At 60.9% G+C, this 115,343-nt stretch carries 100 protein-coding genes, 1 tRNA gene and 1 pseudogene (2 of these 102 running past the window's edge); 43 read left to right on the top strand and 59 right to left on the bottom strand.

The annotated features are described in order from the left end of the window. The 3 genes and pseudogenes from J3P86_RS24475 to J3P86_RS24465 form a co-directional block, all read right to left on the bottom strand. Positions 1-62 (bottom strand): annotated as a pseudogene (locus J3P86_RS24475) (RHS repeat-associated core domain-containing protein); its annotated part reaches 484 nt to the left of the window's first position; the annotation flags it as partial. A gap of 44 nt (positions 63-106) precedes the next feature. Next, positions 107-814: a lytic polysaccharide monooxygenase auxiliary activity family 9 protein gene (locus tag J3P86_RS24470; RefSeq protein WP_434699026.1), complete on the bottom strand. Its 708-nt coding sequence runs from the start codon at positions 812-814 to the stop codon at positions 107-109. Positions 815-1,007: 193 nt separating this feature from the next. Further along, positions 1,008-1,586, bottom strand: coding sequence for a hypothetical protein (locus J3P86_RS24465; RefSeq protein ID WP_434699025.1), 579 nt, complete (start codon positions 1,584-1,586; stop codon positions 1,008-1,010). Positions 1,587-1,746: 160 nt separating this feature from the next. Between J3P86_RS24465 and J3P86_RS24460 the strand changes: the two genes are divergently transcribed. Further along, complete coding sequence (locus J3P86_RS24460; RefSeq protein WP_434699024.1) at positions 1,747-2,316, top strand: DUF2780 domain-containing protein; 570 nt, start codon at positions 1,747-1,749, stop codon at positions 2,314-2,316. Here the strand turns inward: J3P86_RS24460 and J3P86_RS24455 are convergent, their stop codons facing one another. Beyond that, complete coding sequence (locus J3P86_RS24455) at positions 2,317-3,204, bottom strand: acyltransferase (RefSeq protein WP_434699023.1); 888 nt, start codon at positions 3,202-3,204, stop codon at positions 2,317-2,319. Between the two features lie 351 nt (positions 3,205-3,555). Between J3P86_RS24455 and J3P86_RS24450 the strand changes: the two genes are divergently transcribed. The 4 genes from J3P86_RS24450 to creD all read left to right on the top strand — a co-directional run bounded on the left by J3P86_RS24450 (position 3,556) and on the right by creD (position 7,830). Beyond that, complete coding sequence (locus J3P86_RS24450; protein ID WP_434627595.1) at positions 3,556-4,062, top strand: ATP-dependent zinc protease family protein; 507 nt, start codon at positions 3,556-3,558, stop codon at positions 4,060-4,062. A 69-nt stretch (positions 4,063-4,131) separates the two neighbouring features. After that, a complete protein-coding gene (gene creB / locus J3P86_RS24445; RefSeq protein WP_305498327.1) occupies positions 4,132-4,812 on the top strand; it encodes a two-component system response regulator CreB in 681 nt (226 codons plus the stop codon). After that, positions 4,812-6,230 (top strand): two-component system sensor histidine kinase CreC, encoded by a 1,419-nt coding sequence (gene creC / locus J3P86_RS24440; protein ID WP_434699022.1) that lies wholly within the window; start codon positions 4,812-4,814, stop codon positions 6,228-6,230. The genes creB and creC overlap by 1 nt, the downstream gene beginning before the upstream one ends. A 226-nt stretch (positions 6,231-6,456) precedes the next feature. Further along, positions 6,457-7,830 (top strand): cell envelope integrity protein CreD, encoded by a 1,374-nt coding sequence (gene creD, locus J3P86_RS24435; protein WP_434602048.1) that lies wholly within the window; start codon positions 6,457-6,459, stop codon positions 7,828-7,830. Positions 7,831-8,027: 197 nt separating this feature from the next. Here creD and J3P86_RS24430 read toward each other — a convergent pair whose 3' ends face one another. From J3P86_RS24430 to J3P86_RS24395, 8 genes are all read right to left on the bottom strand, one after another. Further along, positions 8,028-8,657, bottom strand: coding sequence for a glutathione S-transferase (locus J3P86_RS24430; RefSeq protein ID WP_434699021.1), 630 nt, complete (start codon positions 8,655-8,657; stop codon positions 8,028-8,030). Positions 8,658-8,853: 196 nt separating this feature from the next. Continuing rightward, positions 8,854-9,033: a hypothetical protein gene (locus J3P86_RS24425; protein ID WP_434571341.1), complete on the bottom strand. Its 180-nt coding sequence runs from the start codon at positions 9,031-9,033 to the stop codon at positions 8,854-8,856. Beyond that, entirely contained in the window at positions 9,030-10,160 is a 1,131-nt protein-coding gene (locus J3P86_RS24420) for a PepSY-associated TM helix domain-containing protein (protein ID WP_434699020.1), read from the bottom strand. Before J3P86_RS24420 ends, J3P86_RS24425 begins: the two co-directional genes overlap by 4 nt. A gap of 218 nt (positions 10,161-10,378) precedes the next feature. Further along, positions 10,379-12,817: a TonB-dependent siderophore receptor gene (locus J3P86_RS24415; protein ID WP_434699019.1), complete on the bottom strand. Its 2,439-nt coding sequence runs from the start codon at positions 12,815-12,817 to the stop codon at positions 10,379-10,381. 218 nt (positions 12,818-13,035) lie between these two features. Next, a complete protein-coding gene (locus tag J3P86_RS24410) occupies positions 13,036-14,016 on the bottom strand; it encodes a FecR domain-containing protein (protein ID WP_434699018.1) in 981 nt (326 codons plus the stop codon). After that, complete coding sequence (locus J3P86_RS24405; RefSeq protein WP_434699017.1) at positions 14,013-14,531, bottom strand: RNA polymerase sigma factor; 519 nt, start codon at positions 14,529-14,531, stop codon at positions 14,013-14,015. The genes J3P86_RS24410 and J3P86_RS24405 overlap by 4 nt, the downstream gene beginning before the upstream one ends. Positions 14,532-14,740: 209 nt before the next feature. Beyond that, complete coding sequence (locus J3P86_RS24400) at positions 14,741-15,448, bottom strand: 3'-5' exonuclease (RefSeq protein WP_434699016.1); 708 nt, start codon at positions 15,446-15,448, stop codon at positions 14,741-14,743. Further along, a complete protein-coding gene (locus tag J3P86_RS24395) occupies positions 15,445-17,385 on the bottom strand; it encodes a putative nucleotidyltransferase substrate binding domain-containing protein (RefSeq protein ID WP_434627617.1) in 1,941 nt (646 codons plus the stop codon). The genes J3P86_RS24400 and J3P86_RS24395 overlap by 4 nt, the downstream gene beginning before the upstream one ends. 252 nt (positions 17,386-17,637) lie before the next feature. Between J3P86_RS24395 and J3P86_RS24390 the strand changes: the two genes are divergently transcribed. Further along, positions 17,638-18,084 (top strand): response regulator, encoded by a 447-nt coding sequence (locus J3P86_RS24390; protein WP_434571351.1) that lies wholly within the window; start codon positions 17,638-17,640, stop codon positions 18,082-18,084. Positions 18,085-18,237: 153 nt separating this feature from the next. Here the strand turns inward: J3P86_RS24390 and J3P86_RS24385 are convergent. Both J3P86_RS24385 and J3P86_RS24380 read right to left on the bottom strand, forming a co-directional pair. Continuing rightward, a protein-coding gene (locus J3P86_RS24385) for an IS3 family transposase (RefSeq protein ID WP_434699015.1) occupies positions 18,238-19,460 on the bottom strand; the annotation gives its coding sequence in 2 pieces (ribosomal slippage) (positions 18,238-19,109 and positions 19,109-19,460; 1,224 coding nt in all). A 116-nt stretch (positions 19,461-19,576) separates the two neighbouring features. Beyond that, the gene (locus J3P86_RS24380; protein ID WP_434699014.1) at positions 19,577-21,754 is read right to left on the bottom strand and encodes a malate synthase G; all 2,178 of its coding nucleotides are present in this window, start codon (positions 21,752-21,754) and stop codon (positions 19,577-19,579) included. A gap of 438 nt (positions 21,755-22,192) precedes the next feature. Here J3P86_RS24380 and J3P86_RS24375 point away from each other — a divergent pair, with 438 nt between their 5' ends. Then, the gene (locus J3P86_RS24375; protein WP_434699013.1) at positions 22,193-22,711 is read left to right on the top strand and encodes a glycine cleavage system protein R; all 519 of its coding nucleotides are present in this window, start codon (positions 22,193-22,195) and stop codon (positions 22,709-22,711) included. A gap of 217 nt (positions 22,712-22,928) precedes the next feature. Here J3P86_RS24375 and rarD read toward each other — a convergent pair whose 3' ends face one another. The 5 genes from rarD to J3P86_RS24350 form a co-directional block, all read right to left on the bottom strand. Continuing rightward, a complete protein-coding gene (rarD, locus tag J3P86_RS24370; protein WP_434699012.1) occupies positions 22,929-23,816 on the bottom strand; it encodes an EamA family transporter RarD in 888 nt (295 codons plus the stop codon). Between the two features lie 213 nt (positions 23,817-24,029). Then, positions 24,030-25,004: a serine/threonine protein kinase gene (locus J3P86_RS24365; RefSeq protein ID WP_434602036.1), complete on the bottom strand. Its 975-nt coding sequence runs from the start codon at positions 25,002-25,004 to the stop codon at positions 24,030-24,032. Positions 25,005-25,173: 169 nt separating this feature from the next. Continuing rightward, positions 25,174-27,075, bottom strand: coding sequence for a PhoX family protein (locus J3P86_RS24360; protein ID WP_434571359.1), 1,902 nt, complete (start codon positions 27,073-27,075; stop codon positions 25,174-25,176). A 67-nt stretch (positions 27,076-27,142) separates the two neighbouring features. Further along, complete coding sequence (locus tag J3P86_RS24355) at positions 27,143-27,907, bottom strand: TOBE domain-containing protein (RefSeq protein WP_434627629.1); 765 nt, start codon at positions 27,905-27,907, stop codon at positions 27,143-27,145. Positions 27,908-27,962: 55 nt separating this feature from the next. Beyond that, complete coding sequence (locus J3P86_RS24350) at positions 27,963-28,703, bottom strand: ComF family protein (RefSeq protein WP_434627632.1); 741 nt, start codon at positions 28,701-28,703, stop codon at positions 27,963-27,965. Positions 28,704-28,793: 90 nt separating this feature from the next. Here J3P86_RS24350 and bioB point away from each other — a divergent pair, with 90 nt between their 5' ends. The 6 genes from bioB (at position 28,794) to J3P86_RS24320 (ending at position 33,811) form a co-directional block, all read left to right on the top strand. Then, positions 28,794-29,849 carry a biotin synthase BioB gene (gene bioB / locus J3P86_RS24345; RefSeq protein WP_434627635.1) on the top strand — a complete coding sequence of 352 codons (1,056 nt, stop codon included), beginning with the start codon at positions 28,794-28,796 and terminating at the stop codon, positions 29,847-29,849. Between the two features lie 162 nt (positions 29,850-30,011). Further along, complete coding sequence (bioF, locus tag J3P86_RS24340; RefSeq protein ID WP_434627638.1) at positions 30,012-31,190, top strand: 8-amino-7-oxononanoate synthase; 1,179 nt, start codon at positions 30,012-30,014, stop codon at positions 31,188-31,190. Further along, entirely contained in the window at positions 31,183-31,914 is a 732-nt protein-coding gene (locus tag J3P86_RS24335) for an alpha/beta fold hydrolase (RefSeq protein ID WP_434699011.1), read from the top strand. The genes bioF and J3P86_RS24335 overlap by 8 nt, the downstream gene beginning before the upstream one ends. Continuing rightward, positions 31,907-32,719, top strand: a complete 813-nt coding sequence (gene bioC / locus J3P86_RS24330) for a malonyl-ACP O-methyltransferase BioC (RefSeq protein WP_434602028.1) — start codon at positions 31,907-31,909, stop codon at positions 32,717-32,719. Before J3P86_RS24335 ends, bioC begins: the two co-directional genes overlap by 8 nt. Next, positions 32,716-33,396, top strand: coding sequence for a dethiobiotin synthase (gene bioD, locus J3P86_RS24325; protein WP_434571368.1), 681 nt, complete (start codon positions 32,716-32,718; stop codon positions 33,394-33,396). The genes bioC and bioD overlap by 4 nt, the downstream gene beginning before the upstream one ends. A gap of 118 nt (positions 33,397-33,514) precedes the next feature. After that, positions 33,515-33,811, top strand: coding sequence for a pyrroloquinoline quinone biosynthesis protein PqqE (locus J3P86_RS24320; RefSeq protein WP_434699010.1), 297 nt, complete (start codon positions 33,515-33,517; stop codon positions 33,809-33,811). A gap of 74 nt (positions 33,812-33,885) precedes the next feature. Here the strand turns inward: J3P86_RS24320 and J3P86_RS24315 are convergent, their stop codons facing one another. Then, positions 33,886-34,035, bottom strand: a complete 150-nt coding sequence (locus tag J3P86_RS24315; protein ID WP_434627649.1) for a hypothetical protein — start codon at positions 34,033-34,035, stop codon at positions 33,886-33,888. A gap of 53 nt (positions 34,036-34,088) precedes the next feature. Between J3P86_RS24315 and J3P86_RS24310 the strand changes: the two genes are divergently transcribed. The 5 genes from J3P86_RS24310 (at position 34,089) to J3P86_RS24290 (ending at position 41,994) form a co-directional block, all read left to right on the top strand. After that, entirely contained in the window at positions 34,089-35,894 is a 1,806-nt protein-coding gene (locus tag J3P86_RS24310) for a phenylacyl-CoA dehydrogenase (protein ID WP_434571371.1), read from the top strand. A gap of 391 nt (positions 35,895-36,285) precedes the next feature. Then, positions 36,286-37,575, top strand: a complete 1,290-nt coding sequence (locus J3P86_RS24305; RefSeq protein ID WP_305498358.1) for a GGDEF domain-containing protein — start codon at positions 36,286-36,288, stop codon at positions 37,573-37,575. 91 nt (positions 37,576-37,666) lie between these two features. After that, complete coding sequence (locus J3P86_RS24300; protein WP_434627652.1) at positions 37,667-39,463, top strand: acyl-CoA dehydrogenase C-terminal domain-containing protein; 1,797 nt, start codon at positions 37,667-37,669, stop codon at positions 39,461-39,463. A gap of 254 nt (positions 39,464-39,717) precedes the next feature. Further along, on the top strand, positions 39,718-41,496 hold the full coding sequence (locus tag J3P86_RS24295) for an acyl-CoA dehydrogenase C-terminal domain-containing protein (protein ID WP_434696616.1): 1,779 nt from the start codon (positions 39,718-39,720) through the stop codon (positions 41,494-41,496). A 339-nt stretch (positions 41,497-41,835) separates the two neighbouring features. Beyond that, complete coding sequence (locus J3P86_RS24290) at positions 41,836-41,994, top strand: YqaE/Pmp3 family membrane protein (protein ID WP_038436734.1); 159 nt, start codon at positions 41,836-41,838, stop codon at positions 41,992-41,994. 125 nt (positions 41,995-42,119) lie between these two features. Here the strand turns inward: J3P86_RS24290 and J3P86_RS24285 are convergent, their stop codons facing one another. The 16 genes from J3P86_RS24285 to rpsU form a co-directional block, all read right to left on the bottom strand. Continuing rightward, positions 42,120-43,946 (bottom strand): alpha/beta hydrolase family protein, encoded by a 1,827-nt coding sequence (locus tag J3P86_RS24285; protein ID WP_434699009.1) that lies wholly within the window; start codon positions 43,944-43,946, stop codon positions 42,120-42,122. Next, on the bottom strand, positions 43,912-45,042 hold the full coding sequence (gene pqqE / locus J3P86_RS24280) for a pyrroloquinoline quinone biosynthesis protein PqqE (RefSeq protein ID WP_434571378.1): 1,131 nt from the start codon (positions 45,040-45,042) through the stop codon (positions 43,912-43,914). The genes J3P86_RS24285 and pqqE overlap by 35 nt, the downstream gene beginning before the upstream one ends. Continuing rightward, positions 45,035-45,310, bottom strand: a complete 276-nt coding sequence (gene pqqD, locus J3P86_RS24275) for a pyrroloquinoline quinone biosynthesis peptide chaperone PqqD (RefSeq protein ID WP_434571379.1) — start codon at positions 45,308-45,310, stop codon at positions 45,035-45,037. Before pqqD ends, pqqE begins: the two co-directional genes overlap by 8 nt. After that, a complete protein-coding gene (gene pqqC / locus J3P86_RS24270) occupies positions 45,307-46,059 on the bottom strand; it encodes a pyrroloquinoline-quinone synthase PqqC (RefSeq protein WP_434699008.1) in 753 nt (250 codons plus the stop codon). Before pqqC ends, pqqD begins: the two co-directional genes overlap by 4 nt. Before the next feature lie 196 nt (positions 46,060-46,255). Continuing rightward, the gene (gene pqqB / locus J3P86_RS24265; protein ID WP_434699007.1) at positions 46,256-47,167 is read right to left on the bottom strand and encodes a pyrroloquinoline quinone biosynthesis protein PqqB; all 912 of its coding nucleotides are present in this window, start codon (positions 47,165-47,167) and stop codon (positions 46,256-46,258) included. Positions 47,168-47,247: 80 nt separating this feature from the next. Then, complete coding sequence (gene pqqA, locus J3P86_RS24260; RefSeq protein ID WP_003177660.1) at positions 47,248-47,322, bottom strand: pyrroloquinoline quinone precursor peptide PqqA; 75 nt, start codon at positions 47,320-47,322, stop codon at positions 47,248-47,250. 157 nt (positions 47,323-47,479) lie between these two features. Next, entirely contained in the window at positions 47,480-49,918 is a 2,439-nt protein-coding gene (gene pqqF, locus J3P86_RS24255) for a pyrroloquinoline quinone biosynthesis protein PqqF (RefSeq protein WP_434699006.1), read from the bottom strand. 48 nt (positions 49,919-49,966) lie between these two features. Then, positions 49,967-50,761, bottom strand: a complete 795-nt coding sequence (locus J3P86_RS24250) for a carbon-nitrogen hydrolase family protein (RefSeq protein ID WP_434699005.1) — start codon at positions 50,759-50,761, stop codon at positions 49,967-49,969. Positions 50,762-50,773: 12 nt separating this feature from the next. Next, positions 50,774-52,456, bottom strand: coding sequence for a flavin monoamine oxidase family protein (locus J3P86_RS24245; protein ID WP_434627676.1), 1,683 nt, complete (start codon positions 52,454-52,456; stop codon positions 50,774-50,776). A 272-nt stretch (positions 52,457-52,728) separates the two neighbouring features. After that, positions 52,729-53,190, bottom strand: coding sequence for an Lrp/AsnC family transcriptional regulator (locus J3P86_RS24240; protein ID WP_434571390.1), 462 nt, complete (start codon positions 53,188-53,190; stop codon positions 52,729-52,731). A gap of 35 nt (positions 53,191-53,225) precedes the next feature. After that, a complete protein-coding gene (locus tag J3P86_RS24235) occupies positions 53,226-55,661 on the bottom strand; it encodes a hypothetical protein (RefSeq protein WP_434700681.1) in 2,436 nt (811 codons plus the stop codon). A 151-nt stretch (positions 55,662-55,812) separates the two neighbouring features. Next, positions 55,813-55,889: transfer RNA gene (locus J3P86_RS24230), tRNA-Ile, on the bottom strand. Between the two features lie 15 nt (positions 55,890-55,904). After that, positions 55,905-59,648 carry a bifunctional diguanylate cyclase/phosphodiesterase gene (locus J3P86_RS24225; RefSeq protein ID WP_434571394.1) on the bottom strand — a complete coding sequence of 1,248 codons (3,744 nt, stop codon included), beginning with the start codon at positions 59,646-59,648 and terminating at the stop codon, positions 55,905-55,907. Between the two features lie 121 nt (positions 59,649-59,769). Beyond that, positions 59,770-61,617, bottom strand: coding sequence for an RNA polymerase sigma factor RpoD (gene rpoD, locus J3P86_RS24220; protein ID WP_434571396.1), 1,848 nt, complete (start codon positions 61,615-61,617; stop codon positions 59,770-59,772). A 67-nt stretch (positions 61,618-61,684) separates the two neighbouring features. Continuing rightward, the gene (dnaG, locus tag J3P86_RS24215; RefSeq protein WP_434602018.1) at positions 61,685-63,643 is read right to left on the bottom strand and encodes a DNA primase; all 1,959 of its coding nucleotides are present in this window, start codon (positions 63,641-63,643) and stop codon (positions 61,685-61,687) included. A gap of 478 nt (positions 63,644-64,121) precedes the next feature. Further along, positions 64,122-64,337: a 30S ribosomal protein S21 gene (gene rpsU / locus J3P86_RS24210; RefSeq protein WP_002551877.1), complete on the bottom strand. Its 216-nt coding sequence runs from the start codon at positions 64,335-64,337 to the stop codon at positions 64,122-64,124. 198 nt (positions 64,338-64,535) lie between these two features. Between rpsU and tsaD the strand changes: the two genes are divergently transcribed. After that, positions 64,536-65,561, top strand: a complete 1,026-nt coding sequence (gene tsaD / locus J3P86_RS24205) for a tRNA (adenosine(37)-N6)-threonylcarbamoyltransferase complex transferase subunit TsaD (RefSeq protein ID WP_434631142.1) — start codon at positions 64,536-64,538, stop codon at positions 65,559-65,561. A 7-nt stretch (positions 65,562-65,568) separates the two neighbouring features. Here the strand turns inward: tsaD and plsY are convergent, their stop codons facing one another. Further along, the gene (gene plsY / locus J3P86_RS24200; protein ID WP_305498384.1) at positions 65,569-66,138 is read right to left on the bottom strand and encodes a glycerol-3-phosphate 1-O-acyltransferase PlsY; all 570 of its coding nucleotides are present in this window, start codon (positions 66,136-66,138) and stop codon (positions 65,569-65,571) included. Positions 66,139-66,213: 75 nt separating this feature from the next. On the opposite strand from plsY, the gene folB reads away from it, so the two are divergent. Then, the gene (gene folB / locus J3P86_RS24195) at positions 66,214-66,567 is read left to right on the top strand and encodes a dihydroneopterin aldolase (RefSeq protein ID WP_434627685.1); all 354 of its coding nucleotides are present in this window, start codon (positions 66,214-66,216) and stop codon (positions 66,565-66,567) included. Beyond that, positions 66,558-67,076 (top strand): 2-amino-4-hydroxy-6-hydroxymethyldihydropteridine diphosphokinase, encoded by a 519-nt coding sequence (gene folK, locus J3P86_RS24190; RefSeq protein ID WP_434627688.1) that lies wholly within the window; start codon positions 66,558-66,560, stop codon positions 67,074-67,076. The genes folB and folK overlap by 10 nt, the downstream gene beginning before the upstream one ends. A 153-nt stretch (positions 67,077-67,229) precedes the next feature. Here folK and J3P86_RS24185 read toward each other — a convergent pair whose 3' ends face one another. From J3P86_RS24185 to J3P86_RS24135, 11 genes are all read right to left on the bottom strand, one after another. After that, positions 67,230-68,456: a multifunctional CCA addition/repair protein gene (locus tag J3P86_RS24185; RefSeq protein WP_434699004.1), complete on the bottom strand. Its 1,227-nt coding sequence runs from the start codon at positions 68,454-68,456 to the stop codon at positions 67,230-67,232. A 64-nt stretch (positions 68,457-68,520) separates the two neighbouring features. Continuing rightward, positions 68,521-70,086 carry a SpoVR family protein gene (locus J3P86_RS24180; RefSeq protein WP_305498391.1) on the bottom strand — a complete coding sequence of 522 codons (1,566 nt, stop codon included), beginning with the start codon at positions 70,084-70,086 and terminating at the stop codon, positions 68,521-68,523. Beyond that, entirely contained in the window at positions 70,083-71,354 is a 1,272-nt protein-coding gene (locus J3P86_RS24175; protein WP_305498393.1) for a YeaH/YhbH family protein, read from the bottom strand. Before J3P86_RS24175 ends, J3P86_RS24180 begins: the two co-directional genes overlap by 4 nt. Before the next feature lie 120 nt (positions 71,355-71,474). Next, positions 71,475-73,397 (bottom strand): PrkA family serine protein kinase, encoded by a 1,923-nt coding sequence (locus tag J3P86_RS24170; protein ID WP_305498395.1) that lies wholly within the window; start codon positions 73,395-73,397, stop codon positions 71,475-71,477. A gap of 299 nt (positions 73,398-73,696) precedes the next feature. After that, positions 73,697-74,026: a thiosulfate sulfurtransferase GlpE gene (glpE, locus tag J3P86_RS24165; RefSeq protein ID WP_434627694.1), complete on the bottom strand. Its 330-nt coding sequence runs from the start codon at positions 74,024-74,026 to the stop codon at positions 73,697-73,699. A gap of 33 nt (positions 74,027-74,059) precedes the next feature. Further along, complete coding sequence (locus J3P86_RS24160) at positions 74,060-74,935, bottom strand: symmetrical bis(5'-nucleosyl)-tetraphosphatase (protein WP_434627696.1); 876 nt, start codon at positions 74,933-74,935, stop codon at positions 74,060-74,062. Continuing rightward, on the bottom strand, positions 74,935-75,315 hold the full coding sequence (gene apaG / locus J3P86_RS24155) for a Co2+/Mg2+ efflux protein ApaG (protein ID WP_305498400.1): 381 nt from the start codon (positions 75,313-75,315) through the stop codon (positions 74,935-74,937). Before apaG ends, J3P86_RS24160 begins: the two co-directional genes overlap by 1 nt. Positions 75,316-75,424: 109 nt before the next feature. Further along, complete coding sequence (gene rsmA, locus J3P86_RS24150; protein ID WP_434627699.1) at positions 75,425-76,243, bottom strand: 16S rRNA (adenine(1518)-N(6)/adenine(1519)-N(6))-dimethyltransferase RsmA; 819 nt, start codon at positions 76,241-76,243, stop codon at positions 75,425-75,427. Beyond that, complete coding sequence (pdxA, locus tag J3P86_RS24145; RefSeq protein WP_434699003.1) at positions 76,240-77,229, bottom strand: 4-hydroxythreonine-4-phosphate dehydrogenase PdxA; 990 nt, start codon at positions 77,227-77,229, stop codon at positions 76,240-76,242. The genes rsmA and pdxA overlap by 4 nt, the downstream gene beginning before the upstream one ends. Further along, positions 77,226-78,542, bottom strand: coding sequence for a peptidylprolyl isomerase SurA (gene surA, locus J3P86_RS24140; protein ID WP_305498405.1), 1,317 nt, complete (start codon positions 78,540-78,542; stop codon positions 77,226-77,228). The genes pdxA and surA overlap by 4 nt, the downstream gene beginning before the upstream one ends. Further along, the gene (locus J3P86_RS24135) at positions 78,523-81,348 is read right to left on the bottom strand and encodes an LPS-assembly protein LptD (protein WP_434699002.1); all 2,826 of its coding nucleotides are present in this window, start codon (positions 81,346-81,348) and stop codon (positions 78,523-78,525) included. The genes surA and J3P86_RS24135 overlap by 20 nt, the downstream gene beginning before the upstream one ends. A gap of 130 nt (positions 81,349-81,478) precedes the next feature. Here J3P86_RS24135 and J3P86_RS24130 point away from each other — a divergent pair, with 130 nt between their 5' ends. The 3 genes from J3P86_RS24130 to J3P86_RS24120 are packed head-to-tail and all read left to right on the top strand — an operon-like array spanning position 81,479 to position 83,941. Then, positions 81,479-82,504: an aminoglycoside phosphotransferase family protein gene (locus J3P86_RS24130; protein WP_434627709.1), complete on the top strand. Its 1,026-nt coding sequence runs from the start codon at positions 81,479-81,481 to the stop codon at positions 82,502-82,504. After that, complete coding sequence (gene murU / locus J3P86_RS24125) at positions 82,501-83,172, top strand: N-acetylmuramate alpha-1-phosphate uridylyltransferase MurU (RefSeq protein WP_434627712.1); 672 nt, start codon at positions 82,501-82,503, stop codon at positions 83,170-83,172. Before J3P86_RS24130 ends, murU begins: the two co-directional genes overlap by 4 nt. Position 83,173: 1 nt before the next feature. After that, a complete protein-coding gene (locus J3P86_RS24120) occupies positions 83,174-83,941 on the top strand; it encodes a TerB family tellurite resistance protein (RefSeq protein ID WP_434699001.1) in 768 nt (255 codons plus the stop codon). 169 nt (positions 83,942-84,110) lie between these two features. On the opposite strand, the gene J3P86_RS24115 is transcribed toward J3P86_RS24120, so the two are convergent. Then, positions 84,111-85,100, bottom strand: a complete 990-nt coding sequence (locus tag J3P86_RS24115) for an alpha/beta hydrolase family protein (protein WP_434699000.1) — start codon at positions 85,098-85,100, stop codon at positions 84,111-84,113. A gap of 74 nt (positions 85,101-85,174) precedes the next feature. Between J3P86_RS24115 and J3P86_RS24110 the strand changes: the two genes are divergently transcribed. From J3P86_RS24110 to trpE, 10 genes are all read left to right on the top strand, one after another. Then, on the top strand, positions 85,175-87,568 hold the full coding sequence (locus J3P86_RS24110; protein WP_434627720.1) for a PAS domain-containing sensor histidine kinase: 2,394 nt from the start codon (positions 85,175-85,177) through the stop codon (positions 87,566-87,568). Between the two features lie 123 nt (positions 87,569-87,691). Continuing rightward, positions 87,692-88,321: a response regulator gene (locus J3P86_RS24105; protein WP_047702279.1), complete on the top strand. Its 630-nt coding sequence runs from the start codon at positions 87,692-87,694 to the stop codon at positions 88,319-88,321. A gap of 345 nt (positions 88,322-88,666) precedes the next feature. Then, positions 88,667-89,791 carry an ABC transporter ATP-binding protein gene (locus J3P86_RS24100; protein ID WP_305498413.1) on the top strand — a complete coding sequence of 375 codons (1,125 nt, stop codon included), beginning with the start codon at positions 88,667-88,669 and terminating at the stop codon, positions 89,789-89,791. A 50-nt stretch (positions 89,792-89,841) separates the two neighbouring features. Beyond that, on the top strand, positions 89,842-90,885 hold the full coding sequence (locus J3P86_RS24095) for an ABC transporter substrate-binding protein (protein ID WP_003206153.1): 1,044 nt from the start codon (positions 89,842-89,844) through the stop codon (positions 90,883-90,885). 202 nt (positions 90,886-91,087) lie between these two features. Continuing rightward, complete coding sequence (locus J3P86_RS24090) at positions 91,088-92,335, top strand: ABC transporter permease (RefSeq protein WP_434627724.1); 1,248 nt, start codon at positions 91,088-91,090, stop codon at positions 92,333-92,335. A gap of 12 nt (positions 92,336-92,347) precedes the next feature. Then, entirely contained in the window at positions 92,348-93,172 is an 825-nt protein-coding gene (locus tag J3P86_RS24085) for an ABC transporter permease (protein ID WP_305498415.1), read from the top strand. Positions 93,173-93,373: 201 nt separating this feature from the next. Then, a complete protein-coding gene (locus J3P86_RS24080) occupies positions 93,374-94,522 on the top strand; it encodes an iron-containing alcohol dehydrogenase (protein ID WP_434698999.1) in 1,149 nt (382 codons plus the stop codon). A gap of 78 nt (positions 94,523-94,600) precedes the next feature. Beyond that, on the top strand, positions 94,601-95,275 hold the full coding sequence (rpe, locus tag J3P86_RS24075; protein ID WP_434627731.1) for a ribulose-phosphate 3-epimerase: 675 nt from the start codon (positions 94,601-94,603) through the stop codon (positions 95,273-95,275). Next, a complete protein-coding gene (locus J3P86_RS24070) occupies positions 95,272-96,090 on the top strand; it encodes a phosphoglycolate phosphatase (RefSeq protein WP_434571435.1) in 819 nt (272 codons plus the stop codon). Before rpe ends, J3P86_RS24070 begins: the two co-directional genes overlap by 4 nt. A 70-nt stretch (positions 96,091-96,160) precedes the next feature. Further along, positions 96,161-97,642: an anthranilate synthase component I gene (gene trpE / locus J3P86_RS24065; RefSeq protein WP_434627734.1), complete on the top strand. Its 1,482-nt coding sequence runs from the start codon at positions 96,161-96,163 to the stop codon at positions 97,640-97,642. 140 nt (positions 97,643-97,782) lie between these two features. Here trpE and estP read toward each other — a convergent pair whose 3' ends face one another. Further along, on the bottom strand, positions 97,783-99,690 hold the full coding sequence (estP, locus tag J3P86_RS24060; RefSeq protein ID WP_434698998.1) for an esterase EstP: 1,908 nt from the start codon (positions 99,688-99,690) through the stop codon (positions 97,783-97,785). A 413-nt stretch (positions 99,691-100,103) separates the two neighbouring features. Between estP and J3P86_RS24055 the strand changes: the two genes are divergently transcribed. The 4 genes from J3P86_RS24055 to J3P86_RS24040 are packed head-to-tail and all read left to right on the top strand — an operon-like array spanning position 100,104 to position 103,286. Next, the gene (locus J3P86_RS24055; RefSeq protein WP_434627740.1) at positions 100,104-100,697 is read left to right on the top strand and encodes an aminodeoxychorismate/anthranilate synthase component II; all 594 of its coding nucleotides are present in this window, start codon (positions 100,104-100,106) and stop codon (positions 100,695-100,697) included. 9 nt (positions 100,698-100,706) lie between these two features. Further along, a complete protein-coding gene (trpD, locus tag J3P86_RS24050) occupies positions 100,707-101,756 on the top strand; it encodes an anthranilate phosphoribosyltransferase (protein WP_434698997.1) in 1,050 nt (349 codons plus the stop codon). Then, positions 101,753-102,589 carry an indole-3-glycerol phosphate synthase TrpC gene (gene trpC, locus J3P86_RS24045; RefSeq protein WP_434696646.1) on the top strand — a complete coding sequence of 279 codons (837 nt, stop codon included), beginning with the start codon at positions 101,753-101,755 and terminating at the stop codon, positions 102,587-102,589. Before trpD ends, trpC begins: the two co-directional genes overlap by 4 nt. A 4-nt stretch (positions 102,590-102,593) precedes the next feature. After that, positions 102,594-103,286, top strand: coding sequence for a lipoate--protein ligase family protein (locus tag J3P86_RS24040; protein ID WP_434698996.1), 693 nt, complete (start codon positions 102,594-102,596; stop codon positions 103,284-103,286). On the opposite strand, the gene crp is transcribed toward J3P86_RS24040, so the two are convergent. Further along, on the bottom strand, positions 103,283-103,927 hold the full coding sequence (crp, locus tag J3P86_RS24035; protein WP_434627751.1) for a cAMP-activated global transcriptional regulator CRP: 645 nt from the start codon (positions 103,925-103,927) through the stop codon (positions 103,283-103,285). The two genes, J3P86_RS24040 and crp, sit on opposite strands and share 4 nt — an antisense overlap. Positions 103,928-104,164: 237 nt before the next feature. On the opposite strand from crp, the gene J3P86_RS24030 reads away from it, so the two are divergent. Together J3P86_RS24030 and speD are read left to right on the top strand one after the other, a co-directional pair. Continuing rightward, the gene (locus J3P86_RS24030) at positions 104,165-104,587 is read left to right on the top strand and encodes an OsmC family protein (RefSeq protein ID WP_008061600.1); all 423 of its coding nucleotides are present in this window, start codon (positions 104,165-104,167) and stop codon (positions 104,585-104,587) included. 239 nt (positions 104,588-104,826) lie between these two features. After that, on the top strand, positions 104,827-105,621 hold the full coding sequence (gene speD / locus J3P86_RS24025) for an adenosylmethionine decarboxylase (RefSeq protein ID WP_434571448.1): 795 nt from the start codon (positions 104,827-104,829) through the stop codon (positions 105,619-105,621). A 98-nt stretch (positions 105,622-105,719) separates the two neighbouring features. Here the strand turns inward: speD and coq7 are convergent, their stop codons facing one another. The 6 genes from coq7 to hemJ form a co-directional block, all read right to left on the bottom strand. Next, complete coding sequence (coq7, locus tag J3P86_RS24020) at positions 105,720-106,367, bottom strand: 2-polyprenyl-3-methyl-6-methoxy-1,4-benzoquinone monooxygenase (protein ID WP_434698995.1); 648 nt, start codon at positions 106,365-106,367, stop codon at positions 105,720-105,722. A gap of 75 nt (positions 106,368-106,442) precedes the next feature. After that, a complete protein-coding gene (locus tag J3P86_RS24015) occupies positions 106,443-106,781 on the bottom strand; it encodes a histidine triad nucleotide-binding protein (protein ID WP_305498431.1) in 339 nt (112 codons plus the stop codon). A 78-nt stretch (positions 106,782-106,859) separates the two neighbouring features. After that, the gene (locus tag J3P86_RS24010) at positions 106,860-107,645 is read right to left on the bottom strand and encodes an SDR family NAD(P)-dependent oxidoreductase (protein WP_434696648.1); all 786 of its coding nucleotides are present in this window, start codon (positions 107,643-107,645) and stop codon (positions 106,860-106,862) included. Positions 107,646-107,707: 62 nt separating this feature from the next. After that, entirely contained in the window at positions 107,708-108,667 is a 960-nt protein-coding gene (locus J3P86_RS24005) for a DUF805 domain-containing protein (protein ID WP_434698994.1), read from the bottom strand. A 39-nt stretch (positions 108,668-108,706) separates the two neighbouring features. Next, positions 108,707-109,675, bottom strand: a complete 969-nt coding sequence (locus J3P86_RS24000) for an NAD(P)H-dependent flavin oxidoreductase (protein ID WP_434571456.1) — start codon at positions 109,673-109,675, stop codon at positions 108,707-108,709. Between the two features lie 34 nt (positions 109,676-109,709). Then, a complete protein-coding gene (gene hemJ, locus J3P86_RS23995) occupies positions 109,710-110,141 on the bottom strand; it encodes a protoporphyrinogen oxidase HemJ (protein WP_305498435.1) in 432 nt (143 codons plus the stop codon). Positions 110,142-110,275: 134 nt separating this feature from the next. Between hemJ and argC the strand changes: the two genes are divergently transcribed. Both argC and erpA read left to right on the top strand, forming a co-directional pair. After that, entirely contained in the window at positions 110,276-111,310 is a 1,035-nt protein-coding gene (gene argC, locus J3P86_RS23990; protein ID WP_305498436.1) for an N-acetyl-gamma-glutamyl-phosphate reductase, read from the top strand. A 149-nt stretch (positions 111,311-111,459) separates the two neighbouring features. Next, positions 111,460-111,810 carry an iron-sulfur cluster insertion protein ErpA gene (gene erpA, locus J3P86_RS23985; protein ID WP_003177727.1) on the top strand — a complete coding sequence of 117 codons (351 nt, stop codon included), beginning with the start codon at positions 111,460-111,462 and terminating at the stop codon, positions 111,808-111,810. Between the two features lie 67 nt (positions 111,811-111,877). On the opposite strand, the gene J3P86_RS23980 is transcribed toward erpA, so the two are convergent. After that, entirely contained in the window at positions 111,878-112,969 is a 1,092-nt protein-coding gene (locus J3P86_RS23980) for an anhydro-N-acetylmuramic acid kinase (RefSeq protein ID WP_434698993.1), read from the bottom strand. A 3-nt stretch (positions 112,970-112,972) separates the two neighbouring features. Further along, a complete protein-coding gene (locus tag J3P86_RS23975; RefSeq protein WP_434631145.1) occupies positions 112,973-114,391 on the bottom strand; it encodes a peptidoglycan DD-metalloendopeptidase family protein in 1,419 nt (472 codons plus the stop codon). 211 nt (positions 114,392-114,602) lie between these two features. Here J3P86_RS23975 and tyrS point away from each other — a divergent pair, with 211 nt between their 5' ends. Further along, positions 114,603-115,343, top strand: the 5' portion of a protein-coding gene (gene tyrS / locus J3P86_RS23970; RefSeq protein ID WP_434698992.1) for a tyrosine--tRNA ligase. The gene runs 459 nt beyond the window's last position; the window shows 741 of its 1,200 coding nt (coding positions 1-741); it begins with the start codon at positions 114,603-114,605; its stop codon lies beyond the right edge, outside the window.

Here is a 115,343-nt window from a genome sequence, read left to right as displayed (position 1 = left end):
GCCAAGCGGTCCAGCGGATCGTAGTGGTAGTGGCAGAGTAGCGGGCCCTGATTCTTCGGCATGGAGTCGACCATTAGGTGAGATGAGCGAAGCAAACAATCAATCGCTAACCTTTCGCGTTCACCAGCACCACATCGCTGCAACTGAAGAATGTCTCGCGGGCAGGGTCTTCATGGCGTTGCCACATAATGAAGATCACTGACTTGCTGTCCGTGACATAGCCTGCTGGTAATTGAACGTCCAGGTAATAGGTGCCCGGTCCTTTCGTGTCCGGGGCAAGTCTCACCTTGACGTCAGGAGACTGCTTCAGCGCGGCCCAGTTGAGGTTGTCCGGGTCGGTCAGGTAAACCTTGAATTCGCTGGGATCATGCATCTGGCTGGCCACATAAGTGAGCTGCACGCGGCCGTCCTTCACGTCCAGATCAGTGGTGTGCCAGGCAGCGCTTTTGAGGTTGATACTGTCGAAGCGATCCTGACCGGCGGAACAGAGTTTCCCATCGGGAGCGACGTCTTCCGGCTTGGTGCCTTCGGGGATGTTTTGCGAGTAGGCGTTCCAGTCGTTGAACAGACGGGCGCGTTCCCAGTCGGCGTCGCCTGCCGCTGTAAAGGCTGCCCGGCACGCAGCGTTCTTGATGTTTGCGCTGCCATTGTTGAAGTCCTGCTGATCCCAGCAATAGTACTGGCGAGACGGCGGCATCTGCGAGGTACCGTGTTTTATCTCTGGGCTCTTGGACGGGGTTTTGACATCAGTGCAACTGATCAAACCGATGCTGGACAGAAGAATGCAGCTCAGGGCTAGGCTGGAATATTTCATTGTAAATTCCTTTTTCTAGAGAAAATTCCTTTATTTCGAACACGACGTCCGGGCTGTTTTCAGCGCAAAGGAACGGTATCTGCCAAGGTCTTTACCTTCGACGATCCGAGCTTAGGACCGGGTTGAACTGCTGCCTACTGTCAGAGTTGACAGTACTGCATCAAAAAAACCGGAGCATGCGGCATGGCCGCGTTCAGGGTTGGCTCGTTATGGCCTCGCCGACCCGCTGGCAAAATTGCGAATAGAACGCCTGCGCGTTCATGCCACGGCAATCGTCCTTGATCTGCGCCAGGGCGGCCGGACTGAATGACAGGCTGCGCGGCATGCTGGCGAAGTTGAAGTAGCCATCCTGTTGGGTCTTGATGGCATCGAACCCCGGCATGTCATACATCAGTTCGACGTCATCATCGGCAAGCATTCGCGCTTTCACGGTCACTTGGGTATACACCTTTCCTCCTGGCGCGCCATTCAGCGCCGCCAGGCCGTGGCCGACGACGCGCAGCATGTCCGGCGCCCAATCCTCGCCCGCCTCGATGGGCGTGGCGGGGCGGTAGAAAACGCTCAGGGCCTGCTGGTCTCGCGTGACCTGCGTCAGGGCTGGATCATAACGCTTGATGCGGTGCTCGATGGTCAGCCAGGTCTTTTGCGCTTCGCTGACGTCGTCGGCAAGTTCCGGGTTCAACGGGCCGCGCTGGCACTCGCTGACGCCGAAGGCGATGAGCATGCCCGTCAGAATGACCGCGAGGGCGCCTCCACCGATTTGTACGTTCATGGCGTTACTCTGCTGAAAGAAGGCTGCACTGTATTCGATGGCAGGCTATTGCTGCACGCGGCAAGCGCGGTGTTGAACAAACCCCGGCTATCCCAGTCCAACGCTCGACTTTGCGCCGCCCCTTTCCGGGCGGCTTTTTCATGTTCCAGAGGATGTCCCGATGAAGGTTTCACGCGGTTTTGCACTGTCTTGCCTGCTCTCGTTGGCAGCCGGCCCGGCCTTCGCACAGTTCAGCCTCGCTGATGCGACAAGCGTGATCTCGGCCATTCAGGGCAACCAGCAGGAGGGGGCGGTAGCGGCTGCGCCGAAAGCCGCCGGGTTGCTCAATACCCTCGGCTCGGAACTCCAGATCACGCCGGAGCAAGCCGTGGGCGGTGCCGGGGCGATGCTCGGACTGGCCAGGAACCAGCTCGGCGAGGCGCAGTTCGCCGAGCTGAGCAAAAGTGTGCCGGGGCTCGATCAGATCGCCGGGAACAGTGCCATCGGTGGCCTTAACGGCCTGGGTGGCTTGCTGGGCGGCGGGTCGGACAAAAACGCCTTGCTCGACGGCTTGCTCGGTAACGTCAAGGACACCGGCGACCTGAACAATGCCTTCAGCGCGCTGGGCATGGACAGCGGCATGATCGGCCAGTTTGCCCCGATCATCTTGCAGTACCTCGGCCAACAGGGCGTCGCCAGTTCGCTGTTGCAGAACCTGGGCGGTATCTGGGGCGCCGGCGCCGGTATCTGATCAGGCGCTCTCGTTGCGCAGCTGAGCAATGCGCTGGTCCTTTTCATGCCAGAGCTGGTTGACCCAGTCCTGCACATGCTGGCGAAACACTGGGTCGTTTTCGTAATCGCCTTGCCACAGCGCCGGGTCCAGTTCGCGGGTCTGGATGTCGACGATGACCCTGGGCACCGCGCCGCTGATCAAGTCCCAGAACCCGGGGATGCGCTGCTGCGGATAAACCACCGTCACGTCGAGGATCGCATCCAGCTGCTCGCCCATCGCCGCCAGCACAAACGCCACGCCACCGGCCTTGGGCTTGAGCAGATGACTGAAGGGCGATTGCTGCTGTTGGCTTTTGGCGGCGGTGAAGCGCGTGCCTTCGAGATAATTCACCACGGTGACTGGCTGACGCTTGAACAGCTCGCAGGCGGCCTTGGTGATTTCCAGATCCTTGCCGGCCAGCTCCGGATTCTTTGCCAGGAACGCCTTGGTGTAGCGCTTCATGAAAGGGTAATCCAATGCCCACCACGCCAGCCCCAGGAACGGCACCCAGATCAGCTCTTTCTTGAGAAAGAATTTGAAGAACGGCGTGCGTCGGTTGAGGGTCTGGACCAGGGCGGGGATATCCACCCATGACTGGTGATTGCTGATCACCAGGTACGAGGTGTCGCTGCGCAGGCCTTCACCGCCGCGAATGTCCCAGCGGGTGGGGATGCACCAGGCAAATATCAGCTTGTCGATCTCGGCCCAGGTCTCGGCAATCCACATCACCGCCCACGAGGCGTAATCGCGGAGACGCCCGGGCAGGACCAGCTTGAGCAATGCAAACACCATCAGCGGCCCGAACAGCACCAGGGTATTGAGCAATAGCAGCAGGGTGACGAAACAGCCGGTGAGCAGGCGGCGCATAGATGACTCTTGCAAACGGGTTGGGCGGGCCATGATAAGCAGCTTCGAGCGGCAGGCCAAATCGGCCTGGACGAAAGTTTCACTTGGGCTTGGCTAAACTGGGTCGGCTTTTTGTGGCGAGGGGATTTATCCCCGCTGGGCGCGAAGCGCCCCCTGAGAGCTTACATCTCGGTGTACCAGATAGTTCGGGTTGGCTGTTTTTGGGGCTGCTTCGCAACCCAACGGGGATAAATCCCCTCGCCACAATGGAGTGCTTTGCTGGGTTTTGTCTCAACCCTTGGTCTCGAAGGCAACCGAACGAATTCATCGGCCACGGTCTAAAATCCCACTCCCACAACGGAAGCCCCTTACATGAAATCCGTTTTAGCCCTGCTTTCCCTGGTGGCCCTCCCCGTGCTTGCCGCCGAACCGACCCTCTATGGGCGCTACGAATACATCGCGCTGCCGGAAATCGGTGGCGAAGTGCTCAAGGCCAAGATGGACACCGGCGCATTGACCGCCTCGCTGTCGGCCAAGGACATCGAGACGTTCACCCGTGACGGCGATGACTGGGTACGTTTCCGCCTGGCGACCAAGGACGCGAGCAACAAGATCTACGAACACAAGATCGCCCGCATCAGCAAGATCAAGACCCGTTCCGAAGAGGACGAGGACGACGACGAAAAGGTCGCCCCCAGCAAGCGTCCGGTGGTGGAACTGGAAATGTGCCTGGGTAACGTCAAGCGCACTGTCGAGGTCAACCTGACCGACCGCAGCAGTTTCAACTACCCGCTGCTGATCGGTGCCAAGGCCTTGCGTGAGTTCGACGCGGCGGTGAACCCGGCGCGGCGGTTTACGGTGGATAAACCGGACTGTTGATTTCCCCGATTGACGTGCCCCGAGGCTTGGGGCACCGTTCCGGCAACTTTACTGTCGGGCCCGGTCGCCATGCCTCATATTCTGATTGTCGAAGACGAAGCCGCCATCGCTGATACGCTGGTGTTTGCGCTGCAGGGCGAGGGCTTTGACACCACTTGGTTGAGCCTGGGAGCCGCGGCCCTGGAGCATCAGCAGAAGACTCCGGCGGACCTGATTATTCTCGACGTGGGCCTGCCGGATATCAGCGGTTTCGAGACGTGCAAGAATCTCAGACGTTTCAGCGACGTTCCGGTAATTTTTCTTACGGCTCGGGATGGCGAGATCGACCGGGTGGTTGGCCTGGAGATTGGCGCTGATGATTACGTGGTCAAGCCCTTCAGCCCCCGCGAAGTTGCCGCCAGGGTTCGCGCGATTCTCAAGCGCGTGGCGCCGCGGCCTTTCGCGGAAGCGGGTTCGGCGTTGTTCCAAGTGGACAGCGAGCGCGTGCAGATCAGCTATCGCGGCAAGCCGTTGAACCTCACTCGTCATGAGTTTCGCCTGTTGAACTGCCTGCTGGAGCAGCCTGAGCGGGTCTTCAGTCGCGAGCAATTGCTCGATGCCCTGGGCGTGGCCAGCGATGCCGGCTACGAGCGCAGCATCGACAGCCACATCAAGAGCCTGCGCGCCAAGTTGCGCCTGGTCCGGGCCGAGGCCGAACCGATCCAGACCCACCGGGGCCTTGGCTACAGCTACAGCCCGGGCCACAGCTGATGTCGCTGGGTATCCGGATTTTCCTGGCCTACGTGCTGTTCATCGGCCTGGCCGGGTATTTCGTGCTTAACACGGTGATGGAAGAGATCCGTCCCGGTGTGCGCCAGTCCACCGAGGAAACCCTGGTGGACACGGCCAACCTGATGGCCGAAATCCTGCGGGACGATTTCAAGGCCGGGACGCTCAGCCAGAACCGCTGGCCGCAATTGCTCAGGTCCTATGGCGAACGCCAGCCGGCGGCGACGATCTGGGGATTGCCAAAAAACCAGGTCAACCATCGCATCTACGTCACCGATGCCAATGGCATCGTCGTGCTCGATTCCAGTGGCGTGGCGGTGGGCCAGGATTATTCGCGGTGGAACGACGTCTACCTGACCCTGCGCGGCCATTACGGCGCTCGTTCGACCCGCAACGATCCGAGCGACCCGGCATCTTCGGTGATGCATGTCGGGGCCCCGATCCGGGACAACGGAAGGATCATCGGCGTGGTCACGGTGGCCAAGCCCAACAGCTCGTTGCAACCTTACATCGACCGCACGGAGCGGCGCCTGCTGGCGTACGGTGCCGGGTTGATCGGCCTGGGCCTGTTGCTGGGCGCCTTGCTGTCCTGGTGGCTCAGCGCGGCTTTGCGTCGGTTGACTCGTTATGCCCAGGCGGTCAGCCAGGGGCGGCGGGTGGAAGTGCCGCATTATCGCGGCGGCGAATTCGAGCAACTGGCGGGCGCCGTCGAACACATGCGCACCCAGCTCGAAGGCAAGGCCTACGTCGAGCGTTATGTGCACACCTTGACTCATGAACTGAAGAGTCCGCTGGCCGCGATTCGCGGCGCCGCCGAGCTGCTGCAGAGCGACATGCCCGCCGCCCAGCACCAGCGCTTTGTCAGCAACATCGACAGCGAAAGCGTGCGCATGCAGCAATTGATCGAGCGCCTGCTCAACCTGGCCCAGGTCGAGCAGCGCCAGGGGTTGGAGGATATTGTCGCGGTGCCGTTGGCGGCGTTGGTCGATGAATTGCTGGAGGCTCGCGGCGGCTGGATCGAAAGCCGTCAATTGCGCATAGAGCGATACATCGCCGCTGATCTGACGCTGACCGGGGAGGCCTTCCTGTTGCGCCAGGCCCTGGGCAACTTGCTGGAAAATGCCTTGGACTTCACCCCTGTCGAAGGCTTGTTGCGCATCAGAGCCGAGCGCCTGGGCAGCCGCGTCGAGATCCGTCTTTTCAACCAGGCCGAGCCGATTCCCGACTACGCACTACCGCGCCTGAGCGAGCGGTTCTATTCCTTGCCGCGCCCTGGCACCGGGCGCAAGAGCACAGGCCTGGGGCTCAACTTTGTCGAGGAAGTGGTGCAGTTGCATGGGGGGGAATTTGGCATCGGTAATGTCGAGGGTGGGGTGGAAGTGGTGCTGCGGTTGCCCTGACACCACAAAATCCATCTGAAAAAGCAGGCACTTGTGGGAGCGAGCTTGCTCGCGAAGACAGTGGCACATCCAACATCGTCGCCCAGACAGTCCGCTATCGCGAGCAGGCTCGCTCCCACAGTTCAGTTGCCGTCGGGCCTGTCTCCACACAATCTCCACATTCCCCTCATAAACCGCCCACACAGCCGCGCCAGACTCTCCCTCATTCGAACAGGGAGAGCCCCACATGAACCGCAGCCTCGCCATAAAACTGGGCATGATCGCCCTCTTGATTCTCTTGCTGATGATCCCGCTGTTGATGATCAACGGCCTTATCGATGAGCGCCAGGAGCTGCGCGATGGGGTGTTGCAGGACATCGCCCGCAGTTCCAGCCACAGCCAGCAGTTGATCGGCCCGATGATCGTGGTGCCGTTTCGCAAGGACGTGAAGGTCTGGAATACCAACGAGAAGACCGGCGTGCGCTTCCTCGAAACCGTCGAGCAAACGGGCGAGTTGTATTTCCTCCCGGAGCAATTTGAGCTCGACGGCCAGATCCGCACCGAAACACGTGCCCGGGGCATCTACGAAGCGCGCTTGTTTCATGCCGACAACCGGATCGATGGCCGCTTCAAAGTGCCGGAACGTTATGGCGTCGCCCCGAAGGATTTCGCCGACTACCGCTTTGACGAGCCGTACCTGAGCGTCGGCATCAGCGATATTCGTGGCATCGAGAATGCATTGACCCTGACGCTGAACCAGCAGACGGTCGATTTCCTTCCCGGTTCGCGGCTTGGCTGGCTGGGGCAGGGCGTACACGTGCCGTTGCCGATGATCACCGCCCAGGGCAGCCCCGAACTGACCTTCGGTTTCGACCTGCGCCTGCAAGGCACCGGCGAGCTGCAGATCCTGCCGGTGGGCAAGTCCACCAAGGTGCACCTGTCCGCCGATTGGCCGCACCCGAGCTTCATCGGCAATTACCTGCCGGTCAATCGCGAGATCAATGAGCAGGGCTTCAATGCCGACTGGCAGACCTCGTTTTTCTCCACCAACCTTTTGGAAACGCTGCAAGCCTGCGATCCCAGCGATGGTTGCGAAGCGTTCCGCAGTCGTGCGTTCGGTGTAAGTTTCGTCGATCCGGTGGACCAGTACCTGAAGAGCGACCGGGCGATCAAATATGCGCTGCTGTTCATCGCGCTGACCTTCGCCGGGTTCTTCCTCTTCGAAGTGCTCAAGAGCCTCGCGGTGCACCCGGTCCAGTACGCATTGGTCGGCGTGGCGCTGGCGTTCTTCTACCTGCTGCTGTTGTCGCTGTCGGAGCACATCGGCTTCACCCTGGCGTACCTGGTATCGGCCAGTGCCTGTGTGGTGCTGATTGGCTTCTACGTCTGCCATGTGCTGCGCAGCGTGAGCCACGGCCTGGGATTTTCAGCGGGGTTGGCGGGTTTGTACGGACTGCTTTATGGCCTGTTGAGCGCCGAAGACTACGCGCTGTTGATGGGCTCGCTGCTGCTGTTCGGCCTGCTGGGCGTGTTCATGGTGCTGACCCGCAAGCTGGATTGGTACGGAGTGGGCGCGAAGCCGGCGGCTGCGATGAGTTTTGATCTGGGAGAGGTGAAATGAGCCGGTCGTTGGGGTTGCGGGAGGACCAGCGGGTGGGGGAAATGCTGGTGATGCGAATTGTCGGGTTGTTTCCTTTGGATCCGGTGCGCGGCCTTCGCGAGCAGGCTCGCTCCCACAAGAGAGCAACACAATCAAATGTGGGAGCGAGCCTGCTCCGAGCGGCGTTCCGACGAAGAGGCCGGTGAGCCAAGGCAGTTTTAGACCCGGGGCACCGTCTCGGCCATCGAAGGCCGCAAACTGACCTCGGAAAACCACGCCGCCAGCTGCGGATTGTTCTCGCGCCATTCCAGGTCGGCATGGCGCAGGTCCAGGTAACCCAGGGCGCAGGCCACGCTGATGGACGCGACGTCGAAATGGCTGGCCAGTTCTGCAATCGCCTCGGATTCGAGCGTGGCGAGGGCGCGACGAATCTTGTCCCGCTGCGCATCGAGCCATTCGTCCCAGTGTTTTTCCACAGGACGCAGGGCTGTCTCGTAGCGGATCATCACCGCCGCGTCCATGATCCCGTCGGCCATGGAGGCCAGGGTCAGGCGCCGCCAGCGCGCGGCGCCCTCGCGCGGGATCAGCGGGTTGCCGACGTGTTGGTGGTCGAGGTAGTCGAGGATGACGCGGCTGTCGTGGATCACCGTCCCGTTGGCCAGGCGCAGGGCCGGAATCTTGCTCAACGGATTGTCATGGATCAGTGCTTGGTCCGGCTTGACCGGCGTGAGTTGGCTGAGCTGCAAGGCGACGCGATCCTGCTGTCCGGTTTCGTGCAGCAGCACCAGGACCTTACGAACGAAGGGCGAAGCGGGGTTGTGGAACAGGGTCATGCTGGGGGTGGACATGCAGAACATCCTCGATTGGGCGGGCTGGGCTTAGCCTAGACAGTTGCGGGTCTGCTGGCGAGTAACGAATCGATAGGTGTATTCCACTGTGGGAGCGAGCTTGCTCGCGATGGCGGCGTGTCAGTCAACATCAATGCAACTGAACTTCCGCTATCGCGAGCAAGCTCGCTCCCACAGGTTCTTTGCCGCGCTGGGGTTATCCGCGTTTGATCAAGCCCCAGGCCCCAAGCACGGTCGGGATTCCCAATCCAACCCAGCTCAGCGCATCCCAGGCGCCGTCACCGAGCAATGCGCTGAACAGCCCCGCCGCGCTCAATGCGCCGATCACTACGGGAATACCAAACACCTTCCAGAAATTCGACTGCCGAGGCCTCACGGGGCAACCTCCGCGCCGACAGTCGCGCGCTTGGCGGCTTTACGTCGCACCACCCACAGATAAACGCCACTGCCCAGGACGATGATCGTCAGCACATCCAGGGTTGCCCAGAAAATCTGCATTGGCCGGCCACCGTAGTCGCCGAAATGCAGCGGCAGGGACAGGCTCATCATGTCCATGTACCACGGCCGCTCGGCCACGGCGGTGACGTCCAGGGTGCTGGCGTCGATCAGGACCGGGGTGAGCAGGTGTGAGGTCAGGTGGGTGTCGCCCTTCATGAACACGCTGTAGTGATGCTCGCTGGAAAACAGCGTGCCGGGGAAGGCGATGAAGCTGGGCTCCATGCCCGGCGCGACTTCCTTGGCAATGTCGAGCAGGCGGGTCGCCGGGGCCAGTTGCGTCAGTGGCGGGGCGTTGCGGTACGGCTCGACCATCGCGCTGAGGCTGTCGTTGCGCCACGCGGCGATGATCAGGTCGGCGCAGGCGGCAATCACGCCGGTCACGCCCACGGTCAGCGCCCAGACCAGGGTGACGACGCCGATCAGGTTGTGCAGGTCGAGCCAGCGCAGGCGGGTGGATTTGTCCTGGCGCACCGTGCCGAAGTTCAGGCGCCGCATGAACGGCAAGTACAGCACCACGCCGGAGACGATGGCAATCACGAACAGAAACCCCATGAACGCCAGCAGCAACTTGCCCGGCAGCCCGGCGAACATGTCCACATGCAGGCGCAGCATGATCATCATGAAACCGCCGTTGGCCGAAGGCATCTCCAGGGCTTCGCCGGTGCGCGCGTCGAGCATGAAGGTATGGGATGAATTGGGTTCGGTGCCCGGTGTCGGCGCCATGATGGTGATCACGCCGTTGGGGTCGTCTTCGTCCCAGCCGAAATACTGGACCACTTCACCCGGACGATGAGCCTTGGCTTTTTCCACCAGTTGTTGAAGATCCAACGGCGGCGTGCCGGCCGGCATTTCCCGCAGCTGCGGGGCATCGCCCAACAGATGCTCGATTTCATGATGGAAAATCAGCGGCAGCCCGGTGATTGCCAGCATCAGCAGGAACACCGTACAGATCAGGCTGCTCCAGGTGTGGACAAAGGACCAGCGGCGAATGGTTTTGCTTTTCATGATCGATCCGAATGCAAAAGGGCCACGATGGCTGAAGCGGTCAGTCAAGCTGCGAAACCGGTGGGAGCGAGCCTGCTCGCGAAGGCGGCGCGACAGTCAGCATTGACGTCGTCTGGCACTGCGCTTTCGCGAGCAGGCTCGCTCCCACAGGGATTTCATCCAGCTGATCGACCTCAGCGACAGGCGACCTTCTAAAAGGTTTTGCAAATGCTAACCGTTTACCATTTGTAATTCACGCTGGCGACGACGTTGCGTTGGTCTCCGTAGTAGCAATAGAAGCCGTCACAGGTGGACAGGTATTCCTTGTTGAAGATGTTTTTCGCGTCCACCGCCACGGTGACGCCCTTGAGGGTCTTGTTCAAACGGCCCAGGTCGTAATGGGCCGAGGCGTCATACACCGTATAGGAGCCGACATGCCCCCAATCGGTGTTGGTGGTGTTGCCGTAGGTGTCGCCGACATAACGCACGCCGGCACCCACGCCGAACCCGTCCAGCGAGCCGTTGTGCCAGGTGTAGTCAGCCCATGCGGTGGCCTGGTTACGCGGAACCTGGGCCATGCGCTTGCCTTCTTCGGCCGCGGTGCCCTTGGTGATTTCGCTGTCGTTGTAGGTATAGGAACCGACCAGCTTCAGGTTGTCGGTAACGTCGCCCGAGGCTTCCAGCTCAAGGCCGCGCACCTGGACCTCACCGACCTGGCGGGTGACGTTGTTTTCGGTGACGGAGTTATTTTTCTGGGTCAGGTCGAACACCGCTGCCGTTAACAAGGTCTTGGTGCCGGGTGGCTGGTACTTGATACCCGCTTCGTACTGTTCGCCTTCCGTCGGCTTGAAGGCTTCGGTGCTGTTGACGGTTGAACCCGCCGCCGCCTGGAACGACTGAGCGAAGGAAACGTAGGGCGTCACACCGTTATCGAAGACGTAGCTCAACGCTGCGTTGCCGCTGAATTTCTTGTCGCGCTGGGTGTTGGTGACATTGTTCTGGTTGTGGAACACGGTGCCGGTGTGAATCCAGTCTTCACGACCACCAAGGGTCAGGCGCCACTTGTCCAGGGCAATCTGGTCCTGGAAGTACAGGCCGGTCTGGTTGGTCTTCTGGTTGTAGTCATACATCGTGAAGTACTGGACGTTGGAAAAATCCTGTCCGTAGGTCGGGTTGTTGATATTGCTGGTCGGCACGCCAGTCGAACCCCAATCCCAACGCGAATTGCTGTTCGAGCGCTGGTGATCCAGGCCCAGTAACAAGGTGTGGCTCAGATCACCCGTCTGGAAGTCGGCCTGGAAGTTGTTGTCCACGGCGAACTGGCTGATGTCTTCGTCGATCACGCTGGCGCTGCGCTTGACGTTGCCGTCGGCGTCCACCGATTGGTCCGGGCCATCTGGCCAGAATTGGCCACCGGCGGAGATGCCCTGGGTTTCCAGGTCGCTCTTGGTGTAGCGCAGGTTCTGGCGGAACTGCCAGGTGTCGTTCAGGCGGTGTTCAAAGGCATAACCGAGCGCGTAGTAGGTGCGGTCGTAGAATTCCCAATCTGGATCACCGAGGTTCTTGTGATGGGAAATCTTGCCCGCCGGCGACGACAGCTTGGTGCCTTGCAGGGGCAGGAATTGCCCGGTGATGCCGGTGTCATCGCGGGTGTATTGCGACAGGAATGTCAGGCGGGTGTCGTCGTTGATGTTCCAGGTCAGGCTCGGGGCGATGTTGTAGCGCTTGTCCGGGATGTGATCGATCTGGGAGTTACTGTCGCGCACGGTACCGCTGAGCCGGTAGAGGAACTGGCCTTCGTCGTCGACCTTGCCGGTGCTGTCGAAGTTGATCTGCTTGTGCTCGTGGCTGCCGGCCTGCAACTCCACTTCATTGCTGCTCTCGGCTTGCGGGCGACGACTGACCATGTCGAGCATGCCGCCGGGTGGCGTCTGGCCGTAGACCGACGACGCCGGGCCTCGAAGCACGGCGATGCGCTCGAGGTTCCACGGCTCGATCTTCGGTGTGATGTAGTTGCCCTTGGGCAGCGGCAGGCCATCGAGGAACTGGGTCGGTACGAAGCCGCGCACCAGCAGCCAGTCATTGCGCGAATCCGAACCGTAGCCGCTGCTCTGCACGCCGGCGGTGTAGCGCAGGGCATCGTTGAGGTTGAGCACGGAGCGGTCGTCCATCTGCTGGCGCGTGACCACCGAGACCGAGCGCGGCAGTTCGACGATCGGCGTGTCGGTCTTGGTGCCGGCGGCGGTGCGGGTGACCGCATAGCCTTCGGTCGGGCCCCAGGCGGTTTCGCTGACGCCGGCGCCGATCACGCTGGTTTCCGGCAGCACCATGACACCCTCCGGCACGGCCACCAGGCTGTAGGTGCCGGCGCTGCTTTGTTCCAGTTGCAGGCCGGTGCCGCGCAAGGCTTCACGCAGCGCACCGGTGGCGTCGAACTGGCCTTGGACCGGCGCCGAGGTTTTACCCGAAGCCAGCGCCGGGTTCAGGCTCAGGGCAAGGCCGGCCTGGCTGGCGATCTGGTTCAGGGTGCTGGCCAATGGCGCGGCGGGCAGGTTGTAGGCGCGCACGTTGGACGCCTGCTCGGCGGCCAGCAGCGGACCGCTGGCCAGCGGGGTGGCGAAGGCGATGGCGACGGCCAACAGGCTGGGACGCAACAGGGTGTCTAGCGGGCGGGACATACGGCGGCTCCTGAATGGAAATATTTCTCAATTGCCTGTGTGCCGGATGAAAACCGAAAAGTGATAGGGGTGGATGAAAATAATTTAGATTCAGATTGCGAGCGGTTGGGTGGTGATGCAACTGGCCTCTTCGCGAGCAGGCTCGCTCCCACAGGGGTTCGCATTGCCTGGTGGGAGCGAGCCTGCTCGCGAAGGCCGCCTCAGAGACGCAACATTCTCTAGCGCTTGGCCTCGACCCGCGGCGCCACCACCACCCACCAACGCGTGTGATGCTCGACCTGCACCGGCAAGGTCGGCAGCAAAGCGGTCAACGCCAGGTTGGTGTCATGCAGCGGGAAACTGCCGGTAATGCGCAGGTCCGCCACCTTGGGCTCGACGCCGAGGTAGCCGCGCCGATAGCGCGCCAACTCACGGACCAGGTCTTCGAGCCGCGCGTTGTCCACCACCAGCATGCCGCGAGTCCAGGCATCGGCGCCGGGGCTCAGGGCCAAGGTTGGACCGAGGCCGTCGCGGCGCATCAGCACCTGCTGGCCTTCGCGCAGAATCTGCTCCTCGGCGGTCGCTTGCGGATGCGCGGCCACCGCGGATTTCAATACGCTCAGGCGTGTACCTTCGTCTTCGAGCCTGACCAGAAAGCGCGTGCCCAGGGCGCGCATGCTGCCCTCGCGAGTCTCGACGATGAACGGGCGCGGATCGTTGTGGCCGGTTTCCACCAGGATCTCGCCTTCCTGCAGGATGACGCGCCGCTGCTTGTCGTCGAAACGCACATCCAACGCGCTGTGAGTGTTGAGGTTGATCAGGGTGCCGTCGGCCAGGCGCAACGTGCGCTGTTCACCGGTGGCGGTGCGCTGGTCGGCCAGCCAATAATCCAGCGGCAGGTAACGCTCGCCAGCGAACAGCGCCAGGCCAATGACCGCGACGACGCTGGCCAGGCCGCTGCCGATCTTGCGTACCCGCCGCCGGATGCTGACCCGCGATTGCAGCAGCGCCGCACGCGCCGGGCCGCTGGCGACGCTGAAACGCTGGTCGAGCATGCCCAGCTGTTGCCAGGCGCGTGCATGCTCCTCATCGGCGGCGTGCCATTGAGCGAAGGCTTCACGCTCCTGAGGGCTGCCATTGCCTGAGTCCAGGGACAATTGCCAGGCGATGGCCGCGTCCAACACCCGCGCCGACACTGGCTTGGAAGAGGCCATGGTCATGTCGGCTCACCGTAAAGGGCGATGTAGCACTGCCGCACGCCTTGGGCCAGGTATTGGCGCACCCGCGGCACCGAAACTCCCAGGCGCTCGGCGATTTCAGCATGGCCGAGGCCGTCGAGGCGGTTATAGAGGAAGGCCGCACGCGCCTTGCTCGACAGTTTGCCAAGCAGACGGTCGATGTTCCTGAGGTCTTCGAGGATCATCTGCTGCTCTTCTATCGAAGGTTGCTCAGCCTCGGGAATCAGCATCAGTTCGGTCAGGTAAGCCTGCTCCAGCGCGGCCCTGCGGAAATAATCAAACAGCAGGCCTTTGGCGATCGCCAGCAGAAACGCCCGGGGCTCGCGCGGTGGCTGCAACCCGTCACGCCCCAGCAGCCGCACGAAGGTGTCCTGGCTCAGGTCTTCCGCCCGCTGTGGACATGCCACGTTGCGCTGTAGCCATGCCAATAGCCAGCCGCGATGGTCGCGGTACAACGCACCAACCAGATCACCGTTAGGAGTAGGAACTGACGACACGGAGCATCACCGACGCATTAAGTAACGAGAATTGTTCGCGATTGTGGCAGAGGCGGGGGCTGGAAAGCAATTGGCGCTGGTCGGGATAAAACTGTGCACTCCTGTGGGAGCGAGCCTGCTCGCGAAAGCGGTCCATCCAATACATTGATGCCGGCTGACAAACTGCTTTCGCGAGCAGGCTCGCTCCCACAAAAGCCTTGTTGCTTCAATTAAAGCGAAGGCGCCTGCTGCCGCCGTTTCCACTGCCCCAGGCGCTGTTGCAGGTCGAGCGCGTTGTAGATGTCCTGCTGGCGGGCGCGGCTGAACAGGATCAGCGCCAGTTCCGCAGTGGCGAGGGCGTCGGCGCTGGCGTTGTGGCGCTCGAAGACTTGCAGCTTGAACCAGTCGATCCACTCGTCCAGGCCTGACTTGCGCAGATTGGCTTGCGGGCAAAGCATCGGGGCCAGGTCAGCCACGTCCAGGAACGGATGCAGCAGTCGGCAGCCCAGATGATCTTTCATGGCGCGTCCGAGCATGTGCGAATCGAACGGCGCATGGAACGCCAGCAACGGGCTGTCGCCGACGAACTCCATGAATGCCACCAGCGCTTCGGCCGGGTCGCTGCCGGCGGCGATGGCACTGGGTGCCAGGCCATGGATCAGTACGCTTGGCCCGAGCTTCTGCTTGTCGCATTGCAAGGTCCGCTCGAACTGCTGGCTGAAGTCGATGGCGCCGTCTTCAATGACGACCGCACCGATGGACAGCACCTGATCCTTGTTCAGGTTGAGGCCGGTGGTTTCCAGGTCGACCACCACCCACCGTTGCTCCCGCAGGCTGCGCTCCGTCAATGGCGCGGCGGCGGGCAGATTGTTCAGGCGCTGCTGCAATGCGTCCGAGAGCATCGGCTGGACCGGGCGCAACCAGGAAAACAGACTCACAGCTGGTACCTCACGGTCAGGCTGCTCTGCAGGCGTTGGGCCTGGCGCAGGGATTCACGCAGGATGCGCCGGTCCAAGTGGTTGAGGCTGTCCGGGTCGACGCGGTTGGAATAGGGCTGGTTCTCCCGCGTTTGCAGTTGATGCTGTTGCATGCGTGTCTGCTGGATGAAGTGATAGGCCTCTTCATAAGCCGCGCCGTCCAGCGGCTCGATCACCTCCTTGACGACCAGTTGCCGCAAGCGCTCCAGAGTATTGTTGGCCTCGATGCCGTTGGCCAGCGCGAGCAGGCGGGCGCCGTCGACGAACGGGGTCAGGCCTTGTACTTTGAGGTCGAGCGTCGCCTTCTCGCCGTTCTTGCGGCTCAACACAAAATCCCTGAAGCGGCCAACGGGCGGGCGATGGCGAAGCGCGTTCTCGGCCAGCATGCGTTGGAACAGGCGATTGTCGGCCACCTGATCGAGGATCTGCCGGCGCAACTGCTCGCAGCCTTGCTCGTCGCCCCACACCACCCGCAAATCGAAATAGATGCTCGAACCCAGCAGGTTCTCCGGGGTGGCCTCACGGACAAAGGCCGCGAAGCGGCGTGCCCATTCGGCGCGGGACAGGCACAACTCGGGGTTGCCGGCCATGATGTTGCCCTTGCACAACGTGAAGCCGCACAAGGCCAGGCTCTGGTTGATCTGCTGGGCGATGGGCAGCAGCAGGCCACGGATCTGCGCCGCATGGGCAGCGTCCCGGGCTTCGAACAGGATGCCGTTGTCCTGGTCGGTGTGCAGGGTCTGCTCGCGGCGGCCTTCGCTGCCAAAGCACAGCCAGCTGAACGCAACGCCCGGGTCGCCCTTCTCGGCGAGGGTCAGCTCGATGACCCGGCATACGGTGTGGTCGTTGAGCAGGGTGATGATGTGGGTGATCTGGGTCGATGACGCACCATGGGCCAGCATGCGTTCCACCAGTTGACCGATCTCGCCGCGCAAGGTCACCAGGTTCTCGATCCTGGGGGCGTTGCGGATCGTCCGGGCCAGGTGCACCAGGTCGACGCGCTGCAGGGAAAACAGGTCCCGCTCCGAGACCACGCCACACAAGCGCTGGTCCTTGACCAGGCAGACGTGGGCAATGTGGCGCTCGGTCATGGCGATGGCCGCATCGAAGGCGCTGTGGTCAGGCGACAGGAAAAACGGTGCCTGGGTCATGTGCATGGTGATCGCCCCGGAAAAATCCCCGGTACCGTCGGCCACGACCTGACGCAGATCGCGCAGGGTGAAGATCCCGACCGGCGCCTTGTGTTCGTCCACCACCACGATGCTGCCGACTTGCTGCTCATGCATCAGCTTGACGGCTTCGCGCAACGGCGTTTCGGGGCTGCAACTGACCGGGTGACGCATTGCCAGCTCGCCCAGGCGGGTATTGAGGGAATATTGCGTGCCCAGGGTCTGCGCGGATTTCTGCTGCACTTGCTGGTTGACCTGATCGAGCAGGCTGCTGACCCCGCGCAAGGCGAAATCGCGAAACGGGCCGGACAGGGCGAACAGCTTGATGAAGGCCAGTTTGTTCAACTGCAGGCAGAAAGTGTCCTCGCCGGCCCGGTGCTCGGTGCGGGTCGCTCGCTCACCCAACAGGGCCGCGAGGGGGAAGCACTCGCCGGTGGTGATCTCGAAGGTGGTCTCGGTGCCGCCCTTGGCCGAGTGCGGTCGCTCGCCCACTACCCGGCCTTGCTTGACGATGTAGAAGTGCTCAACCGGACCGTCGGCCGGCTTGATGATGGTTTCGCCCGGGGCATAAAAACGCAGCAGGCATTGTTCGACCAGGTAGGCCAGGTGGGCATTTTCCATCTGGTTGAACGGGGGGAAACGCTGAAGAAACTGCAACGTACCCTGGATGTTCTGCAACACCGCGGTTTTCCCTGCCTGGATGAAGGCGTCCGCTTTTTTCATAACCATTACGCAGTCTTTTTCGAATTGTTGTGGTCGGATCTGTTCCCCATGGTCGGCCCCTGAGCGCAGGGTGCCCATTGGACGTAAGTCTAGGTCGCGGCAATGGGAGCGAATCCAAGGAAAACTCCCACGCCTTGCGTCGAAAAATTCTTCTTGGAATGCACTTGGAAAAAAATCCGACGAAGTGCACATTGAAGCGCCGCAGAACGATGTCTGACCACTGTGCCAGGGGATCGATTCGAGAACGTAGAGAGCATCATGTCCGACCACGATATTTTGAGTGACGCCGAGCGCGAGGCGCTGAGTGCCGTCATGCTGGAACCCGACCTGCCGCCGCAGCGAGTCCTGATAGTCGATGACGACAAGGACGCCCGTGAGCTGCTGTCGGAAATCCTGGCATTGGACGGCATACGCTGCATGACCGCCGCCAGTGGTGAAACCGCACTCAGGATGCTGGAAACCAAGCCCGCCATCGGCCTGCTGATCACCGACCTGCGCATGGGCAATGTCGATGGCCTGGAGCTGGTGCGCCTGGTACGCGAGTCGGAGCGGGCGGCGCTGCCGATCATCATTGTGTCGGGCGATGCCGACGTGAAGGACGCCATCGAGGCGATGCATCTCAGTGTGGTGGATTTCCTGTTAAAGCCGATCGACACCGACAAGCTGCTGGGGCTGGTCAAGCATGAGCTGGGGATGGATCTCTGAGGTGTGCCGAGGACCGGCGCAATTCAAATGTGGGAGCGAGCTTGCTCGCGATGCGGACTGACACTCACCGCCTTATTGACTGTCACACCGCTGTCGCGAGCAAGCTCGCTCACACAGTGTCTAGTCCTGAAATAGGTTTACACCTGTTTCATCTCAAAGCGCCCGATGGACCGCATCGGGCGTTTTGTATTTCAGAGACAAATGAGGTCGCTTACGGTTATAAATTTCTATCGACTCCTCGACCATGCGCTTGGCTTGGGCAAGGTCTTTGGGACGGTGTAAAAGAAACTCCGTTTTCAGAATCCCATTCACCCGTTCCGCTAGGGCGTTCTGGTAGCAGTCATAGCCATCAGTCATCGAGCATTTGATGCCGTGCTTGGCATGCAGCCTCTGGTAGAGATCAGAGCAGTATTGCGAGCCCCGATCAGAGTGATGTACCAGCGGCTGATTGCTTCTTCGATGCCGAAGGGCTTTGGTCATTGCCTGGATGACTGACTCGGTATGCAGGCTTTCATGCACATGATGGCCGACTATTTTGCGCGAAAACGCATCAGTGACCAGGCTCACATAAGCGACGCTTTGTTCGGTAGGCAAGTAGGTTATATCCGCTACCCATACCTGTTCAGGACCCGTGGCAGTGACTTGGTCAGGGCCGGGTTTGAGCCGATTCGGATGTCGACGGAAGCGATGATGACTATCGGTAGTCTTGTGATAAGCGCGTTTGCGTAGGACCAGTTGTCGATGGTCTCGCAAGATATCGAACAACCGATCTCGACCTACCGTTCGCGTCAGTTCAGGTTCGGCTTGCATAAGGCCATGCAGCTTACGAGTGCCCAACCGGGGCATTTCAAGACGAGTCTCCAACACAAATCCCAGCACTCTTTGCGTATGTCTGGCTTGTGCGTCGTAAGCTCGATTGCGCTTGTAGTAGGCCTGCCGAGAGATGCCTAGAAACTGGCAAGCCCTGGTAATGCTCAGGCCTTCGATTTGCCCTTGGGTGAGGACTTGCCGGATCGCTTTTTTACGACAGAAACACCGTAATCGTTTTTCAGCACGTCAACGACAGCTTCAAAAAATTGGGCTTTCTGGTTGGCAAGGGCCAGCTTTTCTTCCAGCTCCTTGATTCGCTGCTCTGGTGTCAGCGGCAAATTTGGCTCGGCCATCGGTCGGTTCCTCTGGGCACGAATGGAGGCGCCTTGACTCCAGTCCTGCCGTCCATGCTTGCGTAACCACACCAACACAGTCGACCGACCCTGAATCCCATAACGCCGTTGAGCCTCTTTATAACTCAGTTCGCCCTTTTCAACTTGATCGACGACCGCCAATTTAAAGCCCAGCGTGTAGTCACGCTGACTGCGCCTTTTTCCTGATTCCATTGGTTCCTCCTGAGGATAGGTCAGAAGGTGTAAACCTTATTCAGGACGAGACACAGAAGCAAAAAAAGCCCTGATCGCAAGATCAGGGCTTTTTATTTGCCGCGATTACCGCTCAATCACAACCCATTGGCTGCCTTGAACTCGCGACGACGACGGTGCAGCACTGGCTCGGTATAGCCGTTCGGTTGTTTGGTGCCTTCGATCACCAACTCGACCGCCGCCTTGAAGGCGATGTTGCTGTCGAAGTCTGGCGCCAGCGGGCGATACAGCGGGTCGCTGGCGTTCTGGCGGTCGACTACCGGTGCCATGCGCTTGAGGCTTTCCATCACCTGGTCCCGGGTGACGATGCCATGGCGCAGCCAGTTGGCGATGTGCTGGCTGGAGATCCGCAGCGTTGCACGGTCCTCCATCAGGCCGATGTCGTTGATGTCCGGCACCTTGGAGCAGCCCACGCCCTGGTCGATCCAGCGCACTACGTAGCCAAGGATGCCCTGGGCATTGTTGTCCAGTTCATGCTTGATCTGCTCGGGCGTCCAGTTCGGGTTGACCGCCAGCGGGATGGTCAGGATGTCGTCCACCGAGGCGCGGGCACGCTTGGCCAGCTCGGCCTGACGGGCGAATACATCGACCTTGTGATAGTGCAACGCGTGCAGGGCGGCAGCGGTCGGCGATGGGACCCAGGCCGTGTTGGCGCCTGCCATCGGATGGGCGATTTTCTGCTCAAGCATCGCGGCCATCAGGTCCGGCATGGCCCACATGCCCTTGCCGATTTGCGCGCGGCCTTGCAGACCGGTGCTCAAACCGATGTCGACGTTCCAGTTTTCGTACGCAGCGATCCACTTCTCGGCCTTCATGTCGGCCTTGCGGACCATCGGGCCGGCTTCCATGGACGTATGGATTTCGTCGCCGGTGCGGTCGAGGAAGCCGGTATTGATGAACACCACGCGCTCGCTGGCCGCCTTGATACACGCCTTTAGGTTGACCGTGGTACGGCGCTCCTCATCCATGATTCCGACTTTCAGCGTGTTGCGCGGCAGGTTCAGCACGTCTTCGACGCGGCCGAACAGCTCGTTGGTAAACGCCGCTTCTTCCGGGCCATGCATCTTCGGCTTGACGATATAGACCGAGCCGGTGCGGCTGTTGCGGCGCGAGGTGTTGCCGTTGAGGCTGTGGATCGCGGCCAGGCTGGTGATCAGCCCGTCGAGGATGCCTTCCGGCACTTCATTGCCGTCCTTGTCCAAGATCGCGTCAATGGTCATCAGGTGACCGACGTTGCGTACGAACAAAAGCGAACGGCCGTGCAGCGTCACGCTCGACCCGTCCGCGGCGGTGTAGACGCGGTCAGGGTTCATGATCCGGGTAAACGTCTGGCCGCCCTTGGCGACTTCTTCCGACAGATCGCCTTTCATCAAGCCGAGCCAGTTACGGTAGATCACCACCTTGTCATCGGCATCGACGGCGGCGACCGAGTCTTCGCAATCCATGATGGTGGTCAGCGCGGCTTCCATCAGGATGTCTTTGACGCCGGCGGCGTCGGTCTGCCCGACCGGAGTGCTGGCATCGATCTGGATTTCGAAGTGCAGGCCGTTGTGCTTGAGCAGCACGGCGCTCGGCGCCGACGTATCGCCCTGGAAACCGATCAGTTGGGCATCGTCGCGCAGGCCGCTGTTGCTGCCGCCCTTGAGCGTGATGACCAGCTTGCCGTCGACGATCTTGTAGGCGATGGAATCGACATGGGAGCCGGCCGCCAACGGGGCTGCTTCGTCGAGAAAGACGCGGGCGAAGGCAATGACCTTGTCGCCGCGGACCTTGTTGTAGCCTTTGCCTTTCTCCGCGCCATCGGCTTCGCTGATCGCATCGGTGCCGTACAGCGCGTCGTACAGCGAACCCCAGCGGGCGTTCGAGGCGTTGAGGGCGAAACGGGCATTCATCACCGGCACCACCAGCTGCGGGCCGGCCATGCGGGCAATTTCGTCATCGACATTCTGGGTCGTGGCCTGGAAATCCGCCGCTTCTGGCAGCAGGTAACCAATGTCTTGCAGGAAGGCTTTGTAAGCCACGGCGTCGTGGGCCTGGCCGGCACGAGCCTGGTGCCAGGCATCGATCTGCGCCTGGAAATCGTCGCGTTTGGCGAGTAGGGCTTTGTTCTTCGGTGCCAGGTCGTGGATGACCTTGTCGGCGCCGGCCCAGAATGCCTCGGCGGTGAGGCCGGTTCCGGGAATGGCTTCGTTATTCACGAAGTCGAACAGGACTTTGGCGACCTGCAGGCCACCGACTTGAACGTGTTCAGTCATTGCTTGCCTCACTCTGCTCAGCTATTGCGCTTTTCAGCTCTTCGATTTGGACAATGAAGCCTCGGGACATTTAAACCACAAACCCCTGGACCAGTACATGCCATTGCTGGCGGCTGGGTTAAGCCTTGCTGACGGGGCTTTCAGGGATGCGACTGGCCTGGGCAGACATCGGTGCAACATTAGGCATTGCGGTTATGTAGTGCCCGCTGCGGCATACTACATGATCAGTTACGGTTGTGAAAATCAGACTAATTGCGTCGTTACGCGACCGACTAAAGCACTACAGTCACGGCGCGGAACCGGATGTTCTCAAAAAACCGTCGGATTGTTCCAGATAAATATAAGATTTGTACACATATACCTGTGGCAAGGTAGCGCGACCGTGTGGATTTCCCGCCTTGCCTATACTGTCCGTTCCATCAACCGAAGGGCTGCGCCATGGACCATCTCGTCATCACCGTTTTCGCCCCGGACAAACCCGGGCAGGTCGAGCGCATCGCTGAGTGCATTGCCGAGCACGGCGGCAACTGGCTGGAAAGCCGTATGTCGCACCTCGCCGGGCAATTCGCCGGGATCCTGCGCCTCAGCGCCCCGGCTGAATCTCATGAAGAACTGATCGAGGCTTTGCATGGGCTCGCGGCCTATGGCATTCGTGTGCTGATTGCCGAGAATGGGATCGAAGAATCCTGCACCTGGAAACCCATCGCCATGGAACTGGTGGGCAATGACCGTCCCGGCATCGTGCGCGACATCACGCGTCTGTTGAGCGAGCAGGGGGTGAACGTCGAGCGGCTGGTTACCCATGTTCGACCCGCGCCGATGAGCAGCGAATTGTTATTTCATGCCGAGGCGATTCTCGGAGTGCCCCTGACTTTGTCACTGGACACCCTGCAGGAGCGCCTGGAAACCCTGGCCGATGAATTGATGGTCGAGCTGAAACTCAGCGACGAAAGCTGACGCACGTTATCCAAGGAAAAGCTGCGCCTGCCTGTGGATAACCTGTAGAGACCCGGCGCCAGCCCAGGCCTGCCGGGCCTCCGCCAGTGATGATCAAAAAATCACCAGTTTTCAAAGGCTTGTGCACAAACGCCGGGGATCACGTTGTGGATAACCTTGGGAAGGATAAGCGCAGGCCACGCCGGACGTGGCCTGTAGAGATGTGTTGGTTTTTTGATCAGGTGCGCCGGCGCATGCTGACCACCGCGTCGATGCTGTACACCGCCAGACCGGCCCAGATGAACAGGAACGCCACCAGCGTGCTGGACGACAAATGTTCGTCAAACAGAAGCACCGCGAGCAGCAGGACGAGCGTCGGCGCGATGTACTGCAAGAAACCCAGCGTGGTGTAGGGCAGGTGCCGCGCCGCCGCGTTGAAGCAGACCAGAGGTACCAGCGTCACGGGACCGGCCGCCACCAGCCACCAGGCTTCGGAAGTCGTCCAGAAAGCCGCCTGGGCGCTGGTGGCGGCCGGGTTGAACAGCAGCCATGCGATAGCAATCGGTACCAGCATCCAGGTTTCCACCACCAGCCCTGGCAAGGCCTTGACCGGCGCCTGCTTGCGGATCAACCCGTAGAAGCCAAACGTCAGCGCCAGCATCAGCGATACCCACGGCAGGCTGCCCACCTGCCAGACCTGTTGCGCCACGCCAATGGCTGCCAACGCCACCGCGACCCATTGCATGCGTCGCAGCCGCTCGCCGAGGATCAACATGCCCAGCAACACGTTGACCAGCGGATTGATGTAATAGCCCAGGCTGGCTTCGAGCATGCGACCGTTATTCACCGCCCAGACGTAGGTCAGCCAGTTGACGGCGATCAGCGTGCCGCTCAGGGCCAGGATCGCCAGGCGCCGCGGATTGTCCCGCAGCTCGCGCCACCAGCCCGGATGTTTCCAGACCATCAGCAGGGCCGCGCCGAACAGCGCCGACCAGAGTACCCGGTGGATGATGATTTCCACCGATGGAACGTTGGCGATGGCTTTGAAATAGATGGGGAACAGGCCCCAGATGATATAGGCGCTCAGGCCCAGGATGTACCCGCGACGCGGGTTGGCGGCTTGCATGCAGAATCCTTGCTTAGGCAGCTAACAAAGAAGGTGATTGTAAGTAGATTTGTCTGATTGTGCTGGTGCCTTATGAATGTTGCACGCAACCCCTGCGGGAGCGAGCTTGCTCGCGATGGCGGTGTGTCAGTCGACAGATATGTTGCATATATAAACGCTATCGCGAGCAAGCTCGCTCCCACAGGGATTTGCGGGAGCCATTTGGATCTGGCATCAAAAAAGCTTCAACGGCTCTTCCTGAAGCGCCGCCAGTTGCTCGCGCAACGCCAACACCTGGTCGCCCCAGTAACGTTCGCTGCCGAACCAGGGGAAGCTTCGTGGAAACGCCGGGTCATCCCAGCGGCGCGCCAGCCAGGCGCTGTAGTGCATCAGGCGCAGGGCGCGCAGCGGTTCGATCAGGGCCAATTCGCGCGGGTCGAAATCATGGAATTCCCGGTAGCCGTCCATCAATTCCGATAGCTGTCCGAGGCATTCCTGCCGATCCCCGGCGAGCATCATCCACAGATCCTGCACGGCCGGGCCCATGCGGCAATCGTCGAGGTCGACGATATGGAACACCTCGTCGCGGCACATCATGTTGCCGGGATGGCAATCGCCGTGCATGCGGATGTTCTGGTGGGGCGTGGCGGCGTAGGCATCTTCGACACGCTTGAGCAGATCCCTGGCCACTGATTCGTAGGCCGGCAGCAGGCTGCGGGGGACAAAGCCGCTTTGCAGCACGGTCTCCAGCGAGTCATGGCCGAAGTTCCTCACGCCCAGTGCTTCGCGATGCTCGAATGGCCGGGTCGCGCCGATCGCGTGAAGCCTTCCGAGCAACTGGCCCAGACGATAGAGCTGGTCGAGATTGCCTGGCTCCGGCGCCCGCCCGCCGCGACGGGGGAACAGGGTGAAACGAAACCCGGCGTGCTCATGCAGGCTGGCGCCGTTATGGATCAGCGGCGCCACCACCGGCACTTCGCAGTCGGCCAGCTCGAAGGTAAAGCGGTGTTCTTCCAGGATCGCTTCGTTGGTCCAGCGCTGGGGGCGATAGAACTTGGCGATCAGCGGTTCGGCGTCTTCGATGCCGACCTGATAGACACGGTTTTCGTAGCTGTTGAGCGCCAGCACGCGGGCGTCGCTGAGAAAGCCGATGCTTTCAACGGCATCGAGCACCAGGTCGGGCGTAAGGGTTTCAAACGGATGGGACATGCTGACTCCTGCGCAGCGGCAGGGCTGCCGCGTCCGACCCGGCATGGTAGCGCAGACAGAGGCAGATAGGGGGCTGCGCTGAAGCGATCGCGAGCAGGCTCACTCCCACAGAGATCGACGGCAACCGCAGATCCACTGTGGGAGCGAGCCTGCTCGCGATGAGGCCCGATCAGCCGCCGATGATCCCGCCATCCTCGCGCGTAATCACCATCACTGACGACCGTGGCTTGCCATTGGGCAGGTGCTCGGGGAACGTCGAACCGCCGTTTTCCCCAGGGTGCTGGATGCCCACGAACAAGGTCTTGTAGTCCGGCGCGAAGCTGATCCCGGTGACCTCACAACCCACCGGTCCGACCATGAAGCGGCGGATCTCACCGCTGTTGGGGTCGGCGCAGAGCATCTGGTTGTTGCCCATGCCGGCGAAATCCCCGGCGTTGCTTGAGTCGCCATCGGTCTGGATCCACAGCCGGCCGGCTTTGTCGAAGCCCAGGCCGTCGGGGCTGTTGAACATGTTCTGCGCATTGACGTTGGACGATCCGGCTTTGGGCGTGCCGGCATGCACCGTCGGGTTACCGGCGACCACGAACAGATCCCACTCGAAGGTCTTGGAGGCGTGATCGTCGCGGTCGGTGCGCCAGCGCAGAATCTGCCCGTAGACGTTTTTGGCCCGAGGGTTGGGCCCGTCCACCGGTTGGCCTTCTTCGCCGCGCTTGGAGTTGTTGGTCAGGGTGCAATAGACCTGGCCATCCTTCGGACTCACCACGATCCACTCCGGGCGGTCCATGCGGGTGGCGCCAACGGCGGTGGCGGCCAGGCGCGCATGGATCAGCACTTCAGCCTGGTCATTGAAGCCCTTGCCGGCGTCGAGGCCATTCTTGCCATGGGTCAGTTCGATCCACTGGCCCTTGCCTTTCGGATGGTCCGGGTTGCCGTCGCCGGCGTCGAAGCGCGCCACGTACAACGTGCCGTGGTCCAGCAGGTCGCGGTTGGCCTTGGGATTGCGGCGGTCGATGCGATCGCGGCTGACGAACTTGTAGATGAACTCGCCACGCTCGTCATCGCCCATGTACACAACGGCGCGCCCGTCACGGGTTTTCGCCAGCGCGGCGTTTTCGTGTTTGAAGCGGCCCAGGGCGGTGCGTTTCACTGGCGTGGACTTTGGATCGAACGGGTCGATTTCAACCACCCAGCCGTGACGATTGAGCTCGTTGGGGTTTTTCGCCAGGTCGAAACGCGGATCGAACAGGTGCCAGTTGATTTCGCGGCTGGTGACGGTAGCGCCGTAGCGCTTTTGCGCCTCATCGAACTTCAGATCAGCGTTGCTGCTGCCGAAGCAGTCGGTGAAGTTTTCTTCACAGGTCAGGTAGGTGCCCCACGGCGTCATGCCGTTGGCGCAGTTCTGGAACGTCCCCAGCGCTTTTTTGCCGCTCTTGTCGGCGCTGGTTTTCATCAGGTCGTGACCGGCAGCCGGGCCGCCCAGGCGAATCGGCGTGTTGCCATGGATCCTGCGGTTGTAGCGTGAATCCTGGACGAATTGCCACTGGCCCCGGCGCCGCTGGATCTCGATGACCGACACGCCCTCGCTGGCCTGGGCCTTGTGTACGTCTTCGGCGGACTGCGGCTGGCCGCCATGGGGGAAGAGGTAGCGGTAGTTGGTGTATTCGTTGTTGATCGCCATCAGCGCCCGGTTGTCCTCGCCGGGAAACGGGAACAGGCTCATGCCGTCGTTATTGTCACCGAACTGCATTTCCTGGGCGCGGGCGGTGCCATTGCCGCTGGGGTCGAATGCCGGAGCATTTTTTTGCAGTGGCTGGCCCCAACTGATCAGCACCGAGGCTTTGTAGCCTGGCGGCAAGGTAATGGTGTCGGTCGTGGCGGCGGCAATGCTGTCAAAGCCCAGCAACCTTTTGTTGCCTTCGCTCACGGCGGCGGCCATGACGCTGCGGCTCAGCAGGTTGCCGCCGAGGAACATCGCCGCGCCGCACAGAGCGCCTGCGCCGATGAAGCGGCGACGGCTCAGGCCGACGATCTTTTCCAGGTCGGTGGATTGGTTTTCTTCTAATAGGCTCATCATCAGGCTCCCTGCTGGTTTTGGCAGTCACCTTAAAGCGGGTCGATGAAGTTTATGTTTCAGCGCGCTACAACGGTGTGCCGAGTAGCACATTTGCAGGGGAAAAACGCACTTGCACCGGTGAGCCGGCGTCGAGGTTTCGTTCAACCAGCTCAAGCGGGTCTGCAAGGGCACACAACGTCTGGCCGTTGGGCAAGCCGATGCGCACTTCATTGGGGCCATCCGCAGCGACCGCGATGTGCTCGATCACGCCTTGCAGACTGTTGGCCGAGCAATCGTCCGGCTGGTCGAGTGGATACAACGTCAGCCAGCCGGCCTTGATCAGGGCCACCACTTCGGTACCGAGGCCCAGCTCCAGGCGCAGCGTGCTGTCGTGGGTGATCTGCGCGTCGATGAGCAAACCGCGCGCCAGTTCCAGGTGTATCCGGTCGTTGTGGCCCTGGGCCTGGATGCCGACGACCTTGCCATGCAGTTGGTTGCGCGCGCTGGTGCGCAACATCAGGCGGCTGAGCAGGCCCAGGTCAGCGGCGTCCTCGCTCGCTTCCAGCAACTGCGCCTGCAATACCTGCAAACGCTGATAAAGACGCAGCACGCGCAGGCCTTCTTCCGACAGTTTCGCGCCGCCGCCACCCTTGCCGCCAACGCTGCGCTCGACCAATGGCCGGTCCGCCAGGTTGTTCAACTCATCGATCGCATCCCAGGCCGCCTTGTAGCTCAGCCCGGCGCTTTTGGCGGCCCGCGTGATGGAACCCTGTTCGGCGATGTGCTGTAACAGGGCGATGCGTTGTGGACGGCGGACGATATGTTGGCTCAACAGCGTAGGCAATGACATGGTGCAAACCCTGTACGGGACGGATGCAGGACGTTGGCGCCTCGGCCACTGCACGTCAAGCCGGATCACCGGGTTTCGGCGTGCGCGCCAGGCAATACACATCGACCCGTGCGGCACCGGCATCGAGCAGCAACCGGGCCAGTGCCTGCGCCGTGGCGCCGGTGGTGAGTACATCATCGACCAGCGCCAGGTGACGGTTGTTCAACACCGCGCGGGGCGCTAAGGCAAAGGCCTGGCGCAGGTTCCGGCGCCGGGCCCGGGCGTCCAGGACCTGTTGGGCCGGGGTATCCTGAATGCGCAGCAGCAGGTCGTCTTCGCAAGGGATCCGCAGCGCTGCGCTGAGCCAGCGGGCCAGCAGCGTCGCCTGGTTGAAGCCGCGCTGGCGCAAGCGGCGTGACGCCAGCGGCACTGGCACCAGCGCATCGGGCCGCTCCAGGCCTTCGTCGAAATGATGCTGCAGCGATTGCGCCAGCAACTCGCCAAGCAGTCGACCGAGGGGCCATTTTGCCTGGTGCTTGAAGCGCGTAATCAGGCTGTCCACCGGAAAGTCGTAGGCCCATGGCGCCAGGACTCGCTCGAAAGCCGGAGGCCGCGCGGCGCATTGGCCGCAACGGAGCCCGGCCATGGGCAGCGGCAGGGCGCAAACGGCGCAATGCTCGCCGAGCCAGGGCAGTTCGCTTTCGCAAGGGGTGCAGATGGGTTGCAAGGTGTCGGTGGGTTCGCCGCACAGCAGACAGAGCTGTTTGTTTTTTAACCAGATGTAAACCGGACCTTTGTATCGTGGTTGACAGCGCATGGCTCTTCCTTAAATATGCCGAACATCCGTGTCGCGTCTGTGGGTATTCCGTTCCCCAGGCGCTTGCCAAGCATAATCAAGGAAATGCCCATGAGCGCCAGCACCACTGCCAACCTGCGTCATGACTGGTCTTTGGCCGAAGTCAAAGCACTCTTTGTCCAGCCATTCAATGACCTGCTCTTCCAGGCGCAGACCGTGCACCGCGCGCACTTCGATGCCAACCGCGTCCAGGTGTCGACCCTGCTGTCGATCAAGACCGGCGCCTGCCCGGAAGATTGCAAATATTGTCCGCAGTCCGGCCACTACAACACCGGGCTGGAAAAAGAGAAGTTGCTCGAAGTGCAGAAGGTCCTTGAAGAGGCCGCGCGCGCCAAGGCCATCGGTTCGACCCGTTTCTGCATGGGCGCGGCGTGGAAACATCCGTCGGCCAAGGACATGCCTTACGTGCTGGAGATGGTCAAGGGGGTCAAGGCCATGGGCCTGGAGACCTGCATGACCCTGGGGCGTCTCGACCAGGAGCAGACCGAAGCGCTGGCCCAGGCCGGCCTGGATTATTACAACCACAACCTCGACACCTCGCCGGAGTTCTACGGCAGCATCATCACCACCCGCACCTACAGCGAGCGCCTGCAAACCCTGGCGTATGTACGTGATTCGGGGATGAAGATCTGTTCCGGCGGGATCCTGGGCATGGGCGAGTCCCTGGACGACCGCGCCAACCTGCTTATCCAGCTGGCCAACCTGCCGGAGCATCCAGAGTCGGTGCCGATCAACATGCTGGTGAAAGTCGCCGGCACGCCGCTGGAAAATGCCGAGGACATCGACCCGTTCGATTTCATCCGCATGCTCGCCGTGGCGCGCATCCTCATGCCGAAATCCCATGTGCGCTTGTCCGCTGGCCGCGAAGCCATGAACGAGCAGATGCAGGCCCTGGCGTTCTTCGCTGGCGCCAACTCGATTTTCTACGGCGACAAATTGCTGACCACCGCCAACCCGCAGGCCGACAAGGACATGCAACTGTTTGCGCGCTTGGGCATCCAGCCAGAAGCTCGCGAAGAGCATGCCGATGAAGTGCATCAGGCGGCCATCGAGCAGGCGCTGGTGGAGCAGAAGAGCAGCGAGCAGTTCTATAACGCCGCTGTTTGATTGCTCACCGATTCCCTGACTGGAATGCAAGACGCTGTGGGAGCGAGCTTGCTCGCGATGGCAATGGAACATTCAACATTTATGTCGACTGGCTCACCGCTATCGCGAGCAGGCTCGCTCCCACAAGGGTCTTTGGCCAGTCTTTAAACAGTTGAGGCCTGCATGCCCTTCGATCTTGCCGCACGCCTGGCTGCCCGTCGTGCCGAAAACCTCTATCGCCAGCGTCCGCTGCTTGAAAGCCCCCAAGGCCCGCAAGTGGTGGTGGACGGCCAGCCGTTGCTGGCGTTCTGCAACAACGACTACCTGGGCCTGGCCAATCACCCGCAGGTGATCGAGGCCTGGCGTGCCGGCGCGTCGCGTTGGGGCGTCGGTGGTGGTGCGTCGCATCTGGTGATCGGCCACAGCGGCCCTCATCACGCCGTGGAAGAAGCGCTGGCCGACTTGACCGGCCGGCCCCGGGCACTGTTATTCACCACCGGCTACATGGCCAACCTTGGTGCCGTCACGGCGCTGGTCGGACAGGGCGACACGGTGTTGCAGGACCGGCTCAACCACGCCTCGTTGCTCGACGCCGGGCTGTTGTCCGGTGCCCGTTTCAGCCGTTACTTGCACAACGATGCCCAAAGCCTGGCGACCCGCCTGGAAAAAGCCATCGGCAATACCCTGGTGGTCACTGACGGCGTGTTCAGCATGGACGGCGACATCGCCGACCTGCCGGCTCTCGCCCGCGCAGCACGGGCCAAGGGCGCCTGGCTGATGGTCGACGATGCCCATGGCTTCGGCACGCTGGGTACCACCGGCGGCGGCGTCGTCGAGCATTTCGGCCTGAGCCAGGAAGACGTACCGGTGCTGGTGGGGACGCTGGGCAAGGCGTTCGGCACCGCCGGGGCCTTTATTGCTGGCAGCGAAGAATTGATCGAAAGCCTGATCCAGTTCGCCCGCCCCTACATCTACACCACCAGCCAGCCGCCGGCGTTGGCCTGCGCCACGCTCAAGAGCCTTGAGTTGCTGCGTAGCGAGCATTGGCGGCGTGAGCATCTGCAACTGCTGATCCGCCAGTTCCGCCACGGTGCCGAGCAGATCGGCTTGCAATTGATGGACAGTTTCACGCCGATCCAACCCATCCTGATCGGTGATGCGGGACGGGCGATGCGGCTGTCGCTGATGCTGCGCGAGCGCGGGCTGATGGTCACCGCAATCCGGCCACCCACCGTGCCGGCCGGCAGCGCTCGGCTGCGTGTGACGTTGACCGCTGCCCACAGCGAAGCCCAGGTACAACTCTTGTTGAATGCACTGGCCGACTGTTTTGCACAACTGGGAGCGGAGCCAAGCCATGCGTGATCGATTGATATTGCTGCCCGGCTGGGGCTTGGGCATCTCGCCCCTCGAACCGCTGGCGGCGGCCCTGCAAGGGCTCGACGAGCACTTGCAAGTGGAAATCGAGCCATTGCCTGCACTGGTGTCGAGCGACCTCGGTGAATGGCTCGATGAGCTGGATGCCACGTTGCCCCAGGATGCCTGGCTGGGCGGCTGGTCCCTGGGCGGGATGCTGGCCGCGGAACTGGCGGCGCGTCGGGGCGAGCGCTGCTGTGGCCTGTTGACCCTGGCGAGCAACGTGTCGTTTGTCGCCCACGAGCATTGGCCGAGCGCGATGCCCGGTGAAACCTTCGATGGATTTCTCGCCGGATGCGCCGCCGATCCGCGCCAGACCCTCAAACGCTTCAGCTTGCTGTGTGCGCAAGGCTGCGGCGACCCGCGCGGGTTGTCGCGATTGCTGCTGGCCGGCGCGCCGAACACGTCGCCTGAGGTATTGATGGCCGGGCTCGAGCTGCTGGCGCGACTGGACATGGGGGTTGCCTTGCAGGGTTTTCGAGGCCCGCAATTGCATCTGTTTGCCGGGCTCGACGCGCTGGTGCCTGCCGAGGCTGCGGGAGAACTGCTGGCGATGCTGCCAGATGTCGAAATCGGTCTGATTGAACAGGCCGGCCACGGATTCCCACTGGAGGACCCCCACGGCGTGGCGGGGGCGATCCAGGCTTTTCTGCATGAGTCCGGTGATGACTGATTTATCTGTTGTGAAGTTGCCGGGCGCCTTGCCCGACAAACGTCAGGTCGCGGCCTCGTTCTCCCGGGCGGCGGCCAGCTATGACAGCGTCGCTGAACTGCAGCGCGACGTCGGACAGCAATTGCTGTCGCGGCTGCCCGTCTCGTTTATGCCGGGACGCTGGTTGGACATGGGTTGTGGCACCGGTTATTTCACCCGCGCCCTTGGTGCGCGGTTCGGTGAGAGGGCGGGTGTTGCGCTGGATATCGCCGAAGGCATGCTCAACCACGCCCGTCCTCAAGGCGGCGCCGCGCATTTCATCGCCGGTGATGCCGAGCGGCTGCCGTTGCAGTCGGCCAGCTGTGACCTGGTGTATTCCAGCCTCGCGGTGCAATGGTGTGGCGATTTTGCCTCGGTATTGAGCGAGTCCTATCGTGTTCTGAAACCCGGTGGGATGTTTGCCTTCACCAGCCTGTGTGTCGGCACGTTATACGAGTTGCGCGACAGCTGGCGTGAAGTGGATGGCCTGGTACACGTCAACCGTTTCCGCGCATTCGATACCTATAGACAGCTGGCCGACGCCAGCGGGTTGCGCGTCGTCAGCCTGGAGAATCGCCCGCATGTTCTGCATTACCCCGATGTACGTGCCCTGACCCACGAATTGAAAGCATTGGGTGCGCACAATCTGAATCCTGGTCGTCCCGGTGGGTTGACGGGCAGGGCGAGAATTTTCGCGCTGGTCCAGGCCTATGAAAAATATCGCCAGGCCCAGGGCCTGCCGGCCACTTACCAGGTGGTCTACGCCGTGCTGGAGAAACCGCTATGAGCCAGGCTTATTTCATCACCGGCACCGACACGGACGTGGGCAAGACCACTGTTGCGGCGGGGTTGCTGCACGCGGCCAGGCGGGCCGGCATGAGCACCGCCGCGGGCAAGCCCGTAGCCTCTGGTTGCGCAGTGACGCCCAAGGGCCTGCGCAACGCCGATGCCTTGGCCCTGTTGGCCGAATGTTCGGTGCCATTGACTTATGCACAGGTCAATCCGGTGGCATTCGAACCGGCGATCGCACCTCACCTGGCCGCTCGGGAAGCTGGCGTGGCCTTGACCGTGCAATCCTTGCTCGGGCCGATGCGCGAGGTGCTGGCTCTGGATGCGGATTTCACCTTGATCGAAGGCGCGGGCGGCTGGCGTGTGCCGCTGGCCGGGCAAGACAATCTTTCCGACCTTGCGATAGCGTTGGGCCTGCCGGTGATCCTGGTGGTTGGGGTACGCCTGGGCTGCATCAGCCACGCGTTGCTGACCGCCGAGGCTATCGCGCGGGACGGCTTGCCATTGGCCGGCTGGGTAGCAAACATCATCGATCCGGCGACGTCGCGCATGGAAGAAAACCTCGCGACCCTCGCCGAACGCCTGCCGGCGCCCTGCCTGGGCAGAGTCGCGCGAATCAAGGACGTGACGGCCGAAGCGGTGGCCGAACATCTGCAGCTGGATCTGCTGGACTGACTCTTAACCAAGGTTTTGGCTATGACGCGGCACTGTGCCATTAGTGTTTTTGTCGAGCCTTTTCCCAAGGCATCTGGTTCAATGCCCGTGTCGACCCTTCAAGAAGACCCTCCCTGCCATGGAAATCTCAGGAAACACCGCGTTCTATGCCGGTCTGAGCACGATTCAGACAGGGCAGTACCGCGTTGATCAGGCCTCCAGCCAGATTGCCAACACCACGATCGAGCGCTCGGTCACCAGCCAGTCCTCCGACGTTCAGGTGGATCGCCTGCGTTCGGTGGATCGCAGTCAGCAATCGGACCTGACCAGCAACATGGTCGAAATGGCCCAAGGCAAGTTCCAGGTGCAACTGGGGGTGAACGTTGCCAAGGCTTCCGACGAAATGCTCGGAACGTTGATCGATACGTTCGCCTGACTCTGCCGTTCAGATGTAGTGAAAACGCCGCGATTCATTCGCGGCGTTTTCGTCTCTAACTCTTTCTTCCTCAACTAATCTTTTACTGCGCGAGCCGTGCCACTGCTTGGCGATGGATTTTTCACGGCCGAAATTTGCTGCAGGACGATGACGAACGGCAAAAGATCGCCGCTTGACAAGGTATGAGCGTAAACGTATGTTTCAAACAGCTGTTTGATCGCCATAACAAATCCACGCGGTCGTTCATTCCCGGTTACATCAGCAGAGGTTTATCGCTATGCCTGACTACAAGGCCCCCTTGCGTGATATTCGCTTCGTTCGTGACGAACTGCTCGGCTACGAAGCGCATTATCAGAGCCTTCCAGCGTGCCAGGAGGCAACTCCGGACATGGTTGACGCCATCCTCGAAGAAGGCGCCAAGTTCTGTGAGCAGGTGCTGGCGCCGCTGAACCGCGTGGGTGATCTCGAAGGTTGCACCTGGAGCGAGTCCGGCGTGAAAACCCCGACCGGCTTCAAGGAAGCCTACAAGCAATTTGTCGAAGGCGGCTGGCCGAGCCTGGCCCATGACGTGGCGCACGGTGGCCAAGGCCTGCCGGAATCCCTGGGCCTGGCAGTCAGCGAGATGGTCGGCGAAGCCAACTGGTCGTGGGGCATGTACCCGGGCCTGTCCCATGGCGCGATGAACACCATTTCCGAGCACGGTACCCCCGAGCAGCAAGAGGCTTACCTGACCAAGCTGGTATCCGGCGAATGGACCGGCACCATGTGCCTGACCGAACCGCACTGCGGCACCGACCTGGGCATGTTGCGCACCAAGGCCGAACCTCAGGCCGACGGCTCCTACAAAGTGACCGGCACCAAGATCTTCATCTCGGCCGGCGAACACGACATGGCCGACAACATCGTCCACATCGTGCTGGCGCGCCTGCCGGACGCACCGGCTGGCACCAAAGGTATCTCGCTGTTCATCGTTCCGAAATTCCTGCCTGAGGCCGACGGCTCAATCGGCCAGCGCAACGCAGTCAGCTGTGGCTCCCTGGAACACAAGATGGGCATCCACGGCAACGCCACCTGCGTGATGAACTTCGACGCGGCCACCGGTTTCCTGATCGGCCCGGCGAACAAAGGCCTGAATTGCATGTTCACCTTCATGAACACCGCTCGCCTGGGTACCGCGCTGCAAGGCCTGGCCCACGCCGAAATCGGTTTCCAGGGTGGCCTGAAGTACGCTCGCGACCGCCTGCAGATGCGTTCCCTGACCGGCCCGAAAGCACCGGACAAGGCCGCCGACCCGATCATCGTGCACCCTGACGTGCGTCGCATGTTGCTGACCATGAAAGCCTTCGCCGAGGGCAACCGGGCGATGGTGTACTTCACCGCCAAGCAGGTCGACATCGTCAAGTATGGTGTGGACGAAGAAGAGAAGAAGAAGGCTGACGCCCTGCTGGCGTTCATGACCCCGATCGCCAAGGCGTTCATGACCGAAGTCGGCTTCGAATCGGCCAACCACGGCGTGCAGATCTACGGCGGCCACGGCTTCATCGCCGAGTGGGGCATGGAGCAGAACGTGCGCGACAGCCGCATCTCGATGCTGTACGAAGGCACCACCGGCATCCAGGCGCTCGACCTGCTGGGCCGTAAAGTGCTGATGACCCAGGGCGAGGCGCTCAAGGGCTTCACCAAGATTGTCCACAAGTTCTGCCAGGGCAACGAAGGCAACGAAGCCGTCAAGGAATTCGTCGAGCCGTTGGCTGCACTGAACAAGGAATGGGGCGAACTGACCATGAAGGTCGGCATGGCCGCCATGAAGGATCGCGAAGAAGTCGGCGCGGCCTCGGTGGACTACCTGATGTACTCCGGTTACGCCTGCCTGGCTTACTTCTGGGCCGACATGGCGCGCCTGGCTGCGGAAAAACTGGCGGCCGGCACGACCGAAGAAGCGTTCTACACCGCCAAGCTGCAGACCGCGCGCTTCTACTTCCAGCGCATCCTGCCGCGCACCCGCACCCACGTGGCGACCATGTTGTCGGGCGCCAACAACCTGATGGACATGAAAGAAGAAGACTTCGCGCTGGGCTACTAAGCCTTAAGCGTTTCTTCAAAAAGCCGCTGCTTCTTCGGGAGCAGCGGCTTATTCATGTTTGTCATAACCCCAGTCAGGCCATCGACAAACCCGTGGCGAGGGAGCTTGCTCCCGCTGGGCTGCGAAGCGGCCCAAAACCTGCCAATACGCAGCATCAGACACACCGCGCCCGCCGGCTTACGACTGCTTCGCAGCCGAGCGGGAGCAAGCTCCCTCGCCACAGGGGAACCATGGCGATCCTGAAACAATATTCATCCACCCGGACCCTAAGAAAACTTCCCGATCTGCCGTTACAGCGATGGCAGTGTGACATCTGTCACCTCTCGCGTGCCTTACTGCTCCAGTTGCAGGCACAATGCCATCTTTGATCAGCCGGGTCGGAGCTTTACCCTTGCCGCGTCTTTCCGTAATGCGCTTCAGCCATTTCCTACCGTCGACAGTGCTTTTACTGGCGGGGCTCGCGGCTGCCTACGTCAAGGACCTGAACGTCTTCTTCACCTCATTGTTCAACGTGCTTCCTACGCTGGTGTTGTTGTTGGGCGGGGCGTACTGCTCCGTTTACCGACGTCAGCGCGAACTGTTTCTGATGGTCACGGTGTACATCGCTTATTTCCTGCTGGATACCCAGACCGACTTCTATCGCGATAACGGCAAGGTGCGCGAAGACGCGGCGGTGGTGTTCCATCTGGTCTGCCTGCTGCTGCCGCTGTTGTTCGGGCTGTTCGCGGCGTGGCAGGAGCGCACGCATCTGTTCCAGGACATGGTGGCGCGTTTCGCGGTGCTACTGGCCTTTGGTGGCGTAGCCCTGGCCCTGGAGCAAAGCTTTCCCCAGGCCCTGCTGCTGTGGCTTTCGGAAATACGCTGGCCGGCGCTGCATGGCGCCTGGATGAGCCTGATCCAATTGTCATACCCGGTGTTTGCCGCTGCGTTCGTGCTGCTGGCCTGGCAATACTGGCGTAACCCACGACCCTTGCATGCGGCGCAGCTGGTGGGGTTGGTCGGGCTGTTCTGGATGCTGCCGAAGACGTTCATCCTGCCGTTCACCCTGAACATCATGTGCAGCCAGGTGATGCTGATGATCGCCGCCGCGGTTGCTCACGAGGCCTACCAGATGGCCTTCCGCGATGAGCTCACCGGCCTGCCGGGGCGCCGGGCGCTGAATGAACGCATGCAGCGCCTGGGTCGAAACTACGTGCTGGCGATGAGCGACGTGGATCACTTCAAGAAATTCAACGACACCCACGGTCACGATGTCGGCGATCAGGTGCTGCGCCTGGTGGCCAGCAAGCTGTCGAAAATCGGTGGGGGCGGCAGGGCTTATCGTTACGGCGGCGAGGAGTTTGCGCTGGTGTTTGCCGGCAAGACCATTGATGAATGCATGCCTCATCTGGAAGTCATCCGCCAGTCCATCGAGACGTACGCCATTCAACTGCGTAATCCCGACAATCGCCCTCAGGACGATCAGCAAGGTCGCCAGCGTCGCTCCGGCAGCGGCGCCACCAGCGTATCGGTGACCGTCAGCATCGGCGTGGCCGAACGCGTGGACCAGCGCACGCCCGAGGAAGTGCTCAAGTCCGCCGACCAGGCGCTCTACAACGCCAAAGGGGCGGGGCGCAATTGTGTAATTGCCTTCGGCCAGAATCGTCGCGGCGCAGTGCGCATGGAGGCTGCCGCGGGTTGAGTGATGACGGCGCATTCAGCGTCTGGAGATTGATTGTGGGCCTTGGCGGCCGGCAGTAGGTTGGAATGATCTGCTACCGGAGAAAACCACCATGCCCGAGTACAAAGCCCCGCTGCGCGACATGCGTTTCCTGATCGACAACGTCTTTGATTTCCACGGCCGTTATGCCGAGTTGGGGGCCAGCGACGCCAGTCCGGACATGGTCAGCGCCATCCTCGAAGAAGGTGCCCGGTTCTGTGAGAACGTGCTGGCTCCGCTCAATCGTCCGGGTGACGAAGAGGGCTGCCATTTCGATAACGGCGTGGTCACTACACCTGCAGGCTTCAAGCAAGCTTTCGCACAGTATGTGGAAGGCGGCTGGCACGGCCTGGCAGCGGATCCGGCTTATGGCGGCCAAGGCCTGCCCAGCTCGCTGGGGCTGGTGATCAGCGAAATGATCGGGTCGAGCAATACCTCCTGGGGCATGTACCCCGGCCTGACCCACGGCGCCATGTCGGCCATCCACGCTCACGGCACCGAACAGCAGAAACAGACCTACCTCAACAAGCTCACCGCCGGCCAGTGGACCGGCACCATGTGCCTGACCGAAGCCCACTGCGGCACGGACCTGGGCATCATTAAGACCCGCGCCGTGCCTCAGGCGGATGGCAGCTACGCGGTGACCGGCAGCAAGATCTTCATCAGCGCCGGCGAGCACGACATGAGCGACAACATCATTCACCTGGTGCTCGCCAAATTGCCGGATGCTCCCGCCGGGACCAAAGGCATCTCGTTGTTCATCGTGCCCAAGTTCCTGCCCGATGCAGCGGGCGAGGCCGGTGAGCGCAATGGTGTTTCCTGCGGTTCGATCGAGCACAAGATGGGCATCAAGGCGTCGGCCACGTGCGTGCTGAACTTCGATGGGGCCAAGGGTTTCCTGATCGGCGAACCGAACAAGGGCCTCAACTGCATGTTCACCATGATGAACCACGCCCGCCTCGGTACCGGCATGCAGGGCCTGTGCCTCGGCGAAGCGAGCTTCCAGGGTGCGATCAAATACGCCAACGATCGCCTGCAGATGCGCTCTTTGACCGGCCCCAAGGCGCCGGAAAAAGTCGCCGACCCGATCATTGTCCATCCCGATGTACGCCGGATGCTGCTGACCATGAAAGCCTTCAATGAAGGCAATCGGGCGCTGACCTATTTCACCGCGCAACTGCTCGATACCGCGCATTTGAGCCGCGACGAAAGCGCCCGCCAGGAGGCGGAAGACCTGCTGGCCTTCCTCACCCCGATCTGCAAGGCCTTCATGACCGACACGGGTTTGGAAGTGACCAACCACGGCATGCAGGTCTTTGGCGGTCATGGCTTCATTCGTGAGTGGGGCATGGAGCAGCTGGTGCGTGATTGCCGGATCGCGCCGATCTATGAAGGCACCAACGGCATCCAGGCCCTGGACCTGCTGGGGCGCAAAGTGCTGGGTAGCCAGGGCAAGTTGCTGCGCGGTTTCACCAGAATCGTTCACAAATTCTGCGCTGCCAATGCCGGGCATCCGCAGCTCCAGGCTTTCATTGCGCAACTGGACGGGCTCAACCAGCAATGGGGCGAACTGACGACGCAGGTCGGCATGGCCGCCATGAAAAATCCGGATGAGGTGGGCGCCGCTTCGGTGGATTACCTGATGTACAGCGGCTATATCATTCTGGCCTATCTGTGGTTGCGCATGGCGTTGGTGGCCCAGGCGCAACTCGACAGCGGCACTGGAGGCAGCGATTTCTGCCGGGCCAAGCTGGCGACCTGCGAGTTTTACTTCAAGCGCCTGCTGCCGCGTACGGCCGCCCATCGGGCTGCTATAGAGGCGGGGAGCGATTGCCTGATGAGGTTGCCGGCGGAGTTGTTTGCGCTTTGACAGGCTGAAACATTTTCTCAGTGGCGAGGGAGCTCGCTCCCGCTGGGGTGCGCAGCAGCCCTTCTAGTGAGCGCTGCGCACTCAAGCGGGAGCAAGCTCCCTCGCCACGGAAAAACAGAGCTTCGGAGTTGACTAAAAATAACAAAACAGTCACAGGTTGACCCTATGTGTCTCAAAAGTTGTTGAGGTACACTCTGGGCCATTGCGAGAACGCTTTCCTACGAACCAATTGTTTAGATCCTGCGAGGTTTGCCATGGCTGACTACAAAGCGCCCCTGCGCGATATGCGCTTCGTCCTCAATGAAGTGTTCGAGGTCGCGAAACTCTGGGCTCAACTGCCGGCGTTGGCCGAAACCGTGGACGCTGAAACCGTCGAAGCGATCCTCGAAGAGGCGGGCAAGGTCACCGGTAAAAGCATCGCGCCCCTCAGCCGTGCAGCTGACGAAGAGGGTTGCCACTGGGCTGACGGCGCCGTGACCACCCCGGCGGGTTTCCCTGAGGCCTACAGGACCTTCGCTGAAGGCGGTTGGGTCGGCGTCGGCGGAGATCCAACGTACGGTGGCATGGGCATGCCCAAGGCGGTTTCGGCCCAGGTCGAGGAAATGGTCAACTCCGCCAGCTTGTCCTTCGGTCTGTACCCGATGCTTACCGCAGGAGCCTGCCTGTCGATCAACGCCCACGCCAGTGAAGAATTGAAAGCCGCGTACCTGCCAAACATGTACGCCGGCGTCTGGGCCGGCTCCATGTGCCTGACCGAACCCCATGCCGGCACCGACCTGGGGATTATCCGGACCAAGGCTGAGCCCCAGGCTGACGGCACCTACAAGGTCAGCGGCACGAAGATTTTCATTACCGGCGGCGAACACGACCTCACCGAAAACATCATTCACCTGGTGCTGGCGAAGCTCCCCGACGCACCGGCGGGCCCGAAAGGCATTTCGCTGTTCCTGGTGCCGAAATTCATGGTCAACGCCGACGGCAGCCTGGGTGCACGCAACGCGGCCAACTGCGGTTCGATCGAACACAAGATGGGCATCCAGGCGTCCGCCACCTGCGTGATGAACTTCGACGAAGCAGTGGGTTACCTGGTCGGCGAGCCGAACAAAGGCCTGGCGGCGATGTTCACCATGATGAATTACGAACGCCTGGGCGTGGGGATCCAGGGTCTGGCCTCCGGCGAGCGTTCGTACCAGAACGCTGTCGAGTACGCCCGTGATCGCCTGCAAAGCCGTTCGCCAAGCGGCGCGCAGAACAAGGACAAGATCGCCGACCCGATCATCGTCCACCCGGATGTGCGCCGGATGTTGCTGACCATGAAAGCGTCGAACGAAGGTGGCCGGGCATTCTCCACCTACGTGGCGATGCAACTGGACACCGCCAAGTTCAGCGAAGACCCGACGACTCGCAAGCGCGCCGAAGATCTGGTGGCCTTGCTGACGCCGGTTGCCAAGGCATTCCTGACCGACCTGGGCCTGGAAACCACTATTCACGGCCAGCAGATTTTCGGCGGCCACGGCTACATTCGCGAATGGGGCCAGGAGCAGTTGGTGCGCGACGTGCGCATCACCCAGATCTACGAAGGCACCAACGGCATCCAGGCACTGGACCTGGTGGGGCGCAAGATCGTCGGCAACGGCGGGGCGTTCTACAAACTGTTCGCCGACGAGATTCGTCATTTCACCGCTACCGCTGGCAGCGATCTGGCGGAGTTCACCCAGCCGTTGAACGATGCCGTCGGCACGCTGGACGAGCTGACCGAGTGGCTGCTGGACCGGGCGAAAAACAATCCCCATGAAATTGGCGCGGCTTCGGTGGAGTACCTGCAGGCGTTCGGCTACACCGCGTATGCCTACATGTGGGCGCTCATGGCCCGGGCGGCCCTGGGCAAGGAGACGCAGGACGATTTCTACGCGAGCAAACTGGGCACGGCACGTTTCTATTTCGCCCGCCTGTTGCCACGAATCCATTCCTTGAGCGCTTCGGTTAGGGCGGGTAGCGAGTCGCTGTTCCTGCTGGAACCCGGTCAGTTCTAAAAGAAGACGTCATGTAGGAAAAAGCTTACATGACGTGCTGGCGATTTCCCTCTATCGGCCGATTGGATCCACGGCTAATCTAGCTTCCATGGACGTAGCGCAGGACGCGCAAAGCTACAACACGGACACGTAGGATTCTGCCAGGAAGGCGGAGTGAAATGGATGTCAGGGAAACAGTCTGCAAAGCCCCGCTTCGGCGGGGTTTTCTTTTGCCCGCGTTTTTTGCCTGCGTATCTTCTCCCTGCGGCCCGCCTCTTTGGACGCGCACTGAACCCTGACGAGCGGTCAGCTGTCCATGAGCTATATGGCAATGTGGCCATCGACCATCAGGAGCTGTCCATGGATATCATTCGAATCATCATCGCCATTCTGTTGCCACCGCTGGGTGTGTTCCTGCAAGTCGGGTTCGGCGGGGCTTTCTGGCTGAACATTCTGCTGACGCTGTTGGGTTATATCCCCGGCATCGTGCATGCGGTGTACATCATCGCCAAGCGCTGATTCACCCGTCACAACATCCCTGTGGGAGCGAGCCTGCTCGCGAAAGCGGTGTATCAGTCAGCGAGATGTTGACTGAACCATGGTTATCGCGAGCAGGCTCGCTCCCACATTGGTTTGCATTGCTGCTATGCGAGTCCATCCATCACCCTGCGATAGAACAACCACTCATGCTCCAGCGCATGTGCCTGGTTCGCGGCCTTGCGAAAGCCATGGCGCTCATCAGGGTAGTAATGAGCCTCGACCGCAACACCGTTGTCCTCCAGCGCCTTGACCATGTCGCGGGTCTGCTGCGGCACGACCACGGCGTCCAGCTCGCCTTGGAAAAAAATCACCGGCGCGCGAATCCTCTCGGCATGCAGTAACGGCGTGCGGGCCCGGTAGCGTTCGGCGTCCAGTTGCGGGTCGCCGATCAGCCAGTCCAGATAGTCACCTTCGAATTTGTGCGTAGCGCGGGCCAGGGCAACGGGATCGCTGACGCCGTAGAGGCTGGCGCCAGCGCGGAACACGTCCCGGAACGCCAGGGCGCAGAGGCTGGTATATCCTCCCGCGCTGCCGCCACGGATGAAGGCGCAGCGGCCATCGACCAAGTCTTGCTCATCAAGGTAAGCAACCACGGCGCAGGCCTCCTCGACATCCACCACGCCCCAACTCAAATGCAGCGCTTGCCGATAGACGCGCCCATAACCGCTGCTGCCACGGTAGTTGAGGTCGGCAACGGCGAAGCCGCGCTGGGTCCAATACTGGATGCGCGGGTCGAACATCGGGTAGCAAGCCGAGGTCGGCCCACCGTGGATAAACACCACCAGCGGCGGCTTCGCGTCGGTGTTCATGGCTGGATAAAAAAAACCGTGGGCTTCGCTGGACGCAGAGGGATAGCGCAGAGTCCGGGGGCGGCTGATTTGCTCGGGAGGCAACGGCGCGATGCCTCCGGCCAGCACCAGCGCTTCATGACTGCGCCGCTCGATCGCAATGACCGCCGAGGGGCTGGCTGGCGAGGCGGCAATGGCATAGACGAATTGCTCATCCAGCGCGAGGCTGCGGAAGCGGCTGTAAGTGCCGGTGAAATCTTCGAGCACGCCGCCGCTGCGCAGCCCCAACCGCCCGAAGCCGGCCTCGGTCCAGCTTGCCAGGAAACTGCTTTCATCCACCGGCAACCATGTACACCCGCCCAGTTGCCAAGGCGCCGGGGCGTGATCGGCTTCGGCGGCGTCCATTGGCTTCAGGACGCCGGCGCATTCACTCCAGGGCTGCCAGTAACCGTCTCGGTCGGTCAGGCAATAAAGGCGACTGCAAGCATCGAAGCGAGGTTGCTGGATGGATTCTTCGTCATCATCGCCGGCCACGCAGCATGGCGCTGCCCAGGTTGAATCGTTGCGCTCGGCGAGCATCAGCCGCGTCGCTGTCCATGGCTGGTGGGGGCGACTCCATTCAATCCAGGCGAGACGTTTTCCGTCGGGGCTCAAGATCGGCGCGGCATAGAAGTCCGCGCCTTCGGCCAATAAGCGCCGCTGGTGATCCGCCAGTCCGATCGATACCAATCGATGCTGGTCGGCCTGTTCCTCCACGGCCAGCACGTGCCCTGTGGCGAAGTGCAGATCGCCGTATCGACAATCGCCCGCGGTCAGCGCTACCGGACACTGGTCGCCCAGCGATTGGTGATACAACTGTTGGTCGCGTTCGTTGACGAACAGCACGCCGTCGTCGCTCAGACAGAACGACCCGCCGCCGTATTCATACACCCGGCTGCGCACACTGAAACCGTCCGGGGTCAGGCAACGCGCCTTGCCGTCTCGCCAATGCCAGATCCGGCAAGCGCCATCTTCGGGACGGTATTCGTTCCAGAAAAGGCCCAGGGGGCCGAGTTGCAGCTCGGCAAAGTCGATGCCTGCCGCGACGGCCTGGGCGGCGCTGAAAGGTTCAGCCTTTAACGATGAGGCGCGAGTTTCGTTCATTGCGAAAGGCCAGTTGTCCGATGGTTTGCGTGGCATGCTCGGCGTCTTCGCGAGCCTGGAGAATCATCCCGTGGTGCGCGGATTTGCTGCACACAGGATCGGCATTGCTGGCGTCACCGGTGAGCATGAACGCCTGGCAACGACAGCCGCCGAAATCCTTTTCTTTTTCATCGCACGAGCGGCAGGGCTCGGGCATCCAGTCATAACCTCGAAAACGGTTGAAGCCGAACGAGTCGTACCAGATGTGTTGCATGCTGTGGTCACGCACATTCGGGAATTGCACCGGCATCTGCCGGGCGCCATGGCAAGGCAATGCCGTGCCATCCGGGGTAACGGTCAGGAAGATGCTGCCCCAGCCGTTCATGCAGGCCTTGGGGCGCTCTTCATAGTAATCCGGGGTCACGAAAATCAACTTGCACGGGTTACCTTCGGCCTCGAGCCTGGCCCGGTATTCATTGGTGATGCGCTCGGCACGCACCAGTTGTTCCCGCGTGGGCAGCAGGCCGACGCGGTTGAGGTGTGCCCAGCCATAGAACTGACAGGTGGCGAGTTCGACAAAGTCGGCTTCCAGGGCGATGCACAACTCGATGATGCGGTCGATCTTGTCGATGTTGTGCCGATGGGTGACGAAGTTCAGCACCATCGGATAACCATGGGCTTTCACCGCTCGGGCCATCTCCAGTTTTTGCGCGAAAGCTTTTTTCGAACCGGCCAGCAGATTGTTCACCTGCTCGTCGCTGGCCTGGAAACTGATCTGGATGTGGTCGAGGCCGGCCTTCTTGAAATCGCTGATTTTCTGTTCGGTCAAGCCGATGCCGGAGGTGATCAGATTGGTGTAGAAGCCTAGCTTGCGCGCCTCGCCGATCAGCTCGGCGAGGTCCTGGCGCACCAACGGCTCGCCGCCGGAAAAGCCCAGTTGCGCGGCGCCCATTTCCCGGGCCTCGCGAAAGACCTTGAACCACTGCTCGGTGCTCAGCTCCTTGCCTTGTTCGGCAAAGTCCAGCGGGTTGGAGCAGTACGGGCATTGCAACGGGCAGCGATAGGTCAGCTCGGCCAGCAGCCACAGCGGCAAGCCGACGGCGGGCTTCTCAGGCAAGGGTGATCCAGTGCTGTGCACGGGCGACCTCCATGAATTGCTCGATGTCGTCACCGAGTTCCGGCACGTCCGGGAATTGCTTCTCCAGCTCGCCGATGATCGCCGCGACATCCCGTTCACCATCGATCAGGCCGCCGATCAGCGAGGCGCTGTCGTTGAGCTTGATCATGCCTTCAGGATAAAGCAGCACATGGCCTTTCTGGGCCGGTTCGTATTGGAAGCGATAGCCGGGACGCCACTGAGGGGTTTTGCTGCGGTCGAAGCTCATAAGGTAATCCCTTTATGCCACACCCGTTGATCGGTCACGCTGTGATAGGGCGGGCGTTTTAATTCGTAAGCCATGCTCATGGCGTCGAGCATGCTCCAGAGAATGTCCAATTTGAACTGGAGAATTTCCAGCATGCGCTCCTGGCCTGCGCGGGTGGTGTAGTGCTGCAAGGTGATCGCGAGACCATGCTCCACATCACGCCGAGCCTGGCCCAGGCGGGTGCGGAAATATTCATAGCCGGCCGGGTCGATCCAGGAGTAGTGCTGCGGCCAGCTGTCCAGGCGCGACTGGTGGATCTGCGGGGCGAACAGTTCGGTCAATGAGCTGCTGGCGGCTTCCTGCCAGGAAGCCCGGCGGGCGAAGTTGACGTAGGCATCCACGGCGAAGCGTACGCCGGGTAGCACCAACTCTTGGGAGCGCAGCTGATCGGGGTCCAGGCCCACTGCCTGGCCCAGTCGCAGCCAGGCTTCGATGCCGCCGTCTTCGCCGGGGGCACCGTCATGGTCGAGCAGGCGCTGGATCCACTCGCGACGGATTTCCCGGTCCGGGCAGTTGGCCAGGATCGCGGCGTCCTTGAGCGGAATATTCACTTGGTAGTAGAAGCGGTTCGCGACCCAGCCCTGGATCTGCTCGCGCGTGGCGCGGCCTTCATACATCGCCACGTGGTAGGGGTGATGGATGTGGTAGTACGCGCCTTTGGCACGCAGGGCCGCCTCGAACTCGGCGATGGACAGGGGGGTGTCAGTCATTTCGGTTCTCCGGAGAATAACCGTTGGGTTCCGTGGCGTCGGGGCTGGCCCTATCGCGAGCAAGCTCGCTCCCACACTGGTTTTGCTGCGGATCAGATATCCGATACCACTCAGGCCACTGTGGGAGCGAGCTTGCTCGCGAAGACGGCCTGTCAGCCAATACAAGCACTGGCTCGCTCCCGGTTATCAGACCTTCCTACAGTTCGATGCTCATGCCATCGTAAGCCACTTCAATCCTGCGTCGCACCAGCTCGGCCCGCTCGGGCGAGTCTTCGTCCAGGATCGGGTTGGTGTTGTTGATATGGATGAGCACCTTGCGCTGCTCGGGCAATTGCTCCAGCACCTCCAGCATCCCTCCGGGACCGTTCTGCGCCAGGTGGCCCATTTCCCGACCGGTGCGAGTGCCGACGCCACGGCGTTGCATTTCGTCGTCGTCCCACATCGTGCCGTCCACCAGCAGGCAGTCGCTGTCGGCCATGATCTGCAGCAACGGTTCGTCGACCTTGCCCAGGCCCGGCGCATAGAACAGTTTGCCGCGGCTGCGCAGGTCTTCAACGATCAGCCCGATGTTGTCACCCGGATGCGGATCGAAGCGGTGCGGTGAATAGGGCGGCGCGGCGCTGCGCAGCGGCAGCGGGGTGAAGCGCAGGTTCGGACAGGCCGGGACGGTGAAGCTCTGGTCCAGCTCGATGCGGTTCCAGCTCAGGCCGCCGTTCCAGTGGGTCAGCATGTTGAACAGCGGGAAACCGGTGCTCAGGTCTTCATGGACCATGTCGGTGCACCAGACCTGATGCGGGCAGCCTTCGCGCAGGCTGAGCAAGCCGGTGGTGTGATCGATCTGGCTGTCCATCAGGATGATCGCGCCGATGCCGGTGTCCCGTAGCGCCCGGCCAGGCTGCATCGGGGCGAAACCCTGGAGTTGCGCGCGGATGTCCGGCGAGGCGTTGCACAGGACCCAGCTCACGCCATCATCGGAAATTGCAATGGACGACTGGGTGCGCGCCTGCGCTCGGAGATTGCCGTCGCGAAAACCCGCGCAATTGGCGCAGTTGCAGTTCCACTGGGGAAAGCCCCCACCGGCGGCGGAACCTAGAATCTGGACGAACATGCTCGCTCCCATCTGCAAACCGAAATAAAAACGCCCCGGATGGCCGAGGCGTTGTGTCGCGTACTAACTGCCTGCAATCATCAACGGCTGGCGAAGTACATGGTGACTTCGAAGCCGATACGCAGGTCGATATATGCGGGTTTGGACCAGGACATGGGAATACTCCTTTGGTTGGGGTGGATCGGTTTAAAGCTATACATATAGTCCACCTCCGTTCGGAGATGTTCAGATGCTCAGGTGACTATGTTACTAAATCTGACAATTTGGTTCGCTGCGATTCTCTGAGAAAGCTCATTGCAGCGCCTGTAATGATCATTCGGCCGCTCGCCAAGGGGCGCCCGGGCTCGGCGCGTTGCTGAGGCAATAACGTCCTCCCTGCGCATCGATCAAGCGGCAGGCGGCATTCACCAGGTCTATGCGCTGCATGCCCAGAATGGCATCGGCCAGTCGCTCAGGGAAGTCCGCCGGGTGGCCGGCCAGTTTTCCTTGCCAGAGTAGCTCGGCCGCCTGGGCGCAGGGCAACGCGGCGATTTGCATCTGGCTGGCCAGGGCTTGTTGTTGGCTGGCCAGGGTTGCATCGTCGGTTCGCTCGATCACGGCGGGAAGCTCGGTCAGAAACTGCTCCATATGGCTGACCAATTGCGCGGCCGACGTCTCGGGCGATTGCGCACCCAGCAACAAGCCGGTCCACCCATCGATTTGCTTCAAGCCACTGAACACCGCATAACCTAACTGCAGCTCGATCCTCAAGCGCTGGTAATACGGGGTCTGGCACAAATGAGCCAGCAATCGCCAGGCAGCTTCGTCGGGCAAGTCCAACGTGGGCGAGGGGCAAAACAGCAACACGGCCTGTTCGTCGCCATGGGTCTCTAGGGTGCGCCAGATCCGCCCTGGTGAAGGCGTCGCTGCTGGCGCCGTCGCCTCGCGGGCCACGCCAGGAATCCGGGCCAACAACGGGCCCACAGCGGCTTGGGAAGCAGCCGACAGACCGATGGCCAGGCCGTCCCAGCGGGCGCTTGCCCAGACGTCTTGTTCGCTGTCGGGCGGTGGCGGCTCTGCATGCCGCAGGTTCTGCTGATAGTGATCCGGCAATTCCCGCAGCAAATGTCGAATCGGCATCAGGGGCGTTTCGTTCCTGGCCTGAACGGGTGGCAGCGGCTGCTCCAGCTTTGTCAGCAGGTGCTCAAGCACCAACGGCATCGGTGCTTGCAAACCGACCAGCTTCAACAGCCATCGATCACTACAGGCTTCGAAAGTGATGTCCACGCCTGCCTGCCGGGCGTCCTCGCACACATCCGCCAGGTGCCGATCGAGTCTGGGTTGAAAATCGAGCGGTACCCGGGTCTCCAGTTGCCAGCGCACATACACCCCACTTTCCCGGGAGTCCGGCAATGCCTGGCTGAACTGCATGGGTGAGCGTTCCCGCCGGCCCCGGCTGCGGTCTTGTGCGAACGTGCGCAGACCACGGTGGGCGCTGGTCTGGCCGCGTATCAAACCGGCGCGGGGCGGCTCGCTTGGCGCTTGCAGGAACGGGTTGGGCGAGGGCAGTTGCCATTGTTCGGTGACCGGATTCGCAGGGTGCAGTTGTTTGAGGATTTCTCGAATCCGCATCAAGTCGTTTTCCGCTAGAGCCCCGGCACATCCTTCGCCGTCCCAACGCGCCAGTTGCAGGGCGGTTGCCGTTTCCTGACGGCGCTGCAGCCGGGCGTTGAATTCCTGGCGCAAGGGAGCCCAGTCGTCATGGGCGGCAAAGAACCCCAGCCAGTCGCGCAGCAACGGCTCGACAGCCGACGGCACCGGGCCGCTGTCGAGCTTGAGCTCGATGTGCAGCAGTGCTTGACCGGCAAATTCATACAGCTGCGAAGCCTTGAGGCTGTCGGCGAGACCGCGTTGGCGCAACGTCGCAAGCAAGCCGCCCGGTTTGCTGGAGTTCAGCCAGTGACACAGGAAGGCCAATGCTTGAGGCGAGGCGCCAGGCAAGTGTTCGAGGGCGAAGAGCAAGTCGAGGCAGCCTTCCCGGACCTGTTGATAAGCGATGCCTGGCGACGTCATTAGCCTCGGTGGCAATTGCCTGGTCGCCGCTTTTCCGATGGGCATGCTTGTAGCGAATTGATCGGCCAGCGCCTTCATTGTTTCGAGGCTTTGCGGGCCGGCGAGGCTCAAGGTCATCTGACCGCTCTGGTAGAAACGCTGATGGAAACCGCGCAGGGCCGTTTGAAATTCAGGCTGTGATACGCCGAGGCTGTCGCGATTGCCGGCGTGAAAACCTCGCAGCGGATGGGCCGCCGTTAATCCGTCATACAGGGCAAGCTGGCGCTGGGCGACGGCGTCCCGGGACCAGGCGATGAATTCGGCGTGCAGCACTTCCCGCTCGCGTAACTGGTCGGCTTCATCCAGTCGGGGATGAGCGAGCATGTCTGCCAGACGCTCCAACCCGTCGGCCAGGGCGGCAGGCGGCAGCTCGATGAAAAAGTCCGTGGTGCGCTCGCTGGTACGCGCGTTGACTTGCCCACCGTGGTCCCGCACGTAGGCCATCAGGTTCTGCCCGCTGGGAAAACGTTCTGTCCCGAGAAAAAAAAGATGTTCGAGAAAATGCGCGAGGCCCGGCCAGGCCTCAGGCGCATCATGGCTGCCGGCCGCCACCCGCAATACCGCAGCGCTGCGCTTGAGGTCGGGTGCATGGCGCAACGTCACTTGTAGGCCGTTGGCCAGGGTTTCGGTATGGGGGCGGAGGGAATCGGGGGCCGGCATGAGCGCTTCCAGGACAAGGATGTGCTCATGCTAGCGGATTAGCCCGGATCAGTGTTTATGCAAGTCGCCGTATAGCGCCGGGCGACGGTCGTGCAGGTAGTTGTAGGCCGCGCGCGAGTCATTCATCAGCTGTCGATCCAGTTCACCGACGATCAACGCCTCGTCCAGCCCCGCCAGGGCCGGGCGGCTGCCGTCCGGCGCGGCGATGCTGCTCTGGCCGCAATAGCGCAACTCACCTTCGTGGCCACAGTAGTTGGCGTAGGCCACGAAACACTGGTTTTCAATGGCCCGCGCCCGCACGGTGACGTCGGCGATGAACTCGTAGGGCTGCATGTTGGCGGTCGGCACCAGGATCAGCTCGGCACCGGCCAAGGCCAGCCGCCGGGCGTTTTCCGGGAACTCCAAGTCATAGCAGATCAGGAAACCGAGCTTCCAGCCGTTGAGCTCGACAATGGGCAGCGTCGCATCCCCGGCGCTGAACATCGTATGGTCGAGGTCGCCGAACAGGTGGCTCTTGCGATAGTTGGCGAGGCGTTCGCCTTGGGCATCGATCAGTTGCACGGCGTTGTAGATCTGTCCGTCTTCGCTGCGTTCGGGGTAGCCATAGAGAATCGCCAGGCCGGCCGCCTTGGCGATGCGGCCAATTTGCTGGGCCCATTCGCCGTTGTAGACCTCGGCCAGTACATGCACCGCATCGACGCCGATGTTATAGCCGGTCAGGAACATCTCCGGCAGCACCAATATGTCAGCGCCTCGGGCCTCCAGCGCGACTTGGTGCAGACGCTGCAGGTTGCCGGCCGGATCCATTGGCAGCGGTGGACATTGGTAGAGGGCTACGCGCATCGACAACTCCTTTTATTCGGGCAGGGCGATCGGACCGATTTCGTCGAACACATCCCCTGGACCCGGATTCTCGGCATGGGTTTCACCGCCGAAGTGTTTCATGATTCCCCACACGGCATTGAGCGAGGTCTGGACCGCGCCTTCAACCCAGGCGGGTGTCCATGAGACGTCGTCGCCGGCGATAAAGATCCCTTTTTGTTCGGCCGGCATGTCGTCCTGCATGAAATGCGCGTACATGCGCTGGTTGTAACGATAGTGGCCGGGTAGCGCGCCCTTGAAGGCGCCGAGGAAATACGGGTCGGCTTCCCAAGACACGGTGATCGGTTCGCCAATGATCCGCGCGGCGATGTCCACCTTCGGGTAGATTTTTTTCAGGGCATCCAGGGCCAGCTTGACGCGTTTTTCCACCGGGTACGGGAGCATTTTCAGCGCATCGCTCATCCAGGAATACGACAGGCAGATGACCCCCGGCTTGTTGTCGCCATTGTCGAACAGGTAGGTACCACGGGTCAGGCGATCGGTGAGGGTCATGCTCATCAGGTCGCGGCCGGTTTCCGGGTCCTTGTCCTTCCAGAACGGCCGGTCGACCATCACGAAGGTCTTTGACGATTGCATGTAGCGGGTGCGATCCAGGGCCATCCACATCTTTTGCGAGAACAGCGCTTCTTCACACTCGATCTGGGTGGTAAGCAGCCAGGTCTGGCAGGTGACCAGCACGGCGGCGTATTCGCGCGTGTCGCCCCAGACGTCGGTCACGCTGAATCGGCCGTCGTCGGCGCGAGCGATACGCTTCACCCCGCTGCGTGGCGCGCCCAGGTGCAACGAATTCAGGCTGGTGCCCTCCGGCCAATGCACACAACGCTCCGGCACATGCCTCCAGATTCCCTGCGGCACCTGTTCAACGCCGCCAACCACCAGGTGCTGATGGTCGTCGCAATTGGTCATCACCACGCGAAAGATTTCCAGCATCGAGTTGGGGAAGTCCGAGTCCCAGCCGCCCGTGCCGAAGCCGACCTGGCCGAACACTTCGCGGTGCTGGAAAGACAGCTTGGCGAACGCCTTGGAGGTGGCGACGAAATCGTAGAATGTGCGGTCATCCCACAGCGGTACCAGGGTGTTCCACAGCTCTTTGAGACGCGGCACGTCGCGCTCGCGGATCGCCTGCTGGATCTCGCTGAAACGCGAGCCATCCTCCAGGGCATCGGCCCAGGCGTCAGCGACTTCCTGGAACAGCGCAGGAAGGTCGGCCATTTTTTCGGCGTAGTAAGTCTGCCCTTCCAGGTCGATGACGGTGCTGCCCGAGGCCGAGGTCAGTGGGTTGGGGAACGGTTTGGTCTCCAGGCCCAGTTTGTCGACGTAGTGGTAGAACGCCGTGGACGACACCGGAAAACGCATGCCACCGAGCTCGGCAACGATGCCTTCGGCGCCGTTGAACGCTTGGGAGCGCAGACGTCCGCCCATCTTCGACGCCTCGTAGACCACCGGTTTGAGGCCTAGCTTCATCAATTCGTAAGCGGCTACGAGACCGGCGATCCCCGCGCCGACGATCGCCACTTCAGCCCCGTGGTTGTGCTCGGGAATGACCCCCAGGCCGGCCGGGTGCTCGATCCAGTCGTCAAAGGCGAAAGGAAAGTCCGGTCCGAAAATGGTGATGGGCTTCTTGCCGTCTGCTGGGTGGCGATTGTGCTTGTTCATGGCTGACCTTGATGGGCGACTCGACGCGGCGTTTGCGTCTGAGTATAGGAAAGATGCCAGCCATTCTAGAGAGGGAGAAACACGTTAATAAGACGCAATGTGTCGTCGTTTTGCGTAGTTTCAAGTCATTTTGTAATGTGGTCGAGTCGTAATGACGAAGTATGATCCTGTGGGAGCGAGCCTGCTCGCGAAGCGGTTGTCAGAAAGAACTACCCCAACTGGCCCACCGCATTCGCGAGCAGGCTCGCTCCCACAGGATAAGGTGCAAGGCTTCAGACCGGCTGGCCCCGATCGATCTTGCTGCTGAGAATGATCGACGTAGTCGTTTTCTCCACCCCGTCCACGCTGCCGATCTGGTCGAGCAACTGATCCAGCTGCTCCGGCGAATCGGTGCGCAGCCACGCCACATAATCAAATTCGCCGCTGACCGCGCACAACTGCTGGACCTGGGCCATGGCGCTCAAGCGGCGCAGTACCTCTTTACCGGAGCGTGGCTGCACCTTGATCCCGACATAGGCCTGCAGACCGCCATCGATCACCCGCTGGCCAAGGCGCACGCCGTACCCAGTGATCACCTTGGCTTTCTCCAGTCGAGCCAGGCGCGACGTCACGGTGGTGCGGGCAATTCCCAATTGCCGGGCGAGCATGGCGACGCTTTCCCGCGCGTTGATTTGCAGGGCCGCGATCAACTGGCGGTCGATTTCGTCGAGGACGGGAGGGCGGATCTCAGTCAAGGTTGGCTCCGGCGCGGGCATCAATGGCGGGCATGTTACAGGTTCCCTCGCTCGAAATAGCCAGTGGCAGGTAAAGCCAGCGCCCGCCAGGCGGCTGCCAGGTGAGCCTGGGAAGACCTGAGCCAGACGCCTTCCTGGCAGATCAGTTGCTCAGTGGGCAACTGCAGCAGAGCGTCCAGTGAGAACGACTGCACCGAACCCTGGTCCTCGTCGGCTTCGGTCTCCCAGTCGCGCTGGAAGCTTCGCAGGCGTAGTTGCTCTTCTTCGAAGCTTTCAAATAGCGGCCGATTGCCCAGCCATTGCGGATGTATACGCAGCGTACGCGCCTCAACATCAAGGAGCAGCAGTTGCCAACCGCGGTAACTTCCACACAGTTCCGTGACATCGGTCGCCATGCAGGTCAGGGCCAGGTAGCGGCTGTCCGCCGACCAGATCATCGAGGGCGCCAGATCAACCAACGCGCAGCCTGAGGCGGTCAGCAAGTGTCCGCCGAGACGGGGCGTACCGGTACGCACCCAGCTGTCGGTGTATTCCGTCTCACTGCCGAACAGCCAGGCGGCATTCTGATCATTCGGCGCGGGCTGGATGAAATCCCCCTCGGCAGTGGCCGCTTGCGGGCCAGCCACCAGACGCCAAGGCGGGACGGCTTTGAGCTGCGAGTCTGTCGGCTGCAACTGCGCAGTGTTGTAGAACAGCCGGGATTGCTCGTTGGGACGGAAGAACGACGCGTCGCCGCCAACCTCTGGCGCGGCGATGTTGAAACGTTGCAACGGGCTGCTTTCCCTGTCTTGATCAAGACGGCCCTGGATCACTGCCAGATTCAATCGGCCATCGCGGAAATCCAGTATCCGTTCCACCCACATGGGCGGTCCTTCCAGCAGGCGGTGTTCCTGCACATCCGCCACCAGCGCATGGCTGGTGACTGTCGTTGAGTTTTCAAAGGGCAGCAGCGCCAGATAGCGTCCGCAATCGGAAACCCGATGGTCCAGCAGCCAAGCCCCCGGCAACGACCAGTCGCCGATCCGGCAGCGATAGCCACCCAGGCCTTGGGGATTGTCACCGAGCCAGGTCAGGACAGCGCGCGCATCGCCTTGCAACGGTTGCGTCTCGACGCACGAGTCGCCTCGCCGCCCCGTGCTGTCCAGCGGCAGCATGATCGCCATGCGGGTCAGCTTGAACTCACCGACCTGCACGCGACCTCGAGCGTCATGACCCACTTGGGTTTCGGTATCGCCGTGGATACTCTCCAGGCGATAGCCATAACGGCCGGCGCTTGGTCGCGGATAATCGAGATACGAGCCGATACGGACATGGCTCGCATCAAGGCTCAATAATTCATGCCAATAAAAGGACGGCTCCGCGTCGCTCTTTACCCACGGCGAGGGCAGGGCTCGCCAGCCATGATCCACTTGCCACAACCAGTACTGATTGCCATCCGCCTCGTTGGCCTGCTCCCGGGCCAGACAGACCAGGGCGCGGTTATCGCCGCTCCAGACCAGTGGCGCATCGGCTGCCATGACCAGGCCCGATGGTTGACCATTGAGGCTGATGGCGTAGCGCGGCGAATACAGTGGCTCCAGTGGCTGGGCCAGATCGCGAAAGGTCTTGGGCAACAAGATGTCGCCCTGCAGGATTTGCCCGCCATCAATGGAAGCCCGTTCGAAGCTGCGCGCAACACTGTCCGGATTCCAGCCAGGCTCCAGCCAAAGGTCCGCAAACGGGATCAGGTCGGCTACTTCGGCGGCCTGCAACAGTTCATCCAGTCGGACCTGACGAACGCTGTTGTCGACCAAGGGGCTATGGCGGCCGCTCAGTTGATCCAGGTCCAGGGCATCCAGCTCCCAGAACTCGGTTTCGGCACAGCGGTACAGCTTGCGTTGCTCCCGGTCGAGAACGACCAGTCCCCATTCCTGGCGTGACGGTACCGGCGCGGCGAAATAGCGACCGTCGCTGGAGAACACCGCCGAGGAGCCAAGGCCTTGCAAGAGCACGCCATCAGGAAACAGATAATCGCAATGAACGGGGCCGCCCATGGCAATTTCGCTGTGGTTGAACACCCGGATCGGCTCGCCCTCGGGCGTCAGCAGCGGCTCGTTTGTGCCCCAGGCACTCGGTCCTTGGCCCGCAGAGGAGACCGGCGCCAACCCAAGGCGGCGCTCCCACTTGCTCACGCAGGCGAGCCCGCCAACGATGGCGACGATCGCCACCAGAATTCCCCACCACTCAGGCAATGCCCGTCCCAGACTGAAACCCAGGCCAAACACCGCGCCGACAGTCAGCCGGGCAATGCCCCGGCCCACCCCCAAAAAGCCCAGCCGCGCGGCAAGACCCATCAGCAAACCGAGCAACACCACCCCCAGCAAGGCCAGCGGCGGCGGCAGTATCGTGATGAAAAAGGCTGGCACCACCAGGATGCCGAGTTGCCAGAAGAGTTCGAGGAATAGGCGGGGAAGGCTGGGGCTGGCGATGATGGGCGTCTCGGCGGGGTATTGGAAATCTGATTGTAAGTGAGCGGACGTTAAAAAAGACAACGTCTGGCGCTGAGCCGTTTACGAGAATCTTGGTAGTACGCTGCTGATCGGCCCGGAAACACAAAAGCCGCGCAATGCGCGGCTTTCAATTTGGTGGGCCCACACGGACTCGAACCGTGGACCAAAGGATTATGAGTCCTCTGCTCTAACCAACTGAGCTATAGGCCCTCAGTAGGCCGCGGATTATAGCGACGGTTTCTCGGCTGTGCTATCCGAAAAATCCGATACGGTCACATGCAGAAACGTCGCGGCAAATTCTTCGGCGCACAGGGGCAGGCTGACGATGTAGCCCTGGATCTGCTCGCAGCCTTCCTCGGCGAGAAATTGCTGTTGGGCGAGAGTTTCGACGCCCTCGGCGATGATGCTGAATTGCATGCTCCGGCCCAAGGCGATGATTGCCCGCACGATGGCCACATCGTGGGGGTCATCGGGCAGGCCGCGGACGAAAGACTGGTCGATTTTCAGGATGTCCAGCGGCAGGCGCTTGAGGTAGCTCAGCGAGGAATAGCCGGTACCGAAGTCGTCGATGGCCAGTTGCACGCCGAGTTTTTTCAGTTGATACAGTACCGTCAGGGCCTCTTCGGCCTGGCTCATGATGAAGTTTTCGGTAATCTCCAGTTGCAACAAACCAGGCTCAAGGTGGTTTTCCCGCAGCAATTGTTCGATCCGATTCAGCAGGTTGGGCTGACGCAGTTGGGCGCCGGCCAGGTTGACTGACAGTGGCCCGAGGCTTTCGTGACAGCTGTTCCATGCGTGCAGTTGTCGGCAGGCGTTTTCCAGTACCCAATCGCCGATTTGCAGGATCATGCCGTTTTCTTCGGCCAGGGGGATGAAATGCTCCGGTGGTACGTCGCCAAAGGTCGGATGGGTCCAGCGAATCAATGCCTCGGCGCCTACCAGGCGGTTGTCGATGAGGCTGATTTTCGGCTGGAACGACAACGACAGTTCGTTGCGCTCGATCGCCCGACGCAGCTCGTGTTCCAGTGCCACGCGCTCGCTGGCCTGGGCCGTGAGGTCGCGAGTGTAGCTTTCCACCCGGTTGCGACCCTTGGCCTTGGAGCGGTACATCGCCGCGTCGGCGTTTTTGACCAGCGTGGCGACATCGCAGCCATCCTGCGGATAGAGGCTGGTGCCGATGCTGGCGCTGATGAAAAACTCATGCTCGCCGGCCTGGAACGGCGCGCAGAAACAGTTCAACAGCTTCTGCGCAATGTGCTCGGCATCGCTGGGCTGCTGCAGGCCGGGCAGCAGGATGATGAATTCGTCACCGCCCAGGCGCGCCACGGTGTCGATGTCACGCAATTGCTCGCGCAGGCGCACGGCAATGCCCTTGAGCAGCAGATCGCCGACCGGGTGCCCGAGGCTGTCGTTGATGTGTTTGAAACGGTCCAGGTCCAGGAACAACACCGCGCCTTGGCCGCCATTTTCTTGCTGACTATTGAGCGCCGAGAGCAAACGGCTTTCGAACAGCGTGCGATTCGGCAGGCCCGTGAGCGGGTCGTGATGCGCCTGGTAGTCGAGTCGGGCCTGGGCGTGCTTGAGGCTTGAAATGTCGGCAAAAACCGCGACGAAATGGGTGGTCTGTTGTTCCTGGTTGCGCACGGCGCTGATGGTCAGCCAGCTGGGATACAGCTCGCCATTTTTGCGTCGATTGGAGATTTCACCCTGCCAGTGGCCCTCGGCGGTCAACTGATGCCACATCGCGGCATAAAACGCGCTGTCGTGCAGCCCGGAAGCCAGCAGCCGAGGCGTATGGCCCAGGGCTTCGGTTTCGCTATAGCCGGTGATTTCCGTAAAGGCTCGGTTCACGGCGCTGATGTGCTGTTGTGTATCGGTGATCAGTACGCCTTCGGCGGTGCTTTCGAATACGGTGGCGGCCTGCTGCAGTTTCTCCTGCATGAAGTGGCGTTCGGTGATGTCCCGGGCGATCGTCAGCATGCAGTCCTCGTTGCCGATGGGCAGCGGACGGCTGGACACCTCGCAGAGCCGTATCTGCCCGTCGTTACGGCGGATATGGCAGCTGAAATCCTTTACGAAACCGTCCCGCTGCAGCAGGTCGAGCATCTGCTTGCGCTCGTTGAGATTGACCCAGATTCCCAGGTCCAGGGTCGAACGATCAACCGACAGGGCGCTGTTGAAACCGGTAATGCGGCTGAAACCGTCGTTGACTTCAATCAGCAAACCATCGCTCTGCCTGGACAGCAGCAAGCCGTCGGGCGAGGCGTGAAAAGCCTTGGCGAATTTTTCTTCGGAGGTCTGCAATTGCTGCTGGGTCTCCTTGAGCTGGCTGATGTCGCGCACCACCACGACCAGGGCTGGGGTGGTGTCCAGATCAAAGGGTTCGGCCGATATCAGCCCGGTGAACACCTCGCCGTTGCTGCGTTGAAAAGGCATTTCCAGATTGCGAATGCTCCCGGCCTGCAACCGCTGGAGCAAACTTGGGCCGACGCCTTGTATGCCCCAGATGTCCAGGTCGGTCGCGCTTTTGCCGACCACCTCTGCGGCGCTGAGGCCAATCTGCTCTTCGAAGGCTTTATTGACCTCCAGCAGGCAACCGTCCAGCAGGCGCGCAATCACCAGGATGTCCGGGCACTGGCGAAATACCGAGCCGAACTTCTGTTCGGAAAGGCGCAGCGCTTCCTCGGTGTGCTTGGCTTCGCTGATGTCGATCATCAGTCCGCGCATCAACGGTTCATGGCCATGCTTGATCAGGCTGACGATGTCCCGCACCCACAGGCAGCGACCGTCGGCGGTGATCACCCGGTAGTCGATGCAGTGATCGCGGCCGGCAAGGACTTCGTGATCGCAATATGTCTGCGCGCGGATCAGGTCCGCCGGATGAATGATGTTGCGCCAGAACCCGGGGATGAGCCAATGGGCGAGGGGATAGCCGAGCAATTCTTCGGCGTGAGGCGATACATAGCTGTAGGTGAAGTCGCTGACCCTGGCCTCCCAGGCAATCGCCGAAAGGCTCTCAACCAGCCCGCGATAATGGTATTCGCTGCTGCGCAGCTCCTGTTCCAGGTCGACGCGTCGGGCTATTTCCGAACTCAGGCGACGGTTGATGCGAATCACCACTGCCAGGATGGCGATCAACAGCAGCAGCCCGGGCAGGCCGTAAAGCAGCAGGTCTGACCAGAGCTGGCGATGGTCCCGCACGTTGCCAACCCATTTTTCCTGGATTTCGCTGATCTCCATCGGCGTCATGTCCGCCAGGACCTTGTCGAGGATGCCCACCAATATCTTGTTTTCCCGTGGGACGGCCATCGCCAACTGGTAGCGGTAGGGCGTTTCTCCGCTGACGTAGAGCCCGTCAAGCTTGAGCTGGCGCAAGCTCCACACGCTGGAAGCAAGATCGCCCACCACCGCATCGACTTCATCGGTCGCCAAGGCCTGCAGCGCCGAACTGACGTTGGGCAGTGCGACCAGGTTCAGGTCGGGGTGGTGGTTGCGCAACAGTTCGTGGGGGGCATAGTTCTCCACCACGGCGATTTTCAGCCCGTAAAGGTCTTCGAGCTTATGGGGTCGGGGCCCGCCTTTATGGGCCAGGATGACAATTGGAAAATCGAGGTAGGGACGAGTGAACGACAGGTAGTTCTGGCGTTCGGGGGTGGACATGATGCCCGGTAGAAGGTCGATCTTGCCCTGCACGACCTGTTCCAGCACCTCCGTCCAACTGACGGGTTCGATGGGTGTGAGCGTGACGGCCAGTTTCTCGCGGATGATATCGACATAGTCGGCGGCCAGGCCTTGGTAGCGGCCGTTGTCGTCGCGAAATTCGAACGGCGGCCATGACGCATCGACACCCAGGCGCAGGTCGGGGTGGTCCTTGAGCCAGCGGCGTTCTTCCTCCGTGAGCGTCAACGCGCCGGCCGTTGCGGTCCAGGTCATCAGTGACAGCAAAAGCACGGCCGTCAGTCTGGGCATCACGGTCTCGTCATGGCTGGGAAAGGATGAATCGAGTGTAGACGGACAACAGGGCGGGGGAGCAAGAAGGAAGAGTTATCTGCACATAACAAAACCCCCGGCAGGGCCGGGGGTTTGAAGGTCACTCGTCGAGGAACGAACGCAGATGCTCGCTTCGCGTCGGGTGGCGCAGTTTGCGCAACGCCTTGGCTTCGATCTGACGAATCCGCTCACGAGTTACATCGAACTGTTTACCGACTTCCTCGAGGGTGTGGTCGGTGTTCATGTCGATGCCGAAGCGCATCCGCAGTACCTTGGCTTCACGGGCAGTGAGACCGGAAAGGACTTCGCGAGTCGCTTCCTTGAGGCTCTCAACGGTGGCGACATCAATCGGCGACTGCATGGTGGAGTCTTCGATGAAGTCACCCAGATGGGAATCTTCGTCATCACCGATCGGGGTTTCCATGGAGATCGGCTCTTTGGCGATCTTCAATACCTTGCGGATCTTGTCCTCAGGCATTTCCATGCGTTCGCCCAGCTCTTCCGGCGTCGGTTCGCGACCCATTTCCTGCAACATCTGCCGGGAAATACGGTTGAGCTTGTTGATCGTCTCGATCATGTGCACCGGGATACGGATGGTGCGAGCCTGGTCGGCGATCGAGCGAGTGATCGCCTGACGAATCCACCAGGTGGCATAAGTCGAGAACTTGTAGCCGCGACGGTATTCGAACTTGTCCACCGCCTTCATCAGCCCGATGTTGCCTTCCTGGATCAGGTCGAGGAATTGCAGGCCACGGTTGGTGTACTTCTTGGCGATCGAGATCACCAGACGCAAGTTCGCTTCGACCATCTCTTTCTTCGCGCGACGGGCCTTGGCCTCGCCGATCGACATGCGACGGTTGATGTCCTTGATTTCAGCGATGCTCAGGCCAGTCTCGGCCTCCAGCGCGCTCAGCTTCTGCTGGCAACGAATGATGTCCGGTTGCAGGCGGCCAATCGCTTCGGCGTATTTGCTCTTGCCTTTGGCCAGTGCATCGGTCCAGCTTTCGTCGACTTCATGGCCAGGGAACTGGCGCAGGAAATCTGCACGCGGCATGCGGGCGTCACGCACACACAGTTGCATGATCGCGCGCTCTTGCTGACGCAGACGATCCAGGGCACTGCGAACACGCTCGACCAGGCCTTCGAACTGCTTGGGCACCAGCTTGATCGGCATGAACAGCTCAGCCAGCGCCAACAGTTCGGCAATTGCCTGCTTGTTGTTGCGACCGTGCTTTTTCAGCGCCTTGCGGGTGATCTCCATCTGGTCGGCCACGGCGCCAAAACGCTGGGCGGCGATGACCGGGTCTGGACCGCTTTCGGCTTCTTCTTCGTCGTCGCTGGCTTCGGCGTCGTCATCGTCGGTCTCATCGTCGGCCTTGACGGCTTTCGGGTCGACCAGTGGTGGCACTTCGGCGGCAGGCGGCGCGATGCCGTCGTCCGGGTCGATGTAACCGCTCAGGACGTCAGACAGGCGCCCACCTTCGGTGGTGACGCGGGTGTATTCGGAGAGAATATGGTCGACCGTGCCAGGGAAGTGCGCAATTGCGCCCATCACTTCACGGATGCCTTCTTCAATACGCTTGGCGATTTCAATTTCGCCTTCACGCGTGAGGAGCTCTACCGTACCCATCTCACGCATGTACATGCGCACGGGGTCGGTGGTGCGACCAATGTCGGTCTCGACCGCTGCCAACGCTGCGGCCGCTTCTTCAGCGGCCGCCTCGTCGGTATCGGCGTCGGCCAGCATAAGGGCATCCTTATCTGGAGCAACCTCGAATACGTTGATCCCCATGTCGTTGATCATGCGGATGATGTCTTCCACCTGTTCCGGATCTGAAATATCCTCCGGCAGGTGGTCGTTGACCTCCGCGTAAGTCAGGTAGCCCTGCTCACGACCCAATAGGATCAACTCTTTGATACGAGACTGCTGTTGCGCTTTTCCGGACATAACACCCTATCCACTGAAGGTCTTGGCGGGCAAAAAACAAGCCGAGGATTATACCTGAGCTGTGACCTCACGCGCCAGTTGAGGTCGGGTTTGATGCGCAAACATTGCGGCTGAGTAAGTCACGCAATTGGTTTTTCTCTTCGCTGGTCAACTCGCTCTGGCGAGCTTTGCGCAGAAGTTGTTCCAGGTTTCGCTCGCGTTGGCGGGCGGACAAGCTAGTAATGGTGTCGAAAAACTGTTGTTCAAGGTTATCTCCCTCTATCAGCCATTCCTTCTCGGCCAATGCCTTCAAAAGGCGCCCCTGCTCGGTGCCGTGCCACCGCGCGATCAGCTGGAATGAGTTTAGCTTGGGGTTCTTCTGCACAGCTTCAAGGAGCGCGACCAGCAATTGTGTATTGCTGTGGTCCTCGGCGGCGAAGTGCCCGGCATCCTCTACCTTTTCAGCCAACTGCGGGTGGTGCAGCAGGGTGCGCAGGGCAGCCAGTGTTGGTGGTTCGACGGCGGCCGGCACGCGCGGGGCACGTGGCTGGTCGCGATCGCCGCGCTTGCCGTTCTTGTCCCAGGGTTTCTTGTCCCATTTCTTGCCGCCGGCACCGGGTTTCTTCGGTGTCCATTCCTGCTGCGGCGCGTAGTCCTGCTGGGTTTGATGATAGTCGGCGAAGTCGGGTATCGCGTCGTAGTCGATGCCCGGGTCGTAAGCCGGCGGTGCCTCCTGAGGGGCACTGTGGGCCAGCTGGCTGACCGCTTCGCTGTTCAGCCCGGTAATTTCCGTCAGGCGTTGACGCATCAAGGTCCGCAGGTTGGCGCCGGGCACCTTGTCGATGAGCGGTGCCGCGAGCGTGGCCATATGGGCTTTGCCTTCGAGGGAGCGAGGATCGGCTTCTTCGGTCAGTTGCTGGAAAAAATAGTCGGCCAGCGGCTGTGCGTGCTGGTTGATCCGCGCACGGAACGCATCGGTGCCCTCGGAGCGCACCAGGGTGTCCGGGTCCTCGCCCTCGGGCAGGAACAGAAAACGTGCGCGCCGCCCGTCCTGCAGGCATGGCAGCGTCGCTTCAAGCGCGCGCCAGGCGGCGTTGCGTCCGGCCTGGTCGCCGTCGAAGCAGAACAGCACGCTCGGCACGACGCGAAACAGGCGCTTCATGTGTTCTTCGCTGGTGGCCGTGCCCAGGGTCGCAACGGCGTTGCGCAAGCCTTGCTGGGCCAGGGCGATGACATCCATGTAGCCTTCGACAACGATGATTTCATCGAGGTTGCGATTGTTCTTGCGCGCCTCGTACAGGCCGTAGAGTTCCTGGCCCTTATGGAAAACCGGGGTTTCCGGGGAGTTCAGGTACTTGGGCTTGTCGTCCCCCAGCACCCGGCCGCCAAAGGCGATGATCCGCCCGCGGGTATCGCGGATCGGGAACATCACCCGGTCACGGAAGCGGTCGTAGCGCTTGCCCGTCTCGGCGTTCTCGATCAGCAGGCCAGCGTCGATCATGGCACGTTGCTGCAGCGTATCGCTGCTCAAATGTTTGTACAGGTTGTCCCAGCCCGGCGGGGCGAAGCCGAGGCCGAAGTCGCGAGCAATCTCACCGGTCAGGCCGCGGCCCTTGAGATAATCCACCGCCGCCTTGCGGGCCGGATGGCTTTTAAGTGCCTGGCGATAAAAGTCGGCTGCTGCCGTGAGCAGCGGATACAGCGGCGAATCGGTGGGTTGGCGAGGCTTGTGTTGTCGTCCGCTCTCCTCGCGAGGAATTTCCATGCCGGCGGCTTTGGCCAGTTCCTCGACGGCCTGGGGGAAATCCAGGTTGTCGTGGTCCATGATGAAGCCGAGGGCATTGCCGCCAGCGCCGCAGCCGAAGCAATAATAGAACTGCTTGTCGGGGCTGACGCTGAAGGAGGGGGTTTTTTCTTTGTGAAACGGGCAGCAGGCTGTGTAGTTCTTGCCCGCTTTCTTCATTTGCAGGCGAGAGCTGACCACGTCGACGATGTCGGTGCGGTTCAGGAGGTCGTCAATAAAGCTCTGGGGAATTAGCCCGGCCATGGCGTTCTCATCATCACTGCGCGAAATAGGGGCCCAAAATCAGCCGCGGAGTCGGTTCCTGGTCCTGAGGCACGGAAAATGGTGGCTCGACCGGGTCGTCTGCATCATTGCTGTCGGGAAGTGTATCTGCCGATTATCCACTGACGTTAATGGCTATCAGTATTCGACTGTACGAAATGTGTTGCGCTGAGTCCGGTAACGGCCGGTCAGGCCTCGGATAGCTCATGAAGCGGGCACGCAGCGGTGCCTTGGGCTGATCGTCGTTAGAGGAATCAGGGTGTGCTCGTCAGTAGCCTTGGAAGGCTCGTCAGAAGAGACGTGCACCGCTGGCAAAAGAGCCAGGTCTGACGCGATAAAGCAGATCGTCTTGGTCGCGTCTGCGACTTTGACGGTGAAGCATCAAGCGTTGTTCCGCAAATGCCATAAGCCCGGCTTGGAGGCCGGGCTTGGCAAGAAGCTTGCGACGGGCGTCTGTGTATTAGTACAGACGTACGGCGCGGCGCTGTTCGCGCTGAACTTTCTTGGCGTGACGCTTAACAGCGGCTGCTGCTTTGCGCTTACGCTCGGAAGTCGGCTTCTCGTAGAATTCGCGGCTACGAACTTCAGCCAGAACACCGGCTTTTTCGCAGGAGCGCTTGAAACGACGCAGAGCTACGTCGAAGGGTTCGTTCTCTTTTACTTTGACGGCTGGCATCCAGAGCTACCTTCATTCATTACCGGGGTCAACATCCTCGCGGCAAAAGAGCACTTGAAGACGTCGGTTTTTAAGGGTTGCGGATGTTAACCCCTCAACGCTCGGAATGCAAAGCCTCTGATCGAAAACCGCTGGTCGGGGCACAACGCGACGACTATTATGCGCGCCTTCGAATTCAGCCTCTACAAGGCGCAACCCATGCTAGTACTGGGATTAGAAACGTCCTGCGACGAAACCGGCGTCGCCCTCTACGACAGTGAACGTGGCCTGCTGGCCGACGCGCTGTTCAGCCAGATCGACCTGCACCGCGCGTACGGCGGCGTGGTGCCGGAGCTTGCATCACGCGATCACGTCAAGCGCATGCTGCCCTTGATCCGCCAGGTCCTGGCCGAAGGCGGCTGCGTGCCGACCGAGATCGATGCCATCGCCTACACGGCCGGGCCGGGTCTGGTGGGCGCCCTGTTGGTCGGTGCTTCCTGTGCCCAGGCGCTGGCCTTTGCCTGGGGCATTCCGGCCTTGGGCGTGCACCACATGGAGGGCCACCTGCTGGCGCCGATGCTGGAGCCGCAGCCGCCGGAGTTTCCGTTCGTCGCTTTGTTGGTATCCGGAGGCCATACGCAGCTCGTGCGGGTCGATGGAATCGGCCAATACCAACTCATGGGTGAGTCGCTCGACGACGCCGCGGGCGAGGCTTTTGATAAAACCGCCAAGATGATGGGGCTCAATTATCCTGGCGGACCGGAAATCGCACGACTTGCCGCTCAAGGCATTGAAGGGCGTTTCGTATTCCCGCGTCCGATGTGCGACCGGCCTGGACTGGATTTCAGCTTCAGTGGCCTGAAAACCTTCGCGCTGAATACCTGGCAACAATGCGTCAATGCCGGGGACGACAGTGAGCAAGCCCGTTGCGACATCTCCCTGGCGTTCCAGCAGGCCGTGGTGGAGACTTTGACGATCAAGTGCAAGCGCGCGCTGAAACAGGCTGGGCTCAAGCGCCTGGTGATTGCCGGCGGGGTGAGCGCGAACAAGGCCTTGCGGGTATCCCTGGAGAAAATGCTCGGCGATATGAAGGGCGACGTTTACTACGCTCGGCCGGAGTTCTGCACAGATAACGGCGCAATGATTGCTTTTGCCGGTTGCCAGCGCCTGCAGGCGGGGCAGCAGGAAAGCCTGGCGATCAGCGTGCAGGCGCGCTGGCCCATGGAGCAACTTTCACCGCTGTGAGGCGTTATCAGAAATGCCGTTCGCGCCCGGCGAACAGGTCGCGTAGATTGCCCCGGTGGCGCCAGACGATCAGCGCAACGAGTGTCGTCATCGGCAGCAACGCTGCCGGTTCCTGCCAGGCCAGCAAAGGCAGGGTCAGTGGCGTGGCGATCAATGCGGCCAGGGAGCTGGTGCGGGTCAGGTAGAAGGTCAGCAGCCAGGCGCACACGGCAAGCAGGGCGGCAGGCGGATACAGGCCCAGCAGCATGCCGGCGGCGGTGGCGACACCCTTGCCGCCGCGAAAGCGGAAGTACAGCGGGAACAGATGGCCGATGACCGCGCAGACGCCGACCCAGGCCTGTTGCTGCAACGAAAGCCCTGCGAGGCTGGCGAGCAGAACCGGCACGAGGCCTTTGCAGAGGTCGCCAAGCAGGGTCAGGACGGCAAGCTTGCGTCCGGCCAGGCGCAGCATGTTGGTGGCGCCGGCATTGCCTGAGCCACTCATTCGCGGATCCGGGCGACCGGTCAGGCGGCTGAGCAAAATGGCAAAGGACAGTGAGCCGAGCAGGTAGGCGAGGATCGCCAGTGACCAAAACATGCTAGCTATTCCGGGCGAGGAAGCCCCTGATTCTAACGGCGCAACGCGCCCTTGTCGTGCTGCGGAGAAGAGAGCTTGGACAGAGTGTTTATCGAAGGCCTGGAAGTCGACACGGTGATTGGTGCCTACGACTGGGAGCGAGGCATCCGACAGTGCCTGCGGCTTGATCTGAGTTTTGCCTGGGATAATCGTCCGGCGGCTGCGGACGATGACCTGAGCCTGGCCCTCGACTACGCCAGCGTATCGGCCCGCATCCAGGCATTTGCCGAGCAGGCGCAGTTCCAATTGGTCGAAACCTTTGCCGAGCGACTGGCCCAAGAGCTCATGGATGAGTTCAGGATCACCTGGCTGCGGCTGAAAGTGACCAAGCCCGGGGCCGTGCCGGCCGCTACCGGCGTTGGCGTGGAGATCGAGCGCGGATGTCGCTGACTCAGGTTTTTCTCGGGCTCGGCAGTAATATCGAGCGTGAAATCCATTTGCGCGCGGGGCTTGAGGCTCTGGCCGGTTTCCTGGTGGATATGCGCTGTTCGGCCGTGTTCGAAAGTCAGCCGGTGGGTATCAAGAGCGGGCCGTTCTTCAATTTCGTCGTGTCAGCGTTCACCGATCTTCCACTGATGGAACTGGACCGCCGCCTCAAGTTCATCGAGGCCGATAATGGCCGCTACGCGCCGGACCGCAAGGGTTTGCCGCTGGATATCGACGTGCTGCTGTATGGCGAGCAGGTCGGCAACTTCGATGGGTTGATCCTGCCGCGCGCGGAAATTCTCAAGAATGCTTTTGTCTTGTGGCCTTTGTCATTGATTGCGCCGGACCGGATTCATCCAGGCGTGGGCAAGAGCTTTTCCACGTTGTGGAAAGAAGCACAGATTGATCAGGTGCTGGCGCCGGTGGCTTTCGAGTGGCGAGGTCAGCCGCTTACGCCATCAGAGCTGCTGTGACGCGCCTGCCGTCATCGCGAGCGAGCTCGCGCCCACAGTGATCTGGGCTGAACACAAAACATGTGCCTGCTGAGATACCAATGTGGGAGCGAGCTTGCTCGCGATGGCGGAGGTACAACCGCCAAAGATGTAAGCTGACCGGAAAAATTACTGTCAGCTCGCCGCTTCCTTGTAAGCCTTCAACGCCCTGAGGCGCTCTCGCTTGATCGCTTCACCCAGTTCCGGCCCCTTGAAACCCTTCTCCAGCAACGGCTGCACCGCAACGCCGCGGGCCGCTGACGCAGCGCCCCGCAGGTAATCAGCCTGTGGGTAACTTCGTTCCTCAAGCCCCTTGCGCCCTCGCGCATCCATCTCGCATGCGGCAATGAACTCCTCGAAACGCTGGGGGCGCCGGTACACATCAAAGCTCTGCAGCAGCTCAAGCAAAGTGGTTGCCCTGAGCTCCAGCGCGCGGTGTCCATGGGTGTGGTATTGACCTACCAGCAGCGCCAGTTCCTGGCAGTCACGGGGCGCCTTGAAGCGTTCGTTGACTGCTTTGATCAGCTTCAGCCCCTTGTGCTCATGGGCGATGTGCCTTGGCCATTCGTGCTCGGGTGTCAAACCTTTGCCGAGGTCATGCAACAGGCAAGCCCAGCGGACCGCCAGTGGCTGTTTGTGCAGCGCCGACTGTTCCAGCACGCTCAAGGTATGGACGCCGCTGTCGATTTCCGGGTGATGAGCTTCAGGCTGCGGGACCCCGAACAGCGCATTGACCTCGGGCATCAATACCTTGAGGGCATCGCAGTCGCGCAGTACCTGGATAAACACTTGTGGCTGATCTTCCATCAGGGCGCGGGAGATCTCTTTCCAGCTGCGTTCGGCAGTCAAAGCTTCCAGCTCGCCAGATTCACTGAGCTTGCGCATCAACGTGAGGGTTTCGTCCGCCACCTTAAAACCCAGCGGGGCATAACGTGCGGCAAAGCGGGCAACTCGCAGAACCCGCAGTGGATCCTCGGCAAACGCCGGGGAAACGTGCCGCAGCAGGCGATCTTCGAGATCGCGCTGGCCGTGGTAGGGATCGGTGAGGTTGCCATGGTCGTCTTCGGCCATGGCGTTGATTGTCAGGTCCCTGCGGATGAGGTCTTCTTCGAGCGTCACTTCGGGGCTGGCATGGAATACGAAGCCACCGTAACCCCTGCCGCTCTTGCGTTCGGTGCGGGCGAGGGCGTATTCCTCGCCAGTCTTCGGGTCAAGGAAGACCGGAAAATCAGCCCCCACGGGACGGAATCCCTTGGCCAGCATTTCCTCGGCGGTGGCGCCCACGACCACCCGGTCGATGTCGGTGACAGGGATGCCGAGCAGGCGATCACGAACAGCGCCGCCGACTTTGTAGATCTGCATAAAAAACCTCCGTTGGGCCGACAGGATAAACCTTTAAGCCGGACCTTCGGAGGCGAAAACGCTATCAAAGATGAATGACGGCCAGGTCCAGGCGTCCGTAATCCCCTTCGCCTTGTTCGCCGCGCGGCGGCACATGGTGGGTTTTCATCACCTGGTCGCCCTGCAGGGTTTCCAGGTGGATGTCGAACCCCCAAAGCCGATGCAGGTGCTTGAGGACCTCGTCCGTGGAATCGCCCAGCGGTTTGCGGTTGTGCTGTTGGTGACGCAGGGTCAGGGAACGATCACCACGACGGTCGATGCTGTAGATCTGCACGTTGGGCTCGCGATTACCGAGATTGTATTGCGCCGCCAGGGTTTCACGGATGACCCGGTAACCGCTCTCATCGTGGATGGCGGGCACCAGCAGGTCATCCTTCTGATCATCGTCCATGATGCTGAACAGCTTGAGGTCGCGGATCACCTTGGGCGAAAGGTACTGCAGGATGAAACTCTCGTCCTTGAAGCTGCTCATGGCGAATTTGATCGTGGAAAGCCAGTCCGAGCCGGCGATTTCCGGAAACCAGCGGCGATCCTCTTCGGTAGGGTCTTCACACATGCGCCGAATGTCGCGGTACATGGCAAAGCCCAGGGCATAAGGGTTGATGCCGCTGTAGTAGGGACTATCGAAGCCTGGCTGGAATACCACGCTGGTATGGGAGGTCAGGAACTCCATCATGAAGCCATCGGTGACCAGGCCCTCGTCGTACAGGTCGTTCATCAACGTGTAGTGCCAGAATGTTGCCCAGCCCTCGTTCATCACCTGGGTCTGGCGCTGAGGGTAGAAATACTGGGCGATCTTGCGCACGATGCGTACGATCTCGCGCTGCCAGGGTTCCAGCAGCGGCGCGTGTTTCTCGATGAAATAAAGGATGTTCTCCTGGGGCTCGGCAGGGAACCGCGCGTTGTCTTTCTCGCTGTACTTGTCCGCGCCTTTGGGAATGGTCCGCCAAAGATCGTTGATCTGCTTCTGCAGGTGTTCTTCACGGTCCTTCTGGCGTCGGCGCTCTTCCTCGGCGGAAATCGGATACGGCCGCTTGTAGCGGTCCACACCATAGTTCATCAGGGCGTGGCAGGAGTCCAGCAGGTCCTCCACCGCATCAATGCCGTGGCGTTCCTCGCACTGCATGATGTACTGCTTGGCGAACACCAGGTAATCGATGATCGAGCTGGCGTCGGTCCAGGTGCGGAACAGATAGTTGCCCTTGAAGAAGCTGTTGTGGCCATAGCAGGCATGCGCCACCACCAGCGCCTGCATGCAGATGGTGTTTTCTTCCATCAGGTAGGCGATGCAGGGATCGGAGTTGATCACGATCTCATAGGCCAGCCCCATCTGGCCGCGACTGTAGGATTTCTCCGTACTGAGGAAATGCTTGCCGTAGGACCAGTGGTGGTAGCCCAGTGGCATCCCTACGGATGCATAGGCGTCCATCATTTGCTCGGCGGTGATCACTTCGATCTGGTTGGGGTACGTGTCCAGGGCGTAACGGTCCGCGATACGGCTGATTTCGCGGTCATAGGCCTGGATCAGCTCGAATGTCCATTCGGAACCGGTGGAAATGGGCTGGCGCTTCTGCTCTTTTTTGGCGGTCATGTCACTAACCTGCGCTGGAAGAGTTCACGGAAGACCGGGTAGATATCCCCGGCCGAGACCAGTTGCTGTTGGGCAAATGTGTCGGAGAAGGCTTCGGCGATGCGTTCGTATTCGTACCACAGGGCCTGGTGTTCGCGTGGAGTAATTTCCACGTAGGTGTAGTACTGGACGAACGGCATGATCTGGTTGATCAGGATGTCACGGCAGATTGGCGAGTCGTCGTTCCAGTTATCGCCGTCGGACGCCTGGGCCGCATAGATGTTCCATTCATTGGCGGGGTAACGTTCGGCCATGATCTCCTGCATCAGTTTCAGCGCGCTGGACACGATCGTGCCGCCGGTTTCCCTGGAATAGAAAAACTCTTCCTCGTCGACTTCCCTGGCGCTGGTGTGGTGACGGATGAACACCACATCGATCTTGTCGTAGTTCCTCTTCAGGAACAGGTACAGCAGGATAAAGAAGCGCTTGGCGATGTCCTTGGTGGCTTGGGTCATGGAGCCGGAAACGTCCATCAGGCAGAACATCACGGCCTTCGAACTGGGATTCGGTTGTTTCACCAGGAGGTTGTATTTGAGGTCGAACGTGTCGAGGAACGGCACACGATGGATACGCGCGCTGAGTTTCTCGATTTCCGCTTCCAGGTCCTGAATATCGCCAAAATTGTCGGGTTCTTCACGTTTAAGGCGAGCCAGCTCTTCCTTGGCTTCGCGCAGTTTCGCCCGGCTACTGCCTGAGAGCGCGATTCGTCGGGCATGGGCCGAACGCAGGGTGCGAATGATATTGATGCGTGACGGATTACCCTCGTTGCTGATGCCGGCGCGCACGGTCTTGAAGGTGTCGGTACCGGTCAGGTTGCGCTTGACCAGGTTCGGCAGTTCCAGGTCCTCGAACATGAATTCGAGGAATTCCTCCTGGGTGATCTGGAATACGAACTCGTCCATGCCTTCGCCGGAATTGCCGGCCTTGCCGGGCCCCTTGCCGCCGCCTCCCCCCTGTGGGCGCGGGATGTGCTCGCCAGTGGTGAATTCCTTGTTTCCCGGGTGCACGACGGTCTGCTTGCCACCACGGCCGTGGTGAAGCACCGGCTCGTCGATGTCGCGGCCAGGGATGCTGATCTGCTCGCCATGCTCCATGTCCGTAATGGAACGACGGCTGACCGCCTCTTCGACGGCTTTCTTGATGTGGTCACGGTAACGCCGCAAGAAACGCTGGCGGTTCACCGTGCTCTTGTTCTTGCCATTCAGGCGTCGGTCGATCACATAGCTCATAGGTGACCCTCTGGGCAGCTTCAAGTGGTGAGCTACGAGCTGCAAGTAGAAGCGGTCGCCCGGAACCTGGAGTTCAGGCGATTCTGGCTTGCAGCTCGTCGCTTGTGGCTTGTGGCTGCGCTACTGTGATTTACGGACCCGCAGGTACCACTCGGAAAGCAGGCGTACCTGTTTGTCGGTGTAGCCACGTTCGACCATGCGTGTAACGAAGTCGTTGTGTTTTTGCTGGTCCTCCTTGCTGGCCTTGGCATTGAAGCTGATGACTGGCAGCAGGTCTTCGGTGTTGGAGAACATTTTTTTCTCGATAACCACCCGCAGCTTCTCGTAGCTGAGCCAGGTCGGGTTCTTGCCGTTGTTGTTGGCCCGGGCGCGCAGCACGAAGTTGACGATTTCGTTGCGGAAATCCTTCGGATTGCTGATGCCCGCCGGTTTTTCGATTTTTTCCAGTTCCTCGTTCAGTGCCACGCGATTGAGGATTTCGCCGGTTTCCGGGTCCCGGTATTCCTGGTCCTGGATCCAGAAATCTGCGTACAGCACATAACGATCGAAGATGTTCTGACCGTACTCGCTGTAGGACTCCAGATAGGCCGTCTGGATCTCCTTGCCGATGAACTCGATATAACGTGGAGCCAGGTATTCCTTGAGGAAGCGCAGGTACCGCTCACGGGTTTCAGCCTGGAACTGCTCCTGCTCGATCTGCTGTTCAAGTACATAAAGCAGATGGACTGGGTTGGCGGCAATTTCGTGAGGATCGAAGTTGAAGACCTTGGACAGGATCTTGAATGCGAAACGCGTGGAAAGACCATTCATGCCTTCGTCCACGCCCGCGTTGTCGCGGTATTCCTGGATCGACTTGGCCTTCGGATCGGTGTCCTTGAGGTTTTCACCGTCGTAGACGCGCATTTTCGAATAGATGTTGGAGTTTTCCGGCTCCTTGAGACGCGACAGCACGGTGAACTGGGCCAGCATCTTCAGCGTATCGGGGGCGCAATGGGCCTTGGACAGCGAACTGTTGAACAACAGCTTGTCGTAGATTTTTATCTCATCGGTCACCCGCAGGCAGTACGGCACCTTGACGATGTAGATCCGGTCGATGAAGGCTTCGTTGTTCTTGTTGTTGCGGAAGGTATGCCATTCCGACTCGTTGGAGTGGGCCAGCAGGATGCCGCTGAACGGGATCGCTCCCAGCCCTTCGGTACTGTTGTAGTTGCCTTCCTGGGTGGCAGTCAGGAGGGGGTGCAGCACCTTGATGGGCGCCTTGAACATCTCGACGAATTCCATCAGGCCCTGGTTGGCCCGGCACAGCGCGCCCGAATAGCTATAGGCGTCGGCGTCGTTCTGAGGGAATTCCTCCAGTTTGCGAATATCGACCTTACCCACCAGGGCAGAGATATCCTGGTTGTTTTCATCCCCGGGCTCGGTCTTGGCCACGGCGATCTGGTTAAGGATCGAGGGGTAGAGCTTGACCACCCGGAACTGGCTGATATCGCCGCCGAACTCGGCCAGGCGCTTGGTAGCCCATGGCGACATGATGGTATTGAGATAGCGCCGGGGAATGCCAAAGTCTTCCTCGAGAATCGCGCCGTCTTCGGTAGCGTTGAACAGCCCCAGTGGGGACTCGAACACCGGCGAACCCTTGATGGCATAGAAGGGCACTTTTTCGATCAGTTGCTTGAGCTTCTCGGCCAGGGACGATTTACCGCCACCGACGGGGCCGAGCAGATAGAGGATTTGTTTTTTCTCCTCCAGGCCTTGGGCGGCATGGCGGAAATAGGAAACGATCTGTTCGATGCATTCTTCCATCCCGTGGAAGTCCGCAAAGGCCGGATAGCGGCGAATCACCTTGTTGGAAAAGATTCGCGAGAGCCTCGAGTTGGTCGAGGTATCCAGCAGTTCCGGTTCTCCGATTGCCAGCAACAGACGCTCCGCGGCCGATGCGTAGGCACTGCGGTCCTGCTTGCAGAGTTCGAGGTATTCCTGCAGCGAGTACTCCTCCTGCCGCGTGGACTCGAAACGTTGCTGGAAGTGGCTAAAAATACTCATGACGTCACCTCGCTCGATACGTGGAGCCGGTGTCGGATCAATCAGTCGATGCTGGACAGCCGCTGGGAACCCAGTTGCCGTTTACCCCCCAGAATGCTTTCAAGAACGCTGGCTCCTGAAAGCTGACTCCCGATGACCCGCGCGCCGGTGTACCGGCTCTCCCCTGTTTTGGATGGCCTGAGGCTAAGGATAGTTCGGAATCCGAGAGGTAAAGGTGGAATACGTAATTAGTTATGGCAGACCGTTCGTCTGCCATCGCCCAAGCCCGCGGTTCTCGTGGGCTTGGCTGTCATAAAAAATTATTCGTGAGTGCCTTGCACTGTTTCGTCAGGATAAGTTGCGCGCCACAGCTCAAAACCGCCGTCCAGGCTGTAGACATCGCTGAAGCCCTGGCTGACCAGGTAACCCGCTGCGCTCTGGCTGGAGTTGCCGTGGTAGCAGACCACAACGGTAGGCGCATCGAGATCGGCGGCACGGATGAAGTCGGCGATGGAATGGTTGTCCAGGTGTTTGGATCCCGGAATATGGTTCATGGCGTAAGTCTGCGGGTCGCGCACATCGACGACGACAGCGCCCTGCTCACGCAGGGCCTGGGCTTGTTCGGGAGGGATGCGTTTGAATTCGGTCATACGGGACTCCTGTGGCCTTGAGAGCAATGCCGATCAAATGGCAGTGCCGGCCGGCAATGATGCGGTGGTCGGTTGGTGGGGTCTGGCATGCCCCTTCTCGTCGCAATCGCAGCGCAGCAACTCGCCGCTGTCGACATTCATCAGTGTCAGCGCGCTGCCCCAGACACAGCCCGTATCGAGGGCAAAGACCCCTGGCTCGTCGCTTTGGCCTTCAAGCGCGGCCCAATGGCCGAAGATGATCTTCAGGTTACGGGTCTTGCGCTCCTTGTGCTTGAACCAGGGCGCATAGCCGGGCGGAGCGGTTTCGATGCCTTCCTTGCCCTTGAGATCAAGCTTGCCATCACGGGTGCAGAAGCGCATCCGGGTGAAATAATTGGTAATGACCCTGAGGCGGGCGGCGCCGGTGAGGTCGTTGTCCCACTTCACCGGTTCGTTGCCGTACATGCCATCCAGGTAGGGGCCGAACAGGTTGTCATCGCGCAACGCCTGCTCCACTTCGCCTGCGCACTTGAGCGCCTTGCGCAAAGACCATTGGGGCGGAATGCCGGCATGGACCAGCGCCAGGTTGCGCGCCTCGTCGTAGTGCATGAGCTTCTGCTGGCGCAGCCATTCAAGCAGCTCGACGCAATCAGGCGCGTCGAGGATTTCCTTCAGGGTATCGGACTTCTTCAGGCGCTCGATGTTCTGCCAGGCCGCCAGCAGGTGCAGGTCATGGTTACCCAGCACGCAAACCAGCGAATCGCGGATGCCGTAGAGGAAGCGCAAGGTTTCAAGCGACTGCGGCCCCCGGTTGACCAGGTCGCCCACGAGCCACAGGGTGTCTTCACGTGGGTCGAAGGCGACCCGCTCCAGCAGGCACTTGAGCGGGTCTAGGCAGCCTTGCAGGTCGCCGACCGCGTACGTGGCCATCAGTGCAACGCTCCTGGCACCGCCAGGCGAAAGGGCTTGATGACCGCGTCGAAGCGTTTGCCGTCCTCGGCCAGCATCTGGTAGGTGCCCTGCATGGTGCCGACCTTGGTCGTCATCACGGTGCCGCTGCTGTAGCTGTGGCTTTGGCCTGCGTCGATCAACGGTTGCTGACCGACCACACCCTCGCCACGGACTTCTTCGACGTGCCCGTCGCCGTCGGTAATGATCCAGTGCCGTGACAGCAGTCGGGCTGGCAACGAGCCGTTGTTGCGCACAGTGATGGTGTAGGCAAAGGCGAAGCGGTTGTGCTCGGGTTGCGACTGTTCAGCGAGAAAGCGGGTGGCGACGCTGACGTCGACCTGATAACGGGGATCGGACATGCAAAAGGGCCTTGGAAGCGGGACGCGGGCGTAACTGAGGGAATCAGTCTAGGCCAAGTATCGGGTAGTAGACCAGACTGGCGTACTGCCCGATAGCGACCATTGAACGTCAGATGGCGTCGGTATCTGGCGCGACCTGTTCGCTGAGCTTGTCGGCCAGGCGGACGAAGGCTGCGAGGTCCAGTTGCTCCGGACGCAGGCTGCCATCGACGCCGGCGGCTTCGATTTCGGCACTGCTGAGCAACAGTTTCAGGGTGTTGCGCAGGGTTTTACGGCGCTGGTTGAACGCTTCGCGTACCAGACGCTCCAGCAGGCGATGGTCCTTGGCGGGATGCGGCAGGACCGCATGAGGCACAAGCCGGACGATGGCGGAGTCGACTTTCGGCGGCGGGTTGAACGCACCGGGGCCTACGTTGAACAGGTGATCAACCCGGCAATGATACTGGACCATGATCGACAAACGACCCCAGTCACCTCCGCCAGGCCCGGCGGCGAGACGCTCGACCACTTCTTTCTGCAGCATGAAGTGCATGTCGCGGATCAGGCCGGCATTGTTCAGCAGGTGAAAAATCAGCGGCGTCGAGATGTTGTACGGCAGGTTGCCCACGACTCGAAGGCTGCCCGGTGCGGCATTCAGGCTGTTGAAGTCGAATTTCAGCGCATCGCCCTGATGCAGGTTGAAATTGCTCTTACCGGCGAACTGCTGGTTGAGAATCGGTACCAGGTCCTTGTCCAGCTCCACCACGTCCAGTTGCGCGCCGCTGCCAAGCAACCCTTCGGTCAGTGCGCCCTGGCCCGGCCCGATCTCGAGCATACGGTCATCGGGCTTGGCATTGATGGAGCGCAGGATGCGGTCGATAACGCCGGCGTCATGCAGGAAGTTCTGGCCGAAGCGCTTGCGCGCGCGGTGTTGGTATTGCTCGGTCATAAATGGGTCTCGGCCATCTGGTAGGCGGTTTCCAGCGCGACTTGCAGGCTCCCGGTGTCGATCCTGCCGCTGCCGGCCAAATCCAGGGCGGTGCCGTGATCCACGGATGTGCGGATGATCGGCAGGCCCAGGGTCACGTTGACCGCCGCACCGAAACCTTTGTATTTCAGCACGGGCAGGCCCTGGTCGTGGTACATCGCCAGCACCGCATCGCAGTGCTCCAGATATTTGGGGGTAAACAGAGTGTCGGCAGGCAGCGGGCCACGCAGGTCCATGCCCTCGCTGCGCAAGCGCTCCAGTGTGGGTTCGATGATGTCGATTTCTTCATGGCCCAGATGCCCGCCTTCGCCGGCATGCGGATTCAGCCCGCACACCAGGATGCGGGGCCGGGCGATGCCGAATTTTTCCTGGAGGTCGGCGTGCAATATCCGCGTAACGCGTTCGAGGCGTTCCGGGGTAATGGCGTCGGCGATGTCTCGCAGGGGCAGGTGAGTGGTGACCAGAGCCACGCGAAGGCCACGGGTGGCGAGCATCATCACCACTTGCGCGGTATGGGTCAGGTCGGCCAGGAATTCGGTGTGTCCGGAAAAATGAATGCCGGATTCATTGATCACACCCTTGTGTACCGGCGCCGTGATCATGCCGGCGAAAGCCCCATCCAGGCAGCCTTGGCCGGCGCGGGTCAGGGTCTGCAGCACGAATGCTGCGTTGGCCTTGTCCAGCTGGCCTGCGGTGACAGGTGCGCCCAGCGGCGTATCCCATACATACAGGCTACCGGCGGGAGCGGGGAAATCCGGCCAAGCGTCCGGCGTCACTGGCAACAGGTCGACGGCCACCCCCAACTGCGCGGCCCGCTCAAGGAGCAGGTCGTGGTTGGTGATGGCGATCAGAGGGTGTGGTTGGACTTGCGAGGCGAGCAGCAGGCACAGGTCGGGACCGATGCCGGCAGGCTCGCCGGGAGTCAGCGCGAAACGCTTGGGTTTCACTGCGCTGCCTGGTCTGCACCAGGGAGTTTGATCTCGACGTAGGCTTCGTCGCGAATCTGGCGCAGCCAGGTTTGCAGCTCTTCGTCGTACTTGCGGTTACGCAATACCGTCAACGCCTGTTGTTCGCGCGCCTGGGTGGTGCTGTCGGTGGCGCGACGGCCAAGGACTTCCAGGACATGCCAGCCATAAGGGCTCTTGAACGGCTTGGACAGTTGGCCTTGCGGTGTTTCGGCCATGACCTGGCGGAACTCGGGAACCAGCGCGTTCGGGTCGACCCAGTTCAGGTCGCCGCCGTTCAGGGCCGAGCCCGGGTCTTCCGAGAAGCTCTTCGCCAGCTCGGCGAAGTCTTCGCCGGAGGTGATGCGTTCGTACAGTTTCTCGGCCAGACGCTTGGTCTCGGCTTCGCTGCGGATCTCGCTTGGCTTGATCAGGATATGACGAACATGTACTTCGTCACGCACCTGGGTACCGCCACCACGTTTTTCCAGCAGCTTCAGGATAATGAAGCCGCCAGGCGTGCGGGCTGGCTGGGTGATGTCGCCCACGGCCATGGTGCTCAGCTCGCGATCGAACGGAGGCGGCAGCTGGGCGGCCTTGCGCCAGCCCATGTCACCGCCTTCCAGAGCGTTTTCACTGGCCGAACGGGCTACCGCCATCTGGCTGAAGTCAGCGCCTTGCTTGAGCTGCTGGTAAATGTCCATTGCCTGGCGATAAGCGCTCTGGATCGCTTCCGAATTGGCGCTTTCCGGCGTAGGAATCAGGATGTTTGCCAGGTGCAGTTCTTCCGAAAGCTGCATCTTGCCCAAGTCGGAGGCGAGGAAGTTCTTCACTTCCTGCTCGGAAACCTGGATGCGTTCGGCGACGCGGCGCTGACGCACACGGCTGATGACCATCTCGCGACGGATCTGGTCGCGGGCGTCGTCAAACGACAGGCCATCGCGCGCCAGGGCAGCGCGGAACTGGTCGACAGTCATGTTATTGCGCTGGGCAATGGTGCCGACGGCCTGGTTCAGTTCTTCATCGGTGATGCGGATGCCGGAACGCTCGCCAATCTGCAACTGCAGGTTCTCGACGATCAGGCGCTCCAGCACCTGTTGGTCCAGCACACCCGGTGGCGGCAAGCCACCGCCACGCTTGGCGATGGTTTGCTGAACTTCATGGACCCGCTGGTCCAACTGGCTCTGCATGACCACGTCGTTGTCGACGATGGCCACGACCTTGTCGATGGACTGTACCGCGGCGTTCGCCGCGGTACCCAGGAACAGCGCGCCCAGCATCAGCGGGCGCAGACAATCAGAAAGCTTGGTCTTCACGTTCACGATAACCTTGAATGCCTTTGTCGAGGAAGCTCTCTACCTTGGCGCCGGTGAGGCCGCCGAGTCCCTTCAGAACAATTTGGAGGAAGACGCCGTGGTCGCCTTTTTCGTTTTCCGGGGCGGCTTGACTGAATTCTTCATAGTCGACCCAGTAACGGTTGATCAGGCGCAGTTTCCAGCAGCAGTTGTCGTATTCGAAACCACCGAAGGCTTCCAGGGTACGGTTGCGGTTGTAGTCATACTGCCAGCGGCTGATCACGTTCCACTGCGGCACGATCGGCCAGATGACCGAGAAGTCGTGCTGTTTGATCTTGTAATAGTCCTTCACGTAGCCAGGAGTGCCCGGCGTACCGTAGTCGCCTCCACCCACTTGCCAGCGACCGGTGGTTTCGTCGTAACGGACCAGGTCGTTGCGATAGCGATAACCGGCGTTGATGACCTTGTTCGGATTGTCTTCAGGCTGGTAGTGGAACATCGCACTGCCCGAACGCGGGCTGTGGCTGTCCGGATCCCAGTTGTAGTCGGCGGTGGTGCGCCAGTCGCGGTTCCAGCGGTATTCGTATTCCAGCGCGTAAGGCGAAACGCTTGAATGGGCGTCTTCGCGAGTCCTGAAGTCAATACCCGGCAGTTGGACTTCGCGGTCCTTGAAATAGAAGGCCTGGCCGACGCTGATGCGCTGACGTTCGAAGCCATCTTCCTGGATCCAGCGATTGGTCACGCCCAGCGACAGCTTGTTCTCGTCGCCGACACGGTCGGAACCGGAGAAGCGATTGTCCCGGAACAGCGAGGCGTAGTTGAAGGTGCTTTCGCTGGTGTCGAAGACCGGGATATCGCTCTGATCTTTCTCCGGTACGTAGAGATAGAACAGGCGCGGCTCCAGCGTCTGGCGATAATTCTTGCCGAACCATTGGGTATCACGGTCGAAGTACAGGCCGCTGTCGATGCTGGCGATAGGGACGCCACGGTTCTGGCTGCTGCCGTAGGTGCCGTTCAGGCGATCACCTTCAGCGTTCTGGTCGGCGATATCCTGCTTGCCCTGGCTATCCAGGTCAAGATCGTATTGGGTGTACTGGTACTTGAGCGACGGCTTGATGAAGCCGTAGCTTGCATTCATCGGCAGGCTGACAACGGGGGCCAGGTTCATCCGGTCGCCAGTAGCACGGGCCAGGCCTCTGACGTTGGTATCGAGGAACGGCGTGCCGACGATCCCGGTAACAGGATCAACGGGACCGCCATTTTCGTCTAGATAGTTCCCAGTCCTCAAGTCCCTATCAAACCGCACGAACTCAGTGTTATAGGCGAAATCCAGACCATACGGATGCTGTGGCAGAAAACCGTTGAAGGTGATTTGCGGCAAGCGGTCATAAGGCGTGATGTTGGAAATCGTGGCCATCTGGAACGCCTGGACGTTCAGCCGAGCGGTGTAGGTATCGCCCCGGTAGCTGACCGCACCCTGCTGGTTCACGAAGTTCCTGGATTCCACGCCGATCTGATCGGTCTGCAGATCCTGGAAGTAATACGGATCGCTGATCTTCGTGTAGTCGACTTCTGTCAGTACACGTGAATCCAGCCCGCCCTTGTGCTGCCAGTTGTACATGTAGCGGGTCTTGCTGTAGTCGGTCTGCCTGGCGCGCTCGTCTTCTTCGTCGTTGAGGTACGCCGCGCCGAACTGGCCTTCGCTGGACTTGGTCAGGTAGCGGAATTCGCCTTCCATCAACAGGCCGCGCTTGCTCATGTAGCGTGGGTACAACGTGGCGTCGTAGTTAGGCGCCAGGTTGAAGTAGTACGGAGTGACCAGCAGGAAGCCGGTGTCGCTGCCGCTGCCGATGGTCGGTGGCAGGAAGCCGGACTGGCGACGGTCGTCGATCGGGAAGTAGATGTACGGCGTATACAGGACCGGAAAGTCCTTGACCCGCAGCGTCACGTTGGTAGCGGTGCCGAATCCGGTGGCCGGGTTCAGGGTGATGTTGTTGCCCTTGAGCGTCCAGGCGTTGCTGCCCGGCTCGCACGTGGTGTACGTACCGTCCTTGAGGCGGATGATCGCGTTCTCGGCGCGCTTGGCGTACAGCGCGTTACCGCGGATGCGCGATTTGTGCATCACGTATTCGGCGTTGTCGACCTTGGCTTCACCGGTGTCCAGCTGCACATCGGCGTGGTCGCCGACAATCAGCGCACCGTTGTCGCGAACTCGCACGTTGCCGCTCAGCTCGCCGCGGTTCTCGGCCTGGTACAGGCTGGCCTCGTCGGCCTCGACCTGCATGCTGCCCTGACGCATGACCACGTCACCGGCCAGGGTCGCCACTTGCTGTTCCTGCTCGTAGCGTGAAGCCTTGGCGCCGAGGAACGTCGGAGCGTCACTCTTGGCGGTCTTGTCGTTCATGCCTGGGCGAGACGGCTCGATGTACGCGCCCGCGCAGTACGGGCCGGTTTCAGCCAGTTGCGCAGGCGTGAGGTTCTCGCGCGGAACCCAGTCCAGGTGACTGTAGTCTGCACTGCGCGACTTCAGGCCGCGGCCCTTGGATTCGGTAACGAGCATCGGCTTATCGCCGGCTACCTCGCCCGAATCGCTGTCGGCCGGAGCGCTGCCGCTGTCGGCAACCGCACTGCCTTCATGCACCGGGCGCGGCGGCAATGCAGCGGCCGGCGCTTTGGGTGAACAGTCCCAGGCACCCGAAGCGGAGACGGAACAGTCATACTGCTGCGCCGCGACGACGAATGAAGAGGCCAGGGGTTGCAGAGCCAGCAGACTGCCGGTGACCAGCAACGGAAATTTTTTACGAAACGCGGGGGATTTCAATGCCATCTTATTAGTCCGGGCTTCCTGCGTGCCATCTGCCCGCGGTGTGGGCCGCACGCCTCTCGATGGTCTGAAAAAGATGCTGGATAATAAAGCATGACCCGCTTGACGGCTAGCGCCGTCGGAGACCCTTGCAATGCCTGACCAAGATGTACGCTTGCAACACCTGAAAGTTTGGCTCGATGAGCAGCTACCAATCCTCTTCACCCAACAAGGCTGGGGCGCCGTACCCCCGGCCACGTTGACTGCGGCCAGCAGTGACGCGAGTTTCCGGCGGTACTTCCGCTGGCAGGGTGAGGGCCGCAGCCTGATCGTGATGGACGCGCCACCGCCCCAGGAAAACTGCAAACCGTTCGTGGATATTGCTTTTTTGCTGGCGAAATCCGGGATCAACGTGCCGAAAATTTATGCCGAAGACCTCGAACGCGGGTTTCTTTTGCTCAATGACCTGGGCAACCAGACCTATCTGGACGTGATCAACGGCGAAAATGCCGACGATCTGTTCGGCGATGCCCTGCAAGCCTTGTTGGCTTTTCAGCAGTTGCCGATGGTCGCGCCGCTGCCCAGCTACGACGTCGCGTTATTGCGCCGCGAGTTGGAGTTGTTCCCCGAGTGGTACGTCAAGCGTGAGCTGGGAATCGAGTTCGATACGGCCCAGCAGCAACTGTGGCAGCAGGCATCCGACCTGCTGATCAACAGTGCCCTGGCCCAGCCGAAAGTACTGGTGCACCGCGACTACATGCCGCGCAACCTGATGCTCAGCGAACCCAACCCAGGCGTACTGGATTTCCAGGACGCGGTCTATGGCCCGGTGACCTACGATGTGACGTGCCTGTTCAAGGACGCCTTCCTCAGTTGGCCGGAAGAACGCGTGCGCGGCTGGCTGGAAGATTATTGGCGGCAGGCCGGCACGCTCGGCATTCCGGTCCAGCCGGATTTCGAGGATTTCCTGCGTGCCAGCGACCTGATGGGCGTGCAACGCCATCTCAAGGTGATCGGCATCTTCGCGCGCATTTGCCACCGCGATGGCAAGCCGCGTTACCTGGCTGACGTGCCGCGTTTCTTCGCCTATATAGAAGCGGTCATTGCCCGTCGTCCGGAACTGGCACCGTTGGACGAGTTGCTCCGCAGCCTGCGCCAAGCGGATGGAGCGAGCGCATGAAGGCGATGATCCTGGCGGCGGGCAAAGGCGAGCGCATGCGGCCCCTGACCCTCACTACCCCCAAGCCGTTGATTCGCGTCGGCGGCATCCCGTTGATCGAGTACCACCTGCGGGCATTGGCCACGGCCGGGTTCACCGAAATCGTGATCAACCATGCCTGGCTCGGCCAGCAGATCGAAGATCACCTAGGCGACGGTTCGCGGTTTGGCGTGCAGATCCGCTATTCGCCGGAGGGTGAGCCGCTGGAAACCGGCGGCGGAATTTTCCGCGCGCTGCCGCTGCTGGGTAACGATGCGTTTCTGGTGGTCAACGGCGATATCTGGACCGATTACGATTTCAGCGCCCTGCGCCAGCCGATCCAGGGGTTGGCGCACCTGGTGCTGGTGGACAATCCGGAGCATCACCCCGAGGGTGATTTCATGCTGGCTGGCGGCCAGGTTAATGACGGCGGGCCTGGTGCCGATAAGCTGACATACAGCGGCATCGCCGTGCTGGATCCACAGCTGTTTGCCGGCTGCGCCGATGGCGCATTCAAGCTGGCCCCGCTGTTTCGCCGCGCCATGGCCGCAGGGCAGGTCAGCGGTTCGCGCCTGGAAGGACGCTGGGTCGATGTGGGTACTCACGAACGTTTGTCGCAAGTCGAAAAACTGATAGAAGCGAGCTGTTGATATGTGGTGGCCAGGGACTCTGATTGGAGCGGGGGCGGGCTTTGCCATTGCCAGCATCCCGGGGGCCATGCTCGGCGCATTGTTGGGGCAGGCGCTGGACCGGCGTCTGAATCTGCACGGCTGGGCCCAGGTGCGCGAGCGCCTGGGCGGGCGCCCGGCGTTGCGCAACGATGAACTGTTGTTCGTCTTGCTCGGTCGCCTGGCGAAGATCGACGGGCGCGTGGTCGATGGTCACATCCAGCAGGCGCGTCTGGAAATGCGCGCTCTGGACCTGAGCGAACCGGCGCAACGTCGGGCTATCGCGGCCTTTAATCGGGGCAAATCGGGAAACGATCGGCTGCGTGGTTATCTGCGTCGCCTGAGTGCCCAGCCGCATGCGGCTGAAGGCGTGCTTCGGGCCTGCTGGCGGATGGTCTGGGCCGACGGCCGTGCCGGTGTAGCCGAACGTGAGTTGCTCGCCCAGTGGGGCAAGTGGCTGGGTTGGACGCCGCAGCAGGTCCAGGCGTTGGCGATGGACTACGAGCCGCAGAAACCGGGGTTGCCCAGCAGTGGCTTGACGTATCAGGAGGCGTTGCGGCTGTTAGGGGTTTCGGCCAGCAGCGAACCGTCGCAAATCAAGCGCGCTTACCGCCGCCTGATCAGTCGTCATCACCCGGACAAGATCGCCGGCAGCGGGGCGACAGCCTTGCAGGTACGCGAAGCAACCGACAAGACCCGCGAGCTGCACAACGCCTATCGCTTGATTCGCGAGCGCAGGGATTTTCGCTAGCTCCGTTGATGCAGCTGCCGTGGCGAGGGGATTTATCCCCGCTGGAGTGCGAAGCGCTCCCAAAAACAATCTCGGGGCATGGCTGGCCCTGGCGTCGACAAGTTGTGGGGCTGCTGCGCAGCCCAGCGGGGATAAATCCCCTCGCCACAGTACTGGTTCACTTGAGGTATCAGTCTGTCTGCGGACTCAACCACCCCCGAACCCGTCGAAACAGCTGTTCCTGCTGCGCCGTTGCGTTGGGCAGTGCCTTGAGGGAAACCTGGCTGAAGCTCGACCCTTTCAGTCGTTTGCTGGCTTGCAGGCGCTCCAGGGCCGCGTTGCGGTCCGTCGGTTTGTCCATATAAAAGATGTCTGCCGTTGCCAGCTTCAGGTTCGGTGTCAGCTCGGCGAGGCCGGGCTTGGCGGTGACGGGTGTCTGGGCCGCGACCATCACGAAGCGCTGGATTTGCGTGGGTTGTCTTTCGCCAAGATAGCGCGCCGCCCAATAGGCGCCGGTGCCGTGGCCCAGCAAGACGATACTGCGGGCGCTCTGTTGCTCGGCGTAGGCCAATGCCGCGTCGATACGGGCGAAAATCCGTTCGGCGTCGGCCTTGTCGGATTCTTCGCCGGTTTCGGCGGAGGCCGGCTCAGCCGCGTCGGCCTCGCCGCCGGCGACCTGCTCGATCGGGGCCGCGGTGGTTGCGTCGGGGGCTGCCGCAGCGATGTCGGCCGGCTTGGTCTCCGGCGGTGTTTCCGCCGCGCGGGGTGCGATAACGTCGCTCTGCATGTCCGGCAGCGTAATACTCAGGCTGCTCCATTCGGCATCCGGCAGTTTTTTGCGCAGCGGGCTGATGACCTGCGGCCAGTCAGCCGTTTCGCCGGCGCCAGGGACGATGATGACCACGCCCTTGGGCTCGCTGGTGTTGGCCGGCTTCCAGAGGGCAAGGAAAGCATCGCTGCCGGTTTGCAGCTGTTGTTGTTCCTGGGCTGGGACTTTTCGTGCGAGCGCCGCCGCTTCTTCCTGGCTACGCTCGAGCAAAGGCTGGCGCTCGGCCGGTTTCGCCTCGGCGGGTTGATCGCCCGCGGCGGGCGTCGTTTCACCGGCCTGTACAGAAAATGCACTCGGCAGGATCAGCGACAGGCACAATGCAGGCAGTGTCAGGCGGTTAACAAAGGACATCGGATATTCCATGACCAGAAGTATTTCCGGCAGCCTAATGGGTTGGTCAGTATTTGTCAGTGCGTGAGATTTCGATGATGCGTGTTTGCCTGTGGGTTATCGGCTGTCTATGGCTTCCCTTGATGGCGTGGGCTGCACCCGCGCCACAGGCGCAGGCGGTGCAGTTGAGCGCGGGCCAGCGCCAATGGTTGGCGGAGCATCCGCAGTTGCGCGTCGGCCTGGTGTTGCAGGCGCCCTACGCACAATACGACCGGCGCTTGCAGCGTCTGTCCGGCACCCACGTCGAACTGATGCAATGGCTGGGCAAGGCATTGAACGTCGAGCTGACCTGGCGCAACTTCCAGGATGTGGCGCAACTGGAAGCCGCGGTGCGCAACGGCGAAGTGGATGTCGCGCCGGGCTTGACCCAGACCCCGGCCGGCCTGCGGCTCTGGCAGTTTTCCGACCCTTACATGCGTGTGCCGCAGTTGATCGTGGGCGAGCAGAAGGGCGCCGAAGGCGTGGAGTTGGAGAAGCTCGACCCCCAGGCCCGGGTTGTCGTGCGCATGCCCAGCGCCACGGCCGATTACTTGCGCAGCAACTACCCCATGCTGAACCTGCAAGGCGTGCCGATGGAACGCCAGGCCCTGCAACTGCTTTTGAGCCAACAGGCACGGTACGCGGTGATCGACGAGGCACAGTTGGGTCGCCTGATGGTCGAGCCGGAATTTTCCGGATTGGTGGTGGTGGGTGATATCGGCCTGCCGCAACTGCTCAGGGTCGCCACGCGCCGGGACTGGCCGCAGTTGGCCGAAATCGTCGACAAGGGCTTGCAGGCGATTCCCGCCAAGGAGCTGGAGCAACTGCACAACCGTTGGATCAAGCCCAAATACCCACGCCTGACCGAGACGCCTGGCTTCTGGCAGAACCTGACCCTGCTGATGCTCGCCTTGTTGCTGTGCAGTGTCTCCATCGTGTTCTGGCAGCGCCGCCAGCAACGCGGGCTGGAACGTCGCCTGCGCTCGGCGCGCGAGGACATCGCCCAGCGCGCCGCCAGTGAAGAAGCCTTGCGCCTGACGCAATTTTCCATCGATCAAAGCACGGTCGGGATCCTCTGGGTGAATTGGGACAGCCATGTGCGCTACGCCAACCGCGCCGCCGAAACCATGCTGGGTTATGCGCCAGGCGCGATCATCGATCGGCCGCTGATCGACTTCGAACCGGGCCTGCACATGGACCGTTGGCTCAACCTGTGGAAGCGCGCCCGTGCCAGCGAAGATGGGCCGCAGAGTTTCGAAACCGAATGCGTGCGGGCCGATGGCAGTATCCTGCCGGCGGACGTTTCCCTGAGTTTCCTGCGTTTTCGTGACGCGGAATACCTGGTGGTCTACCTCAATGATGTGACCGAGCGTCGCCGCGCGCTGGCAGCCCTGCGTGAAAGCGAAGCGCGGCTGCAGGGCATCGCCGCCAATGTGCCGGGCCTGGTCTTTCGCCTGGAGCGGGCACCGGTGACCGGCCAGATCGACTTTGCCTATATCAGCGAAGGCAGCGAAAGCCTGGTGGGCTACGCCCCGGCGGTACTGGCCCGCAGTGATACCGGGCTGCGCAGCCTGGTGCACCCGCAGGACAAGGCCGATTACCACCGCACCCAGGACCAGGCGCTGGACAGTGACAGCGATTGGTCTTGGCAAGGCCGTATCCTGACTCGCGAAGGCCAGGAGCGCTGGGCCGAGATCAAGGCGATCACGCGTCGGCTCGAAGATGGCGCCTATGTCTGGGACGGCATTGTCTGGGATATCACCGAAAGCAAACGTGTCGAGCTGGAATTGGCCAGTTCCCGGGAGCAGTTGCGTGAGCTGTCGGCGCACCTGGAAAGCGTACGGGAAGAAGAGAAGGCGCGCATTGCCCGGGAAGTCCACGATGAGCTGGGTCAGATGCTGACGGTGCTGAAGCTGGAGACGTCCATGTGCGAACTGGCCTACGCGCAACTTGACCCGGGCCTGCAAGAACGGCTCAACAGCATGAAGCGCCTGATTGCCCAGTTGTTCCAATTGGTGCGGGACGTGGCGACGGCGTTGCGCCCGCCAATCCTCGATGCCGGTATTGCCTCGGCCATCGAATGGCAGGCCCGCCGTTTCGAGGCGCGCACACAGATTCCGTGCCTGGTGCAGGTGCCGGACAACCTGCCGGCGTTGAGCGACGCCAAGGCCATCGGCCTGTTCCGGATTCTCCAGGAAGCACTGACCAATGTGATGCGCCATGCCCAGGCGCATACTGTGGAGTTGACGTTGGCTCAACAAGGCGCTGATTTATGTCTGACGGTCAGCGACGACGGTGTAGGATTTATTGCCGATACGGGCCGGCCAACGTCCTTTGGCCTGGTCGGCATGCGTGAGCGCGTGTTGATCATGGGCGGGCAATTGACCCTGGACAGTGAGCCGGGGGAGGGGACAACCTTGTCGGTGCGGGTGCCTTTGGGTGAGGCCTGATGGTTTTCTGTTGCCTGGGCTGACGCCATCGCGAGCAGGCTCGCTCCCACAAGGTTTGTGTACGCCTCAATCAATGTGGGAGCGAGCCTGCTCGCGATGAGATTCTGAATCTGGAGAAGAGCCGTGATCCGTGTACTGGTAGCTGAAGACCACACCATCGTGCGCGAAGGGATCAAGCAATTGATCGGCCTGGCCAAGGATCTGGTGGTGGCAGGGGAGGCGAGCAATGGCGAACAGCTGCTCGAGACCCTGCGACACGTGCCTTGCGAAGTGGTGCTGCTGGATATTTCCATGCCGGGTGTCAACGGCCTTGAGGCAATCCCACGGATCCGTGCGCTGAACAACCCGCCGGCCATCCTGGTGTTGTCGATGCATGACGAGGCGCAAATGGCCGCCCGGGCCTTGAAAGTCGGCGCCGCTGGCTACGCCACCAAAGACAGCGATCCCGCTTTGCTGCTCATGGCGATCCGCAAGGTCGCGGCGGGTGGACGCTACATTGACCCGGACCTTGCCGACCGCATGGTCTTCGAAGTGGGCCTGACCGACACACGGCCGCTGCACTCCTTGCTGTCGGAGCGTGAATTCTCGGTTTTCGAACGCCTGGCCCAAGGTGCCAACGTCAACGACATCGCCCAGCAACTCGCCCTGAGCAGCAAGACCATCAGCACCCACAAGGCGCGGCTGATGCAGAAGCTCAACATCACCTCGTTGGCCGAGCTGGTGAAATACGCGATGGAGCACAAGTTGCTCTAAGCCTCCCGCCATTCCCCGGTGGGAGCGAGCCTGCTCGCGAAAGCGTCGGACCATTCAGCATGGATATTGGCTGACGCACCGTATTCGCGAGCAGGCTCGCTCCCACAGGTTCTGGTGTCGGCATATCCATTTGCGACACACCCCAACAGCGCTTTTGCCCCTGCTTGCAGCTTGCCGCTTGAAACTCGCCGCCGCACTTGTCCAATCCCGCCATCCTTGTAGGGCGATCCCTACCCCGACCCTTCCATCCGGCTGAGGTGATTCTCTCCTGCGGCCCGATTTGCGTGGGTGTCGGGCTCCACTAGGCTTGACTCACAAGCAGTCATCAATACAAAAGGTGCGGGTATGAGCCAGGTGGATTCAAGCGCGGGGGCCAGTGATGTGCTGGTCAGCTTTCGTGGTGTGCAAAAGAGCTACGACGGCGAGAACCTGATCGTCAAGGACCTCAACCTGGACATTCGCAAAGGCGAATTCCTGACCCTGCTCGGGCCTTCCGGCTCCGGCAAGACCACCAGCCTGATGATGCTCGCAGGCTTCGAGACCCCGACCGCCGGCGAGATCCAGCTGGCCGGGCGCTCCATCAACAACGTGCCGCCGCACAAGCGCGATATCGGCATGGTGTTCCAGAACTACGCCTTGTTCCCGCACATGACCGTCGCCGAAAACCTGGCATTCCCGCTGACCGTCCGCGGCCTGAACAAAAGCGACGTCGGCGATCGGGTCAAGCGTGTCTTGAGCATGGTCCAACTGGACACCTTCGCCCAACGTTATCCGGCGCAGTTGTCCGGCGGCCAGCAACAACGTGTGGCCCTGGCCCGGGCGCTGGTATTCGAGCCGCAACTGGTGCTGATGGACGAACCTCTCGGCGCACTGGACAAGCAATTGCGCGAACACATGCAGATGGAAATCAAACACCTGCACCAGCGCCTGGGCGTGACGGTGGTCTACGTGACGCACGACCAAGGGGAAGCCCTGACCATGTCCGACCGCGTGGCGGTGTTCCACCAGGGCGAGATCCAGCAGATCGCCCCGCCGCGCACGCTCTATGAGGAGCCGAAGAACACCTTCGTCGCCAACTTCATCGGCGAGAACAACCGCCTCAACGGCCGCCTGCACAGTCACACCGGTGACCGTTGCGTGGTGGAGCTGGGGCGTGGCGAAAAGGTCGAGGCCCTGGCGGTCAATGTCGGCAAGCCCGGCGAACCCGTCACCTTGTCGATCCGCCCGGAGCGGGTGAGCCTCAACGGCGCCAGCGAACAATGTATCAACCGCTTCTCAGGGAGGGTGGCGGAATTCATCTATCTGGGCGACCACGTCCGGGTTCGCCTCGAAGTCTGCGGCAAGAACGACTTCTTCGTGAAACAACCGATTGCCGAGCTCGACCCCGGGCTTGCTGTCGGGGACGTGGTTCCGCTTGGCTGGCAGGTCGAGCACGTACGCGCGCTCGATCCGCTTCTAGAGGCGAATTGATCGCCCCCCTGCTGTACCAACACCAACCCTGCACGTGGAGAGAACAATAAATGTTGAGATCCCTGAAGTTCACAGCCCTGACATTGGGCATGATGGGTGCGGCAAGCGCGATGGCGGCGGGCCCGGACCTGACCGTCGTGTCTTTCGGCGGGGCGAACAAGGCGGCTCAGGTCAAAGCCTTCTACGCACCGTGGGAAGCGGCTGGCAACGGCAAGATCGTGGCTGGCGAATACAACGGCGAAATGGCCAAGGTCAAGGCCATGGTCGACACCAAGAGCGTCTCGTGGGACCTGGTGGAAGTCGAGTCGCCGGAATTGTCCCGTGGCTGCGACGAAGACATGTTCGAGCAACTCGATCCGGCCCTGTTCGGCAAGGCCGAAGACTACGTCAAAGGCGCCATTCAGCCTTGCGGCGTGGGCTTCTTCGTGTGGTCGACCGTGCTGGCCTACAACGCCGACAAACTGAAGACCGCGCCGACCAGTTGGGCGGACTTCTGGGACACCAAGCAATTCCCGGGCAAACGCGGCCTGCGCAAAGGCGCCAAGTACACCCTGGAATTCGCCTTGATGGCCGACGGCGTAGCGCCGAAGGACGTCTACAAGGTGCTGGCCGGCAAAGACGGCCAGGACCGTGCGTTCAAGAAGCTCGATGAGCTCAAGCCGAACATCCAGTGGTGGGAAGCCGGTGCCCAGCCACCGCAATACCTTGCTTCCGGTGACGTGGTCATGAGCTCTGCGTACAACGGCCGGATCGCCGCGGTACAGAAAGAGAGCAACCTGAAAGTGGTGTGGAACGGCGGCATCTACGACTTCGACGCCTGGGCCATCCCGCGTGGGCTGGACAAGACTCGCGCCGAAGCTGCGAAAAAATTCATCGCCTTCTCGGTGGCGCCGCAGCAGCAGAAGACCTACTCGGAAAACATCGCCTACGGCCCGGCGAATACCCAGGCCGTGCCGTTGCTGGCCAAGGATGTGCTGAAAGACATGCCGACCACCCCGGAAAACATCGCCAACCAGGTGCAGATCGACGTCAGCTTCTGGGCTGACAACGGCGAGCAACTGGAGCAGCGCTTCAACTCCTGGGCGGCGAAGTAACCCGGCGGTCTGACGCTGGATGAGATCCATGTGGGAGCGAGCTTGCTCGCGATAGCGGTCTGTCAGTCACATCAATACTGAATGTGCCGAAGCTATCGCGAGCAAGCTCGCTCCCACAGGTTCCTCCACGGTCCTAGGGTTCCAACACAACAGAGGCGGCTCGCCGCCCCTGTAACGATCAAAGAGATTTGCGGAGTTCGCCATGGCCATCGCCGTTCCACTGAACGCGGGCACCAGCCCCACCCTCAAGCAGCGACTCAAGCGCGCCGAGCGGCTCAACCGCTGGAAGGCCCAGGCCCTGATCGCGCCGCTGGTGCTGTTTCTGTTGCTGGTGTTTCTGGTGCCGATCGTGGCGCTGCTGTTCAAAAGCGTCAGCAACCCGGAAGTGGTGGGCGCGATGCCGCGGACCGTCGCTGCCGTCGCGGCTTGGGACGGACGCGGTCTGCCGGGCGAGCCGGTGTACAAGGCTGCCAGTGAAGATCTGGCCGAAGCCCGCAAGAATCAGACCCTGGGCGACTTGTCCAAGCGCCTGAACATGGAACTGGCCGGCTACCGCAGCCTGCTGACCAAGACTGCTCGCGCGCTGCCGTTCGCCACCGAGCCGGTCTCTTATAAAGAAGCACTGGAGAGCCTCGACGAACGCTGGGGTGACCCCGCGTACTGGCAGGTGATCCGGCGCAACACCAGTAATGTCACTCCGTACTACCTGCTGGCGGCTGTCGATCACCGCATCGACGATCTCGGTGAACTGGCCCCGGCCACCCCCGACCAGGCGATCTACCTGGATATTTTCACCCGTACTTTCTGGATGGGCCTGGTGATTACCGCCATCTGTCTGGTGCTCGCCTATCCACTGGCTTACCTGCTGGCGAACCTGCCGTCACGCCAGAGCAACCTGTTGATGATCCTCGTGCTGCTGCCGTTCTGGACCTCGATCCTGGTGCGGGTGGCGGCGTGGATCGTGCTACTGCAGTCGGGCGGATTGATCAACAGCGCGCTGATGGCCATGGGCGTCATCGATAAACCGCTGGAGCTGGTGTTCAACCGCACCGGCGTGTACATCTCCATGGTCCACATCCTTCTGCCGTTCATGATCCTGCCGATCTACAGCGTGATGAAGGGCATCTCGCCCACCTACATGCGGGCGGCGATCTCCCTGGGCTGCCACCCGTTCGCCAGTTTCTGGCGGGTGTATTTCCCGCAGACCTACGCCGGCGTAGGTGCCGGGTGCCTGTTGGTGTTCATCCTCGCCATCGGCTACTACATCACCCCGGCACTGCTGGGCAGCCCGAACGACCAGATGGTCAGCTACTTCGTCGCGTTCTACACCAACACCAGTATCAACTGGGGCATGGCCACGGCGCTCGGCGGATTGCTGTTGCTGGCGACCATCGTGCTTTATCTGATTTACAGCTGGCTGGTGGGCGCCAGTCGCCTGCGCCTGAGCTAAGGGGAGATCGAAATGCTGAGTCCTTACATGTCCCCCGTCGAGCGGGTGTGGTTCTACAGCTTGCGCATACTCTGCGGGCTGATCCTGTTGTTCCTGATCCTGCCAGTGCTGGTGATCATTCCGTTGTCGTTCAACTCGGGCAGCTTCCTGGTTTATCCGCTGCAGGGCTTTTCGTTGCAGTGGTACCACGATTTCTTCGCTTCGGCCGAGTGGATGCGGGCGTTGAAGAACAGCATCATCGTGGCCCCGGCGGCAACGCTGTTGGCGATGATCTTCGGTACGCTGGCGGCGATCGGCCTGACTCGTGGTGATTTCCCGGGCAAGGCGCTGGTGATGGCCCTGGTGATTTCGCCCATGGTGGTGCCGGTGGTGATCATTGGCGTCGCGAGCTACCTGTTTTTCGCGCCATTGGGGATGGGCAACAGCTTCTTCTCGCTGATCATCGTCCACGCGGTGCTCGGTGTGCCGTTCGTCATCATCACCGTCTCGGCGACTTTGCAAGGGTTCAACCACAACCTGGTCCGCGCTGCTGCCAGCCTCGGGGCTTCGCCATTGACCGCGTTCCGTCGCGTGACCTTGCCGTTGATCGCGCCGGGCGTCATCTCTGGTGCGTTGTTCGCCTTCGCGACTTCGTTTGATGAAGTGGTGGTGACCCTGTTCCTGGCCGGCCCGGAGCAAGCGACCCTGCCACGGCAGATGTTCAGCGGTATTCGCGAGAACCTGAGCCCGACCATCGCCGCCGCGGCTACGTTGTTGATCGCCTTCTCGGTGATCCTGCTGCTGACGCTGGAATGGCTGCGTGGGCGTAGCGAGAAGCTGCGTACGACCCAAGTCTGAGGCCTGCAAAACCAGTGTGGGAGCGAGCCTGCTCGCGAATGCGGTGTACCAGTCGACATAATTGTTGACTGACGGTCCGCTTTCGCGAGCAGGCTCGCTCCCACATCCGCTCCTCGGTGCATTCATAAGCTGAATGACAGACCACCCCCCAATACCGAGCTATCCTTGTGCCAGCCCCCACTCGAACAAGAGGCCGCGCACATGAGTCTTTCCTCATTCAAGATCGCCCACAAACTGATCACCGGCGCCGCTGCCATCGAGCAACTGGCGGCGGAGCTGACACGGCTGGATGTCGATAACCCGTTGATCGTCACGGACGCGGCGCTGGTCAAGTCGGGCACCGTGGAGTTGGCGCTGCAGCATTTGGGCGGGCGCGACTACGAGATTTTCGACCGGGTCATGCCCGACCCGGAAATCGCCATCGTCGAAGATTGCATGCAAGCCTACCGCGACGGCGGGCATGACGGCCTCATCGGCCTGGGTGGCGGCAGCGCCATCGACATTGCCAAGTGCGTGGGCGTCTATGCCGGTTATCACGGCGAGCTGCAGGATATGTTCGGTGTCGATCAGGTGCCGCGCAAAGGTCCGCCCATGATTGCCATTCCCACCACCGCCGGTACCGGTTCGGAAGTCACCAACGTGGCGATCCTCTCTGACAAGGCCGCACAGCTGAAAAAGGGCATCGTCAGTGATTTCCTGCTGCCGGACGTGGCGCTGGTCAGCCCGCAGATGACCCTGACGTGTCCGCGCAGCGTGACCGCCGCCAGCGGCGTTGATGCGTTGGTGCATGCCATCGAGTCGTACCTGTCACTCAACGCCTCGCCGATCACCGATGCCCTGGCCATCGGCGCGATCAAGCTGATCACCCGCGCCTTGCCCAAGGCCTACGCCAACCCGTCCCACTTGCAGGCCCGTGAAGACATGGCCACCGCCAGCCTGATGGCCGGTATGGCGTTCGGCAATGCCGGGGTCGGCGCCGTGCATGCGCTGGCCTATCCGCTGGGCGGACGTTTCCTTGTCTCTCATGGCGTCGCCAATGCCTTGTTGCTGCCGTATGTCATGCACTGGAACAAGATGGCCTGCGTCGAGCGCATGCGCGATATTGCCGAAGCCATGGGCATCAAGACGGCTCATTTGAGTGATATCGAAGCCGCGGACGAGGCCGTGGAGGCCATGGCCGCGTTGTGTGCCGCGGTGGAAATTCCCAAGGGCCTGAGTGGCCTGGGCGTCACCGAGGAGGTGATTCCGTCCATGGCGGCGGAGGCGGCGGGTATAGAGCGGCTGATGCGCAACAACCCGCGCAAGCTGAGCGCCGGCGATATCGAGAAGATCTACCGAGCGGCGTATTGATCGTGCGTCACGGTGGGCGCGCCAAATCTTGAGGTATACAATGCGCGCCATCGTGATTTCGCTCAAAACAGGTGCGTCATGCAGCCCTTCGCTATTGCTCCGTCGATTCTCTCCGCCGACTTCGCCCGCCTGGGCGAGGAAGTGGACAACGTTCTGGCCGCCGGGGCCGACATCGTCCACTTCGATGTCATGGACAACCACTACGTACCCAACCTGACCATCGGCCCGATGGTCTGCGCGGCGTTGCGCAAATATGGCATCACCGCGCCAATCGATGCGCACCTGATGGTCAGTCCTGTGGATCGTATCGTCGGTGATTTCATCGAGGCCGGTGCCACCTACATCACTTTCCACCCGGAAGCCACGCTGCACGTCGACCGCTCCCTGCAATTGATCCGCGAAGGCGGCTGCAAGGCCGGCCTGGTGTTCAACCCGGCCACGCCCCTGGACGTACTCAAGTACGTGATGGACAAGGTCGACATGATTCTGCTGATGAGCGTCAACCCGGGTTTCGGCGGGCAGAAGTTCATTCCGGGCACGCTCGACAAGCTGCGCGAAGCCCGCGCCCTGATCGATGCCTCGGGCCGGGATATCCGCCTGGAAATCGACGGCGGGGTGAACGTGAACAACATCCGCGAAATCGCCGCGGCCGGTGCCGACACCTTTGTCGCCGGTTCGGCGATCTTCAACGCACCGGACTACCAGGCAGTGATCGAAAAGATGCGCGCCGAACTGGCCCTGGCACGTCCATGAGCGGCTTCGAGCAGCTGTTTCCCGGCAGCCTGCCGCGTCTGGTGATGTTCGATCTCGACGGCACGCTCGTCGACTCGGTCCCGGACCTGGCGGCCGCCGTGGACAATATGCTGCTCCAGCTCGGGCGTCCGCCTGCGGGCATCGACGCCGTGCGCCAGTGGGTCGGCAACGGCGCGCCGATGCTGGTGCGCCGGGCCCTGGCCAATCACATTGATGCCCAAGGCGTTGATGAGGCCGAGGCCGAGCGGGCACTGGAGCTGTTCAACGAAGCCTATGAAGGCAACCACGAACTGACCGTGGTTTATCCGGGCGTGCGCTCCACCCTCAAATGGTTGCACAAGCAGGGCGTGGAAATGGCGCTGATCACCAACAAGCCGGAGCGTTTTGTCGCGCCGCTGCTGGATCAGATGAAGATCGGCCGTTATTTCCGCTGGATCATCGGCGGCGACACCTTGCCACAGAAAAAGCCCGACCCGGCCGCGCTGTTCTTCGTCATGAAAATGGCCAACATCCCGGCGTCCCAATCGTTGTTTGTCGGCGACTCGCGCAGCGACGTGCTGGCGGCGAAGGCGGCGGGGGTCAAATGTGTTGCCCTGAGCTACGGCTACAATCATGGCCGACCGATTGCCGAGGAATTTCCGACATTGGTGATTGATGATCTGCGCCTGCTAATTCCCGGTTGCCTGGACCCGGCCGCTGAGATAACGTTGCCCGACGCTGTTCAATCCTCTTCTGGAAACGCCATCGTGGTGGTCACTCGCAAACTCTGGATGAAAGTCATGAAGGCCCTGGCCCGCTGGCGTTGGCGCGCCTGACGTGATCCTGGCCGGTTATCCGGCGCGTTTGCATACCTGACTGTCAGCTCCTCTTGCCACGAGGCACCCCATGATCCGCGAAGAATTTCTGCGTCTAGCCGCTGCCGGCTACAACCGCATCCCGCTTGCCTGCGAAACCCTGGCCGACTTCGACACGCCGCTGTCGATCTACCTCAAGTTGGCCGACCAACCCAATTCCTACTTGCTCGAATCGGTGCAAGGTGGGGAAAAATGGGGTCGCTATTCCATGATCGGCCTGCCGTGCCGCACCGTGCTGCGAGTCCATGACCATCGCATCAGCGTGACCTGCGATGGCGTCGAAATCGAAAGCCACGAAGTCGAGGATCCGCTCGCGTTCGTTGAATCCTTCAAGGCCCGCTACAACGTCCCGACCATCCCCGGCCTGCCACGTTTCAACGGCGGCCTGGTGGGTTATTTCGGCTACGACTGCGTGCGCTATGTGGAAAAACGCCTGGGCACCTGTCCGAACCCCGATCCGCTGGGTGTGCCGGACATTCTGCTGATGGTCTCCGATGCGGTGGTTGTCTTCGACAATCTCGCCGGCAAGATGCACGCCATCGTCCTGGCCGATCCGTCCCGTGAAGATGCCTACGAGCAAGGTCAACAAAGCCTTCAGACGTTGCTGGAAAAACTCCGCCAGCCGATCACCCCGCGTCCCGGCCTGGACTTCAGCAAGCAGTCGGCTGCCGACCCGGTGTTCCGTTCCAGTTTCACCCAGGGTGACTACGAAAAAGCCGTCGACACCATCAAGGAATACATCCTGGCGGGCGACTGCATGCAGGTCGTGCCGTCGCAACGGATGTCGATCGACTTCAAGGCCGCGCCGATCGATCTGTACCGGGCGCTGCGCTGTTTCAACCCGACGCCTTACATGTACTTCTTCAACTTCGGTGACTTCCATGTCGTGGGCAGTTCGCCCGAGGTGCTGGTGCGGGTCGAGGAAAACCTGATCACCGTGCGGCCGATCGCCGGCACACGGCCACGCGGCGCCACGGAGGAAGCGGACCGGGCGCTGGAAGAGGACCTGTTGTCAGATGCCAAGGAGATCGCCGAGCACCTGATGCTGATCGATCTGGGGCGCAACGACACTGGCCGGGTTTCCGAAGTGGGCTCGGTGAAACTCACCGAGAAAATGGTCATCGAGCGCTACTCCAACGTGATGCACATCGTGTCCAACGTCACCGGGCAGTTGAAGGCGGGGTTGACGGCGATGGACGCCTTGCGAGCGATCCTGCCGGCGGGCACTTTGTCTGGCGCGCCGAAGATCCGCGCCATGGAAATCATCGACGAGCTGGAGCCGGTCAAGCGCGGTGTGTACGGCGGAGCCGTCGGCTACTTCGCCTGGAACGGCAACATGGACACGGCCATCGCCATCCGCACCGCCGTGATCAAGAACGGTGAACTGCACGTGCAGGCCGGCGGCGGCATCGTCGCCGACTCGGTGCCCGCGCTGGAATGGGAGGAAACCCTGAACAAGCGTCGGGCAATGTTCCGTGCCGTGGCCCTGGCCGAGCAGACCCCAAGCGACTGAAGGCTCTTGCCGAACAACTGTGGCGAGGGCAACTGGGTCCATGTGGGAGCGAGCTTGCTCGCGATGAGGCCCTAAGGCTCAACCAATAGGTTGACTGACAGTCCGCCATCGCGAGCAAGCTCGCTCCCACAGAGGCCGCGTCAAAAATCCAGGCTGACCCCCAGGCTCACCCCTTGCTGGGTAAAATCATCATCCTTGCGCAACGTATAACCGCCCCGCAGCGCCAGATCGCTGGTCAACTTGTGGCTGATCCCCAGGCTCAGGCGATTGAGGTGGCTTTGTGGGGTGTAGCCCTCCAGCGTGAAGTCATTGGCCGGCAAGCTGTTGAGGGCGATGTTCACCTTTTGCGTATCGTCCTCATACTCGCGCTCGTGGGCATACTCCCCGTACACCTGGGTCTGGCGGGTAAAGTTGTATTTGCCCTGCAAGCCGATGCCCAGGCGTTTTGAATCGCGGGTCTGGTCGTCGAAAGTCAGCGCCGTGGAGCGGCTGCCCTGTTCCGAGTAACCATCGACCTCGACCTTCGCATAATCGGCGCTGACAAACGGTGACAGGTGCCATTGGCTGCCCGGCTGGGCAATGTCGTAGCCTACGCGTGTGCTGAATGCCCAGAGATGACCATCGGTATCGCCTTTTTCCTGCGCCTGGCTGACGCCCAGGTCGAATTTGCGCTCCAGGTTGTCGTAGTCGAGCTTGCCGCCGGTCAGCGCGGCGTCGGCCCACCAGCGGTTCTGCTGGAACTGGGCGAACGCGGTGGCGAGGTAGCTGTTGAGCTTGTAGTTCGAATCGTTGCGGCCTGCGTCCATGTCCTGGCGGTACAGACCGGCGGCCACGCCGATGCGCCAGGCTTCGTTGAGACGGTAACTGCCGCCGATGTTCAGGTTGTAGCCACTGCCGTCGGCGCTTGCACCGCTGCCTTGGCTATCAATGTCCAGATGCTGGCCGCCGCCGGCAACAATCGCCCGCCATTGACCTACCGCCTGCCAATCCTCCCAGTCCGATTGCCATTGGCTGCGCAATTCATCCTGGTGGGCGCGCAAGGTCGAGTGGGCCATTTCCGGCAGCAAGGTCAGTTCCCACGGCGCTGCGAGCAGGGAATAGGCGTAGTCGGCAATCAGCTTCTGCCCGGTTTCGGTGGGGTGAACCGCATCGTTGTAGATCAGCTTGCTCGGATCAGGCGTGGCGCTGTTGATGCCGTAGGTGGGGTTTTCCGTACAGCTGTTGCCGCTGAAGCAACTGGCGGTGAGGTTCTCGCCGGTGGCAAGGCCGAATCGTCCAGGATCGGCAAAGGTTTCCTGCAACAATAGCGGAACGTTCAGCGGAATGATCTCGGCATCGATGCCCTGCAACCGCGTGACCAGTTGCTGGTTGAACCGATTGCTGAGCAGCGAGACCGTTCCCTGCAGGGGGGTGCCGTTGAGGGCCGGCGTCAGGCCCAGGTCCGGCAGCAACCAGACCATCACATAGCGGGCTCCGGCGGTTTGCAGCACTTGCACGCTGTCGGCCAGGCGGTCCGCGGCGGCATCCGCCTGGGCGATGCTCAACACTCTGCCTTGAAGAAAATCATTGCCGCCGCCGGAGAGGTAATACAGCGCATTCGGGTCGGCACGCAGGCCATTGGCTGGCAGATAACCGGCCCGGCTGCGCTCGCCAGTGGCGGAAATATTGGTGATCGAGTCCAGTATCTGGTCGGTACGATAACCACCTACAGCCCAGTTGTTGCCGTCCGCGAGTCCTTCGCGGGCACGCACTGCCGAAGTGGACGCGGCGGTTTCATCGGCGGAGAAGCCCAGTCGTCCACCGAGCAGTTGGGTCGCGTTTGCAGAATAGGCTTCGCCGCTGCCATCCAGGTAGACCGGGCCGGTGCGGTTGGTAAAACGCAAGGTTGAGCCGGGCGGGCCGTCGGGATCGCTGAACTGACCGGCGTCGCTGAGACTGTCGCCGAACACGATGAAATTGGAGTAGGGATTGGGGGCAGCAATCGCCTGAGCGCAGGCCATGGTCAGCAGGCAGCTGGCGATGGGGATGAACAAGGTCGGCTTGATCATGAGAAGGTCCTTTTCAATCTTGTTTTTTATCGGAAGAAACGAAACGACAGTACCAAAAGCTTCCGGCGGTCTGCCACCCAATCCCGGAGCGTAGCGATTGTTTGCGGGCCCTTCGGGTCCGTCTTATTGCGTGCTCCGCCCAGCTAAGTTACTGTGCCGGAACGTATGAACGAGACTTCCCCCGTGTCGATTGTCAGCAAACTTCTGAATCAATTGATCAAGGCTCACGCCCGTTGGCGTTGGCGCGCCTGAACGTTCCATGCCGGCCTCGCCGGACCTGTACCGATTTGCCTTCTTTACCCGTTTGGAAACCGCTTCGCAGGCGCATCATTCGCCTGTCCAGCGCAGCACCGTGCGGGTCACTCTTCGAAGGCTGTATTCCAAGTCAGTGTATTCAATAGGTTGTTTACGCCATGTTGCTGATGATCGATAACTACGACTCCTTTACTTACAACGTTGTGCAGTACCTTGGCGAGCTGGGCTCCGAGGTCAAGGTCGTGCGCAACGATGAGCTGACCATTGCCGAAATCGAGGCCCTCAAGCCCGAACGCATCGTCGTCTCGCCCGGCCCTTGCACGCCGACCGAAGCGGGCATCTCCATCGAAGCCATCAAATATTTTGCCGGCAAGCTGCCGATCCTAGGTGTCTGCCTGGGGCACCAGTCGATCGGCCAGGCGTTCGGTGGCGATGTCGTGCGGGCCCGCCAGGTGATGCACGGCAAGACCAGCCCGGTATTCCATGAAGACAAGGGCGTGTTCGAAGGCTTGAATCGCCCGCTTACCGTCACCCGCTACCACTCGTTGATCGTCAAGCGCGAAAACCTGCCCGACTGCCTTGAGCTGACCGCCTGGACCCAGCTCGAAGACGGCTCGGTGGACGAAATCATGGGGTTGCGTCACAAGACGTTAAACATCGAGGGTGTGCAATTTCACCCCGAGTCTATCCTCACCGAGCAGGGCCACGAACTGTTCGCCAACTTCCTCAAACAAACCGGCGGCACGCGCTAAGGACTCTCCATGGACATCAAGACAGCCCTGAACCGTATCGTCGGCCAGCTCGACCTGAGCACCGACGAGATGCGCGACGTGATGCGGGAAATCATGACTGGCCAGTGCACGGACGCGCAGATTGGCGCGTTCATGATGGCCATGCGCATGAAGAGCGAGAGCATCGACGAAATTGTCGGTGCGGTCACGACCATGCGCGAGTTGGCGGACAAGGTCGAACTCAAGACCCTTGATGGTGTGGTGGATGTCGTCGGGACCGGTGGTGACGGAGCCAATATATTCAACGTTTCCACCGCCTCGGCATTTGTCGTTGCGGCGGCCGGCTGCACGGTCGCCAAGCATGGCAATCGTGCAGTGTCGGGCAAGAGCGGCAGCGCCGATCTGCTGGAAGCCGCCGGTATCTACCTCAACCTGACGTCGGTCCAGGTGGCTCGTTGCATCGATAGCGTCGGCATCGGCTTCATGTTTGCCCAGACCCACCACCGCGCCATGAAATATGCCGCGGCGCCGCGTCGCGAGCTGGGCTTGCGCACGCTGTTCAACATGCTCGGCCCGCTTACGAATCCGGCCGGTGTGAAGCATCAAGTGGTCGGCGTGTTCAGCCAGGCGCTGTGCCGGCCATTGGCAGAGGTCCTGCAACGTTTAGGTAGCAAGCACGTGCTGGTCGTCCATTCAAAAGACGGCCTGGATGAATTCAGCCTGGCGGCGCCCACTTTCGTGGCCGAGCTAAAAAATGATCAGATCACCGAATATTGGGTCGAACCTGAAGACCTCGGCATGAAGAGCCAGAGCCTGCATGGACTGGCGGTGGATGGGCCAGCTCAGTCACTTGAGTTGATCCGCGATGCCTTGGGGCGGCGTAAAACCGAGAATGGCCAGAAGGCTGCGGAAATGATCATGCTCAACGCGGGCGCCGCGTTGTATGCCGCCGATCACGCCAGCAGCCTCAAGCAAGGTGTCGAGCTCGCTCATGATGCGTTGCACACCGGCCTGGCCCGGGAAAAACTGGAAGAATTGGGCGCGTTTACCGCCGTATTCAAAGTGGAGAATGAAGGATGAGCGTGCCAACGGTTCTGGAAAACATTCTGGCTCGCAAGGCTGAAGAAGTGGCCGAGCGCCGGGCCCGGGTCAGCCTCGCCGAGCTGGAAGGTCTCGCACGTTCAGCAGACGCGCCTCGCGGCTTTGCCCAGGCGCTGATCGATCAGGCGAAGAAAAAGCAGCCTGCAGTCATCGCCGAAATCAAGAAGGCGTCCCCCAGCAAAGGTGTGATCCGTGAGGACTTCGTCCCCGCCGACATCGCCAGGAGCTACGAGAAGGGCGGTGCGACCTGCCTTTCGGTGCTCACCGACGTCGATTTTTTCCAAGGCGCCGATGACTATCTAAAACAGGCGCGGGCGGCGTGCAAGCTGCCGGTGATCCGCAAGGATTTCATGATCGATCCGTACCAGATCGTCGAGGCGCGGGCCTTGGGTGCCGATTGCGTGCTGTTGATCGTTTCCGCCCTGGATGACGTGAAAATGGCCGAGCTGGCAGCAGTCGCTAAAGAGGTGGGCCTGGATGTGTTGGTGGAAGTCCACGACGGCGACGAGCTGGAGCGCGCCCTGAAAACTCTGGATACCAAGCTGGTCGGCGTGAATAACCGCAACCTGCATACGTTTGAAGTCAGCCTGGAAACCACTCTTGACCTGTTGCCGCGAATTCCACGTGATCGCCTGGTCATCACCGAGAGCGGCATTCTCAACCGAGCCGATGTCGAGTTGATGGAAGTCAGCGATGTGTATTCATTCCTGGTTGGCGAGGCTTTCATGCGGGCCGAAAGCCCGGGTACAGAACTGCAGCGCTTGTTTTTCCCCGAGCGCGGCGTTCCGGTAACCGGCTCGACGCTGGACTGAATCGATGCCTTCAGCCATTGCCTTCACGGTTGAAAGCGGCCTGCAGGCCGAACAGGATCTGCTGGCCAGCGTTTGCGCCGGTGACGCTGAATCCGGCTTGCTGTTCTGGCAACCCAGCGATCGTGCCCTGGTCATGCCGCGTCGCTTGAGTCGCCTGCCAGGTTTTGAACTTGCCTGTGAGGTATCGGCCGCAAGCGGCTGGCCGGTGCTGCTGCGTGAAACCGGTGGCGAGCCAGTGCCTCAATCGGGCGCTACGGTCAATATCGCGCTGGTCTATGCGCCACCGCGAAGTGAAGGTGACCATGGCCGGATCGAGACTGCTTATCGGCGTCTGTGCGATCCGATCTGCCAGTTGCTCGATGAGCTGGGCGGGGTGGCTTCCCTTGGCGAAGTGGAGGGCGCGTTTTGTGATGGGCGCTTCAACGTCAATCTGGACGGCCGAAAAATGGTCGGTACCGCCCAGCGCTGGCGGCAAAGCAAGGGTGGCCAGAGGCCGGTGGGTCTGGTGCATGGCGCCCTATTGCTGGATGACGAGCGTGATCCCATGGTTGCGGCGGTCAATCGGTTCAACGAGGCGTGTGGCCTGGAGCAGCGTGTGCGTGCCGAGAGCCACATTGCCCTGCATGAGAAATTCCCGGCGCCTCATGCGCTGGAACGGCTCGAGGCGCTCTACCGGGAACTGTTGAGCAGCTTTTAGCGCGTCCCGAACACGACCATGGTCTTGCCTTTGACGCTGACCAGATCGCGCTCTTCCAGGTCCTTGAGCACGCGTCCGACCATCTCTCGGGAGCAGCCAACGATGCGGCCGATTTCCTGACGGGTCACTTTGATCTGCATACCATCCGGATGGGTCATGGCGTCGGGCTGCTTGCACAGTTCCAGCAGGCAGCGGGCGACGCGACCGGTCACGTCGAAGAACGCCAGGTCACCGACTTTGCGGGTGGTATTGCGCAGACGCTGCGCGATTTGTCCGCTGAGGGCGTAAAGAATGTCCGGATCCTGCTGCGACAGCTCTCGGAATTTGCCATAGCTGATTTCCGCCACTTCACATTCGACCTTGGCTCGTACCCAGGCACTGCGCTCCTGCTCCTTGCCCGCCTGCTCGAACAATCCCAGTTCGCCGAAAAAATCCCCGGAGTTGAGGTAGGCGATGATCATTTCCCGGCCGTCATCGTCCTCGATCAGGATAGTGACGGAGCCCTTGATGATGAAAAACAGCGTATCGGAGCGGTCGCCTGCGCAAATGATGTTGTGCTTGGCGGGGTAGCGGCGACGCTGGCAATGCATCAAGAGTTTGTCGAGGTTCTTGATCTTGGACGTGGGAGTAATGGCAACCATGGTTGTATCCCGAAAGACTGCGCGGTGTGGTGGTTTGGTTTTTTGGGTGAGGGCGAATGGCTATCGCCAAAAGCTGGCCATACGCCAGCGAGATGGCGCAGCTTAACAGAGGCATTCGTAATAGATTCGAGAATTTACCTACAGGCGCTGGCGTAAGAGGCATCAGGCATCCCGCTGCCATCAACGGGCGCTGTGCTAAGCTGGCGCCCCCTTTTTTTGAACAGTGGAGTCTTGGCGATGAAGGCACGCATCCAATGGGCTGGCGAAGCCATGTTCCTCGGTGAATCAGGCAGTGGTCATGTGGTCGTCATGGACGGCCCACCGGATGCCGGCGGTCGGAACCTGGGTGTCCGGCCAATGGAAATGCTCTTGCTCGGTGTCGGCGGCTGCAGCAACTTCGATGTGGTCAGCATTCTCAAGAAGTCACGCCAGGCCGTCGAAAGTTGCGAAGCGTTCCTTGAAGCCGAGCGCGCGACAGAGGATCCGAAAGTGTTTACCAAGATCCACATGCACTTCGTGGTCAAAGGCCGTGGACTGAAGGAAGCCCAGGTCAAGCGCGCCATTGAGCTGTCCGCCGAGAAATACTGCTCGGCCTCGATCATGCTCGGTGCTGCCGGTGTTGAAATCACTCACGATTATGAAATCATCGAGTTGGGTTGAATCGACATCCAACCATCACAAATGCAGTGCAAGCTCTGGCGGTCAGAAGCCGACATCTGCATAATGCGCCACTTTTTTCAGGGCAATGATCGGCTCGCGGGCTGATCCATTGCCTGGACAGACAACCAAAATCGCCATCGCGAAGAGGTGTTAACCGTCCTACGCAGGTGCGTCGTTCGCATCTGACGGGCATGCTTGATCACGCGGCCGGGCCGCAATACACAGAGAGTTTTCAAACGGTGAAAAGCAAACTCAAGCTCCATGGGTTCAATAACCTGACAAAGACCTTGAGCTTCAACATCTATGACATCTGCTATGCGGAAACCCCGCAAGACCAGCAGGCCTACGTCGAGTACATCAATAAAGAGTACAACGCCAAGCGCCTCACGCAGATCCTCACGGAAGTTGTCGATATCATTGGTGCCAACATCCTGAACATCGCCAGTCAGGACTATGAACCCCAAGGCGCCAGCGTGACCATTCTGATCTCGGAAGAGCCGGTGACACCGACCGAAAGCCAGATCGAAGAGTCCCCGGGCCCGTTGCCTGAAATTATCCTGGCCCACCTCGACAAGAGCCACATCACGGTACATACCTATCCGGAGATCCACCCGGTGGACGGTATCGCAACGTTCCGAGTGGACATCGATGTGTCGACCTGTGGCGTCATTTCACCGCTCAAGGCACTCAACTTCCTGATTCACCAATTCGATTCCGACATCGTGACCGTGGATTACCGTGTGCGTGGCTTCACACGGGACGTGGAAGGCCACAAGCACTTCATTGATCACGAGATCAATTCGATCCAGAACTATCTCTCCGAAGACACTCGCGACGCGTATCAGATGACCGACGTGAACGTGTACCAGGAAAACCTGTTCCACACCAAGATGCTGCTCAAGGACTTCGAGCTGGACAACTACCTGTTCGGTGATGCCACCAGCAACCTGTCCGTTGAGCAGCGTGGCCAGGTGGAAGAGCGTGTGAAGCACGAGATGCTGGAGATTTTCTACGCGCGCAACATGCCGCGCTGAAGATCAAGGCTACAAAAAAAGGCGACTACCTGTGCGGTAGTCGCCTTTTTCAGTTCTGGGAAACCCGATATGTCTGTGGGACAGGCTCCGTATCGCGGTCAGATCCGATAGGTGCTCTTGGTCATGACCTTCGCCAACAGGCTCATGCCGAATTTCACCGGAGCCGGGAAACGAAAACCCCCCGCATCGAGAGCGCTTTCGGCATGCTGTTCTTCATCCTTGCGCATCTGTTCAAGAATCGCCCGGGACTTTTCATCTTCGGCCGGCAACTGCTCCAGGTGCTCATTCAGATGCTTGCACACTTGATGTTCGGTTGCCGCGACGAAACCCAGGCTGACCTTGTCGCTGATCAGTCCGGCCGCCGCGCCGATGCCGAATGACATCCCGTAGAACAACGGATTCAGGACGCTGGTATGGCTACCCAATTGGCGAATGCGCTGCTCGCACCAGACCAGGTGGTCGACTTCTTCTTCGGCGGCATGCTCCATCGCCTCGCGTACCTGCGGCAATCTTGCCGTCAGCGCCTGGCCCTGGTACAGAGCCTGGGCGCAAACCTCACCGGTATGGTTGATACGCATCAGGCCCGCGACATGGCGAGTCTCTTCGTCACTCATCTGTACGTCCGGCTGCACGATTGCCGGCGACGGACGGTACGGCTGGCCACTGAAGGGCAGTAGCGTGCGCATCGCGGTATCGGCTTGCAGCAGCAGGCGGTCAATGGGCGAGTAGTGACGTTGGGTAGTCATGCTTACCTCCGGAAAAAATCACGGCAGCCAGTTTAACCCAATCGGCTGCTGAAGATTTGCGCTGGGTCAGCGGTATCAACCCGGTGGCCAGTTCATCTGGCGCTGCCCCAGCACGTGCATATGAATGTGATAGACGGTCTGCCCGCCAAGTTCATTGCAGTTCATCACCACGCGGAAGCCTTCCTCACAGCCCAGCTCAAGCGCAAGGCGCTGGGCGGTAAACAGGATATGTCCGGCCAACCCTTTGTCTTCCTCGGTCAGGTCATTGAGGGTGCGGATCGGTTTTTTCGGAATCACCAGGAAATGCACTGGAGCCTGGGGGGCGATGTCGTGAAAAGCCAGAACCTGATCGTCTTCATAAATGATCCTGGCCGGAATTTCCCGGTTGATGATCTTGGTAAACAGAGTGTCCACGGCTGCTGCTCCGTTGGGTTGTTTGAGGTCGAGTGTATGAAGGCTCGGTTGGCAAGCCCGGGTTAACCATCCGCAAATCTAGCGTGGACAGTAGGCTTTATTGGACATGCCGCTAAGAATTCGCACCAGCCAGCGCGGCCCGAGTCGGGGCAGGGCGGCGATCCAGCGATTGCGGCGTCCGGGAATGATAATGGCCCGGTCCCTGTCCAGCGCGCGGACAGCGTACAGCGCAACCTCTTCAGGGCTCATCAGCTTCTTATCGTCGCTGGGCTTCTCGTCCCGTTGCCACTCGGCAAAAAAACCGGTGCGGGTCGGGCCCGGGCAAAGTACCGAGACTTTGATCGCACATTTCTTCAGCTCGATTCGCAGGGCTTCGGAAAAGTGCAATACGTACGCTTTGCTGGCGTGGTAGGTGCTCATCCAGGGGCCCGGCTGGAATGCGGCAGTCGACGCGACGTTCAGGATCTGGCCGCCTCCATGCAGCGCCATGCTGTTGCCTACGGCGTGACAGAGGCGGGTCAGGGCCAGGATATTCACTTCGATGAGGTCCTGCTCGGTCATCCAGTCCTGGCCCAGGAACGGGCCGAAGGTGCCGATGCCGGCGCAGTTGACCAGCAGGTCGATCTGGCGTTCGCCTTCTTCCAGTTCCAGCAGGAAACCTGAAAGCCGCAAGGGCTCGCTCAGGTCGCAAGCCCGGAACAATACTTCCACGCCAAATCGCTGGGTCAGTTCGATCGCAATACTTTCCAGTCGATCGCGCTGTCGCGCCACGAGTATCAGGTTGCGCCCGCGCCGGGCCAGTGCTTCAGCCAGGGCCAGGCCGATTCCGCTGGAAGCGCCAGTGATCAGGGCGTAACGGGTCATGCAGTTCTCCATCGCAACAGCCCGCCGCCAGTGGACTGGGCTGTCACTGGCATGAAGCGGGCCTATTGTTCCTCTTCTTCTTCTTCGTAGTCTACAGAAGGCGAGGCGGGCTCGGCTGCATCAACGGCCGGTTCTTCGCTGGTCTGGTCACTGTATTCGCTGCTTTCGTAGCTGCTCGAGGCACCGCTATCGAAGTCCTCCTGGAGAGCACCGAAGATGCCGGCGAAGGTAGCCACGAAAATCAGGACGATCATTACCAGCCACAGCGACGCCAGCAGCTTGACCGCCGTGGTATTGCGCGGCGGTGGTGGGCCGTACTGGTTGGCGCCGGTATTGCCTGGGGCGATGATGAGAATGAACGGGAAGATGCTGCCCACGAATGGCACGAGGTTGATCAGCCACAACCACCCCGACCAGCCGAGATCATGCAGACGCTGGACGTTGAACTGGATGCTCACGAACGCGAAGGCAAGCACGACGACTACAGCGATCAGACCACCGACGACCAACCCTGCTATCGAGTCGGAAGCGAGCAGCCAGTTCGTGGCGACCCAGAAGCCCAGGCCTACCAACGGCAGCATGGCCAGGGTCAGGACCATGGTCCAGGCCAGGTAGCGCAGGCGTCCGATACGTCCCTCGAAGCTGAAGGGTTTGAGCGTGCCGTACTCGGCGAACGTTTCACCCACTGCTGCCCGTGGAGGCGCATAAGGAGAAACAGGATCGATCACGGAGTCCGGCTGGCGGCCGCCCGGCTGCTCCTGGATTTCGCCGAGATTGAGCTGGATGGACGGTTCGGCTTCGATTCGTGCATCGATGCCGCTTTTATGAAGCGCGTCCAGGTACTGTTGCGCTTCATTCTGGGACAGGTTGTTCTTGAGGGACACCTTGCGACCGCTGAACAGTCGTTCAATGGCGCTCACATCACTTTTGAACAGTTCGGCGAGGTTGAGCTTGGCGGTAGTGGTATCTACGCCTGGCAGCAGGGCCCCGTCGAATACAATGTTGAAACGGTTTTCGCTCATGCCTGGCATCCTTGTCTTTCTGGTTGGTTTATTGTGGGTTCAGCGCGGCCAATGGCCGCCAAGTTGTGTCGCTAGGGCTTGCGCCTGCCGGTATTCTTCATCCAGGCGTGCGATCAATTGATCGACACCGGGCAAATCATTGATGTCACCTACACCCTGGCCGGCGGACCATACGGTCTTCCAGGCCTTGGCTTCATCATTGAGCGGTTTGAGTTTCGCCCCCGCATCCGCCACGCCCTTGCCTTGCAGAGCAGCCAGGTCGAAGCCGGCACTTTCCAGGCTCTGACGCATGAAACTGGCCGGCACCCCGGACACTGCGGGAGTATGCACGATGTCCGCGGCTCTGGATGTGAGCAACATCTCTTTATAAGCGTCGGACGCGTGACTTTCCGTCGTGCCGATAAAACGCGTTCCGAAGTAGGCCAGATCCGCGCCAAGCAATTGCGCAGCCAGAATCTGATGGCCGTGGTTAAGGCATCCTGCAAGCAACAGGGTTTTATCGAAGAACTGCCGGATTTCAGCAATCAGTGCGAATGGGCTCCAGGTTCCTGCGTGCCCACCCGCACCGGCCGCAACGGCAATCAAACCGTCGACGCCCGCTTCGGCGGCTTTTTCGGCATGGCGGCGAGTGGTCACGTCGTGAAATACCAGGCCGCCATAGCCATGAACCGCGTCCACCAATTCCTTCACCGCCCCCAGGCTGGTGATGACGATCGGCACCTTGTGCTCGATACAGATTGCCAGGTCGGCCTGGAGTCGCGGGTTGCTGTGATGGACGATCAGATTGACTGCGTAGGGCGCCGGCTTTTCCAGAGTCGCCAAGCCCGCTTCGATTTCCTCCAGCCACGCCTTGAAGCCGCTGCTTTCACGTTGGTTCAACGCCGGGAAACTCCCGACGACACCGTTGCGGCAGCAGGCCAGTACCAGCTGCGGATTGGAAATGAGGAACATCGGTGCGACCACGACAGGCAGGCGCAGACGTTGTTCAAGCAGAGCGGGCAGCGACATTGGAGGTCCCTCTGATCAGTGGATGCGGTTGGAATTAGAACGGCCGGACCACGACCAGAATTACAATAGCCAGCAATATCACGACCGGCACTTCATTGAACCAGCGATAAAAGACATGACTGCGGGTGTTTTCGCCACGGGCGAAGCGCTTCACCTGGGCACCGCACATATGGTGATAGCCGATCAGCAGGACGACCAGAGTCAGCTTTGCGTGCATCCAGCCGCCTTGGGTGAAGTAGGCGCTGGCATTGAGGCTGAGCAAGCCGATGCCGAACACCAGCGTGGCGATCATCGCCGGGCCCATGATGCCGCGATACAACTTGCGTTCCATGATGGAGAAGCGTTCCTTGCTGACGCTGTCTTCGCTTTGAGCGTGGTAGACGAACAATCTAGGCAGGTAGAACAGGCCGGCAAACCAGCAGACCATGCTGACAATGTGAAGCGCTTTGAGCCATAGATAGAGCATTTTTGATTATTCCCAGGTTCACGGTAGGTTCGATAGTAGAGGTTAGCGCGGCCACACGTCACCTTGGCGGTTGTCGCAGCGCTGCGGGCGCCCTATCATCGACGGCTTTCCAGTGGTTCGTTGAGGGCAGGTTCATGGTCAAGGTCGGTATCGTCGGCGGCACGGGTTACACCGGTGTCGAACTGCTGCGTCTGTTGGCGCAGCATCCGCAAGCTGAGGTGGTGGTCATTACCTCCCGATCCGAGGCCGGCTTGGCCGTCGCCGACATGTATCCGAACTTGCGTGGCCATTACGACGGCCTGGCGTTCAGCGTCCCTGACGTCAAGACCCTCGGGGCCTGCGATGTGGTGTTTTTCGCCACCCCCCATGGTGTCGCCCACGCTCTGGCGGGTGAGCTGCTGGCCGCGGGAACCAAGGTCATTGACCTGTCGGCAGACTTCCGTCTGCAGGACGCAGACGAATGGGCCAAGTGGTACGGTCAGCCTCACGGCGCACCGGAACTGCTGGACGAGGCGGTCTACGGCTTGCCGGAAGTCAATCGTGAAAAAATCAGGCAGGCACGGCTGATCGCGGTGCCGGGTTGCTATCCGACCGCGACGCAGTTGGGATTCCTGCCTTTGCTCGAGGCCGGTCTCGCCGATGCGTCGCGCTTGATCGCCGACTGCAAGTCGGGCGTCAGCGGCGCCGGTCGAGGTGCCAGCGTTGGCTCGTTGTACTCCGAAACATCGGAGAGCATGAAGGCCTACGCGGTCAAGGGGCATCGTCATTTGCCGGAGATTCGCCAAGGGTTGCGTCGCGCGGCAGGCAAGGACGTCGGCCTGACTTTCGTGCCGCACCTGACGCCCATGATCCGTGGTATCCATTCCACCCTCTACGCCACCGTGACCGATCGCTCCGTGGATCTGCAGGCGCTGTTCGAGAAGCGTTATGCCGATGAGCCGTTTGTCGACGTGATGCCGGCTGGCAGCCATCCGGAAACCCGCAGTGTCCGCGGCGCGAACGTATGCCGGATCGCTGTGCATCGCCCGCAGGATGGCGACCTGGTCGTGGTCTTGTCGGTAATCGACAACCTGGTCAAGGGCGCTTCCGGCCAAGCGGTACAGAACCTCAACATCCTCTTCGGGCTGGATGAGCGACTGGGCCTGTCCCACGCTGGGATGCTGCCTTGATTAAGAGATGCAGGCTGTAAGCTACGAGCCCGTGGCTTATAGCTTGCGGCTTACAGCTGCTGCGCAAATAGTTGACCAATTTTGTCGGAGAAGCGGATAATGCCCGCCATCACGCATTATGGCGGCGTAAGCGCCGGGAGATATTCAGCATGAGCGTCGAAACCTTCACCCCCACGGCTTTGCAATTCACCCACGGTGCCGCGCACAAGGTGAAGAGCCTGGTCGATGAAGAGGGCAATGATCGTTTGAAGCTGCGCGTGTTCGTGACGGGCGGCGGTTGTTCAGGTTTTCAGTACGGCTTCACTTTCGATGAGGAAGTGGCCGAGGATGACACCATCGTCGAGCGCGAAGGCGTCAGCCTGGTGGTCGATCCGATGAGCTTCCAGTACCTGGCGGGTGCCGAAGTGGATTATCAGGAAGGCCTGGAAGGATCGCGCTTCGTGATCAAGAATCCTAACGCCACCACAACTTGTGGGTGCGGTTCTTCGTTTTCGATCTGATCGCTTCAATAAAAACGCCGCAGAGCCTTACGGCCCTGCGGCGTTTTTTTGTCCGCGATTATTGATCTCAGGCCGGATAAATGGCACCGAGTACGCGCGGGCCACGGGCCCCAGTGACACTTGGACGGTTGCCTGGAATACCCTCAAGACAGCAATGGGCGAGCCAGGCAAAGGCCATGGCTTCAACCCAATCCGGGTCCACGCCGTACACTGCCGTACTGCTGACTTTGGTAGCTGGTAGCAAGTCAGCCAGGCGCTTCATCAGTGTCTGGTTGTGTGCCCCACCGCCGCAGACCAGCAACTCCTGCGTGTTCGGCTGGGCATGCTGGAGTGATTCGACGATGGTCAGGGCAGTCAGTTCAAGTAGTGTCGCCTGCACATCTTCAGGGGTGAAGGCTGGCAATTGCGATAGATGACGGGTCAGCCAGGACAGGTTGAATACTTCTCGTCCGGTACTTTTCGGGCCCTTGGTTACAAAGAAGGGGTCTCCAAGCAACGTCTTGAGCAAAGTCGGCTCTACTTTTCCGCTGGCTGCCCATTGGCCGTCACGATCAAAAGGCTCGCCTCGCTCCTGGTGTATCCATGCATCGAGCAATACGTTGCCTGGGCCACAATCGAAACCTGATACGGGTTTTGCCAGCTCTATCAGGCTGAGATTGCTGAAGCCGCCGACATTCAGCACTGCACGAGGACCGACTCGTTCTTCGAACAGTGCTTCGTGAAATGCCGGAACCAGAGGCGCCCCCTGTCCTCCGGCGGCGACATCACGGCTGCGGAAATCGCTGACAACGGTGATGCCAGTCAATTCGCTCAAGAGTGCCGGGTTACCGATCTGCACGGTAAATCCGCGGGCCGGTTCATGGCGAATGGTTTGGCCGTGGCTGCCAACCGCGGTGAGGTCTTCAGGCTTGAGCTTCTGTTCGTCGAGTAAGGTATGGATGCCCTGCGCGGCCAGCTTTACCCAGTTCTGCTGGGCGATGGCGGAGCGGGCGATCTCATCGGGCCCACTGCTGCACAGTGCAAGCAACTCGGTGCGCAGGGGCGTGGGCATGGGTATGTAATGCGTGGCGATCAATTTGATCGCCGGGGCCAGTTCGATCAGCGCGATATCCAGGCCATCCAGGCTGGTCCCGGACATCACACCGATATAGAGCGCCATGGCTTAGCGCTTGCTCGAAGCCAGCAGGGTGGCTTTCTCTTGATCCATGCGAGCCATCAGAGGCTGGCTCTGAGCCAGGAAACGGGTGCGCTCGGATTTCGCAATCGGATCGGCCATCGGCAGCTTCTGGCCGAGCGGATCGACGTGAACGCCGTTGACCTGGAATTCATAGTGCAAGTGCGGGCCGGTGGACAGGCCAGTCGTACCGATGTAGCCAATAACCTGGCCTTGCTTGACGGAGCCGCCGGTCTTCACGCCCTTGGCGAAACCTTGCATGTGGCCGTACAGCGTGCGGTAGGTGTTGCCGTGCTGGATGATCACGGTATTGCCATAACCGCCTCGACGGCCGGCCAGCAGTACCTTGCCATCGCCGGCAGCCTTGATGGGCGTGCCGCGCGGAGCTGCGTAGTCGACGCCTTTGTGGGCGCGGATCTTGTTCAGAATAGGATGCTTGCGGCCTGCGGAAAACCTGGAGCTGATGCGGGCGAAGTCGACTGGAGTACGGATAAACGCCTTGCGCATGCTGTTGCCGTCAGCGGTGTAGTAGCTGCTGTTGCCCTGCTTGTTGGTGTAGCGCACCGCCGTATAGGTCTTGCCGCGGTTGGTGAAGCGCGCGGAAAGGATCGGTCCGTTGCCGACGCTTTTCCCATTGACCACTTTCTGTTCGTAGATGACGTCGAACTCGTCGCCCTGGCGAATATCCTGCGCGAAGTCGATGTCATAACCAAACACGCTGGCCATGTCCATGGTCAGGCTGTGGGAAAGGCCGGCGCGGGCAGCCGACTGGGACAGCGAACTATTGATGACGCCGTGAACATAGGCGGAGCGCACGGTAGGTTTGGTGGTGACGCGGTTGAATACATAACCCTTTTCGTTTTTGGTCAGGGTGATGCTTTCCAGATCGCTCAGCTTGGTGTGCAGGTTGGTCAACTGCCCGTCTGGATTGAGTTCGAATTCGAGTTTCTGGCCACGTTGCAGTTGAGTGAACTGTTTGGCTTGCTTGTCGCTGGCCAGGATTTCATGGACTGAGGTTGAGGGCAGGCCCACCTTTTCGAAGAGGGTGGAGAGTGTGTCGCCCTTGGCAACAATCACTTCACGGTGGTCCGGTCCTTTCTTCTCTTCTGCAACAGGAGCTTCTACCTGTGCAGTGGCGTTTGCAGTGTCTTCCGGGCTTTCTTCAATCTGCGCAAAAGGCGAGGCGGCCGGTTCGTTTGTGGCTTGAACGGCTTCGGCGGCGTCTTGTTCTTGTGTCAGTTGTTCAGCGGGACTTTCCAGTTCAAGACTCAGAGTCGTCTTTTTGGCTTCGACATCGCTGGAAGGAAATACCAGGAGCGCCAGGCTAAGGAGGGCGGCGATACCACTTGCGGCGAGCAGGTGGGTCTTTGGGTAAAGCGGCGGCGCTTTAGACGGTTCGGTGGTCATAGGTAATTTGACTTTTGAAAAGATGAATTGGAAAAGATGAATGACATGATGAAGATGAAATAACTGTATAAAATATAACCAAAACCCCTGCGAAGCAAGCCCGCGGACGCTCTGTCTATGGGATTGGCGTTCGTGCACCTGGCAAACCTTGTATTTGGTGCGCGATCTTGTATGGTTGGGGCCCTTTGAATCTGAGCCTTGCGGGTCTGTTATGAAGTCGGTTGAAGAGCAGCTAGCGCTGATCAAACGTGGTGCGGAAGAACTGTTGGTCGAGTCCGAGCTGATCGAAAAGCTCAAGCGCGGGCAGCCGCTGCGTATCAAGGCCGGTTTCGATCCGACGGCGCCCGATCTGCACCTGGGGCATACCGTGCTTATTAATAAGCTGCGTCAATTCCAGGACCTGGGGCATCAGGTTATCTTCCTTATAGGCGACTTCACCGGCATGATCGGTGATCCGAGCGGCAAGAGTGCCACGCGTCCTCCGCTGACTCGTGAGCAGGTTCTCGACAACGCCGAGACCTACAAGACTCAGGTCTTCAAGATTCTTGACCCGGCCAAGACCGAAGTGGCTTTCAACTCCACTTGGATGGATCAGATGGGGCCGGCGGATTTCATACGCCTGACTTCCCAATACACCGTAGCTCGCATGCTCGAGCGCGATGATTTCGACAAGCGTTATACAACCAATCAGCCAATCGCCATCCATGAGTTCCTCTATCCGCTTGTGCAGGGTTATGACTCGGTCGCATTGCGGGCGGACGTTGAGCTTGGCGGTACCGATCAGAAGTTCAACCTGCTGATGGGGCGTGAGCTGCAGCGCGGCTATGGGCAAGAAGCTCAGTGCATCCTGACCATGCCATTGCTGGAAGGTCTGGATGGCGTGAAGAAGATGTCCAAGTCGCTGGGCAACTACGTCGGGATCCAGGAAGCGCCGGGCGTCATGTACGGCAAG

It is taken from the genome of Pseudomonas sp. D1-1 (genome assembly GCF_051132225.1).
GTDB lineage: Bacteria > Pseudomonadota > Gammaproteobacteria > Pseudomonadales > Pseudomonadaceae > Aquipseudomonas.
This window is presented reverse-complemented; position numbering and strand designations above follow the sequence as displayed.

Bases quoted from the DNA above. Each gene is read 5' to 3' on its own strand.
- J3P86_RS24470 (WP_434699026.1), bottom strand. From the start codon at position 814: ATGAAATATTCCAGCCTAGCCCTGAGCTGCATTCTTCTGTCCAGCATC.
- J3P86_RS24465 (WP_434699025.1), bottom strand. From the start codon at position 1,586: ATGAACGTACAAATCGGTGGAGGCGCCCTCGCGGTCATTCTGACGGGC.
- J3P86_RS24460 (WP_434699024.1), top strand. From the start codon at position 1,747: ATGAAGGTTTCACGCGGTTTTGCACTGTCTTGCCTGCTCTCGTTGGCA.
- J3P86_RS24455 (WP_434699023.1), bottom strand. From the start codon at position 3,204: ATGCGCCGCCTGCTCACCGGCTGTTTCGTCACCCTGCTGCTATTGCTC.
- J3P86_RS24450 (WP_434627595.1), top strand. From the start codon at position 3,556: ATGAAATCCGTTTTAGCCCTGCTTTCCCTGGTGGCCCTCCCCGTGCTT.
- creB (WP_305498327.1), top strand. From the start codon at position 4,132: ATGCCTCATATTCTGATTGTCGAAGACGAAGCCGCCATCGCTGATACG.
- creC (WP_434699022.1), top strand. From the start codon at position 4,812: ATGTCGCTGGGTATCCGGATTTTCCTGGCCTACGTGCTGTTCATCGGC.
- creD (WP_434602048.1), top strand. From the start codon at position 6,457: ATGAACCGCAGCCTCGCCATAAAACTGGGCATGATCGCCCTCTTGATT.
- J3P86_RS24430 (WP_434699021.1), bottom strand. From the start codon at position 8,657: ATGTCCACCCCCAGCATGACCCTGTTCCACAACCCCGCTTCGCCCTTC.
- J3P86_RS24420 (WP_434699020.1), bottom strand. From the start codon at position 10,160: ATGAAAAGCAAAACCATTCGCCGCTGGTCCTTTGTCCACACCTGGAGC.
- J3P86_RS24415 (WP_434699019.1), bottom strand. From the start codon at position 12,817: ATGTCCCGCCCGCTAGACACCCTGTTGCGTCCCAGCCTGTTGGCCGTC.
- J3P86_RS24410 (WP_434699018.1), bottom strand. From the start codon at position 14,016: ATGACCATGGCCTCTTCCAAGCCAGTGTCGGCGCGGGTGTTGGACGCG.
- J3P86_RS24395 (WP_434627617.1), bottom strand. From the start codon at position 17,385: ATGGTTATGAAAAAAGCGGACGCCTTCATCCAGGCAGGGAAAACCGCG.
- J3P86_RS24390 (WP_434571351.1), top strand. From the start codon at position 17,638: ATGTCCGACCACGATATTTTGAGTGACGCCGAGCGCGAGGCGCTGAGT.
- J3P86_RS24380 (WP_434699014.1), bottom strand. From the start codon at position 21,754: ATGACTGAACACGTTCAAGTCGGTGGCCTGCAGGTCGCCAAAGTCCTG.
- J3P86_RS24375 (WP_434699013.1), top strand. From the start codon at position 22,193: ATGGACCATCTCGTCATCACCGTTTTCGCCCCGGACAAACCCGGGCAG.
- rarD (WP_434699012.1), bottom strand. From the start codon at position 23,816: ATGCAAGCCGCCAACCCGCGTCGCGGGTACATCCTGGGCCTGAGCGCC.
- J3P86_RS24365 (WP_434602036.1), bottom strand. From the start codon at position 25,004: ATGTCCCATCCGTTTGAAACCCTTACGCCCGACCTGGTGCTCGATGCC.
- J3P86_RS24360 (WP_434571359.1), bottom strand. From the start codon at position 27,075: ATGAGCCTATTAGAAGAAAACCAATCCACCGACCTGGAAAAGATCGTC.
- J3P86_RS24355 (WP_434627629.1), bottom strand. From the start codon at position 27,907: ATGTCATTGCCTACGCTGTTGAGCCAACATATCGTCCGCCGTCCACAA.
- J3P86_RS24350 (WP_434627632.1), bottom strand. From the start codon at position 28,703: ATGCGCTGTCAACCACGATACAAAGGTCCGGTTTACATCTGGTTAAAA.
- bioB (WP_434627635.1), top strand. From the start codon at position 28,794: ATGAGCGCCAGCACCACTGCCAACCTGCGTCATGACTGGTCTTTGGCC.
- bioF (WP_434627638.1), top strand. From the start codon at position 30,012: ATGCCCTTCGATCTTGCCGCACGCCTGGCTGCCCGTCGTGCCGAAAAC.
- J3P86_RS24335 (WP_434699011.1), top strand. From the start codon at position 31,183: ATGCGTGATCGATTGATATTGCTGCCCGGCTGGGGCTTGGGCATCTCG.
- bioC (WP_434602028.1), top strand. From the start codon at position 31,907: ATGACTGATTTATCTGTTGTGAAGTTGCCGGGCGCCTTGCCCGACAAA.
- bioD (WP_434571368.1), top strand. From the start codon at position 32,716: ATGAGCCAGGCTTATTTCATCACCGGCACCGACACGGACGTGGGCAAG.
- J3P86_RS24320 (WP_434699010.1), top strand. From the start codon at position 33,515: ATGGAAATCTCAGGAAACACCGCGTTCTATGCCGGTCTGAGCACGATT.
- J3P86_RS24315 (WP_434627649.1), bottom strand. From the start codon at position 34,035: ATGGCGATCAAACAGCTGTTTGAAACATACGTTTACGCTCATACCTTG.
- J3P86_RS24310 (WP_434571371.1), top strand. From the start codon at position 34,089: ATGCCTGACTACAAGGCCCCCTTGCGTGATATTCGCTTCGTTCGTGAC.
- J3P86_RS24300 (WP_434627652.1), top strand. From the start codon at position 37,667: ATGCCCGAGTACAAAGCCCCGCTGCGCGACATGCGTTTCCTGATCGAC.
- J3P86_RS24295 (WP_434696616.1), top strand. From the start codon at position 39,718: ATGGCTGACTACAAAGCGCCCCTGCGCGATATGCGCTTCGTCCTCAAT.
- J3P86_RS24290 (WP_038436734.1), top strand. From the start codon at position 41,836: ATGGATATCATTCGAATCATCATCGCCATTCTGTTGCCACCGCTGGGT.
- J3P86_RS24285 (WP_434699009.1), bottom strand. From the start codon at position 43,946: ATGAACGAAACTCGCGCCTCATCGTTAAAGGCTGAACCTTTCAGCGCC.
- pqqD (WP_434571379.1), bottom strand. From the start codon at position 45,310: ATGAGCTTCGACCGCAGCAAAACCCCTCAGTGGCGTCCCGGCTATCGC.
- pqqC (WP_434699008.1), bottom strand. From the start codon at position 46,059: ATGACTGACACCCCCCTGTCCATCGCCGAGTTCGAGGCGGCCCTGCGT.
- pqqB (WP_434699007.1), bottom strand. From the start codon at position 47,167: ATGTTCGTCCAGATTCTAGGTTCCGCCGCCGGTGGGGGCTTTCCCCAG.
- pqqF (WP_434699006.1), bottom strand. From the start codon at position 49,918: ATGCCGGCCCCCGATTCCCTCCGCCCCCATACCGAAACCCTGGCCAAC.
- J3P86_RS24250 (WP_434699005.1), bottom strand. From the start codon at position 50,761: ATGCGCGTAGCCCTCTACCAATGTCCACCGCTGCCAATGGATCCGGCC.
- J3P86_RS24245 (WP_434627676.1), bottom strand. From the start codon at position 52,456: ATGAACAAGCACAATCGCCACCCAGCAGACGGCAAGAAGCCCATCACC.
- J3P86_RS24225 (WP_434571394.1), bottom strand. From the start codon at position 59,648: ATGCCCAGACTGACGGCCGTGCTTTTGCTGTCACTGATGACCTGGACC.
- rpoD (WP_434571396.1), bottom strand. From the start codon at position 61,617: ATGTCCGGAAAAGCGCAACAGCAGTCTCGTATCAAAGAGTTGATCCTA.
- dnaG (WP_434602018.1), bottom strand. From the start codon at position 63,643: ATGGCCGGGCTAATTCCCCAGAGCTTTATTGACGACCTCCTGAACCGC.
- rpsU (WP_002551877.1), bottom strand. From the start codon at position 64,337: ATGCCAGCCGTCAAAGTAAAAGAGAACGAACCCTTCGACGTAGCTCTG.
- tsaD (WP_434631142.1), top strand. From the start codon at position 64,536: ATGCTAGTACTGGGATTAGAAACGTCCTGCGACGAAACCGGCGTCGCC.
- plsY (WP_305498384.1), bottom strand. From the start codon at position 66,138: ATGTTTTGGTCACTGGCGATCCTCGCCTACCTGCTCGGCTCACTGTCC.
- folK (WP_434627688.1), top strand. From the start codon at position 66,558: ATGTCGCTGACTCAGGTTTTTCTCGGGCTCGGCAGTAATATCGAGCGT.
- J3P86_RS24185 (WP_434699004.1), bottom strand. From the start codon at position 68,456: ATGCAGATCTACAAAGTCGGCGGCGCTGTTCGTGATCGCCTGCTCGGC.
- J3P86_RS24180 (WP_305498391.1), bottom strand. From the start codon at position 70,086: ATGACCGCCAAAAAAGAGCAGAAGCGCCAGCCCATTTCCACCGGTTCC.
- J3P86_RS24175 (WP_305498393.1), bottom strand. From the start codon at position 71,354: ATGAGCTATGTGATCGACCGACGCCTGAATGGCAAGAACAAGAGCACG.
- J3P86_RS24170 (WP_305498395.1), bottom strand. From the start codon at position 73,397: ATGAGTATTTTTAGCCACTTCCAGCAACGTTTCGAGTCCACGCGGCAG.
- glpE (WP_434627694.1), bottom strand. From the start codon at position 74,026: ATGACCGAATTCAAACGCATCCCTCCCGAACAAGCCCAGGCCCTGCGT.
- J3P86_RS24160 (WP_434627696.1), bottom strand. From the start codon at position 74,935: ATGGCCACGTACGCGGTCGGCGACCTGCAAGGCTGCCTAGACCCGCTC.
- apaG (WP_305498400.1), bottom strand. From the start codon at position 75,315: ATGTCCGATCCCCGTTATCAGGTCGACGTCAGCGTCGCCACCCGCTTT.
- rsmA (WP_434627699.1), bottom strand. From the start codon at position 76,243: ATGACCGAGCAATACCAACACCGCGCGCGCAAGCGCTTCGGCCAGAAC.
- J3P86_RS24135 (WP_434699002.1), bottom strand. From the start codon at position 81,348: ATGGCATTGAAATCCCCCGCGTTTCGTAAAAAATTTCCGTTGCTGGTC.
- J3P86_RS24130 (WP_434627709.1), top strand. From the start codon at position 81,479: ATGCCTGACCAAGATGTACGCTTGCAACACCTGAAAGTTTGGCTCGAT.
- murU (WP_434627712.1), top strand. From the start codon at position 82,501: ATGAAGGCGATGATCCTGGCGGCGGGCAAAGGCGAGCGCATGCGGCCC.
- J3P86_RS24120 (WP_434699001.1), top strand. From the start codon at position 83,174: ATGTGGTGGCCAGGGACTCTGATTGGAGCGGGGGCGGGCTTTGCCATT.
- J3P86_RS24115 (WP_434699000.1), bottom strand. From the start codon at position 85,100: ATGTCCTTTGTTAACCGCCTGACACTGCCTGCATTGTGCCTGTCGCTG.
- J3P86_RS24110 (WP_434627720.1), top strand. From the start codon at position 85,175: ATGATGCGTGTTTGCCTGTGGGTTATCGGCTGTCTATGGCTTCCCTTG.
- J3P86_RS24100 (WP_305498413.1), top strand. From the start codon at position 88,667: ATGAGCCAGGTGGATTCAAGCGCGGGGGCCAGTGATGTGCTGGTCAGC.
- J3P86_RS24095 (WP_003206153.1), top strand. From the start codon at position 89,842: ATGTTGAGATCCCTGAAGTTCACAGCCCTGACATTGGGCATGATGGGT.
- J3P86_RS24090 (WP_434627724.1), top strand. From the start codon at position 91,088: ATGGCCATCGCCGTTCCACTGAACGCGGGCACCAGCCCCACCCTCAAG.
- J3P86_RS24085 (WP_305498415.1), top strand. From the start codon at position 92,348: ATGCTGAGTCCTTACATGTCCCCCGTCGAGCGGGTGTGGTTCTACAGC.
- J3P86_RS24080 (WP_434698999.1), top strand. From the start codon at position 93,374: ATGAGTCTTTCCTCATTCAAGATCGCCCACAAACTGATCACCGGCGCC.
- rpe (WP_434627731.1), top strand. From the start codon at position 94,601: ATGCAGCCCTTCGCTATTGCTCCGTCGATTCTCTCCGCCGACTTCGCC.
- J3P86_RS24070 (WP_434571435.1), top strand. From the start codon at position 95,272: ATGAGCGGCTTCGAGCAGCTGTTTCCCGGCAGCCTGCCGCGTCTGGTG.
- trpE (WP_434627734.1), top strand. From the start codon at position 96,161: ATGATCCGCGAAGAATTTCTGCGTCTAGCCGCTGCCGGCTACAACCGC.
- estP (WP_434698998.1), bottom strand. From the start codon at position 99,690: ATGATCAAGCCGACCTTGTTCATCCCCATCGCCAGCTGCCTGCTGACC.
- J3P86_RS24055 (WP_434627740.1), top strand. From the start codon at position 100,104: ATGTTGCTGATGATCGATAACTACGACTCCTTTACTTACAACGTTGTG.
- trpD (WP_434698997.1), top strand. From the start codon at position 100,707: ATGGACATCAAGACAGCCCTGAACCGTATCGTCGGCCAGCTCGACCTG.
- trpC (WP_434696646.1), top strand. From the start codon at position 101,753: ATGAGCGTGCCAACGGTTCTGGAAAACATTCTGGCTCGCAAGGCTGAA.
- J3P86_RS24040 (WP_434698996.1), top strand. From the start codon at position 102,594: ATGCCTTCAGCCATTGCCTTCACGGTTGAAAGCGGCCTGCAGGCCGAA.
- crp (WP_434627751.1), bottom strand. From the start codon at position 103,927: ATGGTTGCCATTACTCCCACGTCCAAGATCAAGAACCTCGACAAACTC.
- J3P86_RS24030 (WP_008061600.1), top strand. From the start codon at position 104,165: ATGAAGGCACGCATCCAATGGGCTGGCGAAGCCATGTTCCTCGGTGAA.
- coq7 (WP_434698995.1), bottom strand. From the start codon at position 106,367: ATGACTACCCAACGTCACTACTCGCCCATTGACCGCCTGCTGCTGCAA.
- J3P86_RS24010 (WP_434696648.1), bottom strand. From the start codon at position 107,645: ATGACCCGTTACGCCCTGATCACTGGCGCTTCCAGCGGAATCGGCCTG.
- J3P86_RS24005 (WP_434698994.1), bottom strand. From the start codon at position 108,667: ATGAGCGAAAACCGTTTCAACATTGTATTCGACGGGGCCCTGCTGCCA.
- J3P86_RS24000 (WP_434571456.1), bottom strand. From the start codon at position 109,675: ATGTCGCTGCCCGCTCTGCTTGAACAACGTCTGCGCCTGCCTGTCGTG.
- hemJ (WP_305498435.1), bottom strand. From the start codon at position 110,141: ATGCTCTATCTATGGCTCAAAGCGCTTCACATTGTCAGCATGGTCTGC.
- argC (WP_305498436.1), top strand. From the start codon at position 110,276: ATGGTCAAGGTCGGTATCGTCGGCGGCACGGGTTACACCGGTGTCGAA.
- erpA (WP_003177727.1), top strand. From the start codon at position 111,460: ATGAGCGTCGAAACCTTCACCCCCACGGCTTTGCAATTCACCCACGGT.
- J3P86_RS23980 (WP_434698993.1), bottom strand. From the start codon at position 112,969: ATGGCGCTCTATATCGGTGTGATGTCCGGGACCAGCCTGGATGGCCTG.
- J3P86_RS23975 (WP_434631145.1), bottom strand. From the start codon at position 114,391: ATGACCACCGAACCGTCTAAAGCGCCGCCGCTTTACCCAAAGACCCAC.